Source organism: Nonomuraea angiospora (assembly GCF_014873145.1).
Lineage (GTDB): Bacteria > Actinomycetota > Actinomycetes > Streptosporangiales > Streptosporangiaceae > Nonomuraea > Nonomuraea angiospora.
Map to the genome: position 1 here is coordinate 7,436,025 of NZ_JADBEK010000001.1, position 112,343 is coordinate 7,548,367.

The following is a 112,343-nucleotide window of genomic DNA, read 5'->3' on the forward strand; positions in this document are numbered from 1 at the left end:
GCTGTCGCTGGGCAAGGGCGCCCGGCTGGGCGTGATCCAGGACCTGCTGCGCGGGCTGGCGCACGCCCACGCCCACGGCGTCGTCCACCGGGCGCTGACCCCCGCCTCCGTCCTGGTCACCGACGACGGGCGCGCGGTGCTGACCGGGTTCGACTATGCCAAGCCGGGCCCGCGCAACTACACCGTGGCCCACGAGCTGGGCAACGTGCTCGACGCGCACTACGTGGCGCCCGAGTGCCAGGAGCGGCCCGACCTCATGACGACCGCCTCCGACGTCTACGCGGCCGGCGCCATCGCCTACCAGCTCCTCACCGGCCAGTTCCCGACCAGCGCCGACGCCCACGGTCCCGATGTGCCGGAGGTCGTCCGCAGGATGCTCGACCACTCCCCGGCCAAGCGCCCGACCGCCGCGCAGGCCCTTGACGCCCTTGAGAGCGCCCCGCCCCAGGAGTCCCGGTTCAAGCGACTGGTACGTCGTCTAGTGTCCCGATCATGACTGTTCGCCTGCGTCCCGTCGAAGAGGACGACCTGCCCTTCCTGCACCGGCTCACGAGCGACCCCGGCAGCACGGGCGAGTTCCAGTGGTACGGCTTCCAGAATCCCCATCGCATGCGCACGCGCTGGCAGGAGAACGGCATGCTGGGCGACGACGGCGGCCTCCTGATCATCGCGAACGGCGACGAGCGGGTCGGCTTCATGTCGTGGAGCAAGCACGTCGCCAACCGCGCCAGCTACTACTGGGAGATGGGGCTGATCGTGGCGCCGGAGCACCGCGGCCAGGGCCACGGCACCGAGGCGCAGCGGCTGCTCGCGCGTTACCTGTTCGACCACTCGACGGCCAACCGGATCGAGGCGTCCACGGAGATCACCAACGTGGCCGAGCAGCGGGCGCTGGAGAAGGCCGGGTTCACCCGCGAGGGCGTCATCCGCGGCTCCGGCTTCCGGGCCGGGCAGTGGCACGACGGCGTGCGCTACAGCATGATCCGCTCCGACCTTGGCGCGAAGCCCTAGACGCGAAGCCCTAGACGCGAAGCCCTCGACGCGAAGCCCTCGACACGAAGCCCTCGACGGGGAGCCCCGGCGGAAAGGCCCTAGACGGGGAGGCTGCGGCGCAGCGCGCTGGCGTGGCTGAGATAGGTGCGCGCCAGCCCCGTCCGGCCGGCCGAGCGGTACAGCTCGCCCAGGAGCTGGGTGGAGGAGGCCGCGCCGCTGAGGTCGCCGAGCTCCTGGAAGATCTCCAGCGACCGCTCGAGCCCGGTGGAGGCCCGCGCGATGTCCCCGCGCGCCGCCTGCAGCCCGGCCAGGCTCTGCAGCGCGTACGCCCCGCAGTGCCGGTCCCCCAGCGACTCGAAGATCTCCAGCGCGTGCTGGTGGAACGACATCGCCTGGTGCAGGTGCCCCATCTGGAGGCACACGCAGCCCTCCCGATGGGCGTCCCCCAGCTCCTGGGCCAGCCGCATGGCCTGGCCGAGCGACTCCGACGCCTGCGCCAGGTCACCCGACTTCAGGCAGGCCCGGCCGATGGCCTGGCGGGCGAACGCCTCGCCGTGCCGGTCGCCGGTGGCCACGAAGATGGCCAGCGCGTTCCTGAAGTGGACGAGCGAGTGCGCGGGCCGGCCCCTGAACTGGCTGACGGCCCCGAGCCCGCAGATGGAGGTGGCCTCGGCCCGCCGGTCGCCCAGGTCGCTGAATATCTGGCGGGAGCGGGTGAAGCCGTCGGCCGCCTCCTCGTAGCGGTCCTGGTAGAGGCTGACCTGCGCCAGGCCCCTGAGCATGGCGGCCTCGCCGTACCTGTCGCCGGCCGTCCGGGCGGCGGCCAGGGCGGCCGTGTGGGTGCGCCGCCAGGTGCCGAGATGGCAGTGCAGGTCGAGGTACGGGACCATGGCGGCGGCCAGCCCCCACGCCGACTCCGCCAGGCCCGACCCGGCCGCCACCTCCACCGCCCCGGCCAGCGCCTCGTGCTCGGCCTCGAACCACGCGACCGGGTCGGCCGTCAGCCGGCCCAGCGTGCGGTCGGGCAGCCGCCAGCGCGGCGCGCGGGCGGCGGTGAGGCTGAACACGGTGGTCGGCAGCCGTGCCATGGCGTGCTCCGCGGTCGCCGTCCACGCCGCCAGCACCCTGGCCACCGCGTCCAGCCGGGGCGCTCCGAGAGGCAGGGCGGAGGCTCGTTCGAGCGCGTGGCGGCCGATGAGGCCGGGGACGCGGTAGCGCGGCTGGCCCACCGCGTCGGTGCCGACCAGGTCCAGCAGGCTGACGTCCACCAGCAGGTCGGTCACGTCGTCGGCCCCGTGCCGCCCGAGCGCCGCGTCGACCACCCAGCCGGGCTGCGCGGACGCGCCCAGCAGGCCGAACGTCGCGAGCGTGCGGGCGGCCTCCCCGGGCAGGCGCGCGTACCCGTCGTCGAAGCTGGCCCGCACGTCCCGTAGCTCGCCGAGCCAGTCGTCCTCCAGCCGCTGCCTGAGCACCGACAGCGACCATCCGGGCCGGGCGGCCAGGCGGGTGCCCGCGTTCCTGACGGCCAGCGGCAGCCCGCCGCAGGCGGCCACGATGGCCAGGGCGGCCTCGCGCTCGCGGGCCACCCGGTCCCCGCCCGCGATGGAGCCGAGCAGGGACAGCGCCTCATCGGACGCCAGCGGTCCGAGCTGGACCAGCACCGCGCCGGGCAGCTCGGTGATGCGGCGCCGGCTGGTGACGATCACCGCGCTGCCGTTGCCGGGCAGCAGCGGGCGCACCTGGTCCGCGTCGCGGGCGTCGTCGAGCAGCACCAGCATCGGCCGTTCGGCCAGCAGCGACCTGAACAGCGCGGACCGCTCGCCCACGGTCGGCGGCACGCCGGGGACGCCGACCCCCCTGAGCGCCTCGGCCAGCAGGTCGCCCGGCTCCCGCAGGCCGCACTCCAGGTGGAGCTGCCCGGAGGGGTAGGCGCCGCACAGCGCGTGCGCCACGTGTACGGCCAGCGCCGACTTGCCCGAGCCCGGCGGCCCCGAGATCACCGCGACGGAGAACGGCCGGCCCAGCGCGGCCACCTCGCCGGCCCGGCCGGTGAAGTCGGGCAGGCGCGGCGGGAGCCGGCGGGGCACGGCGGGCAGCGCCTCGTCCGCCAGGATCAGCTCGTACGCCCCGCGCAGGTCGGCCCCCGGCTCGACGCCGAGCTCGTCCACGAGCTGGGCCCTGACGGTGGCGTAGGCGCGCAGGGCCTCGGCCTTCCTGCCGCCGCTGTGCAGGGTCAGCACCAGCCGCCCCCACAGGTCCTCCCGGTACGGGTGCTCGGCGAGCAGCCCGCGCAGCTCGGACACGGCCCCGTCGTGGTCCCCGCGCTGGATCCGCCGGTCGATCAGCGCCTCGGCGGCCCACAGGCGTACCCGGTGAAGGGGTTCGAGACGGCGGTCCCAGACGGGGCTGCCGGGCAGGTCGGACAGCGGCGCCCCGCGCCAGAGCGCGAGCGCCTCGGCGAACTCGCCCCGGTCGACCAGGGCCTCGAACTCCAGCAGGTCGAGCGCGCCCGCCCCCACGTCGATCGCGTAGCCGACCCCGTCGGCCCGCAGGAGCGCGGGCCCGAGGTCGGAGCGGAGCGAGCTGACGTACGTACGGAGGTTGGCCTGGGCGGAGCGCGGCGGGCGGTGCGGCCAGAGCACGTCGGCGAGCCGATCGGCGCCGACCACGCGGCCCGCGTCGAGCAGCAGCGTCGCCAGCAACATGCGGGGCTTCCTGCCGGAGATCCGGACGGGACGGCCATCGCGACGGACCTCCAGCGGCCCGAGCACATGGAAGGTGACCGGCACATCGGCTCCTCTACGGAGGTCTGACAGCTTCCTGTATCGGTTCTGGACGATTCCTGTGCGCTTTGTCCAGACCCTGGTCTCAGAGATCCCACGGGAAAGGATCACCCCATGAAGCTCGGCGCAGCAATGGTCGCGGGCCTCGCCTTGTTACTCAGCCTCGGTACGACGTCAGTCGCCTCGGCCGACCCCGTGCAGGAGTCGGACGCGCAGATCCTGGCCACGAACTTCCAGCTCCCGTTCCCCTGCAACCAGACGTGGACGGGCAACTCCAGCAACAGCAGCGCGCACCAGTCGTGGGAGATCGACTTCAACCGGGGCAGCACCGCGGACGCCGACCTCGGCGACACCGTGGTGGCGGCCGCGGCGGGAACCGTGGTGATCTCCGCGCACCAGGGCTCGACCAACGGGTACGGCAACCTCGTCAAGATCGACCACGGCGGCGGCTGGACCACGTACTACGCCCACCTGAACTCCCGTACGGTCAGCGAGGGCCAGTCGGTGTCGCAGGGCCAGCAGATCGGCACGGTCGGCAACACCAGCAAGCCGGGCAACAACATCAGCCCCCACCTGCACTACGAGGTGCGGCTGGGCACCAACTACCCGGCCAACATCCAGAAGGCCGTCTTCAACGGCGTCACCTTCGGCTACCCGCAGCAGTCGGTGACCTCCAAGAACTGCGGCAACCCGCACACCCCGACGGAGGTCTGCGGCTCGGGCTACGACGTGATCGACTCGGCCACGCTCGGCAGTGACGGCGCCGTCTACCTGCTCTACAACTCCTCCAACGGCAACAACTGCGTGACGACGCTGAAGTACAAGAACGTCGGCACGGCCACCGCCACCACGGCCTACCTGGAAGTGGAGGGCAGTACGAGGAAGACGGACTCGGGCAACTTCGCCTACTACGCGGGACCGGTCATCGCCTCGGCGTCCGGCAAGTGCGTCAGGTGGGGCGGCAAGGCCGGCTCCTCGGCCTACGACAGCCCGCTCGAACACTGCGGCTGACGGGACAGAGGGGTCGGGTGAATGCGCCCGGCCCCTCTCACACGTGAACCGTGCCCAGCACGTCTATGACGAAGAGCGACGGCCCGTCGCCGAGGCCGGAGACCGCCACCCGGCTGCCGACCTGCCGGCCCACGAGCGCGCCCAGCCAGCCGTCGGGGACCTCCCCCTCCTTCAGCGTGAACGCGCTCGGGCCGCCCCTCCGGTAGGACGAGTCCACGATCCTGCGCTCGGGCCATGACGCGGCCACGTACTGGACCACCACCTTGGAACCGGCGAGGACCTCCTCGCCGGAGCCGTCGATGAGCGTGCGGGGCGGCGAGCCGGGCACGAGGTCCGCCGGGATCACCGGCAGGGCGCGGCCGACCAGCCGGGCGTCGGGCGGGTAGCCGCCCAGGACGTCGAAGATCAGCACCAGCGTGTCGGCGGGCGGGAGATCGGTCGGCGCGAGGGGCGCGTCCGGGCCGAGGGCCTCGCCCGCGGAGCCGACCAGCATGATCCGGCTGCCGGCGGGCCGGCCGATGAGCGCCTGCCGCCAGGTCTCCGACACCCGCCTGCCGTCGAAGACGACCGAGGTGGGCTGGTGGCCGTCGTACGTGCTCAGGTACGGCTGGTTGCCCGACCACCGCCGGATGTCCACGTCGGCGAGCACCACGTCGCCCGGCAGCGTGCGCCGCCCGCTGCCCGTCGACAGCACGGTGATCCGCGGGGTGTGCCCCGGGCCGCCCTTGGGGATCGCGACGACCGGCCTGGTGCCGAACGCGCCCGTGACGACGGGCTGCGTGCCCTCCTCGGCCAAGCCGCACGAGGTGGCGAGCATGAGCACGGCCGGCAAGAACAGGCGCACGATATCCTCCATGGCCTCACGACCGGTGGTCCGAACGTGTTACTTGCCGCGATGGGCAAAAGCAAAGCTGCCGGTCTCGCCATCTCACGACAAAGGCGCGGGAGACTGGAGCCCATGAGCAAGCCCAATCTGGCGCGCAGGGTCGCGGAGGCGGCCGAGGTCGCGCTGACCACGCGGAAGTACGTGACGTTCATCGACGTGGTGACGGGCCTGCGCTGGCTGCACTCCAGGCACGTGGACATCTGGCGGCAGGGCCGGGCCGGCACGCTGGCCGAGCTGGCGGCCGTCGACGAGGACCGCCTGGTCGCGACGGCCGGCCTGCTGCGGGAGTGGGCGCTGGCCAAGGGGCTCAGGCCGGTGGACACGCCCTACGTGGCCGGCACCCGCGACCGCCGCGAGCTGCGCTTCACCTCCGGGCCCGGCCAGGAGCCGTTCCGCGTGCACTGGCTCTCGCCGGACCTCAGCGAGGCCAGGGTCCGCAAGCTGAGCGAGCCCAAGGTGCCCGACCTGGTGGCGGTGGCCCCGCTCGACGCCTGGACGTGCGCCTCCTGCGGCGACACCGGCCCCTACCTGATCATGGAGGAGGACCGGCCGCACTGCCTGTCCTGCGCGGACCTGGACCACCTGGTGTTCCTGCCGTCCGGCAACGCCGCGCTCAGCCGCCGCGCCAAGCAGGAGAGCGGCCTGTCGGCGGTGGTCGTGCGGTACAACCGGCGGCGCAAGGTCTACCAGCGCATCGGCCTGCTGGTGGAGGAGGCCGCGCTGGCCGCCGCCGAGGAGCGGTGCCTGGCCGACGAGGAGGTACGCGAGCGCCGCCGCGAACGCGACCGCGTCCGCAGGGCCGAGCAGGACGTCGACTACCAGGCCAGGATGGCGGCCGAGATCGCCAGGCTGTTCCCCGGCTGCCCCCGCGACCGGGCCCAGGAGATCGCCGAGCACGCCGCCCAGCGCGGCAGCGGCCGGGTGGGCAGGACGGCGGCGGCCAAGGCGCTCGACGAGAACGCCATCACGCTCGCGGTCATCGCCTCCATCAGGCACCTCGACACCGACTACGACCACCTGCTCATGTCCGGCGTGCCCAGGATGGAGGCCAGGGACAGAATCAGGGAACGCATCGAGCGCAAACTGGAGGAGTTCCGCGGATGAGCGACTGGCACGACGTACGGGAAGAGCTGCGGACCTTCGCGCTCGGGCTGCCCGAGGCGCACGAGGACCACCCGTGGGGCGAGACCGTCATCAAGGCGAACAAGAAGGTCTTCCTCTTCCTCGGCATCGACGAGCAGACCGAGAAGTGGGACCCCATGTTCAGCGTGAAGCTGGTCTCGGAGGCGCACGGCCACGCGCTGACCGTCGAGGGCGCGGCGCCCACGGGCCACGGGCTCGGCAGGGCGGGGTGGGTGACGGTGCCGTTCCTGGCGGAGCTGCCCGAGACGGAGGTGCTGCTCGACTGGGTCGAGGAGAGCTACCGGGCCATCGCGCCCAAGCGGGCGGTCAAGCAGCTGGACGACAACCCGGTCAGGTGACCGCCAGGCGCGTGGCGTACCGCTCGTCCCGCCACAGCTCCTTGTCCAGCACCTCGAGCAGCGTGGCCGCCGCGTCATGGACGTCGACGTAGCCGATGTAGAGCGGTGCGAAGCCGAACCTGAGGACGTCCGGCGCGCGGAAGTCCCCCTGCACGCCCCGGTCGATCAGCGCCCGCATCACCGGGTAGCCGTGGGGGTGGCGGAAGCTCACCTGGCTGCCCCGGGCGGCGGCGTCGGCGGGCGAGACCAGCTCCAGCGCGTCGCCCACCAGGTCCACGAAGAGCGAGGTCAACGCCATGCTCTTGGCCCGCACCTGGTCCATCGGCACCCGCTCCCACACGTCGAGCGCCGCCTCCAGCGCCGCGAACGACAGCACGTGCGGGGTGCCCACCGCGAACCGCCGGACGCCCTCCGCCGGGCGGTAGCCGGCCTCGAACGCGAACGGCTCGGCGTGCCCGTGCCAGCCGGACAGCACGTTCTCGGCGGTGGCGTGGTGGCGCGGGTTGACGTAGAGGAAGGCGGGGGCGCCCGGCCCCGCGTTGAGATACTTGTACGTGCACCCCACGGCGAAGTCGGCCCCCGAGACGTCCACGTCCATGGCCCCCACGCTGTGGCACACGTCCCAGACCATCAGCGCGCCGGCCTCGTGCGCCCGGGCGGTGACCGACGGCACGTCGTGGCGGGCGCCGGTGCGGTAGTCGACCTCCGACAGCAGCACCACGGCCGCGTCGTCGAACCGCCCCTGCGCGAAGTCGCGCACCTCGTAGCCGCCGAGCAGCCCGGCCAGGCCCTGGACCATGTAGTGGTCGGTGGGGAAGTTCCGGACGTCGGAGACGATCACCCGGCGGTCGGCACGCAGCCGCAGCGCCGCGGCCACCGCCTGGAAGACCGCGATCGAGGTGGTGTTGCCCACCACGACCTGGCCGGGGCCCGCGCCGATCAGCGGGGCCAGCCGGTCGCCCGCGGTCAGCGGCTGGGCGTACCAGCCGGCGTGGTTCCAGCCGCCGACGAGCTGCCTGCCCCACTCGTCCTCCACCGTCTGCCGCACCCGTTCGGCGGTGCGGCGGGGCAGCGCGCCGAGCGAGTTGCCGACGAGGTAGACCACCCCCTCCGGCAGCGTGAACTCGTCCTTGAAGGCCCGCAGCGGGTCGTTCGCGTCGAGGGCGAGGCACTGGTCGCGGTCCACGATTCACTCCTGTCGCGGGGGGACGGTGGCGATTATCCGGTTGACGCCATTCTGGTACTCGCGGACGTACCAGTTCTGCACCGGGTTGTGGGTCGCGTCCAGCCGGAACGTCCCGCGCGGGCCGCCCAGCTCGCCCGCCGCCGCCATTCCCCCGTTCGTCGACAGCCCCCGGTCGATGAGCCGCATGGCGTCCCAGCCCTGGAGCGCGGCCGCGGACGGGTTCCTGCCGGTCCTGGTCCGCCACCGGGCCACGAACGCGGCGTTGTCCGGGTTGTCCAGCGCGGGCGAGTACATGCCGACGGTGGTGACGCCCTCGGCCTCCCGGCCGACGGCCCGCAGCACGTCCTCGTCCGTGAGGTTCTGGCAGCCCAGTAACGTGATCTTGGAGGCGTGCTGCCGGTAGCCCTTCAGGAACTCGACCGCCTCTCCCCCGGCGTAGAACGCGTACAGGAGCTTCGTCCCGGGCGGGATCCGCGCGAAGTACGGCCCCAGGTCGGTGACCCTGCCGTAGGGCGTCAGGATGCGTTTGAGCGGCTGCGCGCCGTATCCCTCGGCGAAGCCCCTGAGCGTTTCGACGCCCGCCGAGTAGTCGGAGGCCATGAGCACCACGCCCTCCTTGCCGTAGCGCTCGGCGGCGTACCGGCCGGCCGCGAAGCCGTGGGCGTGGTTGGTGTACGACACGCGGAAGACGTTCGGGCCGCCCAGCGCGTCGGCGCCGGCGTTGGCGATCACCACGGGCGTGCGGCCCGCCACCTTGACCACCGACTCGGCGACGGGCGAGGAGAGGAGCCCGGTGACCACGTTCACGCCCTCGTCCTCGATGAGCCGCCTGGCCTGCCTCTGGCCCTCCTCCGGGTTGCCCGCGTCGTCGGCCACCACCAGCCCGGCCGGGCGCTCGCCCAGGCGTCCGCCGTGGTCGTCCAGGTAGAGGCGCATGGCGGCCTCCATGTCGTCGCCGAGCGCGGCGTACACGCCGGTCTGCGAGATGATCGCGCCGACCTTGACCGGGGGATCGCCCGCGGCCATCAGCGGCGTCGTCCCGCCGCAACCGGCGGCCATCAGCACCACCAACCCCAGGACGGATGCGCGCACGGCTCAACCCCGGGACGTCATGGCCGCTCCTGCGGGCGGTAGGCGACGGCCTGCATCTCGATGAGCAGGTGGGGGTGCGGGAGCTGGTGGACCGCCACCGTGGCCCGCGTGGGCCCCTCCTCGTCGAAGAACTCGGCGTAGACCTCGTTGTAGCCCTTGAAGTCGTTCATGTTGACCAGATAGGTGGTGATCTGCACGAGGTCGCCGAGCGAGCCTCCGGCGGCCTTGAGGATGTCGCCGATGTTCTCGATGACCGCCCTGGTCTGCGCGCGGATGTCGAGGTTCGTCGCGCCGTACTTGTCCACTTCCACGCCCACGTAGGTGCCGTCGGTGCGCCGGCAGTTCGTGCCCGAGACGTACAGGAGGTCGCCCGCCTGCTTGACGTGCGGGAACCTGCCTCGGGGCATGGCCTTGCCGGGCACCAGGAGTCCTTTGGTGCGTTCGATCACTTGGAGAACACCGCCCGGACGGAGCCCAGTCCCTCGATGCGCGCCTCGAACTCGTCCTCCGGGCCGACGGGCACGACCGGGCCGAGCGCGCCGGTCAGGACCACGTCGCCGGCGCGCAGCGCGTAGTCGGTGCGGCCGAGCCGGGAGGCGGCCCAGACGGCGGCGTTGAGCGGGTTGCCCATGACCAGCTCACCCGAGCCGGTCGAGACCTCCTCGCCGCCCCGGGTCATCGTCATCCGGGCCGCCCGCAGGTCGAGCCCGGCCAGCGGGACGGGCATGCTGCCCAGCACGAACGCGCCGGCCGAGGCGTTGTCCGCGACCGTGTCGGCCAGCGAGATGTCCCAGTCGGCGATCCGCGAGTCGGCGATCTCGATGGCGGGCAGCGCGAACTCCACGGCCCTGAGCACGTCGACGGCCGTGAAGGGCCCGCCGGCCAGGTCCTTGCCGAGCACCAGCGCGACCTCGGCCTCGGCGCGCGGCTGCAGGAAGGCGTCCACGGGCACGGGGAGCCCGTCGCAGTAGGACATGTCCGCAAAAAGCATGCCGAAGTCCGGCTGGTCGATGCCGAACTGCCGCTGCAGCACGACGTTGGTCACGCCGACCTTCCTGCCGACCAGCCGCCGGCCCGCTCCGAGCGCCCGCCGCGTGTTGATCTCCTGGATGGCGTACGCCTCGGCCACCGTGCCGACCAGGTCCCTGATCGGGGGGCACGGTTTGCCGGAACTCGCGGCCTCGGCCAGCCGGTCGGCGACCTGGGACCGCGTGTCCACGGCTTCGGACCATTCGTCATACATCGGGCTGCTCCAGTCTGATGGTGATCGTGGTGGGCTGAGAGTAGAAGTCGAGTGACTGGACACCGCCCTCCCTGCCGATACCCGACAGCTTCATGCCGCCGAACGGGGTGCGCAGGTCACGCAGATACCAAGTGTTCACCCAGACGAGCCCGGCCTCCAGCCGCTGCGCCACCCGGTGGGCGCGGTCGAGGTTACCCGTCCAGAGCGTGGCGGCCAGGCCGTACTCGCTGCCGTTGGCCAGATCGACCGCCTCGGCCTCGCTGTCGAAAGGGGCGACATGGCACACGGGGCCGAAGATCTCTTCCCTGTTGAACCTCGACCACTCCGACAAGCCCGCCACCACCGTCGGTTCCACGAAATATCCGGAATCGCGGTTGTCGCCGAACGCGGGGACGCCGCCCCCCGTGAGCACCTTGGCTCCCTCCGAGCGGGCCAGGGCGTAGTAGGAGAGCACCTTCTCGCGGTGCTCCTTCGAGATCATGGGCTGCGGCTCGAACTCCTGCGCGCGGGTCGCCAGCCGGGCGCAGAACTCCTCGAAGATCGAGCGCTGCACGTAGACCCGCTCCGTGCACAGGCACACCTGCCCGCCGTTGGTGAAGACCGACTTCGCGGTCCCCTCGACGGCCCGGTCGAGCCGGCAGTCCTCGAAGATCAGGCCCGCGTTCTTGCCGCCCAGCTCGAACGAGAGCGGCTTGACCCGGCCGGCCACCGTGTTCATGATCGCGGTGCCGGTCCTGGTGGAACCGGTGAACGACACGGCGTCCACCCCCGGGTGCTCGACCAGGAGGTGGCCGGAGGAGCCGTACCCGTAGATGATGTTGACGACGCCCGCGGGCAGCCCGGCGTCGGCGCAGATCTCGGCGAAGACCGCCGCCGAGCCCGGCGTGTGCTCCGACGGCTTGACCACCACGGTGTTGCCGGCGACGAGGGCGGGCGCGAGCTTCCAGGTCATCAGCAGGAACGGCAGGTTCCACGGGACGATCACCGCGACCACGCCGAGCGGCCGGCGCACGGTGTAGCTGAGCACCCCGGACAGGTGGAAGGCGTCGTCCGGGCGCTGGGCGGCGATCTCGGCGAACGCGCGGAAGTTGGCGATGCCACGCGGGACGTCGAGCGTGCGGGTCTGGTCGATCGGCTTGCCCGTGTCGGCGATCTCCGCGTCCACCAGGTCGTCGAAGCGGGCCTCGATGCCCTCGGCCAGGCGCCGCATCCAGCCCGCGCGCTCGCCGACGGGCAGCGCCGCCCAGTCGCGGGCCGCCTCCCTGGCCGCGCGCACCGCCCGGTCCACGACTTCGGGGTCGGCCTCGTGCACCTGTCTGATCACCGCGCCCGTCACGGGGTCGTGGACGGGGAACGTCTTACCCGCGCCCACCGGCTCGCCACCGATGAAATGGGTCAGCACAACACTCTCCTCTTCTCCCCTGTATAGATGGCTGGGCGATCGGCGGACAACGGGTGCGCCGGGACCTTCCTGATCGCATCGTCTCCCCGCAACGCGGCCCGCGCCATGCGCGATGCTGTTGCACATGCGAACCAGAACCGATCAAGTGGCCGCCCATGACGGCGGCTTCGACGTCCACCTGTGGTTCCCCGAGGCCGGGACGGGCCCCGGCATCCTGCTCGTCCAGGAGATCTACGGAGTGGGTCCTTACATCGAGAAGGTGGCACTGGACCTGGCCTCACGCGGCTACGTGGTGGCCGCGCCGGACCTGTTCTGGCGCCTGCACCCCGGCTGGCTGGGCGAGCACACCCCCGAGGGCACGGCGGCCTCGATCGAGCTGGCCGGCCGGTTCGACTTCGCGCAGGGGGTGGCCGACTGCGCGCTCACGGTGGCCCACCTGGGCGAGCTGCCCGAGGTGGCGGGCGGGGTCGGCGCGCTCGGGTTCTGCCTGGGAGGCTCGATCGACTACATGCTGGCCACGCAGGTCGAGCTGGGCGCGGTGCTGTCCTTCTACGGCTCCGCCGTGCCCGACGCGACCGGGCTCATGGAGCGCGTCACCGCGCCGCTCCTGCTGGTCTTCGGCGGCAGCGACCCCTACATCACGCGCGACCGGGTGGCCGTCGTCGAGCAGGCCGCGCAGGGCCGGCCGAACGTGGTCATGCACGTCGAGGAGGAGGCCGGGCACGCCTTCCACAACAGCGAGGCGCCGATGTTCCACCACCCGGAGGCGGCCGCGCGCACCTGGGAGGTGGCGCTCACCTTCCTGTCGGAGCACCTGCCGGTGACCCTGTCCAGATAGACATCTTCCGGTACCCCTAGATCATCGCCATTATGGGCGGATGGCGCGGACGTGGGAATTGTGGGGAAACGTCATTATTGCTGGTACTTTTGCACTTCCCCTGGCCTTGCTAGCAATCTTGCTCCTCTCCCGTCACCGCGTCCGCGCCGGCCACCCGGCTCCGCTGCGCGCGTCGATCGCCGACGTCGGCATAGCGGTCGGCACGGCTCCGTGGATCTGGATGACCCTCACCCCCCGCAACGGTCAGACCGGAGTCGGTCTCGTCCCGTTCAAAGATCTTGCCGACCTGGTCAGCGCGCCTTGGGAGGCGGTGTTGGTGCAGGTCGGAGGCAACCTGCTGGTGTTCGCGGCGCTCGGCGCGCTGCTCCCGGTGCGCAGCCGGGCGATGTCCTCTCTCGCGCGCGTTGCGGCGGTCGCGGCCGCATTTTCGGTCATCGTCGAGATCCTCCAGTACGCCTTGCGACTAGGCCGTTTCTCCTCCGTCGACGACGTGCTCCTGAACACGGCAGGCGCCGTGATCTTCGCTTTGGTTACTCGGCGCTGGTGGGCCGATCGAGTACCGGCCGAGACCGTTCCACGATAACGGTCTGCTAAAACTCGCCGGAATTCACCACTTGGGCACGATCCGCTCAAAAGAAGGCCGCGACCTACCTTTCTATCTGTGCGATCGTGGACAAGACGGGGCAAGTTCTCTGGAGACGCCACAACCTGGTTGGTGACAGAGGGTGATCAAAGTTGTCTGAATCCCCGGTACCCCACGAGCCCCCTATCTATCGCCGCATCGCCGACGGCCTCCGCGCCCGGATCCTGTCCGGCGAACTGCGCGACGGGGACCGACTACCGGGCGAGAACGCGCTGATGGCCGATTACGCAATCGCACGAGCCACCGCCAGGCAGGCGCTTGCCGTACTGATCAACGAAGGGCTGGCGGTGCCCAAACGAGGCTCGGGGGTTTACGTGCGGCTGTTCAAACCGATCCGCAGGCACGGCTCACGCCGCCTGTCGAGGGAGCAGTGGGGTCAGGGGCGGGCCATCTGGGACGCCGACACGCGGGGCCGGCCTTTCACCGTGGACCGGGTGGAAGTGGTGTTGGAGCGAGCCGGCGAGGAGGTGGCGGGCGTCCTCGAGAGCGGCGAGGTATGGGTACGTCGCCGCCGCTACTCGGTGGACACCAGACCCGTGCAGCTGGCCACCTCGTATTTCCCGGCGCACCTGGTCGAAGGCAGCGCGATCACCCTCGCGGACACCGGACCCGGTGGCGTCTACGCCAGGCTGAGCGACCTGGGCGTCTCCCCCGCCCACTTCACCGAGGAGGTGCGGGCCCGGATGCCGTCACCCCGCGAGATCGCGCTGCTCGACCTGCCGGGGGGCACGCCGGTGATCGTGATCGCCAGGACCGCGTACACGTCGGGCGGGGTGCCCGTCGAGCACAACGAGATGGTGCTCGACTCCGCAGCGTACGTACTCCAGTACGACTTCGATGCCTAGTTTGTCAAGGCAAGGTGGACCTGTCCGTCACGATCATTGTGTTCTCTAGAGAAGTACCGCATCGTCGAAGGAGATGGAAACCTCGCCCGGGGCCGGGAAAGGCGAACAGCGATGTCCTTTGATCGGCATCTTGCCGAGATTGCCCGGGAGTATCCCCAATGGACCATCTGGCGGAGCGACGCGGGCCGCTGGTGGGCCACGAGACACCGTCCGCTCAGCGCGGCGCAGCGCGATGCGGGATGTGCGATGACCATCGACGCGGACGACCCGGACGGCCTGCGCGGCCGGCTCCGGGACCAGGAGGGGCGGGCCGGCGGTCAGCACCCGCGGGCCGGCCCCGCACCTCCATGACGCCGGCCGTGGCGCGTCCCACGGCCGGCGACCAGAGCAGCCCGGTGCCGTGTCCAGCGTCTCGGCGGCCCCGGCACCGGGCCACCAACAGGAGGGGCCACTGACGCGGAAGCCTCCGACCCAATCGGGGGCGGGGGCTTCCGCTCCGTGGACCGCCTGCACCGCCGGGCCGCGCGCCCCTTCCCCAAAAAGCGCGGCCCCGCGGCTCTCACCGCCCGCTCGGCTGTGGGGCGGTCCCAGCCGGGCGGGCACGCCTCCAGCCGTGCCCGCCCGGGGTGTGGACTACTTGTGCACCTCGGACAGCCGGACGACGTGGATGTCGGTGTCGTCGGAGACGCCCCCCTCGTCCAGGGGCTTCCTCTCCTCCTCCGCGCCCTCGTCCACGATGACCCGCACGTCCTCCTGCGGCGCGGCCGGGGCCGCGACCGCGTCGGGGACCAGCGGCCCGGCCGCCGACTCGGTGCGCATGAGGTCGCCGAGCACGGAGCTGATCTCGGTCAGCCGCCGCACGACCTCCGAATGCGTGTTGGTCAGATATTCGACCCGCCGCCCCGTCTGCTCGTCGAGCGCGGCGGTGCGCTGTTGCGCGGAGGCCAGCATCGACTCCGAGTCGTTGCGCGCGCCCGTCACGAGCTGCTCGGCCTGCGCGTTGGCGGCCTGCATGATCTGCTCCGCCTCCGCCTGGGCGGCCGTGACCAGCCGCTCGGACTCGGCGCGCGAGTCGCGCAGCAGGACCTCGGCCTCGGTGCGGGCGGCCGCGAGCTGCTCCTCCGCGTCCGAGCCCGCCTGGGCCAGCATCCGCTCCGCCGCCTGAGTGGCCTCGTTCACGCGCCGCTCCGCCTCCGCCTGGGCAGAGGTGAGGATCTTGTCGGCGGTCTCGCGGGACGACGTCAGCAGCCGGTCGGCCTCCGACTTGGCCGCGTCGCGCACGCTGGCGGCCTCGGCCTCGGCGTCCTCCCGCTTGGCCGCGGCCTCCTCCTCGCCGAGCCGGAGGATCTGGGCGAGTCTCGGGCTGAGGTCGTCGTAGCTCTGCGGCGCCTCGACCATGCGCCGCCTGGCCTCCGCGAGCTCGATGCGGCCCTGCTCTGCCTGGTCGATCGCCCGGGCCAGCCGCTCTTCCAGATCCCTTACCTGGTTGCGGGTCCGGATCATGTAGTCGTGAACCTGACGGCGGTTGTAGCCGCGCATCACGACCTCGAAGGTGTCCTCTTGCATCAGATCGGGAATGCTCTCGTGCTGGTTCATCATGGGGGTACCTAAGGGTGGTTTGCGTGAGGCGGGGGAAAATTGCGGGTTGTGAGGGTCTGACGACGAGACGTCAGGAAACGACTTTCCTGCCATCTGCCCACGTCCGCAACCCGAACGCCACAGCCGGACGGGGAATTACGATGGCTTGGATGTACATCGCATCGTTGGATAACGGGGCAGTCCCGGACATACACCCTGAGGCCTTCATAGCCCCTGGCGCCGTCGTGGTCGGCAGCGTGCGGGTGGGCCGGGCGTCCAGCATCTGGTACGGCTCCGTTCTCCGGGGGGACGACGAGCGGATCGAGATCGGCGAGGAGTGCAACGTACAGGATCTGAGCTGCTTGCACGCCGATCCCGGCGAGCCGGCGGTCCTGGAGGACCGGGTCAGCCTGGGCCACAAGGCCATGGTCCACGGCGCCCATGTGGAGACCGGCGCGCTGATCGGCATCGGCGCGATCGTGCTGGGCGGCGCCCGCATCGGTGCGGGCACTCTGGTGGCCGCCGGAGCGCTCGTCGGACCGGGCAAGAAGATCCCGTCCGGCGTGCTGGTGGCCGGTATACCCGGAAAAATCGTACGCGAACTCACCGACGACGACCGGGCGTCCTTCGCCCGCACGCCGGACAACTACATGGCCAAGGCGCTCAGGCACCGGCAGGCGTCATCGCTTTGATCAGGACCTCGTCCGACACCGAGGCGGTGTTGAGCGCGTCCGCGTACTCGGGCAGCTCGGGGCGTAAGAACCGGACGAAGTCGACGGTCATCTTCAGATCGGGCACTCCCTTGACCTGCTTGGCGTTGGCCTTGGTCGCGTCCTTCTTGAGCAGGTTGTAGCTGTCCCAGTCGGTGTAGGCGGTGATGCCCCACTGGAGCACGTCGGGGAGGTTGGACGGCCAGCGACGGCCGACCTTCCACTTGCCGCCGTCCTCCCGGTAGAGCGCGACGAAGACGCGGCCCACCCGGCCGAGCGCCAGGTCCACCCAGCCGCTCTTGACGGCCAGCTCCTGCGGTTTGGAGCTGCCGTCCTGGGTGTACTTCACCTCGACCTGGCCGCTCTGGTCGGCCGTGCCGGTGGTGACCGACACCCAGTTCGGCTTGGCGTACGAGCCGGGCTGGCGGGCCATCAGGCCCCCGAGCGAGAACTTCCGCTTGGGCGGCCCGCCCTTCTTGCCCTCGACCTTGACCCTGGCGTACATGAGGACGTCGCCCGCCAGCTCCTGGTACACGAAGGGGCCGCGGAAGCCGTCGAACCACGTCGAGGTCCTGGGCTCCAGATACAGGGAGCCCTTCACGGTCTTGTTGATGTCGAGCTTGCCGATCCGGTCGACGTCCTTCTCCGTCTCGCTCAGCTTGGTCCACATGGACATGTCCGTCGCGTTCTGGAACTCCGTGGACGCCTCGCCCACCTCGCCGCCGGGCTCCGGCGCCGTGGCCTTGTCCAGCGTGAGCACGCCGGGCCCCGTCGGGGACGGCTTCGCCGTCGTGGTCGTGCCGCATGCGGAGAGCGCGCCGACCACCGCCAGCACCCCTGCAACCTTCGCCCTCATAACGGTCATTCTGCCGTGAAATGCCGATGGATGATTTGGCCGCTCCCAGTACGATGGCGGCCGTGCGACCCTGGGATGCGTTCACCTCCGCCGAGGCGGAGGTCCGAGCGATGGTCGCGGACCCGCGCTGGCAAGGGCTTTCCGTCCCCGATCGGGCCCACGTACTGGCCGCCAGAATACTTGTGACTCCAGATGGCGACAGATGGCTCTTCGGGGTCCACGCGCGCTGGCACCTGCACGATCCGGCCGACGGCCGCTGGCACCTCGCGCCGCCCCCGAGGGGCACCCGGGCGCGCCAGGTGCAGCATCCCGCGGCGGTCCTGCCGGAGGAGGTGATCCCGTACGGGCCCGACTTCCACGCCGAGCCCGGCTCCACCCAGGCGTTCATCGGCCCGGACGTCTCCGAGGGCCTCACCGAGCGGCTCAGGGTGCTGCTGCGGTCCAGCGGGCTCAAGTCGGAGCTGGACTACCCGCTGACGGCGTTCGACGAGATCTTCGGCTCCGACGTGCCGAGCACGGTGGCGGCCGTGTGGGGCGCGATCATGTGGTGCGCGTACGCGCCCGCGTTCGACGGCAACGAGCGGCTGATCACGGTGTTCGGCGAATACCTGCGCCGCCCGCTGCCCGGCGACGAGTGGGTGCGCTGGCTGCCCGCCCCGCCGCTGCTCGACCTCGCCACGCTCGTCGCCGAGCGGCAGCGGGCGGGGCAGCCGAGGGCCGCGCTCAGGCTCGCCGCCACGATGGCGGACGCGGCCCAGATCCTGATGTCCGACACCCGCTTCAGGCCGCGGGCGCTCGCCCTGCTGACGATGGTCGAGCCCATGCTGCGCCGGCCGGGGCTCGACGACCCCCACACCGACGCCGAGGCCCTGCGCGCGGCCTGGCTGGAGCGGTGCCCACCGCGGCTGTGCCGGGCGCTGCTCGTCGAGAACGACCTGGAGGCGGACTTCTCGCACGCCGTCTACGACCTGGTCGAGGCGCTGGCCTTCATGCCCGACCCGCCGATGGCCGCCGCCACGTTCCTGGCCGACCTGTCGGACTCCAAGGGGCGGCTGCCGGCCCGGCTGGACCATCGGCTGAGGCGCGCGTACGAGGAGCTGGAGCGCGCCGGGCTGACCGGGACCTCAGCGAGCGAGTCGACAGAGCCTGACGGCTTCCCCGTGCCCGGTCAGGTGCTGACCATGCCCGCGGCGGTGCTGGAGGTCGCGCCGCCGGACCGGGCGAGCACCGCGGCCGTGCTCGGGGCCGCGTACGCGACGGGGCTGGCGTGGGGCCGGCTGACGGGGGCCAAGGTGCCGGAGCGGGGGCTGGCCGGGCAGACGGCGCTCGTGCACAGACTCATCCACGAACGCGACGACAACCACACAGACCACACCTAAACCACTAATATCGTTATTTAACCCTTACTTCGCCTATATCGTTCTAACACTTCAGGTAACAGGCAATTCTCCGAATTGTGATCTTTGATTCGGAAATGATCCTCACCGGGTCCCCCGCGGTTCGGAAAGGAATGACTCCGATGGGCCATGTTGCCAGAAGGGTCGCCGCCGTAACCTCGTAGAGGGTGTGGGCTGCGGAAGGAAGGACGACGCGGTGGGGCACGACGACCTGGACTCTCGGGTCCACGACCGTGTCGCGTTGGACGAGATTGCGCTCTACGCCGAGGTGCTCACGGCCGTGGCTGTCAGCGAGCGGCGGCTGACCTTGGACGAACTCGACGACGCGCTCGGATTGCGGACTTCGGCGAGCCGCTGAAGGATCAACTCGATTACTAGCCCCGGAGACCTAGTTACAAGGTTTCCGGGGTTTCCCATAACTAGTTAATCCCTCGGAACGGCCTCCTTCTGGAGGAGGACCGCCGCGCCTATGAGCGGACGAGGCGCGCGATGGCCGCCGAGGCCTCCTTGACCTTCGCGTCGGCCTCCGGCCCGCCGCTGTTGATGGCGTCCGCCACGCAGTGCGAGATGTGCTCCTCCAGCAGCCCCAGCGCCACCGCCTGGAGCGCCCGCGTGGCCGCGGAGACCTGGGTGAGCACGTCGATGCAGTAGGCGTCGTCATCGACCATGCGCTGCAGGCCCCTGATCTGACCCTCGATCCGCCTGAGACGCGTCAGATAGGCCTGCTTGTCTCCGCTGTACCCATGCATGCTTCTACGGTACCCGTAACGGGTTGGGGGTGCCCGGGTCGCTCAGCGGAGGTCGCCGATGAGTTTCTCCCACTGCTCGGCCACCTCGCCGGCCGCGTGGCGCACCGCGGTGTCCAGGGCGCCCGCCGCGAGCGAGCGCCGCCTGCGCTCGTCGTCGATCAGCGCCAGCAGGGCCGCCGCGAACAGCTCCAGGTCACCCTCGGTCTCCGGCACCAGCACGCCGTTGTAGCCCGTCGCCACGAACTCCCTCGGCCCCCTGGCCCCGTCGAAGGCCACCACGGGCACCCCGCAGCCCATGGCCTCCAGCACCGCCATGCCGAGGTCCTCGGTGAGCGAGGTGGTGGCCACGATCGACGCCTTGGCGAACTCGCCCGCCAGGTCGGGCGTCGTGCCCATGAAGTAGACGTGGTTGTGCAGGCTGAGCTCGCGGACCAGCGCGCGCAGGCGCCGCTCCTCCGGCCCGCCGCCGTACAGGCGCAGCCGCCAGTCGGGGCGCTTGTCCGCCACGATCGCGAACGCCTTGATCAGCCGGTCGTACGCCTTGACCGGCACCCACCGGCCGCCGGCCGCCACGATCCGGTTGTCCATCCGCGAGCGCGGCCACGGCCCGTCGGGCAGCGCGTCCAGCAGAGAGGTCACAGGGGGCCCGTCGGTGAGGAGCTTGCTCCACTCCTCCTGGGCCGACTCCGTGGCCGTCACGACGGCGTTCAGGCGCGGGTAGAACCGTTTCACCGGCCCGGGGACGGCCGGCCGCCCCCACTCCCTGGCGATCTTCAGGGTTTCGCGCGGCGCGTGCCTCGCGGCCTGGACGCCGAGCCCCGGCCGCGTCGTGATCAGCACGTCGGACTTGAGGTTGCGCAGCAGCCGCCACAGCGCCACCTCCGCGCGCACCTGCCCGCGCGGGAACAGGTGCCGGACGCCCGGCCTCGCGTCGATCAGGCTGCGCATGGCCACCTTGGGCCCGACGGGGAAGAACGGCTTCTCCTTCTGCCGCCTGACGCTGATCACCTCGACGTCGTGCCGGTCGGACAGGGCGGTGGCGAGGTTCAGCGTGGCGCGGACGTCGCCCCTCATCGCGTACGCGGAGGCGAGGACCATGCTGACCTTCATCCGCCCACCTCGATCCGCAGCTCGTCGTCGGCGGTGTAGCAGGGTCTGATGGGCACGCCGTCCACCGTGGCCGAGGGATAGTGCAGCCGGCGTCTCTTGCCGTCGACGTCGTCGAGCCGCGAGCCCAGCTTGAGCGGCGTGGGCACGCCCTCGACCTCCAGCGCGGGCTCCCAGGTGCCGGAGCTGGCCACGGCGTCGGGGTCGGCGCCCACCACGTCCACGAGCGACACGGCGGCGTGGAAGCGCACGCCCTGCACGGTGGCGGTGGCCGAGAGCCGCGCGCTGGTCTGCCTGCGGTCCAGTCTCAGCACGGCCTCATGGCGGGAGTCGTCGTCCTCGAGCCCGGTGTACGCCAGCAGGCCCATCACCTCGAAGCGCCCCTCCCTGAACCAGATCGAGCGGACCTCAGCCACCGGCTCGGCGTCGGAGATCTTCAGCGCCAGGAACCCGTTGCGCGTGCGGTACGAGCGGTAGGCGAGGGTCCGCCTGCACAGCGCGTACGCGTCGAGGTGGTCGAGCGAGAAGCCCGGATCGACGCTGCGCAGCCTGCTGCGCTTGCCGCCCGCCCCCCGCAGGTAGGCGTCCCAGCGCCCGGCGCTGAGCTCCAGCGGCTCGAGCGAGACCGCGACCGTGGCCTCGCGCGCCCGGGCACCTGGCGTGCCGAGCCGCACGTCGCGCTCCACCCCCGTGGTGCGATGCCTGAGCACGAGCTCGGTGCCGTCTTCCAGTGGTGCGTCGATGGCGAGCCGGAGGGAGAGGACGTCGGCCAGAGTGACTTCGGCGTCCGTGACGACGACGCCCATCACGAGCCCCCTCCCCGTCGAATAGAGCCATGCGACGTTGAGGTTACCGTGATTTTCCCGTTATGTGGATGCTGGATTTCTGGCACTTGACCTCCTGACGTGCGGAACTCCTCCACAGAAGCTGTGAAGGAGTCCGACAACCAGTGGTCAGGAGGCGCCCTTGACCGATTTGATCAACAGCTGGGCCACGTCCACGACTTCGAGCGATTCCTTGGCCTCGCCGTTGTTCTTCTTCTCGTTGATCGCGTCGCCGAGCATCACCATGCAGAACGGGCACGCGGTGGAGACGGTGTCGGGATTCGTGGTCAGCGCCTCGTCCACCCGCTCGGTGTTGATGCGCTTGCCGATGCGCTCCTCCATCCACATGCGCGCGCCGCCGGCGCCGCAGCAGAACCCGCGGTCCTTGTGGCGGTGCATCTCCTGGGTCTGGACCCCCGGCACCTTGGACATGATGTCGCGGGGCTGGGAGTAGACCTTGTTGTGGCGGCCCAGGAAGCACGGGTCGTGGTAGGTGATCTTCTCCTCGATCGGGGTGATCGGGGTGAGCAGGCCCTCGTCCACGAGCTTCGACAGCAGCTGCGTGTGGTGCACCACCTCGTACGTGCCGCCGAGCTGCGGATATTCGTTGGCCAGCGTGTTGAAGCAGTGGGGGCAGGTGGCGACGATCTTCTTGACGCCGGCCTCGTTGAGGGTCTCGATGTTCTGCTGGGCGAGCATGTTGAACAGGTATTCCATGCCCAGGCGGCGGGCCGGGTCACCGGTGCACGCCTCCATCGGGCCGAGCACCGCGAACTTCACGCCCGCGATGTGCAGCAGCTCCGCCACGGCCTTGGTGGTCTTCTTGGCCCGGTCCTCGAGCGCGCCCGCGCAGCCCACCCAGAACAGGTATTCGGCGTCCTCGGGCATCTTGTCCTCGACGACCTCGACCTCGACCTGTTGTCCGTCCACGGAGGTGGCGAGCTCCTCGATCCAGTCGGCCCGCTTCATCTCGGACATGCCCCACGGGTTGCCCTTGTTCTCCAGGTTCTTCACCATCACCCCCGCCTCGGACGGGAACGACGACTCCACCATCACCTGGTAGCGGCGCATGTCGAGGATGTGGTCGATGTGCTCGATGTCCACCGGGCACTGCTCGACGCAGGCGCCGCAGTTGGTGCAGGACCAGAGCACGTCGGGGTGGATCACGCCGTCCTCGCCGACCAGCGGCTTGTCCAGCAGCGCGAGCACGTCGGTGTCCTTGTGCTCGACGCCCTGCTGGGCGGCCAGCAGGTAGGGAGCCACCTTGAAGGCGTGGTCGCGCTGGTCGAGGATGAGCATCTTCGGCGAGAGCGGCTTGTCGGTGTTCCACGCCGGGCACTGCGACTGGCAGCGGCCGCACTCCGTACAGGAGTAGAAGTCCAGGAAGCCCTTCCACGTGGTGTCGGCGATCTTGCCGCGGCCGAGCTTCTCCGGGTCGAGGTCCTCGTCCTCGAAGTCGACGACCTTGCCGGCCACCCGCATCTCCGGCGCGCCGCCCAGGCCGTCGGGACGGCGCGAGAAGAGCACGTTGAGGGGCGCGGTGAAGATGTGCAGGTGCTTGGAGTTCACCACGATGACCAGGAACACCAGCATGAAGCCGATGTGCAGCAGCAGCGCGATCTCCTCCAGCAGCGCGCTGTCCGGCAGCACGTCGCCGAGCGCCAGCGAGACGAACGCGCCGGAGGAGTAGGGGAAGTTGCCGTTGGCCGCCGACGCGCCCCTGGCCAGGAACAGCGTCCAGATGATGTTGAAGATCATGAACAGGACGAGCCACGCGCCGCCGAGGTGGGAACCGGAGAAGCGGGAGCGGCGGCCGAGCTTGTCGGGCGAGTTCTTGATCCGGATGGCCGCGAAGGCGATCAGGCCGAGCACGCAGGCGACCGCGATGAAGTCCTGCAGGAAGCCGAGCACGGCCCAGGTGCCGATCAGCGGGATGTGGAAGTCGGGCGTGCCGGTGATCGCGCCCTGGATGATCGCGCCGTACGCCTCGATGTAGACGGTCAGCAGGATGAAGAACGCCCACATGACGAAGAAGTGCGCGACGCCGGAGGGCGTCCACTTCAGCAGCTTCTTCTGCCCGAACACCTCGACCAGCTGCGCCTTCGCCTCGTCGGCCGCGTGAGCCTTGGCGTAGTCGATCCGCTCGGGCGCGGGCGGCCCCACGGTCGCCAGCTTGAACAGGAACAACGCCCTGCGGCCGGCGACGGCCACCGCGAGGACGGTCATCACGAGCCCGATGATGGCTACCCAGAGCACAGGGTCCTCCCACAGACGACGTTGGCTGTCAGCGTACGGTCACCCGACGCACAGACCGCTACCCGGATCCTACCCGCGAGTAACATTCCCGGCGTACCCGACATACCCTATGGTCATCGCCTTGTGCAGAACAATGCTCTAGCCGGTGAAGTACCTCTGGATGGTCGGCGCGAGCACCTCCACGAGCTCGTCGTGACCGGCGCTCGCCAGCGGCTCCAGCCTGATCACATAACGGGCCATGACGATGCCGAACATCTGCGCGAACGCCGCCTCGATCCGCAGGTGCGGCACCTGCATCCGGTCGGCCACCTGGAAGAGCAGCGCGTTCGTGAAGAACTCGCGGACCATCGTGACCGCCTGCTCGTTCGTCATGGCCGAGCGGATCAGCGCCAGCAGCGGCTCGCGCGTCTCCGGGGAGGCGGTGACCTGGAGGATCATGCGTACGAGCCGCTCGCCGACCTCCTCGCGCGGGCCTTCGACCAGCGTCTTGACGATGTTCTCGGGAGAGAACGGCAGCCGCATGGCCGCCGCGAACATGCCCTCCTTGGTCTCGAAGTAGTGGTGCACGAGGGCGGGATCGACGTTGGCCTCGCGGGCGATGCCGCGCACGGTGGCCTTGTCGAACCCCTTCTCCCCGAACACCTTCCTGGCCGCGGCGAGGATCTCCCCCCGCGTGTCAGCCGACCCGGGCCTGCGCCCGGGCCGCCTTTTGTCGACCGTCACCTACCCACCGCCAGGTAGACCCGCATGGGGACGGAGAGCACCCCTTCCGGGAACTCCTCGCGCAGCGCGACGCGTTGCCGCTCGACCAGCTCGTCGGCCACCTCCGGCGGCAGGGCCGCCATGTAGGAGTGGGAGCGCAGGTCGAGCAGGAAGTCCTCGATGCCGACCAGCCGGGTCCAGGGGATCCAGCGCTCCTCGATCACCTCGAAGGCCGAGGCGATGGGCGGCGCCGACCACTGCTCGACCGCCGGCCCGTAGTAGGTCGGCACCGCCTCCGCCAGGCGGGCCTCGTAGGCGGCCAGCCAGTCGGCCTGGGCCGCGTGGTTGAAGTTCCAGCAGCCCACGATGGCCCCCTCGGGCCGCAGCACCCGCCGGGCCTCGGCGATCGACGCCACGGGGTCGAGCCAGTGCCACGACTGCGCGTACGTCACCAGGTCGGCCACGCCGTCGGCCAGCGGCAGCGCGTTGCCGTCGGCCAGCACGGCCGCGACGGACGGCGTACCGCTCTCCGACCGGGCGACCAGGCGGGCCAGCATCTCCGCGCCCGGGTCGACCGCGATGACGTGGGAGCCGCGCGCCCTGAGCGCGCGCGTCAGGATGCCGGTGCCCGCGCCGACGTCCACCGTGGTGGCGCCGTCGAGATCGACGCCGGTCACCTCGGTCAGGGCGCGGTACATCTCGTCGGGATAGTGGGGCCGGCCCACGTCGTACGCGTCGGCCACCCGCTCGAACATCCTGCCCAGCCCCCTGAGCGGCCCTATGTTCATGAGGTCGCCGCCAGGTGCAGCCGGGCGAACGCCAGCCCCTCCGCCAGGTCGTCGATCCGCTCGGTGCGGCTGGCCGCCTTGCGGGTGTTGATCTCCAGCACCACCAGCCCCGAGTAGCCGGTGTTGGCCAGCCGCTCCAGCATCGGGGCGCACGGCTGGTTGCCCCTGCCGGGCACGAGGTGCTCGTCCTTGTTGGTCACCCCGAGGCCGTCGGCCAGGTGGAGGTGCGCCAGCCGGTCGCCGAGCTTGACCGCCATCTCCATGGCGTCGGAGCCCGACACGGCCGTGTGCGACAGGTCGAGCGTGACCTGCGGGAAGTCGTAGTCGATCGGATTCCAGTCGGGCGAGTAGGGCACCACGTCGTTGCCCCTGGCCTTCAGGGGGAACATGTTCTCGACCGCGAACGTGACGTCGGTCTCGTCACGCATCCTGGCCAGCCCCGTCTCGAACTCGCGGGCGTACTCTCGCTGCCAGCGGAACGGCGGGTGGACCACGACCGTCGCGGCGCCCAGCCGTTCTGCGGCCTTCTGCGCCTTGACCAGCTTGGCCCAGGGGTCGCGGCCCCAGACGCGCTGGGTGACCAGCAGGCAGGGCGCGTGGATGGCCAGGACGGGGACCTGGTAGTGGTCGGACAGCCGCTCGATCACGTCGATGTCCTGACTCACGGGGTCTGCGCCCACCATGATCTCGACACCGTCGTAACCCAGGCGCGCGGCCAGCTCGAACGCGTCGGGAGTGCGTTCCGGATATACCGAAGCAGTGGACAATGCGATCTTCGCATTGGGCACGCGGATGACATCAGCCACGCTGCCAGCCTAAGCCGGTGGAGCCGATCTGGCGCGAAAGCCCCTTTGGTGAGCCGCGTCCGGCGGCTGGCTTAACTTTGGGGCATGCCACGGATAGCGAAAGGTGCGATCCCCAGCCCGAACATCTGGAACACGCCCCAGATCTACGAGCTGGAGAACCGCGCCGTCGACCCCGAGGGCGCGGCCGACGCGGCGATGCGCGCCCTGCGCCCCTGGAACGGCGCCACCGTGCTCGACATCGGCTGCGGCACCGGGTTCCACCTGCCCGTGCTGGCGTCCGAGGCCGCGCAGGTGGTCGGCGTGGAGCCGCACGGCGACCTGGCCGCGCTCGCCGCGCGCCGCTGCGCCGCGCTGGCCAACGTGGCCGTCCACGCCGCCGCGGCCCAGAACCTGCCGCTGCCGGACGCGAGCGTGGACGTGGCCATCGCGCGCTGGGCGTACTTCTTCGGCCCCGGCTGCGAGCCGGGCCTGCGCGAGCTGACCCGGGTGGTACGCCGCGGCGGCGCGGCCTTCGTCCTCGACCTCGACGCCACGCGGGGGGCGTTCGGCCGCTGGTTCTCGCGTACGGTGCCGACGTACTCCGTCCGGGAGGTCGAGTCGTTCTGGGACCGCCAGGGCTGGCAGCGGCGGCCTCTGGACCTCAGGATGGCCTTCGAGCGGCGGGCGGACCTGGAGGCGGTGCTGCGCATCGAGTTCACGCCGGAGGTGGCCGAGCAGGCCATCGCCGAGACGCCCGGCCTGGAGCTCCCCTACCCGAACGTGCTGCGCTGGCGCTACTACTGAGCTCATGGCCTCCGCTCCGCAGAGGCGGGCTCCGTCGCCGGGGAGCCTGTTCACGGCCGCGCGGCTTGACATTGACGTCGGTGTCAACGTTTACCGTGAAGGCATGCGCATCGGAGAGCTGGCGGAACGTACGGGGGTGAGCACCCGCTCACTTCGCTATTACGAGCAGCACGGCCTGCTCAGAGCCCGTCGCGGGTCCAACGGCTACCGTGACTACAGCGAGGACGACGTCAGGCTGGTGTCCGAGATCCGGGCGCTGCTCAGCATCGGGTTCACGCTGGAGGACACCCGGCCGTTCATCGACTGCCTGCGCCGGGGGCACAGCTCGGGAGGCTCCTGCTCGGAGTCGGTCGAGGTCTACGAGCGCAAGCTCAACGAGATCGACGAGGAGATCCGCGTCCTGCTCGCCCGCCGTGCCGAGGTCGCCGCCCAGCTCGCGCAGTCGTGCCCAGGTTGCTTCGTAAGGGGATAGACATGATCACGTTGACCACTGAGAACTTCGAGGAGCAAGTGCTCAAGAGCGACAAGCCGGTGCTGGTCGAGTTCTGGGCCGAGTGGTGCGGGCCGTGCCGCATGGTGGCGCCGGTGCTGGAGCAGATCGAGGCGGAGCACGGGCTGACCGTCGGCAAGCTCAACACCGACGAAAACCCCGAGACCATGGCCCGGTACGGCGTAATGGGCATCCCGACGATGCTGCTGTTCGAGAACGGCGAGCCGGTCAGGCAGATCGTCGGGGCCAAGCCCAAGCGCATGCTGGTCTCCGAGCTGGGCCTGGCATAGCTCCCGGGCCCGCCTCCGGAGCTGGGCCTGTAGCGGCGTCCGGGGGCGCGTACCTGTCGAAGATTGTCGGCACGTCCCGCTAGCCTGCTCGACATGGCCAAGACTGCCCAGAAGCCCGGATACCGCTGCGCCGAGTGCGGGTGGCGCACCACCAAGTGGGTGGGCAGGTGCGGCGAGTGCCAGGCGTGGGGCACGGTCGAGGAGGAGGGCGCGCGGGCCGGCGCCAGCGTCGTCCAGGCGGGCGCCACCACCGCGCCCGCGGTGCCGATCGGGCAGGTCAAGGCCGAGATCGCGGCCGCGCGCACGACCGGCGTGGGCGAGCTCGACCGGGTGCTCGGCGGCGGCCTGGTGCCGGGGGCGGTGGTGCTGCTCGCGGGCGAGCCGGGCATCGGCAAGTCCACGCTGCTGCTCGAGGCCGCGGCCCGCATCGCCGAGCGCGAGACGGTCCTCTACGTGACAGGCGAGGAGTCGGCGGCCCAGGTGCGGCTGCGGGCCGACCGCATCGGCGCGATCCGCGACCGGCTCTTCCTCGCGGCGGAGACCGAGCTGTCGGCCCTGATCACCCATGTGGAGAAGGTCGAGCCCACGCTGCTGGTGGTCGACTCGGTGCAGACCATCGGCTCGGCGCAGGCCACCGGCGTGCCCGGCGGGGTCACGCAGGTGCGCGAGGTGGCCGCCAACCTGGTCCGCCTGGCCAAGGAGCGCAACATGGCCACCGTGCTGGTCGGCCATGTCACCAAGGAGGGCTCGATCGCGGGCCCGCGCACGCTGGAGCACCTGGTCGACGTCGTGCTCAACTTCGAGGGCGACCGCCACTCCAGGCTGCGCATGGTGCGCGCGATCAAAAACCGCTTCGGGCCGACCGACGAGGTCGGCTGCTTCGACCTGCACGAGCGCGGCATCGAGGGCATCACCGACCCGAGCGGCCTGTTCGTCTCGCGGCGCAGCGAGCCGGTGCCCGGCACCTGCGTCACCGTCACGGTCGAGGGCACCCGCCCGCTTCCCGCCGAGGTCCAGGCCCTGGTCGCCCGCACCGAGGCGCAGCAGCCCAGGCGCACGTCGTCGGGGCTCGACACCTTCCGCGTGCAGATGATCCTCGCGGTGCTGGAGCGCCGGCTCAACGCCCGGCTGGGCGGCTGCGACGTGTTCACCGCGACCGTGGGCGGCATCAAGCTGGCCGACCCGGCCGTCGACCTGTCGGTCATGCTCGCCGTCGCCAGCGCCGCCGGCGACAAGCCGCTGCCACCCGGGCTGGTGGCGCTCGGCGAAGTGGGCCTGGCCGGCGAGCTGCGCCCGGTCAAGGACGTACGCAGGAGGCTGACGGAGGCGGCCAGGCTCGGTTTCAAGCGGGCCCTCGTGCCGACCGGATCGCTCGAAGAAGCCGGCCGCAAGCGTAACGGACAGCGTGCTCTGGTGCCGGTGGGGCCGGTGGCGTTCGCGCCCGGGTTCGAGGTGGTGCAGGCGGAGAACGTCTGGGACGCTCTCACGCACGTGACCTAGCGCGGCTAAGCTGAGCGTGACCGATCGACACGGGGGTCAGGTGGATAGGAGTCTGGACGACCGCCGTCGCGAGGCCTTGGCCGCGGTGGCCCCGGGCACGCCTCTGCGCGACGGCCTGGAGCGGATCCTGCGCGGGCAGACCGGCGGGCTGATCGTGCTCGGCTACAACAGGGTCGTCGAGGAGCTGTGCAGCGGCGGCTTCGAGCTCGACGTCGACTTCTCCGCCACCAGGCTGCGCGAGCTGGCCAAGATGGACGGCGCCATCGTGCTGAGCGGCGACCACAAGATCGTACGCGCCGCCGTGCACCTGGTGCCCGACCCGTCCATCCCCACCGACGAGTCCGGCACCCGCCACCGCACCGCCCAGCGCGTGGCCCGGCAGACCGGCCTGCCCATCATCGCCATCAGCAAGTCGATGCGCATCATCGCCCTCTACCTCGACGGCATCCGCTACGTCCTGGAGGAGTCGGCGGCCATCCTCTCCAAGGCCAACCAGGCCCTGGCCACCCTAGAGCGCTACAAGCACCGCCTCGACGAGGTCTCCGGCACCCTGTCGGCGCTGGAGATCGAGGACCTGGTCACGGTCAGAGACGTGTCCGCGGTGGCCCAGCGGCTGGAGATGGTCCGCAGGATCTCCGACGAGATCAAGGGCTACGTGGTGGAGCTGGGCACGGACGGCCGTCTACTCTCCCTGCAGCTGGACGAGCTGGTGGCCGGGGTCGACTCGGAGCGGGAGCTGGTCATCCGCGACTACCTCCCCGCCCCCTCGGGCCGCCGCCAGCGACGCCTGATCGAGGCGATGCACGACCTGGACAAGCTGTCGGGCAGCGAGCTGCTCGACCTCTCGGTCGTCGCCCACGTCCTGGGCCACACCGGCGCCGACAAGCTGGAAAGCCCGGTCAGCCCCCGCGGCTTCCGCCTCCTCGCCAAGGTCCCCCGCCTCCCGGCCACGGTGGTCGACCGCCTGGTCAACCATTTCGGCGGCCTGCAGAAGCTGCTGGCGGCGAGCATCGACGACCTGCAGGCGGTGGGCGGGGTCGGCGAGTCCCGCGCCCGCAGCGTCCGCGAGGGCCTCTCCCGCCTGGCCGAATCCTCCATCCTGGAGCGCTACGTCTGAGCCTCCGGGCCCAGAAGCATCTACCTGGTTACCCGGTGGGCCTGGTGGAGCCCGCCCCGAGCGATCCTCGCCAGCGCTCGGCCGTGCTCATCGGTCTCGAGGCTCCACCCCGAGACCGGGGCGAGGGGCTTGCCAGCCCCTCGTGCTCCCCCGGACGCAATACCCGATCATCAGGCGGTCCGCGATCCACTCAAAGGCAGGTCCGGCGGAGACGTACTCGTCGCTGCGTTACGCGGACCTTCGCCTCGTCCCTGGCACCGGCCTGCTGGCCTGCGTCCGTGAGCGGCATGAAGGCGCCATCGCGCACAACGAGCTCGCACAGGCGGTGATGGCCGAGCTGGTCGCGCCGCCCTCCCTACCGCCTTGCTGGACCTCCGCACGGCCGGCCGCCGCTTCGGTTACCCGCTGGAGATGGTGCTGCGCGCCGCCGCCGACGGCTGGCGCGTCGCCGAGACCAAAGTCGGCTACTTGCCCAGGAAGGGAGCGCTCCAGGTGACCGGCACCCTGCGCGGAACCATGCGTGCCGTCTCCGGCATGCGCCGGGTCACGGCGTCTGCTTGCCGCGGCGAGCCTGCTTCTTCTCACGGATGACCGCGTGGGCGTCGGCGACGGGGCCGAGGTGCCCGAGCTTGTCGGGATTGACGATCGAGCGGATGGTCTGGATGCGTCCGTCCAAGATGTCGAGCGTCCAGGCGCTGACGATCCGGCCATCACGGTCGCGGATGATCGCGCCCGGCTGGCCGTTGACCTCGTGCGCCTCCAGCACCGCGCCGATCTGCGCGAACGGCGGGATGGTGATGGACAGCACCCGGGCGACCTTCGCGACGCCGAAGACGGGAAGCGTACCCCCGATCTTGCCGGCGCCATCGTTGACCAGCTGGACATCGGCGGCCAGCAGTTTCTGCAGTCCCTCGACGTCCCCCTCCCTGAGCGCGTCGAAGAACCGCCCGGCAAGCCGGTCGCGCGACCGGCGATCCGCCTCGAAGCGGGGTCGGCTCGCGTCCATGTGGCGGCGCGCCTGCACCGCGAGCTGGCGGCAGGCCGCCTCCGACCGCTCCACGGTGGAGGCGATCTCCCGGTAGCTGAAGGCGAACACCTCGCGTAGCACGAAGACCGCACGCTCGAGCGGGCTGAGCCGCTCCAGCAGGATCAGCGCCGCCATCGACACCGAGTCGGCCAGCTCCGCCGACCGCTCCGGGTCCTGGTAGGGGTCAGTCAGCAGTGGTTCGGGGAACCATGGCCCGACGTAGGCCTCGCGCCGGACGCGGGCCGAGCGCAGCACGTCGATCGAGATCCGGGTCACCGTGGCCGACAGGAAGGCCTTGGGCGACTCGGGCTGGGTCGCGGAGCCGTCGTAGCGCAGCCAGGCCTCCTGGACGGCGTCCTCGGCCTCGCTCACACTGCCCAGGAGCCGGTAGGCGATCGCGAAAAGCAGCGGCCGTAGCTCCTGGAACTCCTCAGCGCGGGTCACGACGACCATTGATATCACCGTAGCCGGACAAAAGTGACAAAGTGTCGCAGGTCACACTCGGCCGAGCTCACATCCATGCCTGGCTGTCTCGTCTTGGGGTTGTAACAGCTGAAACCGGCAACAAGGAGCACACCATGCAGAAGGTCTGGTTCGTCACCGGCTCGTCCCGCGGCCTGGGCCGCAAGTTCGTGGAGGCCGCCCTGTCGCGCGGTGACAAGGTCGCCGCCACCGCCCGGAGCACCGCAGGCCTGAAGGAGCTGGTGGACACCTATGGCGACGCGGTGCTCTCGCTGGAGATGGATGTGACCGACAGGGCCGCCGTCTTCGAGAGCGTGAAGCGCGCCAAGGAGCACTTCGGCCGGCTCGACGTCATCGTGAACAACGCCGGCTACGCCCAGATCGGCGCGGTCGAGGAGCTGACCGAGCAGGAACTGCGCGACCAGCTCGAGACCAACCTGTTCGGCGCGGTGTGGGTGGTCCAGGCCGCGCTGCCGTACCTGCGCGAGCAGGGCTCGGGGCACATCATCCAGCTGTCCTCGGCTGCCGGGGTCATCGCCATGCCGCTCGGCGGCGCCTACCACGCCTCCAAGTGGGCCCTGGAGGGCCTGAACGAGGCGCTCGCCGGCGAGGTCGCCGAGTTCGGCGTCAAGGTGACCATCATCGAGCCCGGCGGCTTCGCCACCCGGGACGGCAACAACCCCGACCCGCTCGCCAACGGCCACATGGCCAAGACCGACCCGGCCTACGACGGTCTCCGCCAGCGCCTCGGCGCGATGGCAGGGAAGATGCCCGCAGGTGACCCGGCCGCCGCGGCGCAGGCACTTCTGACACTCGTCGACTCCGCCAACCCGCCGGTTCGGGTGTTGTTCGGCAAGGGCTTCTACCCACTGATCCAGCAGGCCTACGCCGACCGGCTCAAGACCTGGGCCGACTGGCAGGACCTCTCGATCGAGGCGCACGGCAAGCTCGAAGCTCGCTGACCCCGGTCAGAGGTCGTGCCACTGGCGAGTGGCGGCCAGGTGGTTTGCCGGCAGGCTCAAGATCTTGGTGGCGTGGGAGATGGGGGTCCGCTCGTCATGTGGTGCGGGCCGGCCCCCTCCCAGCCGGTGCTGCCGCCATGCGCCGCCTCGAACACGGCGAGCATGCCCCAGTCACTGATCCCCGCACCCACCAGCGCCACTTTGAAGCGGTCGGTCTGACCATCCGCCCAAGCGGCCATGTATCCGCCGTGACCGTAGCCGCCGATGCCCAGCCTGTCCGGGTCAGCCACCCCCTGCTCGATCAGCAGCTCGATGCCGGTGAGCAGGCCATGCCACGCCTAGTCGACCCTGAGGCAGTCCTGCTTGGCCATCACGAGGCTCATCTCGACCACTTCACCCTTGCGCTCGTTGAAGAGGTAGTACGCCTTCCTGTTGCCGGGCACGGTAGCGGCGGGGTAGCCGCCCGGGCCGCGCCTCAGGTTGGGATAGGCGGCCTTGAGCTGCGCGCTGGTGGAGCCGATGCCGATGCCCTTGGGGGTCCTGGCGCCGGCGGGTGCGACGATCACGGCCACGCCGAGCTTCTTCGAGATGTACATCCCCACGCGGTACTCGTTGTACCGGCTCTCCTTGAGGTCATACGTCGTGCACCTGGCGGAGTCTCCGTCGGGCTTGCGGACGATCCTCCCGGTGGCCCTGGCCTTCGCGGCGGTCATCCCGAGCTTCAGGTTGCCGTACCCGAGCGGCCCGAAGGCCGGCTTGCGCACGGCGGCGGCAGAGGACGCCGACGCGGATGCGACACCGGCCGGCACCAATCCCGCGGCCAGCACCGCCACCAGAACCGAACGGCCGATCGTCTGCCTCATCACGACTCCTCCATGATCAAATGACCGGGACACTCTACTGCGAGTCCGGATCATCTGTGGAGAAATCACGACATAGGTGCTGACCCCCTCAGCGGAGGTGGAAGACCCCCTTGACGGTGCGGAGCTGGCCCATGCGCACGGTGGCCACGTACGTGCCGGGCAGCGCGGCGGCCGGGGTGGAGCGGCAGTCGGTGCTGGAGCGGTGCCGGTTCCACACCAGGGACCGGACGTACGGCACCCCGCGCTGCAACTCCTTGACCTCCGAACCCGCCCCGCTGACACAGTCGGCGGTGGACCAGATGCGGTCGGCCCCCGAGGTGATGCGGATCTCCATGGCCCGCGGCCCCACGTCGGCGGTGCACATCACGGAGCCCGTGTTCACCAGGGTGACCAGGAACGTGGGCTGGCTGTCGCCCGTGTAGATCGGCTCCCTGCCGCCCTGCATGCTGAGCACCAGGTCCTGCTCGGCGCAGGGGTCGCCGGGGTGCTTGGGGAGCGCCGCGGGGGTCGGCCTGGGGGCGGACGGAGACGGGGACGGGCTGGCCGTGCCCAACGCGAGGGTACGCAGGCCCGCCAGCAGGGGATCGACGGCGGGTGTCGCACTCGGTGACGATTTCGCACTGGACGCGCGTTCCGGCCCGCTGCCCCCGCTGGAACACGCCCACGCCACGACGGCCACCACGACGAGCACCGCCACCAGCACGCTCATCCGGCGCCGCCAGTAGACGTCACCGCCGTCGCCGCGCATAGTATCCGGATCCATAGGCACAGGATGGTAGCCGTGCGGCTACAAGGAGTGACGACACGCCGAAGGGCCGTATTCTCCGAATACGCTTGACCGCGTGGTTGAGCCGAACCTCCTGCACGCCCCCGTTCTGGACTGGTACGAGGACAACGCCCGAGACCTCCCGTGGCGCGCCGCCGACGCCACCCCGTGGGGCGTACTGGTGAGCGAGATCATGCTCCAGCAGACCCCGGTCGTACGCGTCCTGCCCATCTGGCACGAGTGGATGGACCGCTGGCCCACCCCCGCGGCGCTGGCCGCCGAGCAGCCGGGAGAGGCCGTACGCCACTGGGGGCGGCTGGGCTACCCGCGCCGGGCGCTGCGCCTGCACGCCTGCGCCAGGGCCATCACCGACGAGCACGGCGGCGAGGTGCCCTCCGATCACGAGACCCTGCTGTCCCTGCCCGGCATCGGCGAATACACCGCCGCCGCGGTCGCCAGCTTCGCCTACGGCGGCCGCCACGCCGTCCTGGACACCAATGTCCGGCGGGTCTTCGCCAGGGCGGTACGCGCCGAGGAATACCCTCCCACGGCCACCTCAGCGGCCGAGCGACGACTGGCGGAGGCTCTCCTGCCCGAGCTGGGCGCGCCCCGCTGGGGCGTGGCCGTGATGGAGCTGGGCGCCCTCGTCTGCACGGCCCGCGCCCCGCGCTGCGCCGACTGCCCGATCACCCACGTCTGCGCCTGGCGCCTGGCGGGCAAGCCGCCGCACGCCGGCCCCGCGCGCAAGGGCCAGACGTACGCGGGCACCGACCGGCAGTGCCGGGGCCGCCTGCTGGAGGTGCTGCGGAAGGCCCACGGCCCCGTCCCCAAGGCGGCCCTGGACGTGGTCTGGGACGACGCCGTCCAGCGCGAGCGCGCCCTCGACGGCCTGATCGCCGACGGCCTGGCCGAGGCCCTGGACGACGGCACCTACCGCCTCCCCCACGCGACTACCTGACCCAGAGCGGCACGATGCGCTCCGTGTCCTTGGGCGCCAGGTCACAGGCGTCCGGCTCCGACACCCCGCTCGGGTTGTAGGCCCGCGCCCCTGCGGGGGCGGCCACGATGGACACGAACCCGCGCTCCGGGTCCGCGAACATCTGGCGGCTCACGTCGGCCGGCAGCACCATGGTGTCTCCCGGGCCCACCTCGACCCGCTCGCCGCCCAGCTCGACGACGGCGGACCCGTCGAGCCAGGTCCACACCAGCTCGGCGTCGAACGCGTGCACCGGCCCCACCATGCCCGGCTTGGCGTCCACCCGCCACATGGCCTGCCCTGCCGCCCCACCCTGGGTCGGAGAGGCGAGGGTGGTCATGACGCCGTTGGGCGTCTCGGTCTTGCGGGAATCGGCGGCCATGACAACAGACATCGATGAACTCCTCTAAGATAGGCAACTACGTTGTCTATATAGTTAACCAGGTTGTCTATCATGTCAAGCCCAGGCTTCGAACTTCCGCTGCGCCTGCTGCTCGCGTTCAGGATGCTGATCGACGAGCTCCACGCCGAGCTCGCCCGGCAGGGCCATCCGGACATGCGGCCCATGCATGGATTCGTCATGCAGGCGATCGGCCCGGACGGCACCACGGCCGTCGAACTGGGCCGCACGCTCGGGGTGTCCAAACAGGCGGCGGGCAAGACCATCGACACCCTGGAACGCATCGGCTACGTGGAACGGACCGCCGACCCCCACGACACCAGACGCAAGATCGTCCGGCTCACCCCGTACGGGATGGACGCCCTGGCCCGGTCGGCCCGCATCTTCGACACGCTGCGCGCCCGCTGGGCCGCCGAGCTCGGGGAGGATCGGCTACAGGCCCTGGAATCGGACCTGCGCAGAATGACCCCGGCCAACCCCTGGCGCCTCGACATCCCGGGCTGGTTCGGCAGCCTGTAACGCACCCCGCCTCCGGTCGCGGATGGCGCCCGGGCGGGCGACGCTCAGCCTGGGCGGGCGGTGCGCAGCCAGGCAGGCGCTCAACCCGGCAGTGCTCAACCCGGGCGGCGGCTCGTGCAGGCCATGCTCCGCCCAGGCGATGGCTCAGACAAGCCCTGCTCGGCCCGGGCGATGGCCCGTGCAGGGCGTGCTCGGCCCGGGCGATGCCTCGTACAGGCCGTGCTCGGCCCGGGCGATGCCTCGGCTCGTGCAGGTCGTGCTCAGGCGGCCAGCTGAAGGCCCAGGCTGGTCAGGTTCGTACGGGCCCAGGCCAGCTCTTCGGCCAGCAGCGACACCAGAGCCCCGGGCCCCTTGGCGCGCCCCGGCACGGTCAGGTTGTGCGTCTCGACCTCGATGTGCGCGCTGCCGCTCACCGCGCCCGACAGCATGGCCGTGAGCGTGTCATGCAGCACGGCCCCCGTGCTCGGCGTCTCCCCCGTGTGGTTGTGCACGTGCCCCAGCTTGACCACCGGCGCACCGGCCTCGGCCAGCCCCTTCAGGGCCGCGCCCGGTTCCTCGGCCCCGCAGGCGAGATGACAGGCGTCCAGGCACACGCCCAGATGCTCGGAGTCGATGCCGCCCACCCGCTCAAGGGCTTGCTCGGTGGTCTCCAGCACGCACCCGGGCCACGGCTCGAACCCGACCCTGATGGTCTTCCCCGTCACGCTGTAGATGCCGCGCAGCTCGCGCGCCAGGCGCTCCAGCCGGCGGGTGGCGATCGAGTGCAGGTCGGCGGGCCAGTCGCGGCGCCACCCGATCGGGATCGTCGAGATGCTCCCGAACCGCACGTCCTCCGGCAGCAAGAACGCCAGGATCTTGGCCAGGGCCATCGTGTAGCGGTAGCGCTCGGGCTTGGCCCAGTCGGGGCCGGGGACCTCCTGGTTGCGGCCGCCGGTGCCGTTGAGGCTCACGACCTCCAGGCCGCGCTCCTCCAGGGAGCGGCGCAGCCGTACGAGCTCGATGCGGTCGGCCGTGAGGTGGTCGGCGACGCTCGGCGAGAGCCACAATCCGATGCCCATCCGCTCCACGCCCAGCCGCTTGCGCACCGGAACCGCGTAGCGGGTGAGGTGGGCGATCAGGTTCTCCAGGTCCTCAGCAGGGTGGATGCCCGCGTTGTAGGCGAGGTGAACGAGCGTTCCGTCGTTGTGACGCAGGCGCATCGGTTTCCTCCACGGCTTGCTCTTTGTGTTCCGTCGCCCGCCTTGGACGATGCTGACCCTTGAGAGCATGGCTGCTCGTTCGGGGGTCGCGCGTCCGCCCTGAGTTGATTGCGCGCTACTCCCCAGGGAGCATGCCTCAGCCTAGGAACACGATCTTGTGATTCGCTTGGATGCGACTTGGCTCTGCTCTACGCAGTGTAGTACTACTCGCGGTGGCAGCACACCCGGTACCCCAACAATTACGCAACGACCGAGTGCCCCCGTCGCCCGCCCGTGCAGGCCGGGGTCCCCGGGAAGAGCGGCAACAAACGCGAGGCGCCGGAAAATACGGGCAAAGATGCCGGTCGCCACCACCCCGGTCGTGGCCGTGGAAGGAGCCGCTGGAGGCATCCGGGTCCCGGCCGGTCAGGTTCGCGATGACCGGCATCGGAACGGAAGGAGAACGGAAGAGCGGCGCCGTAACGTCCTGCGACGCCGGCCGGTTGCAGGTCACCGGCCGCGTGTCGATACGGAAGGACAATCATGGATCGGTTCATGCGCAAGATCAAGCAGTCAGGGGTGCTCGGTGTCACCATCGCCACCGCTCTGGCCGGCGGTCTCGCCACCAGCGGCCCGGCCATGGCAGCGTCGTCTCCGATCGCGGCCTGCGGAGGCGGCTCGTATCACGAGATCGACAGGCACGATCTGGGCAAGGCCGTCATCCACCTGCTCTACAACGGCACCACGAACTGCGTGGTGACCTGGAAGGACAGCCCGAACAGCGAGTACGTCATGGCGTTGGTCAGCAATGGCGAGGACGGTTGGAGGTCCGACTCGGGCAACTACTCCACCTACGCCGGGCCGGTGAAGGTCAACGGCGAAGGTAAGTGCGTCAAGTGGGGCGGCCAGTACGGCAACACCCGCTGGGAGTCGGGTTTCGAGCACTGCGGCTGATCAGCCCCGGACGGGGCCCCTGGGGAAGCACAGGCTCCCGGGCGCCCACAAGCGCTGGTGGTGGGCCTGCGGCGGGAGAGCGGATGGGTGAGTCGTCAGGCCGTGAACGCTACGCCCCGGCCCGCCCGGGTGCGCTGTCAATGGGATCGGCATAGCCGCCGACCTCCGCCAAGCCACTGACCCGGGGTAATGGCCACCGTCGCGGGGGCGCGAAGGCCCGGAGGCCCGGTAGACAGCTCACCCGGTGTCCAGGCAGGGGGACGACAAGGCGCCGTGGATGGAGTGGCTGGAGACGTCCTGGCCCCGCCGGCCGATCACCGTACGGCCGGTCAGCGCCTCAAGCCCGACCACCCGAAAACCACCGCCACCCCCAGAAGGCGCAGGAGGCGGAAAAGGGAAAACCCCCGTGTGAGGGTTCCACACGGGGGTTTTCGGGATCCGTCAGTGCTGGATCGGGGCCGCGATGGCGGCGGCCGAGTCGGGGACCTTGGAGGCGGACTCGCCCTTGAAGATGAACTTGGCGTTGTCGCCTTCACCCTCGATGGTCACCTTGACGACCTGCCCCGGACGGAGCTCGCCGTACAGGATCTTCTCCGACAGCGAGTCCTCGAGCTCCCGCTGGATCGTACGGCGGAGCGGACGGGCACCCATGACCGGGTCGTAGCCCCGGTCGGCCAGCAGCTGCTTGGCCTCGGGCGAGACGTCGAGCCCCATGTCGCGGTCCTTGAGCCGAGCGTCCACCTGGGTGAGCATCAGATCCACGATCTGGATGATCTCCTTCGGCGTGAGCTGGTGGAAGACCACGATGTCGTCGACACGGTTGAGGAACTCGGGCCGGAAGTGCTGCTTGAGCTCCTCCTGCACCTTGGCCTTCATCCGCTCGTAGTTGGACTCGGTGTCGTTGGACTTCGCGAACCCGACCCCGATGCCCTTGGAGATGTCGCGGGTGCCGAGGTTGGTGGTCATGATGATGACCGTGTTCTTGAAGTCGACCACGCGGCCCTGGGCGTCGGTCAGGCGACCGTCCTCCAGGATCTGCAGCAGCGAGTTGAAGATGTCGGGGTGGGCCTTCTCGATCTCGTCGAAGAGGACCACGGAGAACGGCTTGCGCCGCACCTTCTCGGTGAGCTGGCCGCCCTCCTCGTAGCCGACGTAGCCGGGAGGCGAGCCGAACAGCCTGGAGACGGTGTGCTTCTCCATGAACTCCGACATGTCCAGGCTGATCAGAGCGTCTTCATCGCCGAAGAGGAACTCCGCCAGAGCCTTGGACAGCTCGGTCTTACCGACACCGGAGGGACCGGCGAAGATGAACGAGCCACCGGGACGGCGCGGGTCCTTCAGGCCGGCGCGGGTGCGCCGGATGGAGCGCGACAGGCCCTTGATGGCGTCGTCCTGGCCGATGATCCGCTTGTGGAGCTCGTCCTCCATGCGGAGCAGGCGCTGCGACTCCTCCTCGGTCAGCTTGAAGACCGGGATGCCGGTGGCGGTCGCCAGGACCTCGGCGATGAGCTCCTGAGTGACCTCGGCCACGACGTCCATGTCGCCGGCCTTCCACTCCTTCTCCCGCCGCTCGCGCTTGAGCTGGAGCTGCTTCTCCTGGTCGCGGAGGGCAGCCGCCTTCTCGAAGTCCTGCGCGTCGATCGCGGACTCCTTGTCACGGCGGACGTTGGCGATCTTCTCGTCGTATTCGCGCAGGTCCGGCGGAGCGGTCATCCTGCGGATGCGCATCCGGGAACCGGCCTCGTCGATGAGGTCGATGGCCTTGTCGGGAAGGTAGCGGTCGCTGATGTAGCGGTCGGCCAGCTGCGCGGCGGCCACCAGCGCGTCGTCGGTGATGGACACGCGGTGGTGCGCCTCGTAGCGGTCGCGCAGACCCTTGAGGATCTCGATCGTGTGGCTGAGCGAGGGCTCGGCCACCTGGATCGGCTGGAACCGGCGCTCCAGCGCCGCGTCCTTCTCGAGGTACTTGCGGTACTCGTCGAGCGTGGTCGCGCCGATCGTCTGCAGCTCGCCGCGCGCCAGCATGGGCTTGAGGATGCTGGCCGCGTCGATCGCGCCCTCCGCGGCGCCCGCGCCGACGAGCGTGTGCAGCTCGTCGATGAACAGGATGATGTCGCCGCGCGTGCGGATCTCCTTGAGCACCTTCTTCAGGCGCTCCTCGAAGTCACCGCGGTAGCGGGAGCCGGCGACCAGGGCGCCGAGGTCAAGCGTGTAGAGCTGCTTGTCCTTCAGCGTCTCGGGCACCTCGCCCCTGACGATCTTCTGCGACAGGCCCTCGACGACGGCGGTCTTGCCGACGCCGGGCTCGCCGATGAGAACCGGGTTGTTCTTGGTCCTCCGGGAGAGGACCTGCATGACCCGCTCGATCTCCTTCTCGCGGCCGATGACCGGATCCAGCTTGCCCTCGCGGGCCGCCTGGGTCAGGTTGCGGCCGAACTGGTCGAGCACCAGGGAGGTCGACGGGGCCGACTCCTGCGGGCCGCCTGCCGCGGCCGGCTCCTTGCCCTGGTAACCGTGGAGCAACTGGATGACCTGCTGCCGGACACGGTTGAGATCAGCTCCAAGCTTGACCAGCACCTGGGCGGCCACACCCTCACCCTCGCGGATGAGCCCGAGCAGGATGTGCTCGGTGCCGATGTAGTTGTGACCCAGCTGCAAAGCCTCACGGAGCGACAGCTCGAGGACCTTCTTGGCCCGCGGGGTGAACGGAATGTGCCCCGACGGAGCCGACTGGCCCTGGCCGATGATCTCCTCGACCTGCTGGCGCACACCCTCAAGGCTGATCCCGAGGCTCTCCAGAGCCTTGGCGGCCACGCCCTCACCTTCGTGGATCAAACCAAGAAGTATGTGCTCAGTGCCGATGTAGTTGTGGTTGAGCATCCTGGCCTCTTCTTGGGCCAAGACGACAACACGCCTCGCTCGGTCGGTGAACCTCTCGAACATCTCGTCGCTCCTCACAGAGCGGTCAGTCAGGTCCGGTAAATCCGGGCCCGTCATCCCGCATGCTAGCCCTGGCTCGGCGAACCGTGCCCTCTGCCACTGACACGCTCTATAGCAGACACGTTCCCCGAGAGCAGGGCGTTCACCCTCATCCAACTACTGTTCGGGGGTGACGTGTTCCCGATACGCCGCAAGCGAACGATGTTTAGGACGCTTCGCGGAAGCGTCAAAAAATTGCCCTCTGCGGCGCACGCGGTACACACGGATCGGCCATCGGACGCGCCGGGGCGGAGTCAGCGTTGGGGCGCCACTTCGCCCGCACATCTCAGATGCCGCGTCCGTATCGTTACGTAATCATCCTACGTAGCGGAGCGCCGCCGTCCAAACGACCGCTCTACGCCCTGAGCACAACGCGGCTCGGGTGGCACACCAAGGGAATCCTGCATCCGGTCAGCCGGGTTACCAACTTCATCTCGCATGATGAGACCCAGCCTCGCCCGGCGCCCGGGATTCGCGGCACTTCCGCGCAGTTGAGAAGGCAGGGCATTGTGCGTAGATGCCGGGGAACGGGGATTGTCCGAGCCCTGCTCGGGTTCGCGGGTTTTGCCCGCCGACGCGGATCCCGGCGCCCGCGGTATTGCCCGCCGCCACGCATCCCGCCCTGCGCCGCTTTACCTTGGGGCCGGGCGCGGGTTTACGCTCGGTGAGATCACCCGTATACACCTGGCACCGCCCCGTAGATCGCTTCCGGGCTATACGGCACCGGGTTTTCCGTCATGGCGCGTTCCATGAGCGCGGGGGATCGCTCGTGACGTACGGACGCGAGCGTACGTTGAATGAGGTATGGCCGCCCCACCCGGCTTTCGGCGCGCGACTACGGCGCCGTCACACATGTGGACGACCGCCGGTGAAACAGCGCCGCGGACGGAGCCGAACCCGCAGCCAAAACGCCCGCATATGTGCACATGGAAGATCACAGTCCGGGCGTCCGGCTTTCGAGTTCCGGACCCGGATAACGATCATGCGCTTATGGCGGCCGCCGGGGTCCTAGGCGAACGGCATAAGCGCATGGTCGATCGTCGGCCTGCTCTAGTGGGCCGCTTCGTACTTCTCGACGACCGTGGAGGCGATCCGCCCGCGCTCGCTGACCGGCAGGCCGTGAGCCTTGGCCCACTGCCGGATCTCCGAGCTCTTCTCGCGGCTCATCGCCCTGCTGCCGCCGCGGCCGCGGCGACGTGTGGTGACGGCGCCCGCCCTGCGCGCGTGCTGCACGAAAGGCGTGAGTGCGTCCCTCAGCTTCTTCGCGTTAAGGTCGCTGAGGTCAATCTCATAGGACGAGCCGTCAATAGCGAAGCTGACCGTCTCATTGGCCTCGCCCCCATCGAGGTCATCGATGAGAATCTCCTGGATCTGCTTGGCCATCTACGCAATCCTTTCGCGGAGCATTGTTTCATTCGCCTGCCCAAACATATACCCGGAAAGGCGCGGAGACAATTCAGCGCAGCGGGGATTCGGCTGACTGGCCGATCAGTTCTGCCCCTCGGCCTGATCCTCGCGGTTTCGGCGGCCTCCCAGGGCCTCGGACCGGACCAACTTCACTACGCCAAAGATGAAGGCACCCCCGACCACAGCCGGGGGGATGAGCGCTGACAATACGTCTGTAAGGGCTTCCATTCGTCCTCGCCTCCACGGCTAGCGGGGTTTCAGGGGCGCATAATGCGGATGGGAGCGCGCCCAGGAGGGGCGTTGCGGCCCTCACGACGCGCCAGGTGACTACCGTTCGCACCCGACCATAGCGGCGCACAGATGCCCTGCGCCTCGCAGGGCACCAACATCCGGCAACCCGGATGCCCCATAGCCTAATGCCAGTCTCTCCAGGCTCCTTACCGGATCAAGGGAAAATTTTTGGAATTGGCGTCCTGCCAGGCACGGGATCGGTCAGCGAAGATCTTTTACCACGCGTGTTCCGGCCAGCCTGTCGTGCGGCCCGCGTTCCAGGGGCTTGTCGATCAGGATGAGCAGCCCCACGCAGAACAGGAGCATTCCGGCGACCAGATTGGCCACGGGAATGCCCATCAGCATGACGGGGCCCGGATAGACCAGGGCCCGTTTGAGCAGCGCTCTGGAGGCCACGTGGGGCGGCGCCAGGCGAATCCCCATGATCGCCTTGCCGAACGTCCTGCCGCGCCGGTAATGGGCCCGCCAGTCGTAGCCCGTATAAGCCAGCCCCACCACCAGCCACGCGAACACACCGGGCAGCCGGCCCTCGAACGCCTCCAGCATCCCGACAGTCCGGAAGACGCCCCACAGCGCGATGAACAGAATGTAATAGAGCAACCCGAAGACGAACGCCTCAATCGCCCGGGCGGCGAGCCGTTCCCACCATTCCGCGGGCGGCGCGTCCGCCCCCGGCGGCGACCCGGCCATAACCCCCACCTCGCGTCATCAGCGGCTCAGGTTCCCCATTTTGGTACGGCCTGTGGACACAAAACAGGGGCCGACGCGAAGCCGGCCCCTGCTTTTACCTGACGCTTGGACTACTTGATCTTCACCACCACGGTGTTGGCCAACTTGTCCGCGAACGTCTGCTGCAGCGGCTTGTCCCAGAGCTGCGAGGCACCGTTGACGCCCACGGCGGCGTAGGCGAGCAGCGAGCCGACGAAGCCCAGGGGGAGGGCGTTGAGGATCCAGCCGCCCCACGTCACGCCGGCGCGCTTGAGCGCCAGGTCGGTCGGCAGGCCGCCCGGGGACATGGCCTGGCCCACGGGGACGACCTTGATGCCCATGACCATCTTGCCGACGGTCTGCCCCTTCGCCTTCAGCAGGAAGAAGTCGTAGAGGACCCACAGGGCGGTCACGACGACCGCCGACAGGATGGCCACGACCACAGGCCCGAACAGGCCGCTGCTGCTGCCGTCCAGCGAGGAGTAGCTGGCCAGGAACAGTATGCCCATGATCAGGCCGATGACTATGTTCACGATGAAGAGGATGACCCCATCGATGAGCCTGGCCACCAGGCGCTGCCACCACTCCGCCAGCGGGGCCGGCGCGCCGGGCGGCTGCACGCCCACGGGTCCGGGCTGGCCGTAGGCCTGGCCGTAGCCGGGCTGGCCGTACTGCTGCGCCTGCCCGTAGCCCTGCTGCCCGTACTGCTGCTGGCCGTACTGCTGGTCGCCGTAGCCCTGCTGGGCGTAGCCGGGCTGGGACTGCTGCTGCTGACCGTAGCCCTGCTGGCCGTACTGCTGCTGGCCGTAGTCGGGCTGCGACTGGGGCTGCTGCCCGTACTGCTGGCCGTAGTCCGGCTGGGACTGCGGCTGCTGGCCGTACTGCTGCTGACCGTAGTCCGGCTGGGACTGCGGCTGCTGGCCGTACTGCTGCTGACCGTAGTCCGGCTGCGACTGGGGCTGCTGGCCGTACTGCTGGCCGTAGCCCTGCTGGCCCGACGGCGGCTGCTGCCCGTAACCCGGCTGGGACTGGGCCTGCTGGCCGTAGCCGGGCTGCGACTGCGGCTGCTGGCCGTACTGCTGGCCATAGCCCTGCTGGCCCGACTGGGGCTGCTGGCCGTACTGCTGCTGCCCGTAGCCCTGCTGACCGTAGTCAGGCTGGGACTGCTGCTGCTGCCCGTAGCCCTGCTGGCCGTAGCCGGGCTGGGACTGGGCCTGCTGGCCATAGCCGGGCTGGGACTGCTGCTGGCCGTACTGCTGGCCGTAGTCCTGCTGGCCCGACTGGGGTTGCTGGCCGTACTGCTGCTGGCCGTATTGGGGTTGCTGACCGTACTGCTGTTGCTGTCCGTACTGGGGTTGCTGGCCATAGCCCTGCTGACCGTACGGGGGCTGCTGCCCATAGGCGTCGTCCGCCCGGTAGCCGATCACAGTCGCGTCCGGGTCGGGCTCGCCGGGGTGGCGGCCCTGGTTCTGCTGCCCGTAGTAGGGAGGCGCAGAGTTGTCGCCGGATTCGTCCTGTGGATACGGCGGCTGTCCGGTGCTCACCGTGTCACCTCGCTTCGAGTGCGCATGTGGCACGTGTCAGGACACATGCCTGTGCTGCCCAACGTATCGACATAGGTATCAACAATCACCTTTCCATCTGGTCAAGGTCCACGTCACCCGATGTCAGGTGGAGCAGCATGCGGGTGTTTCCCAGCGTGTTCGGCTTGACGTGTTCAAGATCCAAAAACTCCGCCACACCCTCGTCGTACGAGGCCAGGAGTTCGGCGTAGACCTCGGGTGAGACCGGCGTGCCCTGAATCGGGCGGAACCCGAGCCGCGCGAAGAAGTCGACCTCAAAAGTAAGACAGAATACACGTCGCAGACCCAAATCCTTAGCCTGCTGGATCAGCGCGGAGACGATCCGGTGGCCGACGCCCATCCCCCGGCACTCGGGATCCACCGCCACCGTGCGGACCTCGGCGAGGTCCTCCCAGAGCACGTGGAGCGCGCCGCAGCCGACGACCTGCCCGCCTCGCTCGGCCACCCAGAACTCCTGTACGTCCTCGTACAGCGTCACCGTGGCCTTCTCCAGAAGCCGCGGCCCCGCCCCGGCATAGGTGTCCACCAGGCGTCTGACCATGCGCACGTCGGGCGTGCGGGCACGCCGGACCACCACCGCGGTCTCGGGCGCTGTCAGCTCGGCCACCTGCTCCATGGTTCTCCAGGGTACAGATCTCATTACGGCTCAGCCCTAACTCCCATGTCTCGGCCCATCTTGTTACATCTCGTGGTCAGATCGGCACCGGACCTCACGGCCGGCTCGCTCCCGCCGAAAGCGCGGACAAATGGGGCATAGGGCCTCTTCTGCACGGGTGCCCACGAGATCACCTTGTGACCCTTCGGTTGTGAAACCTCTACAGACTTGGCAGTTCTGGTTGAGCACGAACCCGGAGTGCATTAGTGTCCAGCGACAATGTTCCCCGCGTGTCGCGCGGGAGACACGCCCAATTCTCGCAAGAGAAGCCGGGGAACCGCCGGTGGCGACCTCCGACGCCGCCACGGGGTGAATCCGAGTCTTTCGGTAGGGCTGCTCCGGCCCGAACCCGTCAGCTAACCCGGTAGGCGTCGACGAGAGGAGCTGGTTGGTGAAGCCCACGCTCAGCGGTGGGGGGAAGTCGGCGGGCAAGCATGCCCGCCCTCCGGAACGGGCTCGGCGGGCGCGCCGCGTCGGTGTGGTGAGTCTCACAGTCGCCGCGCTGCTCTTCGCCATCCCCGTCGGTTCGGCGTCCGCGGATCCCGAGCCCACCCTGAAAGAGCTCGCCGACCAGGCCACGAAGCTGCACACCGACATCGAGACGCTGACCGAGCAGTACAACGGCCAGCGGGAGAAGCTCAAGTCCGCCAAGAAGGCCGCCGAGGTCGCGCAGAAGACGCTGACGACCAGCGAGTCCGATCTGGCCGCCAAGCGCGCGAGGGCCGTCGCGCTGGCCCAGAACGCCTACATCACCGGCGGCATGAAGACCCTCGCCTTCGCCACCTCCGACGACCCCGAGGGCTTCCTCAACCGCGCCGCGACCTCGTACGCGCTGCAGGCCGAGCAGAGCGAGGAGATCAACCAGCTCACCAGGGCGATGGACACGGCCACCCGCGCCAAGGAGAGCGCCACGGCCCGCATCGACGAGGTCCAGAAGCTCGTCACCGACCTCGACACCAAGCGCGACAGGATCACCAAGCTGGTGGCGAAGGTCGAGAGCAGCCTGTTCAGGCGGGCCCTGGGCGAGGCCGGACGGCCCGGCACGCGGGCCGTGCGCGTCAACCTGCCCATCCCGGGCTCGGGCAAGGCCGCGGAGGCCGCGCGGTGGGCGCTCACGCAGCAGCTCAAGCCGTACGTCTGGGGCGCCGAGGGTCCCAGCTCGTACGACTGCTCCGGGCTCGTCATGGCGGCGTTCCAGCGCGTGGGCATCTCGCTGCCGCACTACACCGGCGACCAGTGGACGGCCGGCCGGCACATCTCGCGCGAGGAGCTCCGGCCGGGCGACCTGGTGTTCTTCTACAGCGACCTGCACCACGTGGGCATCTACATCGGCGGCGGCATGATGGTGCACGCCCCGCAGACGGGTGACGTCGTACGGATCGCGTCGATCGCGAGGCGGCCTTTCGCCGGCGCGGTCCGCATCGCCGACTGAGCCCGCACCCCGGCGGTCCGCCGCGGCTAGATCAGCTGGCGGCGGGCTGCCCAGGCCACGGCCTCGATCGCCGTGGCCACGCCGATGCGGTCGCAGATTCCCCGTAATCTTCGGCGTACCGTGCGCCCGCTGATATCCAGCCGCCGCCCAACCCGATCGACCGTGACTCCCTTGGCCAACTCCGCCAGCAGCGCCAAATCAGCATGGCTGAGCTCAACGCCTTCAGTGAGCACATCCATCGGGAGCCCTCCCCCCAACAGCAGAAACTTGGACCTCACAGACGGGCCAAAGCCGCTCCTCGCAGACGGTAAACGCATCCTGGAAAGGTCGTCAAGCATGACAATCGCCGCACTTGACGAGCGCTATTGACATGATCCGCTATATATGACGCACTCGCGATATGTCAGAACGTAGTGTGATCACATTGGGGCTTCCGGAATAGCCCTGACCAGCGCTCCCCTTTTCGATCAGCGCGGTATGGATATTCCCCATGATCGATACATCTATGGCGTGATCTTTCCGCCATGGGGTCAGCCACCAATCGCTCGCTTTGTACGGCGTCACCATGCGATCCGACAACCCAGGTCAGATGGTTGATTAAGGCGAGGTGATCAATTCACCGGGGGGATCGCCACCCCGGGTTCCGGACGCGTGAAGGGCCGCGAGCGTGCCGGGCGACCTCGTTTCCGGGTGTGCGTGAGGGGCGCGTGGCGAGGTGGTCACAGGGGCGGCCGGAGCACCGCGAGCGGGCCCGGGCCCGCCCCTCGGCGACCTTGACGCCATGCTGACAAGCGCGCTCGGATCGGAAACCGGGCGGCCCGGAAGCCGGATTCGCGACGGCGGTGATCGCTCAGGCGCCGGCGGCGTCGTAGCGGTCCCTGGCGGCCTCGACGTCCTCCATGTGCGCCTCGGCCCAGCTCTTGATCGCGGCCACCAACGGCATCAGGCTCTCGCCCAGCGGGGTGAGCGCGTAGTCCACCCGTACCGGCACGGAAGGGGTGAGCGTCCGCGAGACCAGACCGTCGCGCTCCAGGCCGCGCAGGGTCTGCGTGAGCATCTTCTGGCTGACGCCCGCGATGCGCCTGGACAGGTCGCTGTAGCGGCGCGGGCCGTCCGAGAGCGCGGTGAGCAGGAGGGTGACCCATTTGTCGCTGAGGGTGTCGAGCAGCTTCCTGGAGGGGCACTCGGCGAAGTACGCGTCGAAGACCTGCTTGGCCTCGTCGCGCTGCTCCGCCGCCGTCTTCGTGGCCACCCGCACGCCCCTTCCCCGCCTGCTACTTACCAGGAGAGAGTAGAGCGCCCGGGGCGGGCGCTCCAAGACGTGGGTCAGTGGGTGGGCTTGACCAGCGGGAACAGGATGGTCTCGCGGATGTTCTTGCCGGTGAAGGCCATGATCATCCGATCGATCCCCGCTCCCATGCCCCCCGTGGGCGGCATGGCGTACTCGAGGGCCTGCAGGAAGTCCTCGTCCAGCTGCATCGCCTCGAGGTCGCCCCCGGCGGCCAGGAGGGACTGCTCCACCAGGCGGCGGCGCTGCTCGATGGGGTCGATCAGCTCGGAGTAGGCCGTGCCCAGCTCCGTGCCGAAGCCGATCAGGTCCCACTTCTCGGTCAGCAGCGGGTTGTCCCGGTGCTGGCGGGTCAGCGGCGAGGTCTCCAGCGGGTAGTCCATGACGAACGTGGGCTGGACGAGCGTGTGCTCCACCAGGGCCTCGAAGAGCTCCTGCACCAGCTTGCCAGGGCCCCACTTCGGGTCCCAGTGGATCTCGCGCCGATCGGCGATCTTGCGCAGCTCCTCCAGGCCGGTCGCGGTGGTGATCTCCTCGCCCACGGCCTCCGACACCGCGCCGTAAAGAGTGACGCGCGGCCACCGGGCGATCCCGAGGTCCACCTCCACCCCGTCATGGACGACCACCGTGGTGTCCAGGGCGGCCACCACGGCCTTCTGGTACATCCGCTGGGTCAGGTCGGCCATGTCGTTGTAGTCGAGGTAGGTGCCGTAGGCCTCGAGCATCGTGAACTCGGGGTTGTGCGTGGAGTCGGCGCCTTCGTTGCGGAAGTTGCGGTTGATCTCGAAGACCTTCTCGATGCCCCCGACCACGAGCCGCTTGAGGTAGAGCTCGATCGCGATGCGAAGGTAGAGCTCCATGTCGTAGGCGTTGATGTGGGTCTTGAAGGGCCGGGCCGCCGCGCCGCCGTGGATGGGCTGCAGCATGGGCGTCTCGACCTCGAGGTAGCCCTCCTCGTGCCAGAAGTCACGCACCGCGCGCACCGTGGCGCTGCGCAGGCGGGCCATCTTCCGCGACTCGTCGTTGACGATGAGGTCGACGTAGCGCTGGCGGACGCGCGCCTCCGGGTCGGTGAGCCCGACGTGCTTCTCCGGCAGTGGGCGCAGGCACTTGGCGGTGATCTGCCAGCTGTCGGCGAGGATGGACAGCTCGCCGCGCCGCGAGGTGATGACCTCGCCGATCACGCCCACGTGGTCGCCCAGGTCGACGTCGCGCTTCCACGCGGCCAGCGAGTCCTCGCCCACCTTGTCGAGAGAGATCATGACCTGCAGGTCGGCGCCCCCGTCGCGGAGCGTGGCGAAGCAGAGCTTGCCGCCCACGCGGTTGAGCATGACGCGCCCCGCGACCGCGACCGTGTCGCCGGTGGCGGTGTCGGGCTCCAGGCCCTGGTATTTCTCCCGGACCTCGGCGTTGGTGGCCGTACGGGGGAAATTCACCGGGTAAGGATCGACGCCCTCGCTGCGAAGGCGGTCGAGCTTCTCCCTCCGGATGCGCATCTGCTCGGGAAGTTCGTCGCTCACAAGAACAAAGGGTAGGGGATATGGCGACCTGCAAGGGTTCGTCGGCACGCTGAAGGGCCGCTGCAAGAGCCCTCTTCTATCAATGTCTCACGAGCTCAGGGGGGAACCGGTAGGGAGCCGGTCCCAGGGGGAGCTCAAGGAGAGAAGATGTTGAAGAAGATCGCGACCGGCCTCCTCGCCGTCGCCGCCACCAGCGCGCTGGCCCTGTCGCTGCCCGCCGCCGCCAACGCCGCCACGGCCGGCGCCCCGAGCCACGACGACGACTACTCCGACTACTGGGGCCCCGTCTACGCCAAGAACAGCCAGGCCAAGTCGCAGGGCTGGATCGGCGTCAGCTGGGACGAGGACGGCGAGTCGAACGAGGTCACCGTCAAGGGCCGGCTCTACGACCTGGACAACCGCGACGAGGACGAGGGCGGCAAGTGCGCATTCGTGAAGTTCGAGGCCAGCGACTTCGACCACGACTGGTCGCCGGTCTACTCCAAGAAGTACTGCGGCTTCCCCGGCTACAAGAAGTTCACCTTCTCGGAGAACGACGTCTTCAGCGTGCGGGTGAAGGTCTGCCAGATCGGCCAGTACAGCAACTACCCGACGAAGTGCGGTCGCTGGGACTACATCTACACCAACGAGAGCGAGTGACGAGTCGTCCCCGGACGCGCGAGCGGCCTCCCACCCGAGCGGGAGGCCGCTTTTTCCTGCTGGAGCTCAGGCGGTGTTCCGGTGGTAGATCAGGCGCAGGCCGATGAGCGTCAGCCACGGCTCGTGCACGTCGATGGAGCGCGACTCGCCCACCACCAGCGCCGCGTGGCCGCCCGTGGCCACCACCGTCACCTCGTCGGGGTCGTCGGCCAGCTCGGCCGCCATCCGCTCCACGATCCCGTCCACCTGGCCCGCGAAGCCGTAGATGATGCCGGCCTGCAGGGCCTCCACCGTGTTCTTGGCGATCACCGAGCGCGGCCTGACCAGCTCCACCTTGTGCAGCTGGGCCCCGGCGGCGGCCAGCGCGTCGACCGAGATCTCGATGCCGGGAGCGGTCACCGCGCCGACGTACTCGCCCTTGGCCGACACCGCGTCGAACGAGGTCGCGGTGCCGAAGTCGACGATGACGCAGGGGCCGCCGTACTGGTTGATGGCCGCCAGCGCGTTCACGATGCGGTCGCTGCCGACCTCTTTGGGGTTGTCCATGCGTACGGGCACCCCGGTGCGGATGCCCGGCTCCACGATCACCGCCGTCACGTCGCCGTAGTAGCGGCGGCACATCTCACGCATCTCGTTGAGCACACTTGGAACGGTCGAACAGATGGCGATGCCGTCAATGTCCGCACCCTTGAGCAGCGGCGACTGAGCCAGCAGCCCCTGGAGGACGACCGCGATCTCGTCGGCGGTGCGGCGGGCGTCGGTGGCCAGCCGCCAATGCTCGATGACGTCCTCGCCCTCGAACAGTCCGAGCACGGTGTGCGTGTTGCCGACGTCGATCGTGAGCAGCATCAATTACCCCCGCAGATCCAATGCGATGTCCAGAGCCGGCGCAGAGTGCGTCAGCGCTCCCACCGCCAGATAGTCAACGCCAGTTTCGGCCACGCGACGAGCCGATTCCAAGGTCAATCCCCCGCTGGCTTCGAGCGCAATCCTCTTGTTCGCCCGATTTTTCACGACATATACGGCGCGGGCCGTGTCCTCGATCGTGAAGTTGTCCAGCAGGATCTCCTCGGCTCCCTCGTCCAGAACGGCCTCCAGTTGGTCGAGCCGGTCGATCTCCACCTCGATCGGCAGGTCGGGGTAGGCCTCCCTGACCGCCCTGAACGCCTCGGCCACCCCACCGGCCGCCACGACGTGGTTGTCCTTGATCAGCGCGGCATCCGACAGCGACATCCGGTGGTTCACGCCGCCGCCGCAGCGCACCGCGTACTTCTCCAGCGCCCGCAGCCCCGGCAGCGTCTTGCGGCTGTCCCGCACGCGCGCCGCCGTGCCGCTGATCGCCTCCACCCACCTGCCGGTCAGCGTGGCCACCCCGGACAGGTGCGTGAGCAGGTTGAGCGCGGTGCGCTCGGCCGTCAGCAGGGCCCGTACCGGCCCCTCGACCGTCATCAGCACGTCTCCGGCCCGCACCCGCTCGCCGTCCTTGGCCCTTCTCTCGGTACGGGCGGCGCCCAGCCGGACGAACACCGCCTCCGCGACCGCCAGCCCGGCCACCACGCCGTCCTTGCGGGCCACCACGTCGGCCGCCGAACGCTGCTCGGCCGGGATGGTGGCCAGGCTCGTCACGTCGCCGGCCTCCTGCAGGTCCTCGGCCAGCGCCCGGTCGATCAGCGCGTCCACCTCGGCCGGGTCCAGCCCGGCGGCGGTCAGCTCCTGTGCCAGGCGCGACGGCATCGCGTCGCCGTGGGGCGTGTACGTCATGCGGGGGCCCTCCTCGGTCAGGGTCACGTCCAGGTGGCCCAGCCAGTCGTTGTCGTCACGGGTGTCGTAGTCCTCGCGCCAGTGCGAGCCGCGGGTCTCCAGCCTGGCCGCCGCCGCGCCGGTGAGCACGGTGGCGACGGTGAGCAGGTTGGTGGCCTCCCAGGACTCGGTGCATGCGGGCACCTCGACCGGCGTCCAGCGCGCGTCGCGCAGCGCCCTGGCCGTGGCCAGCAGCGACTCGCGGCTGCGCAGCACGCTCGCCCCGGTGCTCATGTGCGCCTGGATCCGGGACCTGACCCTCGGGTCCACCAGCCCGGAGGCGGCGCCGCTCTCGACCGGCTCGCCCGGCGCGGGGCGTACCGCCTGGATGTCCTCGGCAATGCGCTCGGCGAAGACGAGCCCTTCGAGCAGGGAGTTGGAGGCCAGCCGGTTGGCGCCGTGCACGCCGCTGCAGGCCACCTCGCCGCAGGCGTACAGACCCTCGATCGAGGTACGGCCGCGCAGGTCCGTCATGACGCCGCCGCTCGCGTAGTGGGCGGCCGGGGCGACGGGGATCGGCTCGGTGGCCGGGTCGATGCCGTGCTCCCGGCAGACGGCGTAGATCGTGGGGAAGCGGGTCTCCCACTTCTCACGGCCGAAGTGGCGGCCGTCGAGGTACATGTGGTCGCGGCCCGTCTCGCGCATCCTGCGCATGATCGCCTTGGCCACGATGTCGCGCGGTGCCAGGTCGGCCAGCTCGTGCGCGCCCTGCATGAACCTGACGCCCTCGTGGTCCACCAGGTACGCCCCCTCGCCCCTGACCGCCTCCGAGATCAGCGGCTGCTGGCCCGTCGAGCCCTCGCCGAGCCACAGCACGGTCGGGTGGAACTGGACGAACTCGATGTCGCGCACCACCGCCCCGGCCCGCAGCGCGAGCGCCACCCCGTCGCCGGTGGAGACCGCGGGATTGGTGGTGGCCGAGTAGACCTGGCCCATGCCGCCGGTGGCCAGCACCACCGCCCTGGCGCGCACCGCGCCCACCCCGTCGCGGGCGCCCTCGCCCATGACGTGCAGCGTCACTCCCCTGGCCCGGCCCTTCGCGTCCTTGAGCAGGTCGAGCACCAGCGCGTGCTCGATCACCTCGATCTCCGCGGCCCGTACGGCCTCGACGAGCGCCCGCTGCACCTCGGCGCCCGTGGCGTCGCCGCCCGCGTGCACGATCCGGTGCCGCCGGTGCCCGCCTTCCCTGGTGAGCTGGAGCTCCCCGTCGGCGGTGCGGTCGAAACGGGCGCCGCGGGCGATGAGCCGTCGCACCGCGCCGGGCCCCTCCGTGACGAGCGTGCGCACCGCCCGCACGTCGCACAGCCCGACCCCGGCGATCAACGTGTCGTTCAGGTGCTCGTCAGGGGTGTCGCGGGGGTCGAGCACGGCCGCGATGCCGCCCTGGGCCCAGCGGGTGGAGCCCGCCGACAACACGTCCTTGGTGACGACCAGCACCTTGGCGGACGGCTCCAGCTCCGCGTGGCGCAGCGCCACGGTCAGGCCCGCGACGCCGGAGCCGATGACGACCACGTCCGCCTCGACGGTCCAGCCGGGCGCGGGCGCGGTCAACCGCAGGGGAATCGCCGGTGCACTCATCAGGGGTCTCCTCACTGAGGGATTTCGTCAATATGACGATAACGCCTCGCACGGAGTGAGAAGTCAGCGGCCCTCCGTTTTCCGGATGAACGCCTCAGGGCATACCGGGCTGCGAGTAATCCGCCTCAGGCGGGGTTAAAGGTGAGGGTGACGTTGTCGATCAACCGGGTGGTGCCCACCGTGGCGGCGACCGCGAGCACGGCCGGCCCCGCGTACGACTCGTCCACCTCGGCGAACGTCGCCGGATCGACCAGCGCCAGATAGTCGGTCGCGAGCCGGGACCCGGCCGCGTCGAGCACCTCCTGGGCCACCGCGCGGACCCGGGCAGGGGTGAACTCGGCCGCGCCCGCCCGCAAGGCGCGGGAGAGCGCCAGCGCCACCTGGCGGTCGTCCTCGGACAGGTAGCGGTTGCGGCTCGACAGGGCCAGGCCGTCGGGCTCGCGTACGGTCGGCGCCCCCAGGATCTCGATGGGCAGGTCGAGGTCGGCGACCATGCGGCGGATGAGGGCGAGCTGCTGGGCGTCCTTCTGCCCGAAGACCGCCAGGTCGGGCTGGACCAGGTTGAACAGCTTGAGCACGACCGTCAGCACGCCGTCGAAGTGGCCGGGCCGGAAGGCACCCTCGACGATCGAGCCCATGTGGCCCGCGGAGACGCTCACCTGGCGGTCGGAGGCGTACATCTCCGCGGCGTCAGGATGGAAGACGACGTCCACGCCCTCGGCCCGGCACACGTCCAGGTCGGCGTCGAATGTACGGGGATAGCGTGAAAAATCCTCGCTTGGACCGAATTGCAGGGGGTTGACGAAGATACTGACCACGACCTGATCGGCGCGGACGCGGGCCTGCCTGATCAGCGACCTGTGCCCCTCGTGCAGCGCGCCCATGGTGGGCACCAGGGCCACCGCACCACCACGACGCGCCTTGACCAGGTCTTCCCGGCCTTTGGCAACGATCAACTCCATAAAAAGCCCCTTAATCGCATCTCAGGTCCATATATTGCCCCCCAGCGCGTCGAGGAGCCGCTCCGCCTCCTCCGGTTTGAGCAGCCCCGCGGCCAGCGCGCGGTCGGCCGTGAGGCGGGCCAGCGCGATGTAGGCGTCCGCCGCCTCGGGCGCCGCCAGGATCAGCGCGTCCACGTGCTTGCGCACGGTGCCGGCGTCGCCGCGGACGACCGGGCCGGTCAGCCCCGCGATGCCCAGCCGCAACACGTTGTCGAGCGCGGCCCCGAGCAGCGGGCCCAGCATCCGCCCCGGGTGCTCGACGCCGATGCGCCCCAGCAGCTCCTGCGACTCGGCGATGAGGGTGACCATGTGGTTGGCGGCCCCGGCCAGCGCCGCGTGGTAGAGCGCGCGGTCGGCGTCGGCGATCCAGACCGGCTCGCCGCCCATCTCGATCACCAGGGCCTCGGCGATCGGCCGCAGCACGTCGGGGGCGGTCACGCCGTACGAGATGCCGGTGAGCTTGTTGAGGTCGTCGTCCCTGCCCGTGAAGGTCATCACCGGGTGCAGTGCGAGCGGCAGCGCGCCGGCCTTGGCGGCCGGCTCCAGCACGGACAGCCCGTACGCCCCGCTGGTGTGCACCAGCAGCTTGCCGTGGAGGTCGGCCCCCGTCGTGGCCAGCCCGTTGACGAGGTCGGGCAGCGCGTCGTCGGGCACGGTGAGCAGGATGAGCTGGGCCGCCGCCACTACCTCGTCGGGCCTGGACGGCTTGACGCCGAGCCGGTCGGCCGCCCATCGCTGTGAATTGTCCGAAACGCCGCTCGCGGCCGCGATCCGGTGGCCCGCCTGAGCCAGTGCGGCACCGAGGGCCGAGCCGACCTTGCCCGCCCCGAGTACGCCGACAGTCAGCCGTGCCGGGCGATCCCCTGCGTCCATGACGTCACACCCCTGTCGACCTGCTGATGAGAAGCCTGCCGGGCGGACTGCCGCCCTGGCCTCGACCAGGCACGACGAGCTGGACTCCGGTCCGACGAGCAGGCTTCTGTTGTGGCACTGCCGACCAGCGTAACGGCCTCTCAAGTCTGCGGACCGTAGGGCCTGTCCCGCGACTCGCCCGGGGGCTCCTACGTGACCGCGGTTTTGCCGCCCGTTGAGTTAACGACAAATGCGACAAGGGCATACAAAACGTGCACCCCCTGTCGGAAGAGATGAGGAGAGGGGTTCCATCGCATGGCAGCGGGCGCCGAGTCCCCTCATCCAGGACCCGACGCCCGCAGGATGTGACCTCTTTGGAGGTGCGACCGGCCGGCCGCTCGCCGACCGGCCAGCCGGAGTCAGAGCCCGGGCCGGACGAGTGCCGGCCCGGGCTCTTTCTTCTGTCAGTGGTGGCTCGGCACGTTGGCGTAGGCGCCACCCTGGCAGCCGGCGAACGCGGCGCCGATGACGGCCACGGCGTTGCCACAGACGTTGATCGGGATCGCGATCGGAAGGTGCAGCTGGTTGCCGCCGAGCACGCTGCCGTTGCCGCTGGTCGTGTCGGCGTGCGCCGGGGCCGCGAGCGACAGCATGGCGACGGCTCCTGTGACGACCATGACCTTCTTCAGCACGAGGGCTCCTCTCGATTTGGCGGCCTGGGGCCGCTGGTGCTTGCGCGGGAGCGGCCGGTCGCGCCAAATTGGGGGTGACGCAACGCGAACGCTCGATGACATTAGGTAAACGTAGCGCAAGTCGGCGACTATGAGTAGCCAAATGATGACGATGCGTGTCACACGAAAGTCATGAGATAGTCCTGCCATGTGGCTCACCTGGCGCGCCGCAATGGAGCGTGCGCTGTACGGCGAGGAGGGCTTCTACCTTCGCGAACGCCCTTCAGGCCACTTCCGCACCTCGGTCAGCGCCTCCCCGGCGTTCGCCGACGCGGTGCTGGCGCTGCTGTCGGAGGTGGACGCCGAGCTCGGCCGCCCTGGCGTGCTCGACCTGGTCGACATCGGCGCGGGCGAGGGCCTGCTGGTCGCCCAGGTGCTGGAGGCCGCCGAGCCCGCGCTGCGCGACCGGCTCCGCGTCACCGCCGTCGACCTCTCCCCACGGCCGGAGGGCCTGCCCGAGCGGATCGCCTGGCGGCGGAGCGTGCCCACCGGCATCACGGGCCTGGCCATCGCCAACGAGTGGCTCGACAACGTGCCGCTCGACGTGGTGGAGCAGACCGCCGCCGGGCCGCGCCTCATCATGGTCGACGTCCGCACCGGCGAGGAGCGCCTCGGTGAGCCGCCGCGACCGGACGACTGCGCCTGGCTCGACCGGTGGTGGCCGCTGACCCGGGTGGGCTCGCGCGCGGAGATCGGCCGCCCCCGCGACGAGGCGTGGGCCTCCGTCCTGGGACGCCTCACGAGGGGCCGAGCGATTGCCGTGGATTATGCACACCCTGTGGATAACCGGCCGCTCTGTGGCACGTTGACCGGTTACCGCGATGGCGCGGTCGTTGCCCCGATCCCCGATGGGACCTGCGATATCACGGCTCATGTCGCGCTTGACGCGTGCGCCGAGGCCGGGCGCGAGGCCGGCGCGATATCCACAGCCTTGTCCACACAGCGCGACGCGCTGAGGGCTGTGGGGATCACCGGCACCAGGCCCCCGATCGACCTGGCCCGCACCGAGCCGCGCGCCTACATCCGGGCACTGGCCAGGGCGTCGGAGGAGGGTGAGCTGATCGACCCGGCGGGGCTCGGCGGGTTCGGCTGGCTCAGCCAGAGGCGGTGACGCTGGCTCAGCCAGCGGCGGTGACCTCCAGCGACCGCAGCCCTCTGATGACGTAGCCGGGCTTCCAGCTCGGCTCCTCCCGCAGTTCGAGCTTGGCCGCCCGGTCCAGGAGGGCGCCGTACGACTCCATGAGCTCGATGCGGGCCAGCGGCGCGCCCAGGCAGAAGTGGATCCCGGCCCCGAACGAGATGTGCGGATTGTCGGCCCGCCCCACGTCGAGCCGGTCGGGGTCCTCGAAGACCGCCGGGTCGCGGTTGGCCGAGCCGAACAGCAGCGCCACCTCCGAGCCGCGCGGGATCTCCACCCCGTGCACCTCGATGTCCTCCAGCACCCAGCGCTCGAACATCTGCAGCGGCGTGTCCCAGCGCATCACCTCCTCGACGGCCGTGGGCAGCAGCGAACGGTCCTCGCGCAGCCGTGCCAGTTCGGAGGGATTGCGGAACAGGGCCCACCAGCCGTTGCCCGTCACGTTCACGGTGGCCTCGTGGCCGGCGTTGAGCAGCAGCACGCACGTGCCTACCAGCTCGTCCTCGGTCAGCTCGTCGATCTGCGCGAGCGCGCTGATCAGGTCGTCGCCGGGGGCCCGGCGGCGCTGCGCGGCCAGGGTCTTGAGGTAGCCGGCGAACTCCGACGCCGCCCGTACCGCCGTGTGCTGGGCCTCAAGGCTCGGGTTGAGCTCGTACATGCCGCAGATCTCCGCCGACCAGGGGCGCAGCAGGTGGCGGTCGGCGTGGGGGATGCCGAGCATCTCCGCGATCACCGTCACCGGGAGCGGCTCGGCGACCTCGGCGAGCAGGTCGCCGCCGCCCTTCTCCACGAACGCGTCCACCAGGCCCGCGGCGATGGCGCGCACCCGGGGACGCAGTGACTCGACCATGCGCGGCGTGAACGCCTTGGAGACCAGCCGGCGCAGCCTGGTGTGCACCGGCGGCTCCACGTCGAGCATGCCCGCCCTGATCACCCGCCAGAACGGGTCCTGGAACTCCGGCTCCGGCGGCCTGCCGAACTCCTCGTGGGTGGCCACGTGAAGGTAGGACCGCCCCAGGCGGCGGTCTCTGAGCAGGGCGTTCACGTCTGAATGACGTGAGATCAGCCACTGGTTCGTCGGCTCGAAGTAGCTGACCGGCGCCTCGCGCCTCAGCTCGTCGTACACCCGGTACGGGTGAGCCACGAAATCCGGATCCCAAGGGTCAAATCGCACTATTTCATCTTAAGGAGCGGGTTCCTCCTGTGTCGCCGTTCGCTTGCCCCGCGCCCGGATGTTCAGCAGCTCCACGACGAGCGAGAACGCCATCGCGAAGTAGATGTAGCCCTTGGGGATGTGCTGGCCGAAGCCCTCGGCGATGAGCACCACACCGATCAGCACCAGGAACGCCAGCGCCAGCATCTTGATGCTCGGGTGCCGGTCCACGAACCTGCTGATCGGGCCCGAGGCGAAGAGCATCACCAGCACCGCCACCACGACCGCCGCGATCATCACGCCGAGCTCGTCGACCATGCCGACGGCGGTGATGACGGAGTCGAGCGAGAACACGATGTCCAGCACCATGATCTGGACGATCACCGCGGCGAAGGAGGCCGCCGCGGCCTTCTTGCCGTCCTTGCCCACGGGGCCGTCCATGCTGTGGCCGATCTCGGTGACGCTCTTGCCCAGCAGGAACAGGCCACCGAGCAGCAGGATCAGGTCGCGTCCCGATATTTCGTGACCGAAGACGGCGAACAGCGGCTCGGTGAGCTGCACCACCCACGACAGGGCGAGCAGCAGGAGCAGCCGGGTGATCAGGGCCGCGCCCAGCCCCAGCACCCGGGCTCTGTCCCGTTGTTCGGGAGGTAGTTTCCCGGCCAGGATGGAGATGAAGATGATGTTGTCGATCCCCAGCACGATCTCCAGGGCGACGAGGGTGAAGAAACCGATCCATATCTGTGGGTCGGTCACCCAGTCCAACATTTACGCACCTCCATGACACATGAGCGGGATTTCCGGTAGCAACGAGCCAGGTGCCGGATAAGTTCACCGACTTGCGATCGAGGGAGGGGATTGGGTTATAGTCTCCGCCGTAGGTCATGAGTGCCAGCGACAAGCCCCGGCTAGCTGGCCGGCAACCCTCGCGTCCGCGGCGGGGTGCCCCGGGTGAAGACCTGGTCCGTCACGAGGCGTGGCGGGCAAGCGCGGGCTCCGTGGCTGCTTCCAGGGGTCCGATGACCCTGAGGGAGATGTGCCGTGTCCACGTTGACGATCTTCAGCTCCGTTCCCGCTCGCGCCGCCGAGGCGGTTCCGGTCGCCCCGAGCAGGCCGATCCCCGCCGTGCTCGGGGCCGATCTCGAGGTGCCGGTCAAGGGTGGCAGGCTCGTCGGCTACGCCAACCTCGACTACGCCGCCAGCGCCCCCTGTCTCGAGCCGGTCAGCGCCGCCGTGACCGCCGCGCTCCCGGCCTACTCCAGCGTCCACCGGGGCGCGGGCTACGCCTCGCAGCTCACCACCGCCCGCTACGAGCAGGCCCGCCACACGGTCCGGGCGTTCGTCGGGGCCCGCCCGGACGACGCCGTGATCTTCACCCGCAACACCACCGACGGCACGAACCTCCTGGCCCGCTGCCTGCCCGCCGGCACCACCACCGTCGTCTTCGACACCGAGCACCACGCCTCCCTCCTGCCCTGGCCCAAGTCCGTACGGCTGGCGCCGCCCGCCTTCCCCGGCGAGGCCGTCCGCGCCGCCGACGAGGCCCTGGCCGGCATCGACGGCCCCAAGCTGCTCGTGGTCACCGCCGCCTCCAACGTCACCGGCGAGCTGTGGCCCATCGCCGCCCTGGCCCACGTCGCCCACCGGCACGGCGCCCGCATCCTGGTGGACGCCGCCCAGCTCGTACCGCACCGGCGGCTCAACCTGACCGCGCTCGACCTGGACTACGTGGCCTTCTCCGGGCACAAGCTGTACGCGCCGTTCGGCGCGGGGGCGCTGGTCGGGCGGCGCGACTGGCTCGCGGAGGGCGAGCCGTACCTCAAGGGCGGCGGCGCGGTGCGCTCCGTGGGCGACGACACCGAGTGGCACGACGACCCCGAGCCGCGGCACGAGGCGGGCACCCCGAACGTGCTGGGCGCCATCGCCCTGGCCGCCGCCTGCGACGCGCTCACGGCCACCGGCTGGACCGCGCTGGTGCGTGAGGAGGAGCGGCTGATCGCGCGGCTGCGGTCGGGGCTGGCCTCGATCGAGGGCGTACGGGAGCTGTCGCTGTGGGGGGACGACCACCCGCGCGTCGGCATCGTGTCGTTCACCGTGGACGGCTACTCGGCCCGCGAGGTGGCCGAGGTGCTGTCCAGCGAGTACGGCATCGGGGTGCGTGACGGCAAGTTCTGCGCGCACCCGTTCGTCCGGCACCTGTTGGGTGAGACCGACGGCGGATGTGAGGACGGCACCGCTTCCGCGGTGCGGGCCTCCATCGGCATCGGCTCCACGCAGGAGCACGTGGACCGGCTGGTCGAGGCCGTGCGCGACCTCGTCAACCGCTGAGTGAGCCGCTAGACGGCGTCGGAGCGGTTCGGCGGCTTGCGGTGCGGCGGCGGCTCGTCGGAGACCAGGGCGTCGATGTCCCTCATGTCGTCGTCGTTGACCCCGCCGGCCCGGTGCTCGGTCGGCTGCCTGGGCACCCGAGGCGCCTCGGCGGACGTCGCGGGCGTCGCGGGGCCGGCGGGCCTGGTCGTGACGTTCGACGGCTCAGGACGCTGTGGCTGCGCGGCGTGCTCCTCCTCGGCGGCCCGGCGTGCCGAGCGCCGGCGGAACATCGCGGCGAAGATCCCGTCGATCCCGATCCGGCCACCCCCCAGCGCCAGGAACAGCAGGCCCAGTGCCCCGAGCGCGCCGGGCAGCTCCCAGCCTCCGGCGCTGGACAGCACCCCGTGCCCCGCGTGCACGTACGTGATGGCGCCCAGCATGTTGATCAGCAACAGCAGCCCCACGAGGCGCACCAGCAGGCCCAGGATCAGGAAAATGCCGCCCGCGGTCTCCACGACGGTCGCGAACGCGGCGGCGAGCTCCGGCATCGGGATCCCCATCCCCTTGAACGCCTGCCCCGTGGCCGCGAGGCCGCCCTGCCACTTCTGCGAGCCGTGCGCCACGAGGACCACTCCGGTCACCAGCCGTGCGATCAGCGTCGCGACATCAAACACAACTCTCTTCATGGTGTTATCTCCCCCCGTTCCTGGTATTCCTCCCCGTGTCCGAGTTAGGGATGCGTTTGCGTACCATTCCTTGACCCGCCCCCGCCCTGGATCATCAACCGGGGCGGTGGCAGCATTGCCATATGACGGAACGTGTGGTCGGGATCGGCGCGGGTGCGAAAGAGCTGGCCACCGAGGACATGATCCTCAACATCGGCCCGCAGCACCCGTCGACCCACGGGGTGCTCCGGCTCAGGCTGACCCTCGACGGCGAACGCATCACCGCCGCCGAGCCGATCATCGGCTACATGCACAGGGGCGCGGAGAAGCTGTTCGAGGTCCGCGACTACCGTCAGATCATCATGCTGGCCAACAGGCACGACTGGCTGTCGGGGTTCGCGAACGAGCTGGGCGTGGTGCTGGCCGCCGAACGCCTGCTCGGCATGGAGCCCCCGGTCCGGGCCGTGTGGGCGCGCACGCTGCTGGCCGAGCTCAACCGGGTGCTCAACCACCTGATGTTCCTCGGCTCCTATCCCCTGGAGCTCGGCGCGATCACGCCGCTGTTCTACTCGTTCAACGAGCGCGAGCGCATCCAGGCGGTCATGGAGGAGATCTCCGGCGGACGCATGCACTACATGTTCAACCGGGTCGGCGGCCTCAAGGAGGACCTGCCGCTCGGCTGGCTCGACCGGGTGTCGGAGGCCGTCGCGGAGACCCGCCGCCGCGTGCCCGACATCGAGAACCTCATCCTGCACAACGAGATCTTCATCGCCCGCACCAAGGGCGTCGGCGTGCTCTCCCGCGAGCAGATCACGCAGTACGGCGTCAGCGGCCCCATCGCCAGGGCCTCCGGCGTGGACTTCGACCTGCGCCGCGACGACCCGTATCTCGCCTACCCCGAGCTGCCCGTGAAGGTCGTCACGCGGCAGGCCGGCGACTGCCACTCGCGGTTCGAGGTGCTGTTCGACCAGCTCAAGGTCTCGCTCGACCTGGCCGACGCCTGCGTCTCGCGGCTGCGCTCGCTGCCTCCCGGGCCGATCAACCAGCGCCTGCCGAAGGTGCTCAAGGTGCCGGAGGGCCACACGTACGCGTGGACCGAGAACCCCCTCGGCATCAACGGCTACTACCTGGTCTCCAAGGGAGACAAGACCCCGTGGCGGCTCAAGCTGCGCTCGGCCTCCTACAGCAACGTCCAGGTGCTGCGGGAGATGCTGCCCGGCCACCTGGTCGCCGACATGGTGGCCATCCTCGGCTCGATGTTCTTCGTCGTGGGTGACATCGACAAGTGAAAGCCGAGCGCGACAAGTACGTCGACTGGCTCCGCGCCCTGAGCCTGTGCGTCGTGGTGGTCTGGCACTGGGCGTTCACCATCCTGGAGTGGAAGCCGAGCGGCCCCGAGCCCACCAGCCCGCTGGGCTTCACCTCGGGGCTGTGGATCCTGACCTGGCTGCTTCAGGTGCTGCCGCTGTTCTTCTACGTGGGCGGCCACGTGCACCTGCTGTCCTGGGAGCGGGCCAGGGCCCGCGGCGTCGGCATCGGCTCGTTCGTATGGCGGCGCATCCGCGCGCTGGCCTTACCCGCCCTGTTCCTGTCCGGGGTGTGGATCGCCATCGGGGCGGTCGTGACGTACACGTTCCAGGTCGACTGGATGTGGCGGGTGGTGCTGCTCGTGCTCAGCCCGCTGTGGTTCCTGGGCGTCTACCTCGTGCTGATCGCGCTGCTGCCCGTGGCGCTCTGGCTGCACCGCCGCTACGACGTGCTGGCGCTGATCTGGCTCGGCGGCGCGGCGCTGGTGGTGGACGTGGTGCGCTTCCGGTACGGGGTCGACTGGGTGGGCTGGCTCAACATGATCATCGTCTGGGGGCTCGCCCACCAGGCCGGGTTCTTCTACGACCGGATCGTCATCCTGCCCAGGCGCTATGACGTCGCGGTGCTCTGGACGGGGCTGTTCGCCCTGTTCGGCCTGGTCTACTCGGGCATCTACCCGGGCTCGATGGTGGGCGTGCCGGGCGACAAGTGGTCGAACATGGCGCCGCCCACGTTCGTGATCGTCGCCCTGCTGCTGTTCCAGGTCGGGCTGGTGGAGGTGCTGCGGCCGTCGATGGAGCGGGTGCTGGAGCGTCCGGGCTGGCGGCGGGTGAACGAGTTCATCAACCGGTACTCGCTGCCGCTCTTCCTCTTCCACACGACCGGGATGGCCATCGCGCTGGGCCTGTCGTGGTGGCTCTTCGGCTCCCTGGGCACCGAGATCCCGCCGGACCTGAAATGGTGGCTGGAGCGCCCGATCGCCATCATCGGCCCGCTGATCTGCACCGCCCCGGTCATCTATCTGTTCGGGCGTCGCCGCGTTTAGTCTGGTTTGTGCTCGTCCTTGTCCTTGGGGATCCGGCAGGCGTGCTCCAGGTAGAGGGCGGCGCAGATCAGCACCACGCAGGACACGAACGACCCCGCCGCGACGAAGAACTCCGCCCGCGGCGTCTCCCGGTCCAGGATCTGCACCGTGTAGAGCGCGAAGCCGGCGAACAGCCCGCCGAACACCGCCCCCGCGTACGCCGACGCCTTGGCCAGCGCGGCCAGCCGGGCCACCGACAGCGGCTCCACCGGCTTGGTGTCCGGTTTCCTGGCGATCCTGGCCTTGGTCACCCAGGCGCTGTAACCCTCACCGATGGCCAGCAGCAGCACGGTCGGGATCGCCGTCCACGGCATCAGGGGCAGGTCGGAGTAGAAGGGCCTGACCGCCGCCCACGTGATCAGCGCGACGACGGCGATGATGCCGACCAGGGGGCCCGGATGGGTCGGCCTCAATCGGGCCTCTGCAGCTTCAGGTCGTCGCGCAGGCGTACGCCCTGCTGGTCGAGCGCCGCCAGCAGCTCCGTCACCCGGCCGCGCCCGGGCACCACCGCGTCAGGGTCGGCCTGCGCCCACGGCACGAGCACGAACGCGCGCTCGTGCGCGAGCGGATGCGGCAGCGTCAGCTCCGGCTCCTCGCAGACCGTGTCACCCACCACGATCAGGTCGACGTCGAGCGTGCGCGGCCCCCAGCGCTCGGCGCGCACCCGCCCGAAGGCGTTCTCCACGCTCTGTGCCCGTTCCAGGAGCGTGCGCGGCTGCAGGGTGGTCTCCGCGATCACTATCGCGTTGAGATAAGGCTTCTGTCCCGGTGGACCGCCCACAGGGTCGGTCTCGTAGACCGGCGACGCCTGGACGAACTCCAGCCCCGGGGCGTCGAACAGGGTGTCCACGGCACCTTGCAACGTCTGGAACCGGGGCCCCAGGTTGCTGCCGAGAGCGAGGACGACTTTCATACGCGGCTCCGCTCAATGGTCACGACCACGTCGTCGAACGGCAGCGGGATGGGCGCCGCCGGTTTGTGCACGCTCACCTCGACCTTGCGCACCAGCTCGCTGGCCAGGCAGACGTCGGCCAGCCGCTGCGCGAGCGTCTCTATCAAGGCGACCGGCTCGCCCTGCACGACCTCGACCAGCGCCTCGGCCAGCTCCCCGTAGTGGACGGTCTTGGTGAGGTCGTCGCCGGCCGCGGCCGGCGCGGTGTCGAGGAACAGCGTCGCGTCCACGACGAACTCCTGCCCGAGCTCCCGCTCGGCAGGGAGCACGCCGTGCCTCCCCCTGGCCCGCAGGCCCTTGAGAGCGATGCGATCAGGGCTCAAGCTCGCCTTCCTCCTCCTCGTCGTCATCTCCCTGGAGCACCGGCGAACCGTGGTGCATCCACAGCCGCCAGCCCTGCGCGGTGCGGAGGTAGACGTTGCTGGCCACCACCTTGCCCGCGGCGAAGCTGGACTCACCCTCCTCGCCGGCGGTGAGGATGTTCTCGACGCAGGTGAGCACGGCCACATCGCCCAGCACGGTCGTGTCGACGTCGGTCAGCACGAACTGGATGTAGGTGGTGTTGGCCATGATCAGGGCCCACGACCGCAGCACCTCGGACCGGCCGCTGAGCAGGGTCCAGCCCGGGTGGACGCAGCTCACCTGGTCGTCGGCGGTGTCTTCGGCCCAGATCTCGGTCATCTTGTCGAGATCCGCGTTCTCGATCGCGGCGTAGAACTCCTGGTTGATCGTCTCGATCGCGACGGTGTCGACGCTCATGTGTTGGCTCCGGCTCTCTTCCATGCGGCTGCCACGCGTACGGCATCGGCGTTGGGGCCCACCTCGTGGACGCGTACGCACCAGGCGCCCGCCTGGGCGGCCAGCGCGGTCACGGCCAGCGTCGCGTCGTCGCTGCGGCTGAACGGCCGGGGTGCGCCGTCAGGACCTGCCAGCAACCGCCCGAGGAAACGCTTGCGCGACGCTCCGATGAGCAGTGGATAGCCCAGCTCGGCCAGCTGGGGGATCCCGGCCAGCAGCGCCCAGTTGTGCTCGGCGTTCTTGGCGAAGCCCAGGCCGGGGTCGAGCACGATCTGCTCCTCCGTGACGCCCTCGGCCAGGACCAGATCGACCCGCTTGCCGAGCTCCTCGCGGACCTCGGTGACCACGTCGGCGTAGACCGCGCGGCTTTCCATGTCATGGCTGTGGCCGCGCCAGTGCATCACGACGTACGGGACGCCGGTCGCGGCCACCACTCGCGGCATCTCCGGGTCGGCGAGACCACCGCTCACGTCGTTGACCAGCCGCGCCCCCGCCTCGACCGCGGCCTTGGCCACCTCGGCCCGCATCGTGTCGACGCTGACCGCCACTCCCTCGGCGTTGAGCGCCCTGATCACGGGGACGACCCTGGCCAGCTCCTCCTCCAGGGACACCCTGGCCGCGCCGGGGCGGGTGGACTCGCCACCCACGTCGACCAGGTCGGCCCCCTCCTGAACCAGCTCAAGGCCATGCTGGATGGCGGCCGCCTCGTCGAACCACAAGCCGCCGTCGGAGAACGAATCGGGGGTCACATTGACCACACCCATGACGAGGCACCGATCCGCACCTCCCGGCACGCTGATGGGCACGCTAGTCATGGGCCAAGCCTAGGCGCTCCCCCACACATGTTGACATCGTGGGTACCCCGTTCGGTCATCAACGACCCAGGATCAGCGCCATCGCCTCAGATCGGGTCTTGTCGCTCGTGCGGAAATCGCCGCGAACCGCCGAGGTGACGGTCTTGGCGCCCGGTTTGCGTACGCCGCGCATCGTCATGCACAGATGCTCGGCCTCGACCACCACGATGACTCCGCGCGGCTCCAGAACCCGCATGAGAGCGTCGGCGATCTGGGACGTCATGCGCTCCTGGACCTGGGGGCGGCGGGCGAACACGTCGACCAGGCGAGCCAGCTTCGACAGGCCCGTCACCTGGCCGCGGTCGTTGGGGATGTAGCCCACGTGGGCCACACCGTGGAACGGGACCAGGTGGTGCTCGCAGGTCGAGTAGACCTCGATGTCCCGGACGAGCACCATCTCGTCGTGATCGACGTCGAAGACCTTGGTCAGGACGTCTTCGGGCTTCTGGCCGAGCCCCGAGTACTGCTCGGCCATGGCTCGGGCGACCCGGGCCGGGGTGTCGAGGAGGCCGTCGCGGTCGGGATCCTCGCCGATGGCGTAGAGGATCTCGCGTACGGCCTTCTCGATCCGGCCCAGGTCAACGTCGTACTGAGTCACACACTGTCCCCGGACGGGAGGGCGTCCTGGTGGCCCGCGGTGAGCGAGCCGTTGGCCGACTGCTCCTTGGGGGTCAGGATCGGCGGTCGGTCGGAGGGGAGCCGCTTGCCGTAGCCCGCGTAGGACGGGCGGTGCGCCTTGACCACCACCGGGGCGAAGATCTGCAGCACCTGCTCGCGGGAGAGCGTCTCCTTCTCCATGAGCTCGAGCACCAGGTTGTCGAGCACGTCGCGGTATTCGACCAGGATGTCCCACGCCTGGTCGTGCGCTGTCTCGATCATCCGGCGGACCTCTTCGTCGATCGTGGAGGCGATCTTCTCGGAGTAGTCGCGCTCGTGGCCCATCTCGCGGCCCAGGAACACCTCGGCCTGGCCGGTGCCGAACTTGCGGGCGCCGAGCTGCTCGCTCATGCCGTATTCGGTCACCATGCGGCGGGCGACCGCCGTGGCCTTCTCGATGTCGTTGGAGGCGCCGGTGGTGGGCTCGTGGAAGACGAGCTCCTCCGCCGCGCGGCCGCCGAGCAGCATCGCGAGCTGGTCCATCATCTCCGACCTGGTGGCCAGGAACTTGTCCTCCATCGGCAGCGTCATCGTGTAACCGAGGGCGCGGCCGCGGGACAGGATCGTGATCTTGTGGACCGGGTCGGAATTGGGCAGCGCGTGCGCCACCAGCGCGTGACCGCCCTCGTGATAGGCGATCATCTTCTTTTCCTTGTCGGACATGACCCGCGTCTTGCGCTCGGGCCCTGCCATGACGCGGTCGATCGACTCCTCGAGGACGTCCATCGTGATCAGCTTCTGGTCGGCCCGCGCGGTGAGCAGGGCGGCCTCGTTGATCACGTTGGCCAGGTCGGCGCCGGTGAACCCGGGGGTGCGGCGCGCGATGACGTCGAGGTCGACGTTGGGGGCGAACGGCTTGCCGCGGCCGTGGACCCTGAGGATGCCCTTGCGGCCCTCGAGGTCGGGGCGGTCGACGGTGACCTGGCGGTCGAAACGGCCCGGGCGCAGCAGCGCCGGGTCGAGGATGTCGGGCCGGTTGGTCGCGGCGATGAGGATCACGCCGCCCTTGACGTCGAAGCCGTCCATCTCGACGAGCAGCTGGTTGAGGGTCTGCTCGCGCTCGTCGTGACCGCCGCCCAGGCCGGCGCCGCGGTGGCGGCCGACGGCGTCGATCTCGTCGATGAAGATGATCGCCGGAGCGTTGGCCTTCGCCTGCTCGAACAGGTCGCGCACCCGCGAGGCGCCGACACCGACGAACATCTCGACGAAGTCGGAACCGGAGATCGAGTAGAACGGCACGCCCGCCTCACCGGCCACGGCGCGGGCCAGCAGGGTCTTGCCGGTGCCGGGCGGGCCGTACAGCAGCACGCCCTTGGGGATCTTGGCGCCGATCGCCTGGAACTTGGCCGGGGCCTGCAGGAACTCCTTGATCTCCTGGAGCTCCTCGATGGCCTCGTCAGCGCCGGCGACGTCGGCGAAAGTCGTCTTGGGGGTGTCTTTGGTGATGAGCTTGGCCTTGGACTTGCCGAAGTTCATCACTCGCGAGCCGCCACCCTGCATCTGGTTCATGATGAACAGGAAGATCAGCACGATGAAGACGATCGGCAGGAAGCTCACCAGGATGCTGACGAGGAAGTTCTCCTGCGGCACCTCTGTGGTGAAGCTCTTCGTCTTGCCGGCCTGGTACTGAGCCTGGAGCTCGTCGGTCAGCTTGCTGCCGTAGCCGGTGACCCAGTTGGACTGGATCAGCTTCGTCGGGGCGTCGCCGGCCTTGACCGTGATCGGGTTGGTCAGCGTCACCTCGATCCGGTTGTCCTTGTCGACAATCTTGGCGTTGCTGACGTTTCCGGCGCGAATCTGCTGGAGAACCAGTGACGTGTCGGCCTGCTTGTAATTACCGCCGCCACTCCAAAGCTGAGTGACGAGTAGGAGCAGCACGACGATGCCCAGGATCCACAGCAGTGGCCCACGTGTAAATCGCTTGAGATCCATCCGATGCGGAACCCCTTGCGGGCCCGTCCCTTCCTGACCATGGCCTGGAACCCCGGGCTGGCCCGGGGCCGCGGCATCCGGCACCGCGACTTCTGACTACCCGAGGGGGACGCGCGGTCACCCTCCAGGAGTCTGAAGGTACACCGGCAGAGCGCACGGGGGGACCCGCCCGCTACACCGGTCTTGCCCTATCAACGTACGTCACCTTGCGCGGTGTTCCCGGCCGTGGTCCAGATTGCTACTTGTAAACGTGTGGGGCCAGTGTGCCGATGAACGGCAGATTGCGGTATCGCTCGGCGTAGTCGAGGCCGTAACCGATGACGAACTCGTTGGGAATGTCGAACCCCACGTATTTCACATCGATCGGCACCTTCACCGCGTCGGGTTTCCGCAGCGCGGTGCAGATCTCAAGTGAGGCCGGATTACGCGACTTCAGGTTTTCCAACAGCCAGTGCAGGGTCAGGCCGGAGTCGATGATGTCCTCGACTATCAGCACGTCGCGGCCCATGATGTCGGTGTCGAGGTCTTTCAGCACGCGTACGACGCCGGATGACTTCGTCCCCGCGCCGTACGACGACACCGCCATCCAATCCATTTGCACGGGCACGTGCAGGGACCTGGCCAGGTCGGCCATCACCATGACGGCGCCCTTCAACACGCCCACGAGCAGCAAGTCTTTACCCGCGTAGTCCTCGTCGATCCGCCCGGCAAGCTCTTTGATCTTGGCCTGGAGCTCGTCCTCGGGAATGAGGACATTTTCCAGGTCATTGCCCATGTCGGCAGCGTCCACCTGTGGTTCCTTATGCGATGGGACTGATGGCGAGTATCAGGGTGCCATACCGCCGGACAGCGGACAGACCCCCGGGCAGGTCCACGGCCTTCTGTCCGTGCCAGCTCGTGACCAGCCGGTCCACGGCCAGCACGTGCGTGGCCGAGAGGCCCCCTGACGGGGCTCCGGCCGCAATGGCCGCCCGCCGCAGCACCCGCCGCCTGACGGCGCCGGGGAGCTTCTCCAGCTCTGGCACGGCCAGTGTCACCGATCCCGGAATATCGCTTAGAGCGCAATTTTGGTACGCCATTTCGGCCCACCCGTCGAGGGCGTCGGCGTCCTCCCGCGCCATCCCCGCGGTCCTCGCGAGCGCCTCGGCCACTCCCGGGCCCAACTCCGCCTCGAGGACGGGCAGGACCCTTCTTCGCACGCGGACCCTCGTGTAGCGGGGATCCTCGTTGTGGGGGTCGTCCCAGGGGTCGAGCCCCATGGCCTCGCAGGCCCTGACGGTGGTGGCCCTGGGGAGGTTGAGGAACGGCCTGCGGTAGCGCCCGCTGCGTGCCGCCATCCCGGACAGCGATCTGAGGCCGCTCCCCCTGGCCAGGCCCAGCAGCACCGTCTCCGCCTGGTCGTCGCGGGTGTGCCCGAGCAGGACCGCCTCCGCCTGGAGCCGCTCCGCCGCCTGGGCCAGCGCGGCGTACCTCGCCTCCCGCGCCGCCGCCTCGGGGCCGCCCTCGGTGCCGACCGTGACGGTGAGCACTTCGGCCGGGCTCAGGTCCAGCCGCCGGGCCCCGATGTCCGCCACCGTCCGGGCCCGTTCGGCGGAGCCGGGCTGGAGCTGGTGGTCCACGGTGAGCAGTCCCGCCCTGAGGCCCGCCCGGGGCGCCACGAACGCCAGCGCCGCCGCCAGCGCCAGGGAGTCGGCTCCGCCGCTGCAGGCGGCCAGCACGAGCGCGCCTTTCCCGACGTCGGCCAGCACCTCACGCACTGCCCGGCGCACGTCGGCTACGGCTGGATGTGGACCCACGGGTGCCATTCTCACCCCCCGCCACCCACCCCAACGCCACCCACCCCAACGCCACCCGCACCGGCCCACACCAGGCCGCCCGCTGTCCGCACCCGGCCGCCCGCCGTCGGAGGGCGCCGGACTCCACCGCACCACGACCCGCCGACGCGGCGCTCCAAGAGAACCGGGCGCCGGCCTCACGCACTTGCGCCGACGGTTGCCCGCGCTGCCGTTGCCTGCGCCGCGTGCCCTCCGCCGCCGGCCGTCCGCCGCGTGGCCTGCGCCGCGTGCCCTCCGCCGCCGGCCGTCCGCCGCGTGGCCTGCGCCGCCGCGTGGCCTGCGCCTGCCAGCAGGCCGCCCGCCGGTAACCGGCTGCGCTGGTCATGCGGGCGCCCACCGAGGGCACCCGCATACCGGCTGTTCATGGGCGGTGAGCCCGTCGCAGCGCGCGGTCGGCCTGCTGGCAGGCGGGCCGGGCGGGTCAGGCTGGGAGGGCTGGGGTGCCGATGACGCGGCTGATCCAGGCGTCCGGGTCGGAGATCTCCGGCGTCGTCGGAAGCGTCTCGGGAGAGGTCCAGATCTTGTTGAAGCCATCCATCCCCACCCGGTCCACCACCTTCCGCACGAACGCCGACCCCTCCGCGTACTGCTTCATCTTGAGGTCGATCCCCAGCAGCCGCCGCACCGTACGGTCGAGGCGGGAGCCGCCCTCCCGGCGCTGGGCGAACTTGGCGCGGATATCGCCCACCGAGGGCACCACGGACGGGCCCACCGCGTCCATGACGTAGTCGCCGTGCCCCTCCACCAGGGTCATCACGGCCGTCAGGCGGTCGAGGATCTCCTTCTGGCCCGGCGACTGGATGGCGTCGATGAGGTTGCCCTCCCCGCCGCGCACCACGTCGGCCACCGTGTCGGCGGCGTTGCGGAGGCGTTCGAGCAGCGTGGGCAGGTCGAGGTCGGAGGCGAGCAGGAACTCGGTCATCTGCGACCGGACGTATTCGCGCAGCCACGGCACCCCCGTGAACTGCACCCGGTGCGTCTCCTCGTGCAGGCACACCCACAGGCGGAAGTCGTGCGGGTCGACGCCCATCTCGCGCTCGGCGTGGACGATGTTGGGGGCGACGAGCGTCAGCCGGCCCGTGGGCTCCTGGCCCGTGGGGTCCGGCGGGAGGAACAGCTCGTACTGCCCGAGGACCCGCGAGGCGAGGAAGGCCAGGACGGCCCCGACCTCGACGCCCGTGATGCGGGAGCCCACGGCGGTGACGATGGCGGGCGGCTGGTTGTCGGCGCTGCCCATGCGCTCCGTCAACGGCTCGAGCACCACACGGAAGCCCTCGACGTTCGCCTTGATCCAGCCGGGCCGGTCGACGATGGTCGCGGCCTGCGGCGCGGCCTCCGCGTGGATCTTGGTGAACTCGCGTACGTGGCCCTCGGCCTCACGCGACAGGGTACGGAGCTCGGCGACGGCCTGCCTGGCCTCCTCCCGGCTCACTTGAGGACCGGGGCGCACCAGGCGCGTGCCGGTCGTGACGGCCAGATCCCAGTCGATCACCTGCATACCGTCCACCGTACGTGCTCGATGCCCAACCCGCGAAGGAGCGCCGGTGTCTGGACTGAGGAGGGAGGGAGCGAAGCGACCGAGTGACGAGGGAAGACACCGGACCCCAGCGACTGAGCCGCGATCCGAAGGATCGCCATGAGCACGCGAAGGAGCGCCGGTGTCTGGACTGAGGAGGGAGGGAGCGAAGCGACCGAGTGACGAGGGAAGACACCGGACCCCAGCGACTGAGCCGCGATCCGAAGGATCGCCATAAACCCGGCGATCAAGAGCGGGCCACGGTGGCGGCGAGGCGGTCGAGTACGGGTTCGGCCGTGGCCGGGACGCGGTCCGCCATGAACGCGAAGGTCACCAGCCGCCCGTCCTTCGTGGTCGCCATGCCCGCCAGCGTGTTGACGTTGTTCAGCGTGCCGGTCTTGGCGCGTACGAGCCCGACCTGCCCCCTGCTGTCACTCCCCGTGAACCGCCGCCCGTTCCCCAGCGTGCCGGAGAAGCCCGCGATCGGCATGCCGGAGGCGACGGCGTGCAGGTTGGGCTGGCTCGTGGAGCCGGCCATGGCGATCAGCTTGGCCAGGGCGCTCGGGCTGATGCGGTTGCGGATGGACAGGCCGCTGCCGTCGGAGAGCGAGATCCCCGACGCGGCCCCGAGCCGCTGGAGCACCGCCACCACCGCCTTGGTGCCCCCTTCGAACGACGCCTCCTGGCCTTCCTTGATGGCCACGTGCCTGGCCAGGGCCTCGGCCATGTCGTTGTCACTTCGGGTGAGCGTGTGCTCGACGAGGGAGTAGAGCGGGGCGGAGTCCACCCGGCCCAGCTCGGGGGCGCCCTCCGGGGCCTTGTCGGGCTTCACGGACCTGGAGACCGTGATCCCCTGCTTGGCCAGCAACTTGGCGAACGCCGCGGCGGCGTACTGGGGCGGGTTGGAGACCCGGGGCCGGTGGAAACGGGGATTCTGGCGGCCTTCGTCGATGGTCAAGGCGTAGACGGGCGCGACCTCGCCGTCCGGGACGTAGTTCGGCTTCCAGCCGGGCGCGATCGGCGAACCGACGAACAACGAGGTGTCGTACGAAAGGGTGATTTTTCGAAGGTTTTGCGACTTGAGGGTGGCGGCCGTGCGGGCCGCCAGGGTGGCGAGGGACGCCTGCTTCGGGTACGTCGGTTTGGCCGACGGGCCGGCCAGCATCGGGTCGCCGCCCCCGACCAGGATCGCCGTGCCCGGCTTCGCGCCCTGGACGACCCTGGTGGACAGCCGCGTGTCCGGGCCGAGGGAGGCGAGGGCCGCGGAGCACGTGACGATCTTCGTGGTCGAGGCCGGGACGATGGGGGTGTCGGCGTTGGCGGCGAAGATCCGCTCGCCGGTGGCCGCGTCGAGCACCACGGCGCCCACGTGGGAGCCGAGCGCTTCGTCACCCAGGGCACTGGTGAGCTGGCGCGTCAAAGTACCCTTAGTCGGGAGAGGTCCGCCCCCTGACTTCACCGAAAGCTGGGCCAGCACAGGCCCTGAGGTGACCACGGGGACGGAGGGAGACCCTTCCGGCGGGGACGCCGTCGGCTTGGTCGGTGGAGACTGCCTCGTCAACGCGCCCAGGCTGAAGTCGGTGGTCATCGCGTAAACGCCGATGACGATCGTCAGGGCCTGCAGCACGGCGAGAGTGGTCAACATCACCCACCGGTCGTGCCGCGCCACGTCGTCTGCCTCTCTCCTGTGTTCGCCTACGAGACATTAACGCCCAACCGGGGGTTCCCGGGGGCTTGAGTGCGGGAGACGAAGCCGAACCAGGCACTGCCCGGTGAAGCGGAATCGGCCCATGAGAAAGGACCGCGGTGGAGTTCGACGTCGTCGTTGAGATTCCGAAGGGGAATCGGAACAAGTACGAAGTGGACCACGAGACCGGGAAGATCAGGCTCGACAGGCTCCTGTTCACCTCCACGCAGTATCCCGCCGACTACGGCTTCATCGAGAACACCCTCGGCGAGGACGGCGACCCGCTGGACGCGCTGGTGCTGCTGCAGGAGCCGACCTTCCCCGGGTGTTACATCACCTGCCGGGCGGTCGGCATGTTCAGGATGACGGACGAGAAGGGCGGCGACGACAAGGTCCTCTGCGTCCCCTCGACCGACCCGCGGATGCACCACATCCAGGACATCCACCACGTGTCGGAGTTCGACCGCCTGGAGATCCAGCACTTCTTCGAGGTCTACAAGGACCTGGAGCCGGGCAAGTCCGTCGAGGGCGCCAACTGGGTCGGCCGCATCGAGGCCGAGGCCGAGATCGAGCGCTCCTTCCGCCGGGCCAAGGAGGAGGGTCACCACTGACCCCCTCAGCGGGGCCTGGTGGCGCCCACCAGGTCCCCGCGCCAGATCGAGGCGACCCGTACGACGTCGCCGGTCTGCGGCGCGTGCACCATCTGACCGTTGCCGACGTAGATCCCGACGTGGTGGATGGTGCCCGGATCGCTGCTGACGTAGCCGAAGAACAGCAGGTCGCCCCGTCTGAGCTGGTCCATCGGCACGTGCGGGCCCGACGTCCACTGGGTGCCCGTCCAGTGGTCCAGCTGTATGCCCACCTTCTCCCAGGCCCGCATCACGAGCCCTGAGCAGTCGTACGTATCCGGGCCGGCGGCCGCCCACACGTACGGCTTGCCCAGCTGGGTCAGCGCCCAGTCGGCCGCCACGTCGCCCATGGCCGAGCCCCCCGTGGCCATGCTCTGCAGTGACGCGGCCCGCTGCCTGGCCAGCAGCTCGGCGCGGGTGCGCGCCGCGTCCACCCGGCGCTGGAGGACCACCGTACGAGCCTGCAGCTCCGCCGTCTCCTGCCGCTGCCGGGCCACCGCCTGCTCGGCCACTGTCTTGGCCAGCGCCACCCGCTCCGTGAGGACCCGGTGCGCGGCGTAGGCGTTCGCGGCCTGCGTGCGCAGGATGGCGGCCACCTCCTGCGCGTCGCGCAGGCTGTCGAGTATCGCCGCCTGCTCGCTCCGCATCTGCGCCAGCAGGCTCGCTCTGTGCAGGACCTCCGCCCTGTCGCCCTGATCGACCAGCATGCTGACGACCGGGGTCGTCAGCCCCAGCCCGCCGTAACTCTCCACCGCGAGCAGCGCGACGGCCCGCCTGGCCCGCTCGACCTCCGCGTCCGCCGACGCCAGCCGCGCCCTGGCCTGCGCGTAGGTCTGGTCGGCCTGCTGGAGCCTGACCAGCTCGCCGTTGTACGCCTCCACCAGCCGCTCCACCGCGGCCGCCATCCCGTCCAACCGCGACTGCGCCGTGGCCAGGTGGGCACTGGCCGCCCCCAGCTCTCTCGAACGGTCCCGCGCGGCCTGGCGGGCCTTGCGCACCTCTCGTGAGGAGGGGACAGGGTCGGCCGCGACGGGCGGGCAGAGAGCGACGACCAGGCAGCACACGAGGAGCCCGGCCCGGAATGCGCGCATTGGTCCCCCCGGAAACACATGGTTACTCTATGCACACAGTTCCCGGCAATTCACTCACGTAACGTGATCGCCGCATGCGGATTCAGGCGGGCCAGGATGAGGAGGGCGACAGGGTCGTGGGTCAGCCGGCGGTGGTGGTGGGTGAGGGGGCGTCGGTGGGGGTGATGGTTGCCGGTGGGGTGGGGGTCTGGGTCTGGGTCGGGGTTTGGGCTGGGGTGGGGGTCGGAGTGGGGCACGGGGTGCGGGTGCTGGGGACTGAGGGTGGCGGGTTGTCGGGGGGCGGGCCGCCTGCCGGTGGCCGGTGCGTCGGCGGGGCCGGTGAAGGTGGGGGGATGTACGTCGGGGGTTCCCAGTCGGGGGTCTGAGGAGGGCCGGAGGGGTCGCGGGAGGAGGGCGTGTGACCCACCGGCGAGGAGCGTACGGGGTCGCGGACCGGTGCGACGGACTGCACCAGCATCGGGACGCCGGTGACGCTGATCGGACGGGTGGTCCTGCTGTCCAGGACGGGATCGCCCGTCACCACCACGTCCGGGGGGTCGGAGCGCCAGGGCAGGCGGATGGCGGGCGGTTCGCCCGTGGCCGGGAACGCGGCCGTCGCCACCCCCGACACCCCGCTCCCCTCGGTATCGGCGTGCTGCAGGATCAGCGCTATCGCCACCACGGCCGCGACCGCCGCCAGCGCGCCTGCCAGCGCCTTAGGCCACCTTCGAGCGTTCTTGTCCGCGGGAACGGGAAATCCGGCGGCGCCCAGGTTGCCCGTACGTCTGGCGACGTAACGGCGGTACGGCAGGAGTTCGGGGTCGACGAAGCAGCTCATCACCCGCAGGCGGAGCGCGTCCGGCAGCGTCTGCTGGGGCAGCAGGTCGAAGACCTTGGCGGGCGACACCTCGCGGGTGCGGTGGGGCGCGCAGGTCTCGCAGCGCCGCAGGTGCCGGATCAGGCTCTCGCGCATCTCCTGGGTCAGCTCGCCGGAGAACCCGGTCAGGATCGCGGCCCGCTGCGGGCAGTCGTACGGTCCCTTCAAGGCGAGGATCTCGGCGGTGATCGCGTCGCGCAGCCGCTCGCGCGCCCCCTCCAGGACCTGCTCGACCTGCCGCGTCCCCAGCACCTGGGCCAGCTCGGGCGCGGGCAGCGAGTGCCGGTGCGTGAGCTCCAGGGCCTCGCGGTCGGCGACGGGCAGGCTCTGGACGGCGTTCCAGGCCATGACCCGCAGGTCGGCGTCGGCCGCGTCGTGCGGCGGCGGCGCCTTGGCCAGGGCCTCGGCGGGCCCCGGCGGCGCGGCGGCCCGGCGGCGCAGGCACTCGGCGCGGGCCAGCGCGTACAGCCAGGTGCGCAGCCTGTCGGGGTCGGCCAGCGCGCCCGCGTGCGCCTCCGCCGCGATGAGGGTGTCGCGGAGCGCCACCTGGGCGCTGTCCGCGTTCAGCAGGAGGGACCAGCAGTAGCGGTAGACGCTCTCCGCGTACGTGTCATAGAGCGCGGCGAGCGCGCCCGGGTCACGGGCGCGGAGGGCTTCGACCAGGACGCGGTCATTCATATGACCGAAGGTAATTGATTGGTAACTAGTAGTTCTACCGCTTTCGGGTGTCGGTATGAGAACGCCTTTGGATTTTACCTAATTCATTGTTTATGTTCCGACACGACCTGTGTGTTCCGGTCTATCGGGAACGGCTCGGTCACCGGCTTGACGGTGTGGACCGGCGCGGCGCCGGCGAGCGCCAGCTCCTCGTAGGGGCGGCCGGTCGAGCCCCAGGTCCGGGCCGTGATGTCGGTCCTGGCGACCTTTGTCCCTTGGGGCAGCCCTGACACGGTGAGGATGAATCGCGGCGGGCTTCCGGTTTTGACATCGTCCACGAATGTGCTCCCGCCGCCGAGAAGTTTGCCCTCTTTGTCGCGCAGCAGCGCGTTCACGACGAGGCTGCTGGCCGATATTTGATAGGGGTTACCGACATATCCAGTAATAAGGTATGAGCCGTCTTTCTGGGGCAATGTCTGGACTCGGCTCACGGGGAACCGCTGGAACGCGGAAGGGATCCGCGCCGCCGCCCGCCAGCGCGCGGGACGGTACTGGATCGTCACCTTCGCCGGCTTCTCGGAAGCGGTGGCCTGGCCGGTGAAGGCCAGCGAGCCGCCCGGCGGCACGGCGTCGAGCGGCTGGTCCATCCTGACCACCTCGGTGCCCTTGGCGTCGTGTCCGACGATCGTGGCCACCACGTGCTCGCCGAAGTGCCACGGGTTGGCGTTGCTGAGCACGCCCGCCCAGGTGACGGCGTACCCGTCGGCGGATTTGACGATATTGGAGACCTGCTCCTTGAGCGCAAGGGGCTTGAGCTCTTGCACGGGTCGTTTCTCGCTCGCGCACCCGGAGAGGCAGATCGCCCCGAGTGCGCAGAGTGCGAGCAGGCTGACGGTTCGGCTGCGCGGGATCACTTTGCCGTGATAACCCGTGCATGGGTACGGCTGGCAGAGGACACGCGCCAGGCGTACCAACTCTTTAACGGGGACGTACGACCCTGGCCTCGTCCCAAACCGGCTCGGACGACTCGTAGACCGTGCCGTCGGAGCCGAAGACCAGGTAGCGGTCGAAGTCGGCGGCGAACCAGCGGTCGTGGGTGACCGCCAGAACCGTGCCGTCGAACGCGTCGAGACCCACCTGCAGCGCCTCCGCGCTGGCCAGGTCGAGGTTGTCGGTCGGCTCGTCGAGCAGCAGCAACGTGGCCCCGGACAGTTCGAGCAGCAGGATCTGCAGCCGGGCCTGCTGCCCGCCGGAGAGCGTGTCGAACCGCTGCTCGGCGATCAGCCCCGCCAGCTCGTAGCGGGCCAGCGTCTTCATGGCCTCGTTCTTGAGCTTGGCGTGCTCGGTCATGACGATCTCGACCGGGGTGCGGCCGAGCAGGTCGGGCCTGGCGTGGGTCTGGGCGAAGTGGCCGGGGACCACGCGGGCGCCGAGCTTGGCGACCCCCTCGTGGTTGATCGGCTCGCCGGCCAGCAGGCGCAGGAAGTGGGACTTGCCCGAGCCGTTGGAGCCGAGCACCGCGACGCGCTCGCCGTACCAGACCTCCAGGTCGAACGGGCGCATGAGACCGGTGAGCTCGAGCGCCTCGCAGGTGATCGCGCGCTTGCCGGTGCGGCCGCCCCTGAGGCGCATCTTGATGTTCTGGTCGTTGGGGGGCGTCTCGGGCGGGCCCGCCTCCACGAACTTGCGCAGCCGGGTCTGGGCGGCGTGATAGGGGGCGGCCATGCCGTCGTTGTATCTCGCTTTGTTCTTGAGCATGTTGACCAGGGCCTTGAGCTTGGCGTGCTCTTCGTCCCAGCGCCTGCGCAGCTCGTCGAGGCGTTCGTTGCGGGCCTTGCGGGCCTCGGCGTACGTGCCGAACCCGCCGCCGTGGATCCAGATGTTGCCGGACTCGACGGTCACGATGCGGTCGGCCGCGTTCGCCAGGAGCTGGCGGTCGTGGCTGACCAGCAGCACGGTCTTGGGCGTCTCCCTGAGCTGCTGCTCCAGCCACTCCTTGCCGGGGACGTCGAGGTAGTTGTCGGGCTCGTCGAGGAGCAGCGTCTGGTCGGGGCCGCGCAGCAGCGCCTCCAGGACGAGCCGCTTCTGCTCGCCGCCGGACAGCGTGGACGCTTCCCGATATTTCACCCTTTCGTACGGGACGCCGAGCGCGGCCACCGTACACGTGTCCCACAACACCTCGATGTCGTAGCCGCCCGCGTCGGTGTAGTCGCTGATGGCCTGCGCGTAACGCATCTGCGTCTTCTCGTCGTCGCGCTCCATCATGACCAGCTCGGCCTCGTCGAGCCGCTCGGCCGCCGCGCGCACCGCCGGCGGGGCGACGCCGAGCAGCAGGTCGCGCACGCTGCTCCCGTCGCGCACGCTGCCGATGAACTGCCGCATCACACCCAGCCCACCGGAGCTCGCCACGCTGCCGTCGACCGCCTGGAGGTCACCGGCGATCAGCCGCATGAGCGTGGTCTTGCCCGCGCCGTTGGGCCCGACGAGCGCCGCCTTGACGCCTTCGCCGATCCGGAAGGACACGTCGTTGAGCAGGGGCCGCCCGTCGGGCAGCACGTACGTGAGATGTCCTACTTCGACGTGGCCCATCCCGGCAGGCTACCGGCCCCTTCGGACGCGGTCACCACATTTTCCGCCGATCAGCTGGACGCCACACCGCGTAGAAGGGCCGTCTCCAACGCGACCCGCCCGCGGAGAAACGCGTCCTGAATCTCCCGGGCATGCTCGTAGCCAGGCTGATCAACGAACCAGCGCAGGAACACACTGGTGTCGACGAGGTAGGCGTCAGCCACGAGACCCTTCCCGAAGCTGGTCCAGTTCTTCGTCGACACCTGTCACGCCGCGCATCCTGTCCCGGATCCTCTCCAAGGCCGCGGCCGCCTGAATCCGGCGGCTCGCCAGGAGATTTTCACGGACGAGCGCGATCACCGGTTGCACCCGATCATCGGGGAGCTGATCGACCAGCGAGTGAAGTTCTTCACGCATCGCGCTCATACCCGCAGTGTATGTCCGCCTACTGTCGCGCCATTCGTTTTCCGCCGCCGCGAAGACGGCCTGTTTCTCAGATGAGGGCGGACTTGTAGAAGATGCTGGCCTTGCGGGCGCCCGCGGTGCCGGAGGCGAGGCCGAGGCACAGCCGGGGCCGTCCCGAGACGATCTGGATGGCCATGCCCTCCGGCTCGCGGTAGTCCAGGGACTTGCCCGCCTGGCTGAGCGAGCGCTGGACCTTGGCGCCCGTGCGCAGGTCGACGCAGGTGATGTAGGTGTTGCCCGGCGGGGGGTTGGCGGTGCCGTACGCCGTGCCGTCGAGCAGGTAGAGGTAGTCGCCGTAAGCCGTGTACCCCTGGAAGACGCCCAGGCCGGACGGCTGCGCGACGTCGTACAGCTTCGTGGCCGTGCCCGCCTTGACCGCCGCCAGCGAGTACGCCACGAACCGCGCCTGGCCGTCGACCCGGCAGCGCATGATCAGCCGGTTGGTGGACGGGTCGATGGCGCACGTGGTGCTGGTCGCGCCCGAGATCAAGGTGTACTTGGTGAGCGCCGAGGACGACGTCGTGAGCGTCTGGCCGTTGACGAACTTGAACCTCGCCAGCCGCCGCCCCCACGCGTTCCCCGAGCCGTCGGCGACCGCGTCGGTCTCCGTCCACAGGTAGGCGGAGCCGCCCGACGGCTCCACGCCGATCTGCACGCCGTGGCCGAAGCCCTTGAGGTACATGTGGCCGAGCACCGATCCGGACAGGCTCAGCTTGGTCACGCAGAGATCTCCGGCCGCCGCCGAGCCCGAGCCGTTCTTCAGCTGGGCCAGGTAGATGTGCCCGTTGGTGTTGTCGAAGGCGAACGACTGCAGCACGGTCTCGTCGTACAGCGCCTTCTTCCAGATCAGCTGGGTGGCGGGCGCCGCCAGGTCGAACCGGCCCGCTGCGGAGGCGGAGGCGGCCGCCGCCGCCGTCTCCGTGCCCGCCAGGGCCGCCGCCGCGGCTCCGGCGCCGACCTTAAGCAGTTCTCGGCGAGTGACCGGCATATGACCTCCATAACGGATATATACGGATATTTCAGGAAGCCATCACCCTAGTGCAGCCCGCTGGAGATCACCTCCGAACTCCAACGGTCCAATTCGGCCGAGTGTGAGAGGGCCCTAGACAGTAAGTGATCTAATGACTAGAACTGTAGGGAACTTCCCTCCCCAAGGACGAGTGATGACGCGATTCCGCTCCGCCTTAGCACCCCTCGCCATCGCGTTGGCCGGCCTGACGGCCGTACCGCAGCAAGCCTGGGCCGCCCCGGCCAAACCCGTTCCCTCGGTGGCCCAGCAACAGCAGTCACCGGCCGCCCAGAAGGCCGCGTGTGGCCCGACCGTCAAGGCAACCACCACCGACGCCCGCCTGACCAGCCTTTTCACCAACTACGGCAACGACAACAGCCGCTTGGACGACTGGACGGGCGCCGACGGCACCTACTCGGTCAAGCTGCCGAACGGCAAGGAGCTGTGGATCTTCTCCGACACGTTCCTCGGCCGGGTCAACGCCGACGGCTCGCGCCCGCCCGTGGTCGGGGAGGGCGGGGACACGGTCTTCCTGAACAACTCCTTCGCCGTCGAGCGCAACGGCAGGCTGTCCACGATCCACGACGGCACCGCCGCCGCGCCGACCGCCGTCATGCCTCCGCGCGACCAGAACCACTGGTACTGGGCCGGCGACGCGACGGTGGCCGGCGGGCTCGTGGAGGTCACCTACCAGGAGTACGAGCGGTACGGCACCGGCGCGTGGGACTGGCGCTGGCACCGGAACGTGGTGGCCAGGTTCGCCCCGGGCCGGCTGAACGAGCCCGTCAGCGTCACCGACCTGCCGTCCGGGCACGGCGTGTCCTGGGCCTCGGCGATCCTCAAGGACGGCGGATACACCTACGTGTACGGCGTCGAGGACCTCGGCTCGCCCAAGTACATGCACGTCGCCAGGGTCAGCGGGCAGAGCCTGCTGGGCACGTGGGAGTTCCTGAAGGCGGACGGCACCTGGTCCCCGGACGAGGCCGACTCGGCGCGGATCATGAGCGGCATCGCGAACGAGTACAGCGTCACCAAGGTCGGATCCGGATATGTCCTGATCACGCATGACACGACGGAGGTGCTGAGCCCCAACATCGTGGCCTACACCTCGTGCTCCCCGTTCGGCCCGTTCACCGGCAAGCAGCACGTCTACACGACCCCCGAGACCAAGGGGAACATCTTCACCTACAACGCCCACGCGCACCCCGACGTCGCGGGCAACGGTCTAGTGGTCTCCTACAACGTCAACAGCTTCGTGAACACCGACCACTACCGCGACGTGACCATCTACCGGCCGAGATTCCTGGATGTGACCTTCCAGTGAGGCGCAACTGGGCGGCCCGCCTGCGGCCCGTCGTGATCGACGGGCTGCGGGCGGTCGTGCTGGAGAACGAGCGGCTGCGCGTGACCGTCGTGCCGGACAAGGGCGGCGACGTAGTGGAGTTCCTGCACAAGCCCACCGACACGGACTTCGTCTGGCTCTCCCCGCAGGGCCTGCGCAACCCGCACGACCACCTCCAGGGCGCGGCCGACGACGTCGCCCAGTTCATCGACCACTACGAGGGCGGCTGGCAGGAGGTCTTCCCGAACGGCGGCGCGCCCAGCGAGTACCGGGGCGCGCGGCTGGCGCAGCACGGGGAGGTCTCCGGGCTGCCCTGGCACTGCGAGGTCGTGGCCGACTCCGAGGAGGAGGTCGCGGTACGGCTCAGCGTGCGGACGCGGCGGCTGCCGTACCGGATGGAGAAGGTCTTCAGGCTCAGGTCGGGCACGGCGGCGCTGGAGATCGAGGGCCGGGCCACCAACGAGGCCGGCCTCCCGCTGCACGCCATGTGGGGGCAGCACATCGTGTACGGCCTGCCGTTCCTGCGTCCCGGCGCCCGAATCAGGCTGCCGGAAGGCGTCAAGGTGATCCCCCACCAAAGCGCGATAAATCCGGCGGGCCGGCGGGTCCAGGCGGGCGGCCCGTGGGAGTGGCCCGTCGTCCCGGCCGACGGCGGCGGCGAGACCGACCTGAGCGTGGTGCAGGAGCCCGGGTCGCCGAGCGACATCGTCTACCTGACGGGCTTCGACGAGGGTTGGTACGAAATTTCAGGGGATATCGGTATGCGGGTGGAGTGGGATGCGACGCTCCTGCCGTACCTGTGGATGTGGCAGGAGTTCGGCGCGTCCACCGGTTATCCCTGGTGGGGACGGGCGTACACGCTGGGGCTCGAGCCGTTCTCCAGCATGCCGACCGACGGCCTGGCCGCCGCCGTGGACAACGGCACGGCCCTCGTCCTGGGCCCGCACGAGACGAAGGTGTTGAGGTTGCGCGCGGAGGTTCTGGCATGAGCGAGTTCAGCGGGAAAGTGGCGCTGGTCACGGGCGGTTCGATGGGCATCGGGCGGGCCGTGGTGGACCGGCTGGCCGACGGCGGGGCGTCCGTGGTGTTCTGCGGCGTCGACAAGGACGCGGCGCTCGACGCCAAGAGCGTCACCGGTGTGGTCGCCGACGTGCGGCGGGCCGACGAGATGCGCGACCTGGTGGACCTGGCCGTGACCAGGTACGGCGGGCTCGACATCGTCGTCACCTGCGCGGGCGTGCAGCGCTACGGCACGGTCGAGGACACCCCGGAGGAGGTCTGGGACGAGGTGCTCGACATCAACCTCAAGGGCGTCTACCTCACCTGCAAGGCGGCCGTCCCCGAGCTGAGGGCCCGCGGCGGCGGCTCGATCGTGATCATGTCGTCGGTGCAGGCGTTCTCCTCGCAAGCGCAGGTGGCCGCCTACACCGCGAGCAAGGCGGCGCTCAACGGCCTGACCAGGGCGATGGCGCTCGACCACGCCGCCGACGGCATCAGGGTGAACGTGGTCTGCCCGGGCTCGGTGGACACCCCGATGCTGCGCTGGGCGGCCGACCTGTGGCGGGGCGACCTGTCGCAGGAGGAACAGGTCGCGCAGTGGGGCCGCTCCCACCCGCTGGGCCGCGTGGGCCGGCCCGAGGAGGTGGCCGAGTTGGTGGCGTTCCTGGCGGGGCCGCGCTCGTCGTTCATCACCGGGGCCGAGCACCGGGTGGACGGCGGCCTGCTGGCGCAGAATCCGGCCGCCCTTCCCGAATAGCCCACAGGTTCCCCTGGAGGCGCACCAAAGCTGGCAAGTGTTGCGTCAACGCGACGAACTTGCAGGTCGTACCACTGATAGCAGTGGTCCTCGGCGTGCCGGGCACGCGACCCGATCCGGGCGCGCAGCCCTTGATCGTGCGGCGGGTCGTAGCGACTCGTGTTCGATCATGCACGTTAGGTTACGAGGTCGAAACGACTCACGATCGAGGAGAGACCTGTGAGGCTATCGAGAAAGGCCGCCGGCATCGCCGCCGCGGTCGCGCTGTTCACCGCGGTCGTGCCCGCCACCGCAGCGGTGGCCAGCCCCCGCTCGACCTGCTACGGCGGTCGTGTCTGCCTGTACGCCGACTTCGACTACAACCGCGGTCAGGCCGACCACTGGCGCGACTTCATGCAGGACGACTCGGACTTCTCCGACAACAACTGGCTGAACTGGGACTTCAGCAACTCCTGGGAGACCATGGACAACGACACCAGCTCCATCAGGAACCGCATCGGTTGCAGCGCCACGCTCTGGCAGCACCCGGGCTACACGGGAGCCCACAGCACGTTCACGAACAACTCGAACGACGGCTTCCTGGCGAACAACGCCATCGACGACGACCGCGCCAGCGCGCTCGACATCTGGTGCCGCTGAGCAATAACGGGAGTGCCGGTTTCCGGGCTTGGCCGCCGGAAACCGGCTGCCGCGGACTCCTCGCGGGCGCACTGCTGCTGACCTCGGTCACGGCCTGCGCCGCCGACGAGCCCGCGCCGCGAGCGCCGGTGCAAGGCGTCTCCTCGGTGTCGGAGCTGGTGCTGCCGTTCGACGCCTACAAGACCACTCCCGAGCAGCGGGCCGTCCTGGGCAACGCCCACAACCAACTCGTCGTGCAGTGCATGCGCAAGCAGGGCATCACGATCGACCCACCCGCGGAGGACGCCGCCGCCATCGCCGCGGTGGACCCCGGCAACTCCCGCCGTTACGGCGTCGCCGACATCGAGGCGGCCAAGATCTACGGCTACCACCTCGCCCGGCCGCCCTCGCCCGACACCACGGGCGCCTGGGCCGGCAAGCTCCCTAAACCCGCCCGGCACCGCCTGTACGGCACCGCCGCCGACCGTGGCTGCCTGGATCGGGCCACGCTCACCCTGGACAAGGGCTCGGCGAAGGCCGACTGGCCGTGGCTGTCCCTGCAGGACTCGCTCACGCTGGAGCAGGCCGCCAAGGATCCGTCCGTGACGGCGGCCGCCAAGCGCTGGGAGACGTGCATGGGCCAGGCGGGCCACTCCTATCCGGCTCCCGAGGCCGCCATCGCCGACGGCCGCTGGGACCTGGACAAGCCGACCGTCACCGAGGAAGAGAAGCAGACCGCGACCGCCGACACGATGTGCAAGTGGTCGTCGGGCCTGGTGGTTGCCTGGTTCTCGGCCGACGCGGAGCTCCAGCGGGCGGTCGTCCGGGACAACGCCGACCGCTTCGCCGCGCTCCGCGACAACCTCAAACAGCGCGTCGCCCGCGCCTCAGCCCTGCTGGCCGAGCACGAAGGCGGCCAGGTCCGCTGACTGCCGGAGCCTGCTCGGCTCGTGGACGTACATCATGTGGCCGGCCTCGTAGTACCTGAACTCGACGTTGGCGGCCAGCTCCGCGGGCACGGGCAGGTGCGCGAACGCGTGCTCGGCGGCGTAGTACGGCGTCGCGCCGTCGTGGTAGCCGCAGGCCACGTGTACGCGCAGGTGCGGGTTGGCCCGCATCGCGTCGGCCAGCTTGTCGACCACCGCGACGTGGGCGCCCTCGAACTCCTTGAACGACCACGGGTGCACCCGCGACGTGAGCACCTCGTACGGCAGGTCGTTGGCGTAGCCCAGCTCGGCGCGCAGGTAGTGGTTGAGCGCGGAGCTGTAGGGGCCCATGATCGCGTTCATGCTGGGGTCGGAGGAGAAGTGCTCGCGCCCCGAGTCGGGGTCCCAGCCGGTGAACCGGCCGTCGAGGCGGCCGACGATCCGGCGGCGCGAGCGCAGCACCTCGGTGAAGAACCTGATGTGCTCGATCCGCAGGTCCACGCGGTCGACGTAGTCCGCGCTCAGCCCGGTCAGCGCGGCGACCCTGGAGACGGCGGCCGAGCGCTCCTCGCCGGTGAGGCGGTTGCCGCGGGCCAGCGCCCACGGGTAGTCGCGCTCGGCGTACGCCTCGGCCTCGCGCAGCACGTCGGCCAGCGGCCGGTCGCCATGCAGCCCGTGATAGTGCGCAATAGCGGCATAAGTCGGCAAATAGAGGGCGTAGGACAGGTCGTTGCCCTGGTTGAAGTCCCCGGTGATGAAGTCGAGCACCGAGGAGATCAGCATCACGCCGTTGAGGTACATGCCGTACCGCGACTGCAGGTGGTCGGCCAGCGCGGCCGCCCTGACCGTCCCGTACGACTCCCCCGCCAGGAACTTCGGCGACATCCACCGCCCGTTCCTGGTGGTCCACAACCGGATGATCTCCCCGACGGACTCGATGTCGCCGGTGAAGCCGTGGTACGGCTCCGGCTTCTCGCCCTCGGCCGCCCGCGAGTAGCCCGTCGAGACCGGGTCGATGAAGACCAGGTCGCTCACGCTCAGCAGGCTCTCCTCGTTGTCGGCCAGCCCGTAAGGGGGAGGCAGGAGCGCGCCCGCGTCCCCCATCACCACCCGGCGCGGACCGAGCACGCCCAGGTGCAGCCACACGCTCGACGACCCCGGGCCGCCGTTGAACGCGAACGTGACCGGCCTGCTCAGCGGCTCGGCCCCGTCGAGCGTGTACGAGGTGACGAACATCTCGGCCTTGGCCCGCAGGCCCCCGAACTTGCCGTCGTCGATCACCTCCTCGCGCAGCACCATGGTGCCGGTGGTGGCGGTGTACGCCTGCCCGGACGGCAGCGTGTGCGAGGTGGTGACGAGGTTGTCAGCCGGCGAGGCCGGCTGGGTTTCTTCCGACATATCGCCCAATTATGGAGCTATATCAAGGGACACGGCGGGGTCGGCGAACCGTTCGTTCGGCACAGTGGCGTACCAGCCGGGCCGCCCGGGGTCGCGGTCGTACGGATAGCCGCCCGTCTCCCGGTAGAACTCGGCGTAGCGGGCGACCCGCTCGGGATCCAGCCGCACCCCCAGCCCGGGGCCGGACGGCACGGCGATGGCGCCCTCCGAGTACGCCAGCTTCCCGCCCTCGATCACGTCGTCCCTGAGCTGGTGGTAGTGCGCGTCGGCGGCGTAGGTGAGGTTCGGCAGCACGGCGCCGAGGTGCAGCATGGTCGCCAGCTGGATGCCCAGCTCGCCCGAGGAGTGCACGGCCACCCCGAGCTGGAACGTCTCGCACACCCCCGCCGCCTTCACGCACGGCCTGATGCCGCCCCAGAACGTCGTGTCCAGCAGCACCACGTCGGCGGCCCTGCGCATGACGTTGGAGGCGAGCTGCTCGAAGTTGACGACGACGGTGTTCGTCGCCAGCGGCACCCTGACCTGCTCGCGGATGGCCCTGAGCCCTTCGAGCCCCCAGACCGGGTCCTCCAGGTAGTCGTTGTTCAGCCCCTCGATGGCCCGGCCGAAGCGCAGCCCCTCGGCCACCGACAGCACGGCGTTCGGGTCGTACCTGAGCCGGTCGCCGGGGAACGCCTCGGCCAGCGCCCGGTAGCACTCCAGCTCGTGGTCCGGCGGGAACACGCCGCCCTTGAGCTTGTGCACGGTGAACCCGTGGTCGTCCTTGAGGTGCTTGGTGTGCTCGACGAGCTGGTCGGGCGTGCGGATCTCGCCGTAGCCCTCGGCCGCGTACCGGAAGAACAGGTACGAGGCGAACGGCACGGCGTCGCGGATCCGCCCGCCGAGCAGGTCGTACGCGGGCACGCCCAGGTGCTGCCCGATGAGGTCGATACAGGCGAACTCGATGGCCGCGAGCAGCTGCGTCCTGTTGTTGTAGAGCGAGGCCGTCGGGTTGGCGATCTTGAAGCGCAGCGCCTCCAGCTGGAAGGGGTCATGGTCCTTCAGGTACGGCATGAGCGCCCGGAACGCCGCTTCCGCGCTCTCGCCCCCGCCGCCCATCTCGCCCAGCCCGACCAGCCCGTTGTCGGCCTCGACCTCGACGATCGTGCGCACGAACCGGCCCCAGTGGGCGCCGTTGCTGTGCCGCAGCGGCGCCTCCAGCGGGACCGCGACCGTCGTGGCCCTGATGTCAACGATCTTCACGAACACGTCCCCCAAACAACGGCCACCCCGCAGGCGGGCAGCCGCACCTTGACCGTCTCGTCCACCACGTCCAGCCCGCGGGCCGAGCGCAGGCCCGGCAGGCCGACCGTCACCTCGACCGGCTCGGCGGCCAGCGACTGCAGCCGCACCACGCGCTCGTCGCCCGTCCTCCCGAGGGACGTGACGAGCACGTCGGGGTGGTCGACGGACACGTACGTCTCGGTGACGTCGGGGCTGTCGGTGACGAGCGCGCCCACGAACGGCTCGGTCAGCCCCGAGGCCGCCGCCGCGCCGAGCCGCCGCCCCTGGGCTCCGGCCTCAGAGGTCACGGCGTAGCGGAAGGTGGTCTCGCCCTGCTGCTGGGCCGGGAAGTTGGTGTCCCAGATGTTGTTGAGCGCCCACGAATAGACCGTGCCGTCCTCCTGGTCGAGGGTCGGCGGGAACGGCGCGTACGGCATGTGGATGGTGCCGAGCTGCACCAGCGGCGCCTCCAGCGTGGCCCAGGCGACGGTCAGCTCGGGGTCCTCGAACGCGATCCAGTGCCTGATCGGCAGCATGTACTCGGCCGAGCCGGGCACGCGCGGCACGCCGGGGCCGCCGACGCCGCCGGTCAGCTCCCAGGCGGTGGCCGGCCCGGTGGCGAACGGGAAGGCCAGGAAGACGGCCTCCTTGGCGGGGGTGCCCTGCTTGGCGAGCTGGTAGGTCAGGTCGACCCTGGGCACGCCGGCGTGCAGCTCGATCGTCGTGCGGATCCAGTCGACGCCCTTGCCGTGCAGCTCGACGACCAGCTTCTCGCCGACGGCCGTGCGCTGGACCTTGGTGATCGTGGCGCCCTTGCCGATGGCCCGGTCGCCGAGGAGCGTGCGGTCATGCGCTCCGACGTGTCCCGACAGATGGTTGAAATGCGGGGCGGTGGCGTACTGGTCGTAGACGTACTGGCCGAAGCCGGCCGCCGCGTCGCCGTTGACCAGCTCGCGTCCTGCCCGCTTGTCGAAGATCGAGCCGATGTAGCCCTCGCGGACGTCGTAGGCCACCCGGTAGAACTCGTTCTCGATCACCCCGCTGAGGTCCAGATCGACCGGCTCGGGGGCCTGGTTCACGCCGGGCACGACGTCGAGGCGGGCGTAGCCGTAGCCGGGCACGCCGGGGACGACCGCGTGGACGTGCCGCCCGATGGGCCGGGTCGGCCAGTCGTCCGGGTGCACCAGCTCCTCGTGGTGCGGGAGCGTCTCCCCGGTCCGCGAGTCCACCAGCGCGATCGGCACGTCCACGCCCACCACGTCCCTCGGCAGGAACGCGCGGACCACGTCGGTCCGCGTCCACGTGCCGGGGTTGAAGACGGCGAACGAGGCCAGCGCGCCGCCCTCGGTGCCCGCCTCCGACAGCGCGGCGCCGAACCTGCGGACCGCGGCGTGCAGCAGGTCGGCCGCGTCGTCCTGGGCGTCGTAGGCGCCGGACGACTTGCGCGTCCACTGCAGGCCGCCCGAGTCGCCCGCCTCCTCGGCGTCCTCCCACGGGTTGGCCGCGCCCCAGGTGTGCTCGTTGAACAGGGCCACCTTGTCGTAGGCCGCGTCCACCTGCTCGGTCGCGTCCACCCCGGCCAGCGTGTGCAGCGTCTCGGCGACCCGCAGGGCCGACTGCGCCCGCCGCACGTAGCCGAGCGGGCGCGCGCCCGAGCCGAGCCCGTCGGCCCACCAGTCGGTCCAGTCGCCCTCGTGCACGGCCAGCCGGTCGTGGTAGCGCTCCTCGACGTGCTCGAAGAAGTCGCTGTTCACGGCCGAGCGCAGGCGCGGGTAGGCCCACTGCTCGTTCCACCGGCGCGCGATCGACGCGGGCACGATCGACGGCCCCGCGTTGTCGGCGTGCGCGCCCTGCACCCGCAGGTGCAGCACGTCCAGCTCGTACGGCTCCTTCGGCGCGTCCGGCCCCTGCCAGCCGAACGTCCCCGGCCCGTACGGATAGCCGCGCGTGGCCAGCGCCGACAGGTAACGCGGCAGCAGGTCGTCGGCCAGCTCGTAGGAGTCGGTCAGCCCGACCGTGTTGCCCTCCATGTACGCCATGCCGTGCGGCGTGTCCGTGAACCAGACGATGATCTCGTTGCCGCTCGGCGCCCGCCAGCGGAACGGCCTGGTCAGCTTGTCGCCGCCGTGCAGGTAGGGCACGGAGCGACCGGCCCAGTTGTGCGCCGCGGCCAGGTAGCGCACCCCGTGCGAGTGCAGCGCGTCCACCAGGCCGACGACCGCGCCCGGCACGTCGGTGTGCATGGCGGACCTGGTGGCGAAGCCGTACTTCTGCTCCAACTGGGTGGTGAAACGGAGCTGGCGGTGCAGCTCCTCGGTCGAGCACGCCTCCGTGTGGAGCTGGAACGGCAGCGCGGTCACCTCGATCACGCCCTCGCGGGCCTTCTGCGCGAAGGACTCCACCATCTCGGCGGGCCGCGCGGCCAGCCACTTCAGCGCCGGCATCGACGACTCGACCGTCCACCGGAACTTCGCGTCGTCCGGCCAGGACGCGGTCTCCTCGGCCAGCCGCAGCGCCGCGTCCAGGTAGTCGAGGTGGTGGCGGAGCACGGTGCCCTGCGGGTCGGTGTAGCCGATGTCCAGGTGCGAGTGGTGGACGACGAACACGCTCCACTTGCGCTGCGGGGTCACCGTGACCTGCGCGGTGCCGACCACTCCCGCGTCGTCGCGGCACTCCAGCGTGAGCACGCGCGGCGCGTCCACCTCGGGCACCAGCAGCGTCACGTCGCTGCCCGACGCGCTGTCCACGCCCACCAGCACGTGCGTCAGCGGCTCGGTGCTCGACACCCTGACCGCCTGCCGGCCGTCGTGGGTGAACAGAGGCAGCACCGCGACCCGAACCTCCAGCCCGCGCACGCTGATCACCGGTGTCGAGGTGTCGTCGCGCAGCGCCTGCCTGATCCCGTCATAGTCGGGACTGCCCAGGCTCCGCTGGAGCAACCGGCTCGTCATCAAACACTCCCTAGAGACAGGCCCCTGGCGAAGAGGCGCTGGGTGGCGAGGAACAGCACGACGGTCGGCAGCGAGACCACGAGCCCCGCGGCCAGGCCGACGGGCACGGGCGTCCCGGCGTACACGTCGGTCATGAGGCCGGCGATGGCGGTCATCACCGGCCGCACGTCCTCGGTCTGGGTCAGGGTCAGACCGAAGATGAGGTCGTTCCAGACGAAGGTGAACTCCAGGATGAACACCGCCGTCAGCGCGCTGAGCGAGATCGGCAGGTAGATGCCCCAGAAGATGCGCCAGGTGGAGGCGCCGTCCATCCTGGCCGCCTCGAAGATCGAGAACGCTACGCCAGTGTAGAAGTTGCGCAGCACGAAGGCGGCGAGCGGCACGCTGATCGCCGTGTAGATGAGGATCATGCCGAGGCGGCTGTCGTACAGGCCGGCGTCGCTGTAGCCGACGAACAGCGGCACGAGCAGCATCTGCGAGGGGAATACCGTGCCGCCGAAGATCAGAATGAACCAGAAGAACCCGTGCCGGAGCCGCAGCACCACGATCGTGTACCCGGCCAGCGCCCCGATGATCACTCCGAGCAGGGGCGAGACGACGGCGTAGAGGGCGGTGCTGGCCAGGCTCTGCGTGAGGTTGGCGCTGTCGAGCGCCCGCGCGAAGTTCTCGAACAGCGCGAAGTCGGACGAGGGCGCCCACGCCCGCCCCGGATCGTACGAGGCGGCCGGGCGCGCGGCGTTCACGAGCAGCAGGTACGTCGGCCCGAGCCAGACCAGCCCGAGCACCACCAGGACGGCACGCCGGATCACTGGGCCACCTGCCTCTTGAGGTAGAGGTAGGACGCCAGCCCGGTGACGACGGTCAGCATCACCGCGACGGCCGAGCCGTAGCCGTAGTCGCTGGCCACGAACGTCTCCTTGTACATGGTCACCGCCAGCGTCTCCGAGTTGCGCCCCGGACCGCCCTGCGTCAGCACCCACACGATGTCGAACGTCTTCAGGCCGGCCACCAGCGCGAGCCCGACCACGACCGCCGTCAGCGGCCTCATGAGCGGCCAGATGACATACCTGAACAGCCGCCACCCGCCGGCCCCGTCGAGCCGGGCGGCCTCGATCGGCTCCTTCGGGATCGACTGCAGCCCCACCACGAACAGCAGCATGTTGACGCCGAGCTGCTGCCACGTCCAGACCAGCAGCATCGCCAGCGTGTTGACCGGCGCGTCCTGCAGAAAGGCGGTGTCCACGCCCAGCAGCTGGTTGGCGATGCCGTCGTGCGACAGGATCGGGCTCCACACCATGGCCAGGCCGGCGCCGCTCAGCGCGTACGGCAGCAGGAACGGCACCCGGAACCACACGCCGCCCTTGATGTCGTACGACAGCACCGCGACCAGCAGGCCGAGCCCGACGGGCAGCACCATGGTGCCGATGACCCAGAGCAGCGTGTTGCGGATCGAGGTGAGCAGGGCGGGGTCGTCGAGCAGCTTGCCGAAGTTGTGCACGCCGATCCACTGGGCCGGCTCCAGGCCGTCGTAGCGGGTGAAGCTGAGGTAGGCCGTCCACAGGAACGGCGCGTAGAGCAACCCCGCGACCAGCAGGACGGCGGGCGCCACGTACCCGAACCCGAACCGCCCAAGTATGGGAGCACGCGTGTTCATGGCCTCACTCCGTTCGGCGGGCTCGGTCGCCCGAATGCCGCCGCCTTCCCCCGCTCTGGTCGCTCCGCTCCCGCCGCTCCTCCAGGCGACGGCGCTCCCTCGCTCACTGATGCGTGCTCCAGTACTCGTCAGCCGCCTTCTGGATGGTGTCCAGGACCTCCTTGTAGCTGCCGGGCTCCGTCACGAACTTGCCGAACCCGTCCAGCGCGGCCGTCAGGACCGGCGGCGGCGTGGCCTCGAAGTACCGGTTGACCAGGCGGTACTGGCCGCTGCCCGCGTCCTTCGTGACGGTGCCGAGCGCCTTGTCCGAGATGGTCACCTTGGGGTTGGCGCTCACGTCTCCCCTGCTGGTCGCCCACTTCTCCTGCGCCTGCGGCGTGGTCCACCACTTGAGGTACTTCTGGTTGGCGGCGGGGTCGGCGCCCTTGGCCAGCGAGCAGAGCGGCCCGCTCTCGAAGATCATCGAGGTCTTCGGCAGCGAGGGGTTGACGTTGGGGATGACGAAGAAGTCGTAATCCTCGCCGGGCTTCATGTTGCGCTGGCTCATGCTGGTGTTGAACCAGGTGCCGAAGGAGACCATCGCCGCCTTGCCGTTCTTCAGCACGTCACCCGGGTCCGTCTTGTCGCCAGGATTGATGAAATATCCGGCGTCAATGAGGGACTTCCACTTCTCCATCACCTGGACCACGCCCGGGTCGGTGTACTTGGCCTTGCCGGTGGCCAGGCGGTCGTACAGGTCGGGGTCGGAGCCGGCCATGAGCTGCTCGAACCAGACGAAGGAGAACAGCACGCTGGTGTGGTAGAAGGCCTTGACGCCGTTCTTCTTCAGCGTGTCGGCCACCTTGACCAGGTCGTCCCACGTCTTCGGCGCGGTGAGGCCGTACTTGTCGAAGATCTTTTTGTTGTAGAACATGCCCCAGTACGCGACGTTCATCGGCACGCAGTACTGCTTGCCGTCGATCGTGTAGTACGGCGCGAGGTCCTTCGACAGGTCGCCGGCCTGGATCGCCTGCTGCCAGATGTCCGTGGTGTCGGCCACCTGCTTCTGCTTGACGATCTCCTCCAGCATCCCCCCGGTCTGCCAGGTGAACAGGTCAGGCTTGACGTTCGTGCGGAACGACGCCTTGATGAACGCCTGGTATTGGGCCGAGTCCGTGTATCCCGTCGGCTTCATGCCCAGGCCGATGCTCTGCTTGGACAGGGCGCCCATCTCGTCGAAGTACTTCGTCCAGGCGCCCTTGTCGTTGTACAGGGTCAGCTCGCTCTTCTTCTGCGTCTCGGCGCCGTTTCCGCCGCAGGCGGTCAGGACGAGCGCCGCCACGCCGAGCGTGACCACACGTGACCGGAACATGGACCGGCCTCCTTGTTTCTTCGGGGGTCTTACATCAGGGGGATTGCAGCCTGTGCTCTATGACCGTCTTGACGTCCACCAGGTGGGCCCGCATGCGCTCCTCGGCCTGCGCCGCGTCGCGTGCTTCGATGGCCTCCAGGATCGCCAGGTGCTCGTCGTAGTCGCGGCGCCGGTCGTCGAAGATCTGCAGGATCTCCCGCTGCTCGGGTCCGTGGACGGTGAGCAGCGAGTCGACGACCTCGTGCAGCACGCTGTTGCCGGCCAGCCGGGCCGTCGCCCGGTGGAAGGACATGTTCGCGTCGTGCAGGAGGGCGTCGTGGCCGTGCAGGTGCCTGCCCGCCTCTTCGAGCACCCGCTTGAGCGGCGCCAGTTCCTCGGGGTCCGCGTTGTGCGCGGCCATCGCGGCCAGCGGGGGCTCGATCACGATCCGCGCGCCGAGCAGCTCCAGGAGCTGGGCGGCGTGCATCTCGCGCATGTTGGGGTTGGGCAGGACGACCCGCTCGATGTCGGTTCCGACGTAGATGCCGGAGCCGTGCCGCATCTCGATGGCCCCGGTGGCCTCGAGCCTGCGTAGCGCCTCGCGCAGCGTCGGGGTGGTGACGGCGAAACGCTGGGAGAGCTCCCTGGTCGAGGGCAGCCTGTCGCCGGGCCGGTGCCCTCCCGTACGGATGAGCTCCAGCATGCGCTCGGTCAGAGCGTCGGACAGCGTCGGCCGCGTTACCTCGGACATATCAAGTGATCTAATCACTTATTCGTCTGGGCGTCTATGATTTCCTCATGAGACGTGGGCCGGCGCGGACCGCGGCGTTCACTGCTTCAGCAGCTTCATCATGATCTCGATCTGCCCCTTGCGCGAGGTCCGCACCTGCCCCGCCCACTGCTGTACGGCCGGGTTGGCCCCGCCCGCCACCTCGGCGGCGGCCATCTGCACGGCGTCGTCCTGATGCGCGATGAGCAGGTTGAGCAGGTCGTGCTCTAAGGTCTTCGACTTGCGCAGCGCCTGGATCCGCTTGACGTCGGTCTCGGGCAGGCCTCCGTGGTGGTCGTGCGCGCCGGTCGGGGGCGTGAGCGGCTGGTCCCAGGAGTGCAGCCAGCGCAGCATCCGCTCGACCTCGCCCTGCTGCGTGCTGGCGATGGCCGCGGCCAGCGTCCTGAGCTCCGGCGTGGTGGCGCGCTCCGCCCCCACCTTGGCGATCTCGATGCCCTGCCGGTGGTGCGGCACCATCATCTGCACGAACATCACGTCCTCGGCGTTGACCGGGACCTCCTGGGTCCGGGCCGGACCGCAGGCGGTGATCAGCAGGAGGGCCGCTAAGGCGGGCAGCGCGCGCATTATCGACAGGAAACCTTCCTAAGGATTTTCCTGTCAGGCTACGTGACTTCGTAACGCAGGTAAACGATCCCCGAGGGGAACGCCCGGGTTTCCAGCAGCCGGGTCCTGATGGAGGTGTCGAGCTGGGGGAAGAACGGCTTGCCCGCGCCCAGGACGAGCGGGTGGACGAAGATGCGGAACTCGTCCACCAGCCCGAGCCGCAGCACGCTGCCCGCCAGCGTGGCCCCGCCCAGGTCGAGGTCGCCGCCGTCCTGCCGCTTGAGCCTGGTCACCTCCTCCTCGAGGTCGCCGGTGACGAGCGTGCTGTTCCAGCCGACGTGGTCGAGGGTCTTGGAGAAGACGTACTTGGGCATGGCCCGCCAGGTCCTGGCGAAGTCGACCTCGAGCGCGGGGGCGTCGGGCCGCTCGTCGGCGGTGGGCCAGTAGGCGGACATGTTCTCGTAGAGGCGGCGGCCGTACAGGGAGCCGCCCAGTTCGCGGGACATGTCGTTGATGAACGCGTGGACCTCGTCGTCGGGCGCGGACCAGCCGATGTCGCCGTTGGGCGACTCCACGTAGCCGTCGAGGGAGATCAGCATCGAGTAGATGATTTTCCGCATGTCTTTGAGACTGCTCCGGCCCGCGGAACTCATCGCCTTCTCGCGAGAAATTCGAGCGCCTCCCCGCTGTGGAACTCCGAGATCCCCAGCATGAACTCCCGCTCCGGGAAATCGCCGTCTAGCAGCCGGAGCGGCCCCGCGGTGAGCGACAGGTGCTGGGCCAGCGCGTACAGCCTCATCCGGTCTTCGTCCAGCCCGTCGACGCGCAGCCGCTCGTAATGCTCGTGGAAGCGGATCCGCAGGAAGACGTGCTCCCACTCGACGTCGAAGAACATCGTGCCTTCGATGTCGATCAGCACCGGCACGTCGTGGTCGTCCACCAGCACGTGGTCGGGCCCGAGCTCCCCGTGGATGAGCCCGTGATCGGCCCGAGGCTCCACGTCCGCGGCCATCTCGCGCAGCGCGCTCTCGAAGTCCTCCCGGACCGCGCCGATCCGCCCGACCCGTACGGCCGCCTCGTCCAGGTCCCGCAGCGCCTGCTCCAGCACGACCTCGACCGCCGATCGCCGCCGGGTCCCCTCGATCTTCCCCACCCATGGGGCCCGCTCCCGTCCCATGGCCTCGAGGCTCTCCGCCAGCCGATCCATCACCCGGCCCGCCCGCGCCGGGTCGTCGCGCAGCAACGCCTCCAGCGTCCCTCCGCGCACGTCCTCGACCACCACGACGTCGCCCGGCCGGTCCACCAGGTAGACCTCGGGCACCCGCACCCCGAGACCGCTCAACCGGCCATGGGCGGCCTCGAAGAACCGCAGCCCGGACGCGTGGCCGAACGGGGTCTGCGAGTCGGCGTTCGCCGCGGCGGGCCAGAAGTCCTCCTCCTGGGACCAGACATAGACGATCGCACCGGGCCGCCCGTCGTCGAACGAGAGCCGATAAACCCCCTTCTTGCTCCCGCCCCTGAGCCGCTCGACCCCTGCCGGCCGGCGCCCGTCCCCGAAGGCCGCACGCGCGATCTCGGCGAACCGCTGACCATCCATCACATGCCTTTCATCGCTGTGCCGTGGATCCTCAGGAGCCCAGGCTCCACACCCGAATGGTCTTGTCGAGGCCGCCCGAGATGGCGACAGGCGTACCGTCGCTGCGTTTCCCGATCGCCAACGCGAATATCGCGCGAGTGTGCCCGGCGAAGGGTCCGCCAACGCGAGCTCCCGTGTCCAGGTCCCACACCGACAGGCCGCCGCCGTCACCGGAAACGATGACCGGGGAGCCGTCGCCTCGCTGCCCGACCGCGACCTCCATGGTGGTGTCGCCCTGGGCGACGATGGATTCTCCGATGGGCTTGCCGGTGTCCAGGTTCCAGATCCGCATCGAGCTCTTGGGAGCGCTGCCCTCCTCGGCCGGAGAGCCCGGGACGTCAACGGTGACGGCCACCGGAGTGCCGTCGCCCCGCTTGCCTACGGCCAACCCTTCCACCAGGCAGGTGCCGCATCGGCTGAGAGATTTGCTGAGAGGCTTGCCCGTGTTCATGTTCCAGATACGCGCCCTGCCGTTGGTCGCGCCCGTGACGAACACAGGCGTGCCGTCGCTGCGTCTGCCGGTCACCAGTTGGGTGACCGTGAACGCGAAGGGGTTGACGGACGGCTTGCCGATGAGTTTTCCCGTGTCCAGGTTCCAGATTTCGACGTCCCTGGTCAGGGCGTCTCCGCTGGAGATGATGATCGGGGTGCCATCGCCGCGCCTGCCGGTCGTCACCGCATAGACAAGCCCGTTCCGAGCCTTGAGAGGCTTGCCGATCGGCTTTCCGGTGTTCAGGTTCCAGATCCGTATGTCGTCGGCGGCACCGGAGACGATGACCGGGGTCCCGTCGCTGCGCCTGCCGACGGCGACATCGTAGATCTCGCCCTTGTGGCCCTTGAGGGGCTTACCGAGGGCTTTTCCGGTGTCCAGGTCCCAGATCCGCACGGTCTTGTCGTAGCCGGCGGAGACGATGACCGGGGTGCCGTCACTGCGCTTGCCCACCGCCACCGCCTCCACCTGGGCCGTGTGGCCTTTGAGAGGCTTGCCGAGCGGACGGACATCCGCCCGCGACGAAGCCGCTGCCGGATTCAGCAATCCGACGATCATCAACGCGCCCATCGCGATCGCCTTGAGCGGCGCGGTACGGCGTCTCATGCCCACCTCATACTCCAGATCGCCGCAACGTCAGCGACTGGAACCGGAGTTCGTCAGCTCCCACGATGTGGAAGTCCACCACCTCGAAAGTCCTGCGTGCGTACTCCTGGAGCTGCTCATCGCTGCGGAAGGAGAAGAACCGAGGAGGACGCTGATCGTCCTTCTCGAAGGGACCCTCACCCGTCACGCTGCCCCCGCCGTACACGCCGAGATAGAAGAGGCCACCGGGCCGCATCAGCGTGTGGATGGTATCCATCACCGCAGGAAGGTCGCTGTTGGGCACGTGCAGCAAGCAGTTCAGCGCGTACACCGCGTCGAACGAACCAGGCGCGAAATCGAGGCTCAGGAAGTCCATGGCATGGGCTTCGACGCCCTTCTCCCGGCAGAGAGCCACCATGGCGGGCGACAGATCGACGGCCACGACCTCCAGGCCGTTCTCCTGGAAGTACGCGCTGTCGTGGCCGGTTCCGGCGCCGACCTCCAGCAGGCGCCTGCAACGGCCGTCCTGCAGACGGCTCAGGAACGCCTCCCGCTCCGCCAGCTTCCATGGGGCCTTGCCGCTGGCGTCACGTCGCTCGGCACTATCGTCGTATGCCGTTCGGAGGGGGGCCGAGCAGGTCGTCGTAGCGCACGCTCATCGCGCCATGATGCCCTACAAGGGATCTTCGGCAACAGGCACCCGGACACGCAGACGCCCTCTCGCCGCGCGGCTCACGGGCTCTCGCGGCCGTCCTATGAGGCGTCGTGGACGACCAGCGCCAGCTGGACGCGGTTGTCCAGGCCCGCCTTGGTGAGGATGCGGGAGATGTAGCCCTTCACCGTCCCCACGCTCATGTGCAACTCACCGGCGATGACGGCGTTGGTCTTGCCCTGCCCCACCGCCAGCGCCACCTCCCGCTCGCGGCCGCTGAGCGCCGACAGCACCCGCCGGGCGTCGGCCCGCCGCCGGTCGTCCTCCTCGGGCACCAGATGGGCGATCAGCCGCCGGGTGACGCTCGGCGAAAGGCTGGGCTCGCCTGCGGCGACGCGCCGGATCGCCTCGACGATCCCCTCGGGCGGCGTGTCCTTCAACAGGAACCCGCTGGCTCCAGCGCGCAGCGCCCGGAACACGTGCTCGTCGGCGTCGAACGTGGTCAGAATGATGACCTCCGGCGCGTCCTGGCGGGCACGCAGCCTGCGGGTCGCGTCGATGCCGTCGACGCCGGCCATCCGGATGTCCATCAGCACCACGTCGGGAGCGTGCTCACCGACGGCGGCCTGGACCTGCGCGCCGTCGGCCACCGCACCCACCACCTGGAGGGCGGGCGCGCCCTTGAGCATCAGCGTCAGCCCGGTACGGACGAGCGCGTCGTCGTCCACGATGAGCACCCGGATCGCGGCGGACGCACTCCCGGCCCCACCGGAAGACGCACTCGCACCCTCACCCCCGGGCGTACCCGCGGATCCGCTCACCGGCTCGCTCATGGGCTCATTCGTGGGGCCACTCACGGGCTCATTCGTGGGGCCACTCACGGGCTCATTCATGGGGCCGCTCACTTGGCCATGGTAGCCGCGCCGTCAGCCGGAACCCGCCGCCGTCAGTGCTTCCCCGCTCCAGGCGCCCACCCGCCAGCGAGACCCGTTCCTCCAACCCGGCCAGCCCGGCTCCGCCCCCGGTCGTGGCCAGCTCCGCCGCCTCCCGCCCCGCGGGCAGCGGGTTACGCACCTCGACTGTCAGCTCGCCACCGGCCGCGCCGGAGACCATGACGGTGACGGGCCGGCCGGGCGCGTGCTTGCGCGCGTTGGTCAGCCCCTCCTGCACGACGCGGTACGCGGTACGCCGGGCCGTCTCCGGCAGGTCGGCGAAACGTACGTCGTTCTCGTGCAACTCGATGCGCATCCCGGCCCGCCGCGACTCCTCCACCAGCGGCGCGAGCCCGGTCAGCGGGAGCTCGGCCGACGGGCTCTCGCGCAGCACGGAGATGACGGCGCGCAGCTCCTGCAGGGCCTGATGGGCGCTGGTCCGGATAACCCCGGCCGCCTCGGCGACCTCGTCCGGCCTGGCGCCGGCGTTGAACTCCAGCGCCCCCGCGTGCACCGCCAGCAGCGACAGCCGGTGGGCGAGAACGTCGTGCATCTCGCGGGCGATGCCGAGGCGTTCGGAGCGGCGGGCCTCCTCCGCGCGCAGCCGCTGGTCGGCCTCGGCGCGGCGGGCCCGTTCCGCCAGTGAAGCCAGCAGCTCCCGCCGGGTCCTGGCCAGGATGCCCCAGCCGGTGATCGCCCCGCCGAACAGTACGCCGACCAGCGCCCACACCGGGTACGGCGCCAGCCCGGGCGGCCGCCAGGCGAACCTGACCAGCGTCGCCGCCACCCAAGCCACCCCCACCGCGACAGCCGCGGGCGGTCGCCGGTACAGCGCCGCGACGAGCGTGGCGATCCCCGCGGCCACCGACGCGGCCGCGGCCGGGACGGACAGCGCGATGACGGCCAGCGAGGCGGCCACCGGCCACCTCCGGCACAGCCACAGCCCCACGCACGCCAGGGCTCCGCCGGCTACGTCGGCCCACAGGTACCAGCCGGGCGTTCCCGGGACCAGATCCCCCCAGACCACCGCGCCGGCCCCGGCCACGGCGAGCACGATGCCACCGGCCCCGACCGCCCAGTCACGCCGCGACCGCCCCGACACCGACCGCCCACCCGCCCCCGAACCCCAGCCGCTCCCGACCTCGCCACCGCTCCCGGCCTCGCCGCCACTCCCGACCTCGCCGCCACTCCCGACCTCGCCACCGCCGCTCGCGGCTGCGCGGTCCCGGCCCTGCCCCGGGCCGTCGCCGTCTGCGGCTTCTCCATGCCTCCGGGGTTCGCCGTCGCGGCGGCCCCCGTCCTGGCCCTGTGCTGCGAACACAACCGCAGATCGTATCCACCGGCCTTACGCCTGGTAAGCAACCAAGGTCACCATCGCCACCCCGCCATGGCAACCAAAGTCACCACCCGGAAGCGACCGAAGAGGCCACGAACCGGTCTGGCGGCAGCAGCGCGCCCCGCCCGCCGCGGGAGACCGTAGGCGCATGGTCACCTCACGAGCACGCGGCCGGTGGGCCGCGCTCCTGCTGGCCGGGCTCACCCCGGTCGTCGCCGAGCTGACGCTCGGCAATCCGCCCCTCCGCCAGGCGTGGCTGCTCCTGCTGTGGGTGCCGATCTACGGCGCCGGCACCGTACTGATCCGCGAGCTGGTACGCCGTACCGGCCGGGGCTGGCTCGCCATCCTGCTGCTCGGGGCGGCGTACGGGATCGTGGAGGAAGGGCTGGCGCTGCAGGCGCTCACCAGCCCGACCATCTACGGCGTGGCGGATTGGGCGCCCAGGATCCTCGGCCTCAACAGCGCCTACACCGAGCTGAACATCCCCTACCACGCGGTCTTCAGCGTGGCGCTGCCGATCCTTTTGGTGGACCTCACCATCCCGGATCTACGCCATCGGCCCTATCTGGGGCGGACCGGGCTGGTCGTGGCGGGGGTGGTGTTCGTGCTGGGCGCCCTGCTGCTGCGGTGGACGACGGCCTTCATCGACCCCGGCTACCAGGCCCCGCCGGCGGTGCTGGCGGCGTTCGTGCTGGCGATCGCGGTGCTCGCGGTGCTCGCGCTGCGCTTCACCCCCCGCCCGCCGGACGTGGCCGCCGCCGCACCCCGGACGGTTCCCGCGCCGCCGGTCGTCGCGTGCCTGGCCGGGGTGGTGGCGTTCGGATATCTCGCCCTGCTGTTCCCCTTCGGCGGCGCCCGCCACCCGGCCTTCACCCAAGGCGGCTGGGTGGCGGTCCCGATGGTGGCGGCGGCGCTCCTGGCGGTGGCGGCAGCGGTGCTGCTGCGCCGGTGGGCGGCGCACGGCGAGTGGCGCGACCGGCACAGCCTGGCACTGGCCGGCGGGGCGCTCGTGGCGCACACCGCGTTCGGCGTGATCGCCAACGGCGAGAACACCACCGACCGCCTGTCGCTGGCCGCGCTCGGCCTCGTCATGCTCGCCCTGCTGGCTCTGCTCGCCCGGCGTACACGGTGACCACGGCGACCACGACTCTCAGAGCCGAACGAGCCGCCCGTGCCACCTGCCGGCCAAAAACCGTCGGCCCTGTAAACCATGATCAGTCAGACACACGTCCCTGCGCTGTTCAAGGAGTGCCATGGCTGCGACCGACGATGTCGGATGGTGGATCGTCGGATGGGACGAATGGACAGACCTCGACCTCATCCGCGCCCGACTCGCCGCGGGCGCCGATCCCAACTCCGGCGTGCGCATCTTCGACAAGCCCCTGCACGTCGCGGCTGACTGGGGATCGCCGGAAGTGGTCGCCGAACTGGCCATGCGCGTCGACGACGTCGACGCCGAACTTCGAGGCCGTACCGCGCTCTGGACGGCCGTCTTCGAAGGCCGCGCGGACAACGCCCGAGCCCTCGTCGCCGCCGGGGCGGACCCGTGGCGCCCCATGATGGGCGGCTGGTCCCCCGGCCGCCTCAGCCTGGCCACTCCTACGCCCGACTTGTTCCCTGCCCGTCCCGGGCAGCCAGGCCTCTCAACCGCCGAAACCACTGCAGTGGCGGAATCGAGACGGCTGATCCCCGCGCTGGGAGACATCTACCACGAGGGCCTCGGCCTGGCCTGCGTCGCCGGTGTCAACGCAGGCGAAGCCGCACGACGACTGGAGGCCGCGCCGATCACGGGTTCGCTCCCCGATGATTTGTCAGGAGACGAGGGTCTGCACGTCGTCGGCGCCACCGACGTGCCCGGCGGATGTGTCATCAGCCAGCCGTGGGGATATGCCCCCTCCATGCACGGTGTTCTGCGCCGCCTGTCCGTGGGCACCGTCTGCTATGGGATGTTCGACAACGCCGCGAGCGGCATGCAGGGCCACGTTGCCCGCGACGGCCGGCTTGAAGAGCGGGATACGCGTCCTGGCAGCGGCATCGTGTCCGCGGACGAATCACCCGAAGAGATCCTCGCCTCGTACCTCTACCACCGCGAGCCTGTTGCCTACTGTTGTGCTGGCGCAGGCTTACGGCCGGCCGACTCTCGGGCGATCGTCGGCGAGCCCGACCTCTGGCTCAGGCTCCCCCGACGCGACTGGTGGCATTAAGGGGCCGACTTCAGGAACGGCCGACCGTTTGTTCCGGACCGGATTCGCTGTCTCGCCCCATCCTCCAGCGGGCCCGGATTCCCGCGATCAGCAGAACGGCCGCGCTGCCGTTGCCGAGCACCGGCACGAGCTGCCAGAGAAACCACGGCAGCTTTCCGTCCCAGCCCGCACAGTTGAGCAGCCGGTAATAGTCGAGCGCGGCGAACACCAAGTCAAGCGCGACCATCAGCGTGGCCGAAACAGCCAGCGCTCCCACCGCCGTACTGAGCCGCCGCCCTGCCCGAGCGGCGACCACGCCTGACAGCAGAACGCTCATGGAGGGTAGTGCGTACAGGACCACAATCTGCGCCGCCGTGGACATCACGGGCTCGCGCAGCCGCTCCCACCCCCGTTCGAGACCAGATTGCATTTCGGACGGGCTGAGTGAGAGCGGGCCGGCACAGAACACGCCCGCCTCGTCGGGGAAAAACACCGGCAGCCACAGGGACAGGAAACTCAGCATGCACGCCACCAGTGCGGCCACCCACCACCGCAGATGGCGCCACCGAACCATGGGCCGCCTCTCCCCGCACATGATCGACAGCGGACATTGTCCCCCACCACACCCAGTCCCGCGGCCGAGCACCGAAATGCGCGATCGTCGCGGAGCCGGCGCATGGATACGAGGGCCATTCGAGCACTGTCGGGAAGACGGCGCAGGGAGCTCTGGGCAAGCGGAAGCTCCGCGAACTCAGTACACAGGCTGTGGATAAGTGGCCGGCGGACAAGGCCAAGACGCCGAGCGCGTGCTCACCGGCACACGCACCGAGGACCTCAGGGCGCTCTCGGGTCGTGTTCGCCTCAGCGGATCCGTCCAGTCCTGCAAAAGGGCGCAGTGGCGGCGATGGAGCGAATCTTCGGCGATCAGTGAACCTGGGCCGTGATTCGCTGATCCCCCTGCCTCAGTCTCCGATCTCTGATCACCGCGAGCACGATCAGTCCTGCGACCTGAAAGGCAGGCGTCGTGAGTTCACCGGACAGCGACTTGAAGGTCAAGGCAAACCCCAACCAGAGCCGATACCCACGCCCAAGACGTGCTCGACCCCAGGGAATGCTCTGTAGGACAGCCGCCGCCGAGATGACATAAGCCAAGATCAGCAAGAACGCGGCCATATCCTGGGGAGGATCCATCAGCAACAGCGCCATCCCACCCACGAGGCCCACCGCTGATACTGCGCCCACGACCACGCGCTGCGGCACGGTCAGGGCGTCAAACCACGACCTTTTCTGATCCACTGGCTCCACGGACTCACTGTCCCGCAAGTGGCCATAAGCGACCATCCGCGCCGCGCTCGTTGTCACCCACTTCGTCACCCAGTCGGATCGGCAAGCCCTTCGAGCGCTGGGCACAAAGGTGCAGCTCGGCGCGACTTTGCCGACCCGATCCTGCCTATGCCGCATGCCTGGTGGGCCCAGGCCCATGGCCGGGTGGCGGCGCACAGCGCCGCCACTCCTTGATGCCTATGAGTGGACCACGTTGGGCTCATTCCTTTAGTTCAGTATTGGCGGCGAACAGAGTTCCCCGTTCCGTGCCACGCCCCCTGCGGATGTTCAGCCCCTCCGCGCGGAAGCTGATCCATCCGTCATCGTCATTCAGTCCCCGCACGATTCTGGTTTTCACGATGTCGTGGGTCGCGTAACCGACCTCCAGATGTGTCAGGTGACTGTCGTCCTTCCGGTGGACTTTGAGCCCTTCCACGGGGAAGGTGATCCATCCGTCGCCGGCGCTTCTCCCCTGCACCCATTCGGTGTTGATGCCGTTGAGGTCGGCCTTGTCGGCGTGCACAGTTCCCCATGCCCCGCTTCCGTTGCGGACGTCGAGCCCGTCCTTGGGGAAGGTGATCTTCCCGTCGTCGGCGCTCCTCCCCTGCACCCACCCGGTGTTCACACCGTTGAGGTCTGCCCTGTCGGCGAACACGGATCCCCAGGACTGCCCGGCCCCCTTACGCACGTTCAGCCCCTCCTTGGGGAAGCTGATCCATCCGTCATCGGCGCTTCTCCCCTGCACCCATTCGGTGTTGATGCCGTTGAGGTCGGCCTTGTCGGCGTGCACAGTTCCCCATGCCCCGCTTCCGTTGCGGACGTCGAGCCCGTCCTTGGGGAAGGTGATCTTCCCGTCGTCGGTGCTCCTCCCCTGCACCCACCCGGTGTTCACACCGTTGAGGTCGGCCCTGTCGGCCGTCACCGTCCCCCGCCCGCCGGAGTTGCCGGAGATCTCCACCCCTGTATCGGTGAAGGTGACTCGCCCCTTCTTTCCGTCCACCGTCCCCTGGACCCAGAGCGTGTCAATCCCGGTGGTGGCGGTGAGCGTTTCCAGGACGGGGAAGCGCACTTGGACGGTGGTGGTGAGGAAGTGCTGCTTCTGGGTGACGGGGTCGGTGGCGACGAGCGTGTAGGTGGTGGCCCGCTTCGGCGCGTCGGGCGGGGTCCAGGTACGCGTGTCCGAGGAAATGTCCTTCTGCCCGCCGGGGAACAGGATCTTGTAGTCGAATTCGGGGGACCCCTCCCAGCTCAGCGTGAGGTTTTCGCCGGCGCCCACCATGCCCTTGTCCGGGTGGAAGTCGCGCGGCGCCGGAATCTCCTTCGGAGCGGTCTTGACCAGCGCCACCGACGTGTAGCGGGTGTGCTCCCCGTCATCGTCTTCGGTCTTCTCTCGCACCGTCAGCACGGCCGGCCCGGCGGTGGCGGCAATGGTGACGTTCTCCATCGTCAGCACCAGGTAGTCGCCGGGTTTGAAAGAAGCTGCGCCCCCGCTCTTGGGGGTGACTTCGAAGACGTTGGTGTCCCGCTGCGGGACGACCTTCACCTCCTGGGTTGTCGCCTGGGTCCCCCACCGGTTGTCGGTGTACTTGCCCTTCATCTCCGGGAGGTTCGGGGTGAGGTCGCCAACGCCGTCGCCGACGGGCACCTTCACCTCGATCTTGGACCAATCCGTCCTCCTTGCGGTGTTGGTGATGACCAGGTACACCGTCCCTGTGGATTTGGACCTCCGTCCGGCCGCTGACGCCTCCACGGACGCCGGGTCGGTGAAGACGGTGTAGGTCAATGCGGTCATGATCACGACTCCTTTTTGGAGGACGGCACAGGCCGATGAGCCGCCCGCCCCGAGAGCACCGGGGGCAGGACAGGCGGCGACGCTAGGACGCATTCGAAACCCCCCGCTTGGAGATACGCCCCAGAAGATCGCCCTTTAGATCCAAACCTGAGCATTGGAGCGCGGCAATAGAACGCGAGGCAGCCATAGCAGGGCGATTCAGCAACACCTTCAGCGTCTTGACAAGCATTCGGTCCATGCGCCACTGGCGCGCCGCGAATGCCTGCCAAGCTGTGCGCCTGCGCGAGTGTCCCGGGCTGGATGGCGTGAAGCCGGAACCCCGCCTCTCTTACGAAGTACGGGCCGTCCTCGATGCTCAGGCCATGTGGCTGTGGCTCCCCGAGAATCCGCTCATGTGCAGGTCTCTGGTCTTTTCCCGAGGACTGGGGCACGCTCTTCCCGCCGGCCAGGCCGCCGGCCCGTTCACCGCGGCACTCGCCGAGCTGATCGCCCTTCAGGCCAACCAGTTACACATACGATTAGCGACCATGAACGCGCCGCCGGGGAACGCTACCCCGGCCCCCCGAGCGCGGTGAAACAATCTCCGCATGAGCACTCGCCGCCTCAACAGCCCGCGTCACCGCGCCGCTAATTGATCTTTAATCTCCGCGGACGACGGCTGAACTTTCGGCCAGCACCCTGGTCATCTCCACCTCCGCGGGGACGGCGAACCGGCCACCAACGCCAAACTGCACAGCCCTCAGGGTGGCATTGACAGGCAGGACTCGGGTCTGGCCCACCAGCCTGAGAACGCTGGATAAGCACAGGTGAGATGCGTATCGGTTGGATCCTGCGCCATTACTACCGGGACTCCTAGAAGCTCATGTAGGTGGGCACCCCGGCGATTGCCGGTCTAGTCGTCGGCTTGGGCGATGAACTCGGCGTAACCGTCCGCGTCCCAATTGAAATCGGACTTGGGCTTGTGGTCATGGATCTCCATCTCAAACAGCCAGCCCTCGCCGTAGGGGTCCCTGACGATTAGCTCCGGAGTGTTGGCGAGCTCGGTGTTGACGGCGACTACTTTCGCCTCGACTGGTGCGCAGAAATCGCTCCAAGCCTCGCCAGGAGCAGCATCCCCGTCCTCCCACTCCTCATCAGAGTCAGCATCCCCCTCCTGACTCCAAACGACCCGACCGAAGCAGTCACCGAAATCGACGTAGCTACCCACCTCAGGCAACTCCACCCGCAGCCCGCTGTCGGGGATCTGACCTATGAAGAAGGTGGTGAAGCCGACCCTCACCCGGTCGCCAGGCGTGTCCAGCTTCCTGTTGCGCTCGAACCACTCCCCGTTGCCCCACATGTGCAGCTCACCGGCGTACAGGCGATCCTGGGGGTACTCGCTCACTTCTTCCTCCCGCAGAAAGGCAAATCGAACTCTTCTGATCTTCGCCCGCCGGCGGCCGTGGTGTCGAGGGACGACGTCTCTGGGCGGCGCGGTGCTGGACGACCGCCTCGGCGACCCCGTAGCGGAAGGAAGTGGATCGCCCACCCGCAACATCCGGTCAGACTGACGATCAACCCGTATCTGCTCTCCGGAAACCTGGAGAGCCTTCTTTATTTGATCCGTGCTGAGGTGGAGTAGTGAATCAAGAGGAACGCGCGCGAACCGCTGCCTTGCGGGAGCGCTTCGCGGCCTTGGGCGCTGGGGATCCTGACAGTGGGACTGTCTCTGAGGTGGCCGAGAACATCCCCCAGCTTGCTCGCTTTCTCGCGCTGCGTCACATCTGGCCAACACTGATCAACGGCTGGGCGGCAACCAGCGCTCGGGAGAGCGTCCCTGCTGCTGAGCGCCTACTCGCAGCCGGTGCCGATCGTACCGATCTCGTACGCGTTGCTCGATCCGTTGCCTACGAGACGGCCTTTGCCCTGCTGTACAGCATCACAGCCCACGGCTACGACGACGAAGCACCCGATGCTCCCGGATGGCGCCTGATGGAAACGACGCCGGCGGGCGAACTCACCGGCAGGTCGTTGCAGGCCCTGCACGAGGATCTGCTCTCCATGGATCCTTCGGGCCAGGAGGGCGGGGATCTCTCCGAATAGAACATGGCCCCGTTGCTGTACGACCATGCAAAAGGCCCTCCCGGATCATCTGGGAGGGCCTTTGACCTGGAGCCGCCTTGGGGATTCGAACCCCAGACCCCTTCATTACGAGTGAAGTGCTCTGGCCGACTGAGCTAAGGCGGCGTGCTCTGCGACTTGGAAGAGTCTACAGGAGCCGAAGGGGTCCTCGCTCCTTCGATCACGCCTCGCTTGGATCTCCGTACGTCGAGTCGTACGCCTTTCGCGGCGCGCACACGCTGGCCTTCGAGCAGGCGCAGCGCCGCCCCCCGTCGTTGAGGCGCACCACCACGGAGTCCGACGGGACGTTGTGGCCCACCACGACGCCAGGCCCCTGCGGGGTCTCCACGTTCGCCCCCGCCCGCGGGGCCGAGGCGCGGAACTCCTGGTAGAGCGGGTGTTCGTACTTCAGGCAGCACATGAGCCGCCCGCACGCCCCAGCGATCCGCAGTGGATTGACCGGAAGGTCCTGGTCCTTGGCCATACGTACCGAGACCGGCTCGAAGTCCTTCAGGAACGTGGCACAGCACAGGTCACGGCCGCAGGGCCCGATGCCGCCCTGCAGCCGCGCCTCGTCCCTCGGCCCGATCTGCCGCAGCTCGACCCTGGCCCGCAGGTTGCGGGCCAGGTCGCGGACCAGGGCGCGGAAGTCGACCCGGTGCGGCGCCGAGAAGTAGACCGTGTAGATGTTGTCCTCGTCGAGGTAGTCGATCCCGACCACCTTCATCGGCAGCGTGTGCCGCTTGATCAGCCGTTTCGACACGCTGCGGGCCTCGGCTCTGCGGCGCTTGTTGGTCTCGTCTCGGGCCAGGTGCTCCTCGCCCGCCAGGCCCGCGCACAGGGGCAGGCCGTCGACGTCCTCGCTCGTGTACTGCGGCGCCCAGACGCACTCCGCCACCTCGGGGCCCGAGTCGGTCGGCACGAGCACCTTGTCGCCCACCTTCGGGCTGTGCTCGCCGGGATCGAGGTAGTAGAGCCTCCCGTAACGGGTGAAGCTCACGGCCATGATCATTCCCATGGGCTCGAGCTCGCCTCCTGACGGCCTAGGGGTCGGTCGTAAGACCTTCCCTGCCACATTACGTGTGCCGCGCGCGGAGAGTTAGGGGGGAGCCGGATCACTTGTCCATCGGGCACACCTTGCTCTCGGGCAGGATCAGCCCATAGCGGTCCATCAGGCGGCTGCTGTCGTTCACGTACTTTCGGTAGATGGCCCGGCTCACCCCTGGCGCCCTCGCATGACGTCTGCTCGAGTCACCCGACGGGCTCACTGACGCGGCGCGCAGACCTTGCTGTCGGACAGGTCACCCCGCCCGTACTCCGCGAGAAGCTTGGTCTGGGCATCCACACACCTCTGGTTGTACACCTGACTCACCCCTGGCAGCCGCGCCAGGCTGCGGCTCACCGCGTTCCAGTCGGTCTCGGACCGCATTTTCAGCCGGTACGACTCAGGAATGTCCGACATCCGGGTGGCGTTCACGAGCGACTCGTTGTCGGCGTAGGACTCGACAAAGTTCCGGTACGCCGTCGCCTGGTCCTCGAAGACGTACGTCTCGACCCCGGGCGTGCCCTCGATCGCCTTGACTACGGCCTTCTTCTCCTTGAGAGTCGCGATCTTCCCGTTCGCCCCGCCGCGACCGGACAGGCAGGCCGGCGTGGCAGAGTCCCTCACGCACAGAAAGATAGAAATGTCCCATTTCGGCGCCATAGGCCGCGTATCGCCATAGAGCACGGTTTGGTCGACGACCTCGCCCACCCCAGGTCGCCGATACACCGCGTGCCGCACCCGATCCGGGTCGGCCCCGTTCTTCACCCGCAGGCGGAACGACTCCGGCAGGTCCTTCGCCCGCACGGCCTTCAGCAGCGTCCTGTTGCCGGCGAAGTCCCGCCGGAAGCTCTCGTACGCGCTCGCCCGATCCACGAACCGGACGTCGCTCAGCTCCGGCCTGGACTCCAGGAACGTCCTGAGCGCCTGCTTCTGCTTCGCCGTGGCACCGCGCTTGTGGCAGCCGTAGGTGGTCGGAACGCACAGGAAGACGGTCATCTCCCATTCGTCGCTCGCGCTGACCTCCGGGGCGGACACCGGGTCCGCCGCGGCCGGCGTACCGACGAGGATCGACATCCCGGCCAGCAGCGCGACCATCAACGACCGTAACCCCTGAGGCGCCTCTCCGGTCACTGCCACTCCCCATCCCCACGCGATCGACCCCGGGCAGCCTAGTGCCCCTTGATCACGGGTCAGGAACGCAGCGACAGCATCATCGCCTCGACGGCCATCTGCGGGTTGACGTTCGCCGCCAGCCGCTCCCTGCACTGCATGATCGCGTCGATCCGGCGCAGCGTCTCCTCGGGCGTGGCCGCCTTGGCGAGCTGGTCGAGGTCGAAGCGGAGGTCGTCGTTGGCCAGCTCGACCCCGGCCCCGAACTGCATCGCCAGCACGTCCCGGTAGAACGACACCAGCTCCAGCAGCGCCGCGTCCAGCGAGTCGCGCTTGATCCGCGTGGCCCGCGACTTCTGCCGGTCCTCCAGCTCCTTCAGGGCCCCGGCCCCGCCGCGGACGAGCCCCCGGTTGAGCCCCTTGCCCGTGGATCCTTCGCCGTAGAGCTTGCGCAGCTCGGCGGTCTCGTTCTCGTTGAGCGCGGCCGTGGCCACGGC

112 protein-coding genes, 1 tRNA gene and 2 riboswitches (2 of these 115 cut by a window edge) are annotated in these 112,343 nt (G+C 69.6%); of the genes, 35 read left to right on the forward strand and 78 right to left on the reverse strand.

Features of this window, described 5'->3' with window-relative positions:
- Both mads6 and H4W80_RS33765 read left to right on the forward strand, forming a co-directional pair.
- On the forward strand, positions 1-496 hold the end of the coding sequence (gene mads6 / locus H4W80_RS33760; protein ID WP_192788780.1) for a methylation-associated defense system protein kinase MAD6. The gene continues 851 nt to the left of window position 1, outside the view; only the last 496 of its 1,347 coding nucleotides appear in the window; its start codon lies beyond the left edge, outside the window; it ends in the stop codon at positions 494-496.
- Positions 493-1,011 (forward strand): GNAT family N-acetyltransferase, encoded by a 519-nt coding sequence (locus H4W80_RS33765; RefSeq protein WP_192788781.1) that lies wholly within the window; start codon positions 493-495, stop codon positions 1,009-1,011. Before mads6 ends, H4W80_RS33765 begins: the two co-directional genes overlap by 4 nt.
- An 80-nt stretch (positions 1,012-1,091) precedes the next feature.
- Here the strand turns inward: H4W80_RS33765 and H4W80_RS33770 are convergent, their stop codons facing one another.
- Entirely contained in the window at positions 1,092-3,782 is a 2,691-nt protein-coding gene (locus H4W80_RS33770) for an AfsR/SARP family transcriptional regulator (RefSeq protein WP_318787190.1), read from the reverse strand.
- A gap of 108 nt (positions 3,783-3,890) precedes the next feature.
- On the opposite strand from H4W80_RS33770, the gene H4W80_RS33775 reads away from it, so the two are divergent.
- Positions 3,891-4,787, forward strand: a complete 897-nt coding sequence (locus H4W80_RS33775) for a M23 family metallopeptidase (protein WP_192788782.1) — start codon at positions 3,891-3,893, stop codon at positions 4,785-4,787.
- 37 nt (positions 4,788-4,824) lie between these two features.
- Here the strand turns inward: H4W80_RS33775 and H4W80_RS33780 are convergent, their stop codons facing one another.
- The gene (locus H4W80_RS33780) at positions 4,825-5,631 is read right to left on the reverse strand and encodes an FKBP-type peptidyl-prolyl cis-trans isomerase (protein WP_192788783.1); all 807 of its coding nucleotides are present in this window, start codon (positions 5,629-5,631) and stop codon (positions 4,825-4,827) included.
- 114 nt (positions 5,632-5,745) lie between these two features.
- On the opposite strand from H4W80_RS33780, the gene H4W80_RS33785 reads away from it, so the two are divergent.
- Positions 5,746-6,777 carry a DUF2293 domain-containing protein gene (locus tag H4W80_RS33785; RefSeq protein ID WP_192788784.1) on the forward strand — a complete coding sequence of 344 codons (1,032 nt, stop codon included), beginning with the start codon at positions 5,746-5,748 and terminating at the stop codon, positions 6,775-6,777.
- Entirely contained in the window at positions 6,774-7,154 is a 381-nt protein-coding gene (locus H4W80_RS33790) for an MmcQ/YjbR family DNA-binding protein (protein WP_192788785.1), read from the forward strand. Before H4W80_RS33785 ends, H4W80_RS33790 begins: the two co-directional genes overlap by 4 nt.
- On the opposite strand, the gene kynU is transcribed toward H4W80_RS33790, so the two are convergent.
- Genes kynU through H4W80_RS33815 form a run of 5 tightly spaced genes read right to left on the reverse strand, consistent with a single transcriptional unit; the run spans position 7,147 to position 12,077 of the window.
- Positions 7,147-8,343, reverse strand: coding sequence for a kynureninase (kynU, locus tag H4W80_RS33795; protein ID WP_192793893.1), 1,197 nt, complete (start codon positions 8,341-8,343; stop codon positions 7,147-7,149). The two genes, H4W80_RS33790 and kynU, sit on opposite strands and share 8 nt — an antisense overlap.
- Positions 8,344-9,432 carry an ABC transporter substrate-binding protein gene (locus H4W80_RS33800; RefSeq protein ID WP_192788786.1) on the reverse strand — a complete coding sequence of 363 codons (1,089 nt, stop codon included), beginning with the start codon at positions 9,430-9,432 and terminating at the stop codon, positions 8,344-8,346. It lies immediately after the preceding gene.
- Positions 9,433-9,449: 17 nt separating this feature from the next.
- Positions 9,450-9,881 carry a RidA family protein gene (locus H4W80_RS33805; protein ID WP_318787191.1) on the reverse strand — a complete coding sequence of 144 codons (432 nt, stop codon included), beginning with the start codon at positions 9,879-9,881 and terminating at the stop codon, positions 9,450-9,452.
- Complete coding sequence (locus H4W80_RS33810) at positions 9,878-10,675, reverse strand: 2-keto-4-pentenoate hydratase (protein ID WP_192788787.1); 798 nt, start codon at positions 10,673-10,675, stop codon at positions 9,878-9,880. The genes H4W80_RS33805 and H4W80_RS33810 overlap by 4 nt, the downstream gene beginning before the upstream one ends.
- Entirely contained in the window at positions 10,668-12,077 is a 1,410-nt protein-coding gene (locus H4W80_RS33815; protein WP_318787192.1) for an aldehyde dehydrogenase family protein, read from the reverse strand. Before H4W80_RS33815 ends, H4W80_RS33810 begins: the two co-directional genes overlap by 8 nt.
- A 124-nt stretch (positions 12,078-12,201) precedes the next feature.
- Between H4W80_RS33815 and H4W80_RS33820 the strand changes: the two genes are divergently transcribed.
- From H4W80_RS33820 to H4W80_RS33830, 3 genes are all read left to right on the forward strand, one after another.
- Entirely contained in the window at positions 12,202-12,915 is a 714-nt protein-coding gene (locus H4W80_RS33820) for a dienelactone hydrolase family protein (RefSeq protein ID WP_192788789.1), read from the forward strand.
- Positions 12,916-12,955: 40 nt separating this feature from the next.
- Positions 12,956-13,498 (forward strand): VanZ family protein, encoded by a 543-nt coding sequence (locus H4W80_RS33825; RefSeq protein WP_192788790.1) that lies wholly within the window; start codon positions 12,956-12,958, stop codon positions 13,496-13,498.
- A gap of 152 nt (positions 13,499-13,650) precedes the next feature.
- Entirely contained in the window at positions 13,651-14,403 is a 753-nt protein-coding gene (locus tag H4W80_RS33830; protein ID WP_192788791.1) for a GntR family transcriptional regulator, read from the forward strand.
- A 633-nt stretch (positions 14,404-15,036) separates the two neighbouring features.
- Here H4W80_RS33830 and H4W80_RS33840 read toward each other — a convergent pair.
- Positions 15,037-16,002 carry a hypothetical protein gene (locus H4W80_RS33840; RefSeq protein WP_192788793.1) on the reverse strand — a complete coding sequence of 322 codons (966 nt, stop codon included), beginning with the start codon at positions 16,000-16,002 and terminating at the stop codon, positions 15,037-15,039.
- A 149-nt stretch (positions 16,003-16,151) separates the two neighbouring features.
- Between H4W80_RS33840 and H4W80_RS33845 the strand changes: the two genes are divergently transcribed.
- Positions 16,152-16,673, forward strand: a complete 522-nt coding sequence (locus H4W80_RS33845) for a gamma carbonic anhydrase family protein (protein ID WP_192788794.1) — start codon at positions 16,152-16,154, stop codon at positions 16,671-16,673.
- Here the strand turns inward: H4W80_RS33845 and H4W80_RS33850 are convergent.
- Positions 16,645-17,547: a DUF1349 domain-containing protein gene (locus H4W80_RS33850; protein WP_192788795.1), complete on the reverse strand. Its 903-nt coding sequence runs from the start codon at positions 17,545-17,547 to the stop codon at positions 16,645-16,647. The two genes, H4W80_RS33845 and H4W80_RS33850, sit on opposite strands and share 29 nt — an antisense overlap.
- A 53-nt stretch (positions 17,548-17,600) precedes the next feature.
- On the opposite strand from H4W80_RS33850, the gene H4W80_RS33855 reads away from it, so the two are divergent.
- On the forward strand, positions 17,601-18,926 hold the full coding sequence (locus H4W80_RS33855; protein ID WP_192793895.1) for a hypothetical protein: 1,326 nt from the start codon (positions 17,601-17,603) through the stop codon (positions 18,924-18,926).
- Positions 18,927-19,140: 214 nt separating this feature from the next.
- The gene (locus H4W80_RS33860; protein WP_020540796.1) at positions 19,141-19,302 is read left to right on the forward strand and encodes a hypothetical protein; all 162 of its coding nucleotides are present in this window, start codon (positions 19,141-19,143) and stop codon (positions 19,300-19,302) included.
- A 109-nt stretch (positions 19,303-19,411) separates the two neighbouring features.
- Here H4W80_RS33860 and H4W80_RS33865 read toward each other — a convergent pair whose 3' ends face one another.
- The 7 genes from H4W80_RS33865 to H4W80_RS33895 form a co-directional block, all read right to left on the reverse strand.
- Positions 19,412-19,693, reverse strand: coding sequence for a metal-sensitive transcriptional regulator (locus H4W80_RS33865; RefSeq protein WP_138670633.1), 282 nt, complete (start codon positions 19,691-19,693; stop codon positions 19,412-19,414).
- A gap of 42 nt (positions 19,694-19,735) precedes the next feature.
- Positions 19,736-20,803 (reverse strand): glycosyltransferase, encoded by a 1,068-nt coding sequence (locus H4W80_RS33870; protein ID WP_192788796.1) that lies wholly within the window; start codon positions 20,801-20,803, stop codon positions 19,736-19,738.
- A complete protein-coding gene (locus tag H4W80_RS33875) occupies positions 20,800-21,606 on the reverse strand; it encodes a hypothetical protein (protein WP_192788797.1) in 807 nt (268 codons plus the stop codon). The genes H4W80_RS33870 and H4W80_RS33875 overlap by 4 nt, the downstream gene beginning before the upstream one ends.
- Positions 21,607-21,753: 147 nt before the next feature.
- Complete coding sequence (locus tag H4W80_RS33880; protein WP_192788798.1) at positions 21,754-23,880, reverse strand: (Fe-S)-binding protein; 2,127 nt, start codon at positions 23,878-23,880, stop codon at positions 21,754-21,756.
- A gap of 138 nt (positions 23,881-24,018) precedes the next feature.
- Positions 24,019-24,603, reverse strand: coding sequence for a TetR/AcrR family transcriptional regulator (locus tag H4W80_RS33885; protein WP_192788799.1), 585 nt, complete (start codon positions 24,601-24,603; stop codon positions 24,019-24,021).
- Positions 24,600-25,370 (reverse strand): class I SAM-dependent methyltransferase, encoded by a 771-nt coding sequence (locus H4W80_RS33890; protein WP_192788800.1) that lies wholly within the window; start codon positions 25,368-25,370, stop codon positions 24,600-24,602. Before H4W80_RS33890 ends, H4W80_RS33885 begins: the two co-directional genes overlap by 4 nt.
- Entirely contained in the window at positions 25,367-26,176 is an 810-nt protein-coding gene (locus H4W80_RS33895) for a sugar phosphate isomerase/epimerase family protein (protein WP_192788801.1), read from the reverse strand. The genes H4W80_RS33890 and H4W80_RS33895 overlap by 4 nt, the downstream gene beginning before the upstream one ends.
- An 84-nt stretch (positions 26,177-26,260) precedes the next feature.
- Between H4W80_RS33895 and H4W80_RS33900 the strand changes: the two genes are divergently transcribed.
- From H4W80_RS33900 to disA, 5 genes are all read left to right on the forward strand, one after another.
- A complete protein-coding gene (locus tag H4W80_RS33900; RefSeq protein WP_192788802.1) occupies positions 26,261-26,959 on the forward strand; it encodes a class I SAM-dependent methyltransferase in 699 nt (232 codons plus the stop codon).
- Positions 26,960-27,062: 103 nt separating this feature from the next.
- Positions 27,063-27,431 carry a MerR family transcriptional regulator gene (locus H4W80_RS33905; protein ID WP_192788803.1) on the forward strand — a complete coding sequence of 123 codons (369 nt, stop codon included), beginning with the start codon at positions 27,063-27,065 and terminating at the stop codon, positions 27,429-27,431.
- Positions 27,432-27,433: 2 nt separating this feature from the next.
- The gene (gene trxA, locus H4W80_RS33910; RefSeq protein ID WP_192788804.1) at positions 27,434-27,739 is read left to right on the forward strand and encodes a thioredoxin; all 306 of its coding nucleotides are present in this window, start codon (positions 27,434-27,436) and stop codon (positions 27,737-27,739) included.
- Positions 27,740-27,832: 93 nt separating this feature from the next.
- Positions 27,833-29,239, forward strand: a complete 1,407-nt coding sequence (gene radA / locus H4W80_RS33915) for a DNA repair protein RadA (protein ID WP_192788805.1) — start codon at positions 27,833-27,835, stop codon at positions 29,237-29,239.
- A gap of 40 nt (positions 29,240-29,279) precedes the next feature.
- The gene (gene disA / locus H4W80_RS33920) at positions 29,280-30,356 is read left to right on the forward strand and encodes a DNA integrity scanning diadenylate cyclase DisA (protein WP_318787193.1); all 1,077 of its coding nucleotides are present in this window, start codon (positions 29,280-29,282) and stop codon (positions 30,354-30,356) included.
- A 544-nt stretch (positions 30,357-30,900) separates the two neighbouring features.
- Here the strand turns inward: disA and H4W80_RS33925 are convergent.
- On the reverse strand, positions 30,901-31,827 hold the full coding sequence (locus H4W80_RS33925) for an RNA polymerase sigma-70 factor (RefSeq protein WP_192793897.1): 927 nt from the start codon (positions 31,825-31,827) through the stop codon (positions 30,901-30,903).
- Positions 31,828-31,961: 134 nt separating this feature from the next.
- On the opposite strand from H4W80_RS33925, the gene H4W80_RS33930 reads away from it, so the two are divergent.
- Entirely contained in the window at positions 31,962-32,807 is an 846-nt protein-coding gene (locus H4W80_RS33930; protein ID WP_192788806.1) for an SDR family NAD(P)-dependent oxidoreductase, read from the forward strand.
- A 56-nt stretch (positions 32,808-32,863) separates the two neighbouring features.
- Here the strand turns inward: H4W80_RS33930 and H4W80_RS33935 are convergent, their stop codons facing one another.
- The 3 genes from H4W80_RS33935 to H4W80_RS33945 all read right to left on the reverse strand — a co-directional run bounded on the left by H4W80_RS33935 (position 32,864) and on the right by H4W80_RS33945 (position 34,433).
- Positions 32,864-33,097 carry a prolyl oligopeptidase family serine peptidase gene (locus tag H4W80_RS33935; RefSeq protein WP_378526803.1) on the reverse strand — a complete coding sequence of 78 codons (234 nt, stop codon included), beginning with the start codon at positions 33,095-33,097 and terminating at the stop codon, positions 32,864-32,866.
- Between the two features lie 48 nt (positions 33,098-33,145).
- Positions 33,146-33,670 (reverse strand): hypothetical protein, encoded by a 525-nt coding sequence (locus H4W80_RS33940; RefSeq protein WP_192788807.1) that lies wholly within the window; start codon positions 33,668-33,670, stop codon positions 33,146-33,148.
- 88 nt (positions 33,671-33,758) lie between these two features.
- Entirely contained in the window at positions 33,759-34,433 is a 675-nt protein-coding gene (locus H4W80_RS33945) for a hypothetical protein (RefSeq protein WP_192788808.1), read from the reverse strand.
- Positions 34,434-34,512: 79 nt separating this feature from the next.
- On the opposite strand from H4W80_RS33945, the gene H4W80_RS33950 reads away from it, so the two are divergent.
- Entirely contained in the window at positions 34,513-35,394 is an 882-nt protein-coding gene (locus H4W80_RS33950) for an A/G-specific adenine glycosylase (protein ID WP_192788809.1), read from the forward strand.
- Here H4W80_RS33950 and H4W80_RS33955 read toward each other — a convergent pair.
- The gene (locus tag H4W80_RS33955) at positions 35,387-35,806 is read right to left on the reverse strand and encodes a cupin domain-containing protein (RefSeq protein WP_192788810.1); all 420 of its coding nucleotides are present in this window, start codon (positions 35,804-35,806) and stop codon (positions 35,387-35,389) included. The two genes, H4W80_RS33950 and H4W80_RS33955, sit on opposite strands and share 8 nt — an antisense overlap.
- Before the next feature lie 60 nt (positions 35,807-35,866).
- On the opposite strand from H4W80_RS33955, the gene H4W80_RS33960 reads away from it, so the two are divergent.
- A complete protein-coding gene (locus H4W80_RS33960) occupies positions 35,867-36,331 on the forward strand; it encodes a MarR family winged helix-turn-helix transcriptional regulator (RefSeq protein ID WP_192788811.1) in 465 nt (154 codons plus the stop codon).
- A 260-nt stretch (positions 36,332-36,591) separates the two neighbouring features.
- On the opposite strand, the gene H4W80_RS33965 is transcribed toward H4W80_RS33960, so the two are convergent.
- The gene (locus H4W80_RS33965; RefSeq protein WP_192788812.1) at positions 36,592-37,530 is read right to left on the reverse strand and encodes a sugar phosphate isomerase/epimerase family protein; all 939 of its coding nucleotides are present in this window, start codon (positions 37,528-37,530) and stop codon (positions 36,592-36,594) included.
- 522 nt (positions 37,531-38,052) lie between these two features.
- Here H4W80_RS33965 and H4W80_RS33970 point away from each other — a divergent pair.
- A complete protein-coding gene (locus tag H4W80_RS33970; RefSeq protein ID WP_192788813.1) occupies positions 38,053-38,463 on the forward strand; it encodes a serine/threonine protein kinase in 411 nt (136 codons plus the stop codon).
- Positions 38,464-38,904: 441 nt separating this feature from the next.
- Here the strand turns inward: H4W80_RS33970 and H4W80_RS33975 are convergent, their stop codons facing one another.
- From H4W80_RS33975 to H4W80_RS33995, 5 genes are all read right to left on the reverse strand, one after another.
- The gene (locus H4W80_RS33975) at positions 38,905-41,406 is read right to left on the reverse strand and encodes an ATP-dependent Clp protease ATP-binding subunit (protein ID WP_185069320.1); all 2,502 of its coding nucleotides are present in this window, start codon (positions 41,404-41,406) and stop codon (positions 38,905-38,907) included.
- A 1,086-nt stretch (positions 41,407-42,492) separates the two neighbouring features.
- Entirely contained in the window at positions 42,493-42,825 is a 333-nt protein-coding gene (locus H4W80_RS33980; RefSeq protein ID WP_185069321.1) for a histone-like nucleoid-structuring protein Lsr2, read from the reverse strand.
- 516 nt (positions 42,826-43,341) lie between these two features.
- Positions 43,342-43,830, reverse strand: coding sequence for an RDD family protein (locus H4W80_RS33985; RefSeq protein WP_192788814.1), 489 nt, complete (start codon positions 43,828-43,830; stop codon positions 43,342-43,344).
- Positions 43,831-43,940: 110 nt separating this feature from the next.
- Positions 43,941-45,392, reverse strand: coding sequence for an RDD family protein (locus tag H4W80_RS63900; RefSeq protein ID WP_192788815.1), 1,452 nt, complete (start codon positions 45,390-45,392; stop codon positions 43,941-43,943).
- A gap of 85 nt (positions 45,393-45,477) precedes the next feature.
- On the reverse strand, positions 45,478-46,047 hold the full coding sequence (locus tag H4W80_RS33995; RefSeq protein ID WP_192788816.1) for an amino-acid N-acetyltransferase: 570 nt from the start codon (positions 46,045-46,047) through the stop codon (positions 45,478-45,480).
- A gap of 276 nt (positions 46,048-46,323) precedes the next feature.
- Positions 46,324-46,472, forward strand: a riboswitch (cyclic di-AMP (ydaO/yuaA leader).
- A 95-nt stretch (positions 46,473-46,567) separates the two neighbouring features.
- Here H4W80_RS33995 and H4W80_RS63905 point away from each other — a divergent pair.
- Positions 46,568-47,518 (forward strand): C40 family peptidase, encoded by a 951-nt coding sequence (locus H4W80_RS63905; RefSeq protein WP_318787194.1) that lies wholly within the window; start codon positions 46,568-46,570, stop codon positions 47,516-47,518.
- A gap of 26 nt (positions 47,519-47,544) precedes the next feature.
- On the opposite strand, the gene H4W80_RS34005 is transcribed toward H4W80_RS63905, so the two are convergent.
- From H4W80_RS34005 to lysX, 3 genes are all read right to left on the reverse strand, one after another.
- Positions 47,545-47,757, reverse strand: a complete 213-nt coding sequence (locus tag H4W80_RS34005) for a LuxR C-terminal-related transcriptional regulator (RefSeq protein WP_043615366.1) — start codon at positions 47,755-47,757, stop codon at positions 47,545-47,547.
- Positions 47,758-48,368: 611 nt separating this feature from the next.
- Positions 48,369-48,770: a winged helix-turn-helix transcriptional regulator gene (locus H4W80_RS34010; protein WP_192788817.1), complete on the reverse strand. Its 402-nt coding sequence runs from the start codon at positions 48,768-48,770 to the stop codon at positions 48,369-48,371.
- A 74-nt stretch (positions 48,771-48,844) separates the two neighbouring features.
- A complete protein-coding gene (lysX, locus tag H4W80_RS34015; RefSeq protein WP_192788818.1) occupies positions 48,845-50,326 on the reverse strand; it encodes a bifunctional lysylphosphatidylglycerol synthetase/lysine--tRNA ligase LysX in 1,482 nt (493 codons plus the stop codon).
- A 147-nt stretch (positions 50,327-50,473) separates the two neighbouring features.
- On the opposite strand from lysX, the gene H4W80_RS34020 reads away from it, so the two are divergent.
- Complete coding sequence (locus tag H4W80_RS34020) at positions 50,474-50,965, forward strand: hypothetical protein (RefSeq protein ID WP_192788819.1); 492 nt, start codon at positions 50,474-50,476, stop codon at positions 50,963-50,965.
- Between the two features lie 66 nt (positions 50,966-51,031).
- On the opposite strand, the gene H4W80_RS34025 is transcribed toward H4W80_RS34020, so the two are convergent.
- The 5 genes from H4W80_RS34025 to H4W80_RS34045 form a co-directional block, all read right to left on the reverse strand.
- Positions 51,032-51,814, reverse strand: a complete 783-nt coding sequence (locus H4W80_RS34025) for a type III pantothenate kinase (protein WP_192788820.1) — start codon at positions 51,812-51,814, stop codon at positions 51,032-51,034.
- Between the two features lie 3 nt (positions 51,815-51,817).
- Positions 51,818-54,343: an L-aspartate oxidase gene (locus H4W80_RS34030; RefSeq protein ID WP_192788821.1), complete on the reverse strand. Its 2,526-nt coding sequence runs from the start codon at positions 54,341-54,343 to the stop codon at positions 51,818-51,820.
- A gap of 125 nt (positions 54,344-54,468) precedes the next feature.
- Complete coding sequence (gene panC, locus H4W80_RS34035) at positions 54,469-55,305, reverse strand: pantoate--beta-alanine ligase (protein WP_192788822.1); 837 nt, start codon at positions 55,303-55,305, stop codon at positions 54,469-54,471.
- 21 nt (positions 55,306-55,326) lie between these two features.
- Entirely contained in the window at positions 55,327-56,217 is an 891-nt protein-coding gene (locus H4W80_RS34040; RefSeq protein ID WP_192788823.1) for a Rossmann-like and DUF2520 domain-containing protein, read from the reverse strand.
- A gap of 443 nt (positions 56,218-56,660) precedes the next feature.
- Positions 56,661-56,888, reverse strand: coding sequence for a chaplin family protein (locus H4W80_RS34045; RefSeq protein ID WP_318787195.1), 228 nt, complete (start codon positions 56,886-56,888; stop codon positions 56,661-56,663).
- Positions 56,889-57,075: 187 nt separating this feature from the next.
- Between H4W80_RS34045 and H4W80_RS34050 the strand changes: the two genes are divergently transcribed.
- Positions 57,076-58,038: an SAM-dependent methyltransferase gene (locus tag H4W80_RS34050; protein WP_192788824.1), complete on the forward strand. Its 963-nt coding sequence runs from the start codon at positions 57,076-57,078 to the stop codon at positions 58,036-58,038.
- Between the two features lie 7 nt (positions 58,039-58,045).
- Here the strand turns inward: H4W80_RS34050 and H4W80_RS34055 are convergent, their stop codons facing one another.
- Positions 58,046-59,239 (reverse strand): cytochrome P450, encoded by a 1,194-nt coding sequence (locus tag H4W80_RS34055; protein ID WP_192788825.1) that lies wholly within the window; start codon positions 59,237-59,239, stop codon positions 58,046-58,048.
- Between the two features lie 9 nt (positions 59,240-59,248).
- Entirely contained in the window at positions 59,249-59,986 is a 738-nt protein-coding gene (locus tag H4W80_RS34060) for a TerC family protein (protein ID WP_192788826.1), read from the reverse strand.
- A 112-nt stretch (positions 59,987-60,098) separates the two neighbouring features.
- A riboswitch (SAM riboswitch) is annotated at positions 60,099-60,214 on the forward strand.
- Positions 60,215-60,259: 45 nt separating this feature from the next.
- On the opposite strand from H4W80_RS34060, the gene H4W80_RS34065 reads away from it, so the two are divergent.
- Positions 60,260-61,546, forward strand: a complete 1,287-nt coding sequence (locus H4W80_RS34065; protein WP_192788827.1) for an aminotransferase class V-fold PLP-dependent enzyme — start codon at positions 60,260-60,262, stop codon at positions 61,544-61,546.
- Positions 61,547-61,554: 8 nt separating this feature from the next.
- Here the strand turns inward: H4W80_RS34065 and H4W80_RS34070 are convergent, their stop codons facing one another.
- Positions 61,555-62,214 carry a DoxX family protein gene (locus H4W80_RS34070; protein WP_192788828.1) on the reverse strand — a complete coding sequence of 220 codons (660 nt, stop codon included), beginning with the start codon at positions 62,212-62,214 and terminating at the stop codon, positions 61,555-61,557.
- 122 nt (positions 62,215-62,336) lie between these two features.
- On the opposite strand from H4W80_RS34070, the gene H4W80_RS34075 reads away from it, so the two are divergent.
- On the forward strand, positions 62,337-63,482 hold the full coding sequence (locus H4W80_RS34075; RefSeq protein WP_192788829.1) for an NADH-quinone oxidoreductase subunit D: 1,146 nt from the start codon (positions 62,337-62,339) through the stop codon (positions 63,480-63,482).
- Positions 63,479-64,546: an acyltransferase family protein gene (locus H4W80_RS34080; RefSeq protein WP_192788830.1), complete on the forward strand. Its 1,068-nt coding sequence runs from the start codon at positions 63,479-63,481 to the stop codon at positions 64,544-64,546. The genes H4W80_RS34075 and H4W80_RS34080 overlap by 4 nt, the downstream gene beginning before the upstream one ends.
- Here H4W80_RS34080 and H4W80_RS34085 read toward each other — a convergent pair.
- The 11 genes from H4W80_RS34085 to dacB all read right to left on the reverse strand — a co-directional run bounded on the left by H4W80_RS34085 (position 64,543) and on the right by dacB (position 74,549).
- Complete coding sequence (locus H4W80_RS34085) at positions 64,543-64,998, reverse strand: DUF3180 domain-containing protein (protein WP_192788831.1); 456 nt, start codon at positions 64,996-64,998, stop codon at positions 64,543-64,545. The genes H4W80_RS34080 and H4W80_RS34085 overlap by 4 nt on opposite strands.
- On the reverse strand, positions 64,995-65,498 hold the full coding sequence (gene folK, locus H4W80_RS34090) for a 2-amino-4-hydroxy-6-hydroxymethyldihydropteridine diphosphokinase (protein WP_192788832.1): 504 nt from the start codon (positions 65,496-65,498) through the stop codon (positions 64,995-64,997). Before folK ends, H4W80_RS34085 begins: the two co-directional genes overlap by 4 nt.
- Positions 65,495-65,860 carry a dihydroneopterin aldolase gene (gene folB / locus H4W80_RS34095; protein ID WP_378526809.1) on the reverse strand — a complete coding sequence of 122 codons (366 nt, stop codon included), beginning with the start codon at positions 65,858-65,860 and terminating at the stop codon, positions 65,495-65,497. The genes folK and folB overlap by 4 nt, the downstream gene beginning before the upstream one ends.
- Positions 65,850-66,296, reverse strand: coding sequence for a nuclear transport factor 2 family protein (locus H4W80_RS34100; RefSeq protein WP_192788834.1), 447 nt, complete (start codon positions 66,294-66,296; stop codon positions 65,850-65,852). The genes folB and H4W80_RS34100 overlap by 11 nt, the downstream gene beginning before the upstream one ends.
- The gene (gene folP, locus H4W80_RS34105) at positions 66,293-67,150 is read right to left on the reverse strand and encodes a dihydropteroate synthase (RefSeq protein WP_465263740.1); all 858 of its coding nucleotides are present in this window, start codon (positions 67,148-67,150) and stop codon (positions 66,293-66,295) included. The genes H4W80_RS34100 and folP overlap by 4 nt, the downstream gene beginning before the upstream one ends.
- 58 nt (positions 67,151-67,208) lie before the next feature.
- Positions 67,209-67,787 (reverse strand): GTP cyclohydrolase I FolE, encoded by a 579-nt coding sequence (gene folE, locus H4W80_RS34110; RefSeq protein WP_192788835.1) that lies wholly within the window; start codon positions 67,785-67,787, stop codon positions 67,209-67,211.
- Positions 67,784-69,778, reverse strand: a complete 1,995-nt coding sequence (ftsH, locus tag H4W80_RS34115) for an ATP-dependent zinc metalloprotease FtsH (RefSeq protein ID WP_192788836.1) — start codon at positions 69,776-69,778, stop codon at positions 67,784-67,786. Before ftsH ends, folE begins: the two co-directional genes overlap by 4 nt.
- Positions 69,779-70,016: 238 nt before the next feature.
- Positions 70,017-70,568 carry a hypoxanthine phosphoribosyltransferase gene (gene hpt / locus H4W80_RS34120; protein WP_313043709.1) on the reverse strand — a complete coding sequence of 184 codons (552 nt, stop codon included), beginning with the start codon at positions 70,566-70,568 and terminating at the stop codon, positions 70,017-70,019.
- Positions 70,569-70,578: 10 nt separating this feature from the next.
- Complete coding sequence (gene tilS / locus H4W80_RS34125) at positions 70,579-71,583, reverse strand: tRNA lysidine(34) synthetase TilS (protein WP_192788837.1); 1,005 nt, start codon at positions 71,581-71,583, stop codon at positions 70,579-70,581.
- Between the two features lie 451 nt (positions 71,584-72,034).
- Entirely contained in the window at positions 72,035-73,111 is a 1,077-nt protein-coding gene (locus H4W80_RS34130) for a zinc-dependent metalloprotease (RefSeq protein ID WP_192788838.1), read from the reverse strand.
- Positions 73,112-73,376: 265 nt separating this feature from the next.
- Positions 73,377-74,549, reverse strand: a complete 1,173-nt coding sequence (dacB, locus tag H4W80_RS34135) for a D-alanyl-D-alanine carboxypeptidase/D-alanyl-D-alanine endopeptidase (RefSeq protein ID WP_225963815.1) — start codon at positions 74,547-74,549, stop codon at positions 73,377-73,379.
- A 386-nt stretch (positions 74,550-74,935) separates the two neighbouring features.
- On the opposite strand from dacB, the gene H4W80_RS34140 reads away from it, so the two are divergent.
- Positions 74,936-75,427, forward strand: a complete 492-nt coding sequence (locus H4W80_RS34140) for an inorganic diphosphatase (RefSeq protein WP_185069348.1) — start codon at positions 74,936-74,938, stop codon at positions 75,425-75,427.
- A 5-nt stretch (positions 75,428-75,432) separates the two neighbouring features.
- Here H4W80_RS34140 and H4W80_RS34145 read toward each other — a convergent pair whose 3' ends face one another.
- From H4W80_RS34145 to H4W80_RS34175, 7 genes are all read right to left on the reverse strand, one after another.
- Positions 75,433-76,536, reverse strand: coding sequence for a C40 family peptidase (locus tag H4W80_RS34145; RefSeq protein WP_192788840.1), 1,104 nt, complete (start codon positions 76,534-76,536; stop codon positions 75,433-75,435).
- Positions 76,537-76,657: 121 nt separating this feature from the next.
- Positions 76,658-78,070, reverse strand: coding sequence for an RNA polymerase sigma factor (locus tag H4W80_RS62970; protein ID WP_192794448.1), 1,413 nt, complete (start codon positions 78,068-78,070; stop codon positions 76,658-76,660).
- 83 nt (positions 78,071-78,153) lie between these two features.
- On the reverse strand, positions 78,154-78,963 hold the full coding sequence (locus tag H4W80_RS34155) for a hypothetical protein (protein WP_192788841.1): 810 nt from the start codon (positions 78,961-78,963) through the stop codon (positions 78,154-78,156).
- A gap of 64 nt (positions 78,964-79,027) precedes the next feature.
- Positions 79,028-80,638, reverse strand: coding sequence for an ABC-F family ATP-binding cassette domain-containing protein (locus H4W80_RS34160; protein ID WP_192788842.1), 1,611 nt, complete (start codon positions 80,636-80,638; stop codon positions 79,028-79,030).
- Positions 80,639-80,688: 50 nt separating this feature from the next.
- The gene (locus tag H4W80_RS34165; RefSeq protein WP_192788843.1) at positions 80,689-80,841 is read right to left on the reverse strand and encodes a hypothetical protein; all 153 of its coding nucleotides are present in this window, start codon (positions 80,839-80,841) and stop codon (positions 80,689-80,691) included.
- Positions 80,834-81,043 carry a hypothetical protein gene (locus H4W80_RS34170; protein ID WP_192788844.1) on the reverse strand — a complete coding sequence of 70 codons (210 nt, stop codon included), beginning with the start codon at positions 81,041-81,043 and terminating at the stop codon, positions 80,834-80,836. The genes H4W80_RS34165 and H4W80_RS34170 overlap by 8 nt, the downstream gene beginning before the upstream one ends.
- A 67-nt stretch (positions 81,044-81,110) precedes the next feature.
- Positions 81,111-82,070 carry a phage baseplate protein gene (locus tag H4W80_RS34175; protein ID WP_192788845.1) on the reverse strand — a complete coding sequence of 320 codons (960 nt, stop codon included), beginning with the start codon at positions 82,068-82,070 and terminating at the stop codon, positions 81,111-81,113.
- A 175-nt stretch (positions 82,071-82,245) separates the two neighbouring features.
- On the opposite strand from H4W80_RS34175, the gene H4W80_RS34180 reads away from it, so the two are divergent.
- The 5 genes from H4W80_RS34180 (at position 82,246) to H4W80_RS34200 (ending at position 86,736) form a co-directional block, all read left to right on the forward strand.
- On the forward strand, positions 82,246-83,415 hold the full coding sequence (locus H4W80_RS34180; protein ID WP_192788846.1) for a DUF4185 domain-containing protein: 1,170 nt from the start codon (positions 82,246-82,248) through the stop codon (positions 83,413-83,415).
- Positions 83,412-84,422: a DUF4432 family protein gene (locus H4W80_RS34185; RefSeq protein WP_192788847.1), complete on the forward strand. Its 1,011-nt coding sequence runs from the start codon at positions 83,412-83,414 to the stop codon at positions 84,420-84,422. The genes H4W80_RS34180 and H4W80_RS34185 overlap by 4 nt, the downstream gene beginning before the upstream one ends.
- Positions 84,419-85,189 carry an SDR family NAD(P)-dependent oxidoreductase gene (locus H4W80_RS34190; RefSeq protein ID WP_192788848.1) on the forward strand — a complete coding sequence of 257 codons (771 nt, stop codon included), beginning with the start codon at positions 84,419-84,421 and terminating at the stop codon, positions 85,187-85,189. Before H4W80_RS34185 ends, H4W80_RS34190 begins: the two co-directional genes overlap by 4 nt.
- A 219-nt stretch (positions 85,190-85,408) precedes the next feature.
- Positions 85,409-85,828 carry a peptidase inhibitor family I36 protein gene (locus H4W80_RS34195; RefSeq protein ID WP_192788849.1) on the forward strand — a complete coding sequence of 140 codons (420 nt, stop codon included), beginning with the start codon at positions 85,409-85,411 and terminating at the stop codon, positions 85,826-85,828.
- A 146-nt stretch (positions 85,829-85,974) separates the two neighbouring features.
- Positions 85,975-86,736: a hypothetical protein gene (locus tag H4W80_RS34200; protein WP_192788850.1), complete on the forward strand. Its 762-nt coding sequence runs from the start codon at positions 85,975-85,977 to the stop codon at positions 86,734-86,736.
- On the opposite strand, the gene H4W80_RS34205 is transcribed toward H4W80_RS34200, so the two are convergent.
- From H4W80_RS34205 to H4W80_RS34270, 14 genes are all read right to left on the reverse strand, one after another.
- On the reverse strand, positions 86,695-88,131 hold the full coding sequence (locus H4W80_RS34205; RefSeq protein ID WP_192788851.1) for a S10 family peptidase: 1,437 nt from the start codon (positions 88,129-88,131) through the stop codon (positions 86,695-86,697). The genes H4W80_RS34200 and H4W80_RS34205 overlap by 42 nt on opposite strands.
- Positions 88,132-88,140: 9 nt before the next feature.
- Positions 88,141-89,373, reverse strand: coding sequence for an enolase C-terminal domain-like protein (locus H4W80_RS34210; RefSeq protein WP_192788852.1), 1,233 nt, complete (start codon positions 89,371-89,373; stop codon positions 88,141-88,143).
- On the reverse strand, positions 89,370-92,345 hold the full coding sequence (locus H4W80_RS34215; protein WP_192788853.1) for a glycoside hydrolase family 38 N-terminal domain-containing protein: 2,976 nt from the start codon (positions 92,343-92,345) through the stop codon (positions 89,370-89,372). Before H4W80_RS34215 ends, H4W80_RS34210 begins: the two co-directional genes overlap by 4 nt.
- Positions 92,345-93,154, reverse strand: a complete 810-nt coding sequence (locus tag H4W80_RS34220; RefSeq protein ID WP_192788854.1) for a carbohydrate ABC transporter permease — start codon at positions 93,152-93,154, stop codon at positions 92,345-92,347. Before H4W80_RS34220 ends, H4W80_RS34215 begins: the two co-directional genes overlap by 1 nt.
- On the reverse strand, positions 93,151-93,999 hold the full coding sequence (locus tag H4W80_RS34225; RefSeq protein WP_192788855.1) for a carbohydrate ABC transporter permease: 849 nt from the start codon (positions 93,997-93,999) through the stop codon (positions 93,151-93,153). Before H4W80_RS34225 ends, H4W80_RS34220 begins: the two co-directional genes overlap by 4 nt.
- A 103-nt stretch (positions 94,000-94,102) precedes the next feature.
- On the reverse strand, positions 94,103-95,350 hold the full coding sequence (locus tag H4W80_RS34230) for an ABC transporter substrate-binding protein (RefSeq protein ID WP_192788856.1): 1,248 nt from the start codon (positions 95,348-95,350) through the stop codon (positions 94,103-94,105).
- 34 nt (positions 95,351-95,384) lie between these two features.
- A complete protein-coding gene (locus H4W80_RS34235) occupies positions 95,385-96,080 on the reverse strand; it encodes a FadR/GntR family transcriptional regulator (RefSeq protein ID WP_192788857.1) in 696 nt (231 codons plus the stop codon).
- 78 nt (positions 96,081-96,158) lie between these two features.
- Positions 96,159-96,683 (reverse strand): DUF305 domain-containing protein, encoded by a 525-nt coding sequence (locus H4W80_RS34240; protein WP_192788858.1) that lies wholly within the window; start codon positions 96,681-96,683, stop codon positions 96,159-96,161.
- 38 nt (positions 96,684-96,721) lie between these two features.
- Positions 96,722-97,282 carry a dihydrofolate reductase family protein gene (locus tag H4W80_RS34245; protein WP_192788859.1) on the reverse strand — a complete coding sequence of 187 codons (561 nt, stop codon included), beginning with the start codon at positions 97,280-97,282 and terminating at the stop codon, positions 96,722-96,724.
- A 29-nt stretch (positions 97,283-97,311) separates the two neighbouring features.
- Positions 97,312-98,259 (reverse strand): phosphotransferase family protein, encoded by a 948-nt coding sequence (locus H4W80_RS34250; protein WP_192788860.1) that lies wholly within the window; start codon positions 98,257-98,259, stop codon positions 97,312-97,314.
- 31 nt (positions 98,260-98,290) lie between these two features.
- Positions 98,291-99,394, reverse strand: coding sequence for a WD40 repeat domain-containing protein (locus H4W80_RS34255; RefSeq protein ID WP_192788861.1), 1,104 nt, complete (start codon positions 99,392-99,394; stop codon positions 98,291-98,293).
- Positions 99,395-99,401: 7 nt separating this feature from the next.
- Positions 99,402-99,935 carry a class I SAM-dependent methyltransferase gene (locus H4W80_RS34260; protein WP_192793902.1) on the reverse strand — a complete coding sequence of 178 codons (534 nt, stop codon included), beginning with the start codon at positions 99,933-99,935 and terminating at the stop codon, positions 99,402-99,404.
- A gap of 191 nt (positions 99,936-100,126) precedes the next feature.
- Positions 100,127-100,762, reverse strand: coding sequence for a response regulator transcription factor (locus H4W80_RS34265; RefSeq protein WP_318787196.1), 636 nt, complete (start codon positions 100,760-100,762; stop codon positions 100,127-100,129).
- A gap of 148 nt (positions 100,763-100,910) precedes the next feature.
- Positions 100,911-102,278, reverse strand: coding sequence for a sensor histidine kinase (locus H4W80_RS34270; RefSeq protein ID WP_318787197.1), 1,368 nt, complete (start codon positions 102,276-102,278; stop codon positions 100,911-100,913).
- Between the two features lie 163 nt (positions 102,279-102,441).
- Between H4W80_RS34270 and H4W80_RS34275 the strand changes: the two genes are divergently transcribed.
- Both H4W80_RS34275 and H4W80_RS34280 read left to right on the forward strand, forming a co-directional pair.
- Positions 102,442-103,425, forward strand: coding sequence for a hypothetical protein (locus H4W80_RS34275; protein ID WP_192788863.1), 984 nt, complete (start codon positions 102,442-102,444; stop codon positions 103,423-103,425).
- A 121-nt stretch (positions 103,426-103,546) separates the two neighbouring features.
- Positions 103,547-104,497, forward strand: coding sequence for an ankyrin repeat domain-containing protein (locus tag H4W80_RS34280; protein ID WP_192788864.1), 951 nt, complete (start codon positions 103,547-103,549; stop codon positions 104,495-104,497).
- A 10-nt stretch (positions 104,498-104,507) separates the two neighbouring features.
- Here the strand turns inward: H4W80_RS34280 and H4W80_RS34285 are convergent, their stop codons facing one another.
- From H4W80_RS34285 to H4W80_RS34300, 4 genes are all read right to left on the reverse strand, one after another.
- On the reverse strand, positions 104,508-104,999 hold the full coding sequence (locus H4W80_RS34285; protein ID WP_192788865.1) for a hypothetical protein: 492 nt from the start codon (positions 104,997-104,999) through the stop codon (positions 104,508-104,510).
- A gap of 401 nt (positions 105,000-105,400) precedes the next feature.
- Complete coding sequence (locus H4W80_RS34290; protein WP_192788866.1) at positions 105,401-105,781, reverse strand: hypothetical protein; 381 nt, start codon at positions 105,779-105,781, stop codon at positions 105,401-105,403.
- A gap of 238 nt (positions 105,782-106,019) precedes the next feature.
- Positions 106,020-107,504 carry a hypothetical protein gene (locus H4W80_RS34295; protein WP_192788867.1) on the reverse strand — a complete coding sequence of 495 codons (1,485 nt, stop codon included), beginning with the start codon at positions 107,502-107,504 and terminating at the stop codon, positions 106,020-106,022.
- 979 nt (positions 107,505-108,483) lie between these two features.
- Complete coding sequence (locus H4W80_RS34300) at positions 108,484-108,975, reverse strand: biotin/lipoyl attachment domain-containing protein (protein WP_192788868.1); 492 nt, start codon at positions 108,973-108,975, stop codon at positions 108,484-108,486.
- A 329-nt stretch (positions 108,976-109,304) separates the two neighbouring features.
- Here H4W80_RS34300 and H4W80_RS34305 point away from each other — a divergent pair, with 329 nt between their 5' ends.
- A complete protein-coding gene (locus H4W80_RS34305) occupies positions 109,305-109,673 on the forward strand; it encodes a hypothetical protein (RefSeq protein ID WP_225963816.1) in 369 nt (122 codons plus the stop codon).
- A gap of 67 nt (positions 109,674-109,740) precedes the next feature.
- Here H4W80_RS34305 and H4W80_RS34310 read toward each other — a convergent pair.
- The 4 genes from H4W80_RS34310 to H4W80_RS34325 form a co-directional block, all read right to left on the reverse strand.
- Positions 109,741-109,817 (reverse strand) — tRNA-Thr (locus H4W80_RS34310).
- 55 nt (positions 109,818-109,872) lie between these two features.
- Positions 109,873-110,703: a PSP1 domain-containing protein gene (locus H4W80_RS34315; protein WP_192793905.1), complete on the reverse strand. Its 831-nt coding sequence runs from the start codon at positions 110,701-110,703 to the stop codon at positions 109,873-109,875.
- A gap of 252 nt (positions 110,704-110,955) precedes the next feature.
- Positions 110,956-111,867: a permease-like cell division protein FtsX gene (locus H4W80_RS34320; RefSeq protein ID WP_192788869.1), complete on the reverse strand. Its 912-nt coding sequence runs from the start codon at positions 111,865-111,867 to the stop codon at positions 110,956-110,958.
- Between the two features lie 59 nt (positions 111,868-111,926).
- Positions 111,927-112,343: the 3' portion of a DNA polymerase III subunit delta' gene (locus tag H4W80_RS34325; protein ID WP_192788870.1), read on the reverse strand. 756 nt of this gene lie beyond the right edge of the window; only the last 417 of its 1,173 coding nucleotides appear in the window; its start codon lies beyond the right edge, outside the window; its stop codon occupies positions 111,927-111,929.

Excerpts from the sequence above, each read along its gene's own strand:
- H4W80_RS33820 (WP_192788789.1), top strand. The coding sequence starts at position 12,202 with ATGCGAACCAGAACCGATCAAGTGGCCGCCCATGACGGCGGCTTCGAC.
- panC (WP_192788822.1), bottom strand. The coding sequence starts at position 55,305 with ATGGAGTTGATCGTTGCCAAAGGCCGGGAAGACCTGGTCAAGGCGCGT.
- H4W80_RS34280 (WP_192788864.1), top strand. The coding sequence starts at position 103,547 with ATGGCTGCGACCGACGATGTCGGATGGTGGATCGTCGGATGGGACGAA.
- H4W80_RS34100 (WP_192788834.1), bottom strand. The coding sequence starts at position 66,296 with ATGAGCGTCGACACCGTCGCGATCGAGACGATCAACCAGGAGTTCTAC.
- H4W80_RS34245 (WP_192788859.1), bottom strand. The coding sequence starts at position 97,282 with ATGCGGAAAATCATCTACTCGATGCTGATCTCCCTCGACGGCTACGTG.
- H4W80_RS34050 (WP_192788824.1), top strand. The coding sequence starts at position 57,076 with ATGTGGCTCACCTGGCGCGCCGCAATGGAGCGTGCGCTGTACGGCGAG.
- H4W80_RS33850 (WP_192788795.1), bottom strand. The coding sequence starts at position 17,547 with ATGAGGGCGAAGGTTGCAGGGGTGCTGGCGGTGGTCGGCGCGCTCTCC.
- H4W80_RS34240 (WP_192788858.1), bottom strand. The coding sequence starts at position 96,683 with ATGCGCGCGCTGCCCGCCTTAGCGGCCCTCCTGCTGATCACCGCCTGC.
- H4W80_RS34235 (WP_192788857.1), bottom strand. The coding sequence starts at position 96,080 with ATGTCCGAGGTAACGCGGCCGACGCTGTCCGACGCTCTGACCGAGCGC.
- radA (WP_192788805.1), top strand. The coding sequence starts at position 27,833 with ATGGCCAAGACTGCCCAGAAGCCCGGATACCGCTGCGCCGAGTGCGGG.
- H4W80_RS33890 (WP_192788800.1), bottom strand. The coding sequence starts at position 25,370 with ATGAACATAGGGCCGCTCAGGGGGCTGGGCAGGATGTTCGAGCGGGTG.
- H4W80_RS33825 (WP_192788790.1), top strand. The coding sequence starts at position 12,956 with ATGGCGCGGACGTGGGAATTGTGGGGAAACGTCATTATTGCTGGTACT.
- H4W80_RS34315 (WP_192793905.1), bottom strand. The coding sequence starts at position 110,703 with ATGATCATGGCCGTGAGCTTCACCCGTTACGGGAGGCTCTACTACCTC.
- H4W80_RS34250 (WP_192788860.1), bottom strand. The coding sequence starts at position 98,259 with ATGGATGGTCAGCGGTTCGCCGAGATCGCGCGTGCGGCCTTCGGGGAC.
- H4W80_RS34255 (WP_192788861.1), bottom strand. The coding sequence starts at position 99,394 with ATGAGACGCCGTACCGCGCCGCTCAAGGCGATCGCGATGGGCGCGTTG.
- H4W80_RS33785 (WP_192788784.1), top strand. The coding sequence starts at position 5,746 with ATGAGCAAGCCCAATCTGGCGCGCAGGGTCGCGGAGGCGGCCGAGGTC.
- H4W80_RS33865 (WP_138670633.1), bottom strand. The coding sequence starts at position 19,693 with ATGCATGGGTACAGCGGAGACAAGCAGGCCTATCTGACGCGTCTCAGG.
- H4W80_RS34285 (WP_192788865.1), bottom strand. The coding sequence starts at position 104,999 with ATGCTGAGTTTCCTGTCCCTGTGGCTGCCGGTGTTTTTCCCCGACGAG.
- H4W80_RS33900 (WP_192788802.1), top strand. The coding sequence starts at position 26,261 with ATGCCACGGATAGCGAAAGGTGCGATCCCCAGCCCGAACATCTGGAAC.
- H4W80_RS34005 (WP_043615366.1), bottom strand. The coding sequence starts at position 47,757 with ATGGATGTGCTCACTGAAGGCGTTGAGCTCAGCCATGCTGATTTGGCG.
- H4W80_RS34225 (WP_192788855.1), bottom strand. The coding sequence starts at position 93,999 with ATGAACACGCGTGCTCCCATACTTGGGCGGTTCGGGTTCGGGTACGTG.
- folK (WP_192788832.1), bottom strand. The coding sequence starts at position 65,498 with ATGAAAGTCGTCCTCGCTCTCGGCAGCAACCTGGGGCCCCGGTTCCAG.
- H4W80_RS34180 (WP_192788846.1), top strand. The coding sequence starts at position 82,246 with ATGACGCGATTCCGCTCCGCCTTAGCACCCCTCGCCATCGCGTTGGCC.
- H4W80_RS33970 (WP_192788813.1), top strand. The coding sequence starts at position 38,053 with ATGGATCGGTTCATGCGCAAGATCAAGCAGTCAGGGGTGCTCGGTGTC.
- folP (WP_465263740.1), bottom strand. The coding sequence starts at position 67,150 with ATGACTAGCGTGCCCATCAGCGTGCCGGGAGGTGCGGATCGGTGCCTC.
- H4W80_RS33840 (WP_192788793.1), bottom strand. The coding sequence starts at position 16,002 with ATGATGAACCAGCACGAGAGCATTCCCGATCTGATGCAAGAGGACACC.
- H4W80_RS34190 (WP_192788848.1), top strand. The coding sequence starts at position 84,419 with ATGAGCGAGTTCAGCGGGAAAGTGGCGCTGGTCACGGGCGGTTCGATG.
- H4W80_RS34145 (WP_192788840.1), bottom strand. The coding sequence starts at position 76,536 with ATGCGCGCATTCCGGGCCGGGCTCCTCGTGTGCTGCCTGGTCGTCGCT.
- H4W80_RS33810 (WP_192788787.1), bottom strand. The coding sequence starts at position 10,675 with ATGTATGACGAATGGTCCGAAGCCGTGGACACGCGGTCCCAGGTCGCC.
- H4W80_RS33870 (WP_192788796.1), bottom strand. The coding sequence starts at position 20,803 with ATGAAGGTCAGCATGGTCCTCGCCTCCGCGTACGCGATGAGGGGCGAC.
- H4W80_RS34030 (WP_192788821.1), bottom strand. The coding sequence starts at position 54,343 with ATGAGTGCACCGGCGATTCCCCTGCGGTTGACCGCGCCCGCGCCCGGC.
- H4W80_RS33790 (WP_192788785.1), top strand. The coding sequence starts at position 6,774 with ATGAGCGACTGGCACGACGTACGGGAAGAGCTGCGGACCTTCGCGCTC.
- H4W80_RS34020 (WP_192788819.1), top strand. The coding sequence starts at position 50,474 with ATGTTGAAGAAGATCGCGACCGGCCTCCTCGCCGTCGCCGCCACCAGC.
- H4W80_RS33980 (WP_185069321.1), bottom strand. The coding sequence starts at position 42,825 with ATGGCCAAGCAGATCCAGGAGATTCTCATCGATGACCTCGATGGGGGC.
- H4W80_RS33995 (WP_192788816.1), bottom strand. The coding sequence starts at position 46,047 with ATGGAGCAGGTGGCCGAGCTGACAGCGCCCGAGACCGCGGTGGTGGTC.
- H4W80_RS33905 (WP_192788803.1), top strand. The coding sequence starts at position 27,063 with ATGCGCATCGGAGAGCTGGCGGAACGTACGGGGGTGAGCACCCGCTCA.
- tilS (WP_192788837.1), bottom strand. The coding sequence starts at position 71,583 with ATGGCACCCGTGGGTCCACATCCAGCCGTAGCCGACGTGCGCCGGGCA.
- H4W80_RS33845 (WP_192788794.1), top strand. The coding sequence starts at position 16,152 with ATGTACATCGCATCGTTGGATAACGGGGCAGTCCCGGACATACACCCT.
- H4W80_RS34170 (WP_192788844.1), bottom strand. The coding sequence starts at position 81,043 with ATGAGCGCGATGCGTGAAGAACTTCACTCGCTGGTCGATCAGCTCCCC.
- trxA (WP_192788804.1), top strand. The coding sequence starts at position 27,434 with ATGATCACGTTGACCACTGAGAACTTCGAGGAGCAAGTGCTCAAGAGC.
- H4W80_RS33945 (WP_192788808.1), bottom strand. The coding sequence starts at position 34,433 with ATGGATCCGGATACTATGCGCGGCGACGGCGGTGACGTCTACTGGCGG.
- H4W80_RS34215 (WP_192788853.1), bottom strand. The coding sequence starts at position 92,345 with ATGACGAGCCGGTTGCTCCAGCGGAGCCTGGGCAGTCCCGACTATGAC.
- H4W80_RS34075 (WP_192788829.1), top strand. The coding sequence starts at position 62,337 with ATGACGGAACGTGTGGTCGGGATCGGCGCGGGTGCGAAAGAGCTGGCC.
- H4W80_RS34060 (WP_192788826.1), bottom strand. The coding sequence starts at position 59,986 with ATGTTGGACTGGGTGACCGACCCACAGATATGGATCGGTTTCTTCACC.
- H4W80_RS33965 (WP_192788812.1), bottom strand. The coding sequence starts at position 37,530 with ATGCGCCTGCGTCACAACGACGGAACGCTCGTTCACCTCGCCTACAAC.
- H4W80_RS34275 (WP_192788863.1), top strand. The coding sequence starts at position 102,442 with ATGGTCACCTCACGAGCACGCGGCCGGTGGGCCGCGCTCCTGCTGGCC.
- H4W80_RS33875 (WP_192788797.1), bottom strand. The coding sequence starts at position 21,606 with ATGGGCGTCGTCGTCACGGACGCCGAAGTCACTCTGGCCGACGTCCTC.
- H4W80_RS33765 (WP_192788781.1), top strand. The coding sequence starts at position 493 with ATGACTGTTCGCCTGCGTCCCGTCGAAGAGGACGACCTGCCCTTCCTG.
- H4W80_RS34230 (WP_192788856.1), bottom strand. The coding sequence starts at position 95,350 with ATGTTCCGGTCACGTGTGGTCACGCTCGGCGTGGCGGCGCTCGTCCTG.
- H4W80_RS33930 (WP_192788806.1), top strand. The coding sequence starts at position 31,962 with ATGCAGAAGGTCTGGTTCGTCACCGGCTCGTCCCGCGGCCTGGGCCGC.
- H4W80_RS34175 (WP_192788845.1), bottom strand. The coding sequence starts at position 82,070 with ATGCCGGTCACTCGCCGAGAACTGCTTAAGGTCGGCGCCGGAGCCGCG.
- ftsH (WP_192788836.1), bottom strand. The coding sequence starts at position 69,778 with ATGGATCTCAAGCGATTTACACGTGGGCCACTGCTGTGGATCCTGGGC.
- H4W80_RS34070 (WP_192788828.1), bottom strand. The coding sequence starts at position 62,214 with ATGAAGAGAGTTGTGTTTGATGTCGCGACGCTGATCGCACGGCTGGTG.
- H4W80_RS33985 (WP_192788814.1), bottom strand. The coding sequence starts at position 43,830 with ATGGCCGGGTCGCCGCCGGGGGCGGACGCGCCGCCCGCGGAATGGTGG.
- H4W80_RS62970 (WP_192794448.1), bottom strand. The coding sequence starts at position 78,070 with ATGAATGACCGCGTCCTGGTCGAAGCCCTCCGCGCCCGTGACCCGGGC.
- H4W80_RS34160 (WP_192788842.1), bottom strand. The coding sequence starts at position 80,638 with ATGGGCCACGTCGAAGTAGGACATCTCACGTACGTGCTGCCCGACGGG.
- H4W80_RS33960 (WP_192788811.1), top strand. The coding sequence starts at position 35,867 with ATGTCAAGCCCAGGCTTCGAACTTCCGCTGCGCCTGCTGCTCGCGTTC.
- H4W80_RS34025 (WP_192788820.1), bottom strand. The coding sequence starts at position 51,814 with ATGCTGCTCACGATCGACGTCGGCAACACGCACACCGTGCTCGGACTG.
- H4W80_RS33775 (WP_192788782.1), top strand. The coding sequence starts at position 3,891 with ATGAAGCTCGGCGCAGCAATGGTCGCGGGCCTCGCCTTGTTACTCAGC.
- H4W80_RS33975 (WP_185069320.1), bottom strand. The coding sequence starts at position 41,406 with ATGTTCGAGAGGTTCACCGACCGAGCGAGGCGTGTTGTCGTCTTGGCC.
- H4W80_RS34205 (WP_192788851.1), bottom strand. The coding sequence starts at position 88,131 with ATGTCGGAAGAAACCCAGCCGGCCTCGCCGGCTGACAACCTCGTCACC.
- H4W80_RS34130 (WP_192788838.1), bottom strand. The coding sequence starts at position 73,111 with ATGCAGGTGATCGACTGGGATCTGGCCGTCACGACCGGCACGCGCCTG.
- H4W80_RS33855 (WP_192793895.1), top strand. The coding sequence starts at position 17,601 with ATGGCGGCCGTGCGACCCTGGGATGCGTTCACCTCCGCCGAGGCGGAG.
- H4W80_RS33940 (WP_192788807.1), bottom strand. The coding sequence starts at position 33,670 with ATGAGGCAGACGATCGGCCGTTCGGTTCTGGTGGCGGTGCTGGCCGCG.
- H4W80_RS34040 (WP_192788823.1), bottom strand. The coding sequence starts at position 56,217 with ATGGACGCAGGGGATCGCCCGGCACGGCTGACTGTCGGCGTACTCGGG.
- H4W80_RS33955 (WP_192788810.1), bottom strand. The coding sequence starts at position 35,806 with ATGTCTGTTGTCATGGCCGCCGATTCCCGCAAGACCGAGACGCCCAAC.